This window comes from Vibrio diabolicus (genome assembly GCF_011801455.1).
Taxonomy (GTDB): domain Bacteria; phylum Pseudomonadota; class Gammaproteobacteria; order Enterobacterales; family Vibrionaceae; genus Vibrio; species Vibrio diabolicus.
The window spans coordinates 1,153,423-1,268,765 of sequence record NZ_CP042451.1 but is presented as its reverse complement, the minus strand read 5'-3'; the positions used below and the strand labels follow the sequence as shown (position 1 = coordinate 1,268,765).

93 protein-coding genes, 4 tRNA genes and 1 other annotated feature (2 of these 98 only partly in view) are annotated in these 115,343 nt (G+C 45.0%); of the genes, 48 read left to right on the top strand and 49 right to left on the bottom strand.

Annotated features, from left to right (window positions below; all coding sequences use genetic code 11):
* The 8 genes from FR741_RS05925 to uvrY form a co-directional block, all read right to left on the bottom strand.
* On the bottom strand, window positions 1-2,481 hold the 5' portion of the coding sequence (locus FR741_RS05925) for a pyridoxal phosphate-dependent class III aminotransferase (protein ID WP_167426418.1). The gene continues 396 nt to the left of window position 1, outside the view; only the first 2,481 of its 2,877 coding nucleotides appear in the window; it begins with the start codon at window positions 2,479-2,481; its stop codon lies off the left edge, out of view.
* Window positions 2,482-3,392: 911 nt separating this feature from the next.
* A tRNA-Gly gene (locus tag FR741_RS05920) sits at window positions 3,393-3,468 on the bottom strand.
* Between the two features lie 13 nt (window positions 3,469-3,481).
* A tRNA-Leu gene (locus tag FR741_RS05915) sits at window positions 3,482-3,568 on the bottom strand.
* 77 nt (window positions 3,569-3,645) lie between these two features.
* A tRNA-Gly gene (locus FR741_RS05910) sits at window positions 3,646-3,721 on the bottom strand.
* A 37-nt stretch (window positions 3,722-3,758) separates the two neighbouring features.
* Window positions 3,759-3,832: transfer RNA gene (locus FR741_RS05905), tRNA-Cys, on the bottom strand.
* Between the two features lie 464 nt (window positions 3,833-4,296).
* Window positions 4,297-4,854 (bottom strand): CDP-diacylglycerol--glycerol-3-phosphate 3-phosphatidyltransferase, encoded by a 558-nt coding sequence (gene pgsA, locus FR741_RS05900; RefSeq protein ID WP_005394805.1) that lies wholly within the window; start codon window positions 4,852-4,854, stop codon window positions 4,297-4,299.
* A gap of 46 nt (window positions 4,855-4,900) precedes the next feature.
* Window positions 4,901-6,733 (bottom strand): excinuclease ABC subunit UvrC, encoded by a 1,833-nt coding sequence (uvrC, locus tag FR741_RS05895; protein ID WP_080936710.1) that lies wholly within the window; start codon window positions 6,731-6,733, stop codon window positions 4,901-4,903.
* A 1-nt stretch (window position 6,734) separates the two neighbouring features.
* Window positions 6,735-7,379 carry a UvrY/SirA/GacA family response regulator transcription factor gene (gene uvrY / locus FR741_RS05890; RefSeq protein ID WP_005386783.1) on the bottom strand — a complete coding sequence of 215 codons (645 nt, stop codon included), beginning with the start codon at window positions 7,377-7,379 and terminating at the stop codon, window positions 6,735-6,737.
* Window positions 7,380-7,806: 427 nt separating this feature from the next.
* Here uvrY and FR741_RS05885 point away from each other — a divergent pair, with 427 nt between their 5' ends.
* Entirely contained in the window at window positions 7,807-10,170 is a 2,364-nt protein-coding gene (locus FR741_RS05885) for a DNA polymerase II (RefSeq protein ID WP_167426417.1), read from the top strand.
* Here FR741_RS05885 and FR741_RS05880 read toward each other — a convergent pair.
* Window positions 10,167-10,934 (bottom strand): nucleotidyltransferase family protein, encoded by a 768-nt coding sequence (locus FR741_RS05880; protein WP_074191536.1) that lies wholly within the window; start codon window positions 10,932-10,934, stop codon window positions 10,167-10,169. The genes FR741_RS05885 and FR741_RS05880 overlap by 4 nt on opposite strands.
* Window positions 10,935-11,128: 194 nt before the next feature.
* Here FR741_RS05880 and efpL point away from each other — a divergent pair, with 194 nt between their 5' ends.
* A complete protein-coding gene (gene efpL / locus FR741_RS05875; protein WP_005376801.1) occupies window positions 11,129-11,695 on the top strand; it encodes an elongation factor P-like protein EfpL in 567 nt (188 codons plus the stop codon).
* 2 nt (window positions 11,696-11,697) lie between these two features.
* Entirely contained in the window at window positions 11,698-12,018 is a 321-nt protein-coding gene (locus tag FR741_RS05870) for an HI1450 family dsDNA-mimic protein (protein WP_005376800.1), read from the top strand.
* A 186-nt stretch (window positions 12,019-12,204) separates the two neighbouring features.
* Here FR741_RS05870 and rluB read toward each other — a convergent pair whose 3' ends face one another.
* Window positions 12,205-13,143 carry a 23S rRNA pseudouridine(2605) synthase RluB gene (rluB, locus tag FR741_RS05865; RefSeq protein WP_005376798.1) on the bottom strand — a complete coding sequence of 313 codons (939 nt, stop codon included), beginning with the start codon at window positions 13,141-13,143 and terminating at the stop codon, window positions 12,205-12,207.
* Window positions 13,144-13,690: 547 nt separating this feature from the next.
* On the opposite strand from rluB, the gene FR741_RS05860 reads away from it, so the two are divergent.
* The gene (locus FR741_RS05860) at window positions 13,691-14,401 is read left to right on the top strand and encodes a calcium-binding protein (protein ID WP_047009985.1); all 711 of its coding nucleotides are present in this window, start codon (window positions 13,691-13,693) and stop codon (window positions 14,399-14,401) included.
* 102 nt (window positions 14,402-14,503) lie between these two features.
* On the opposite strand, the gene FR741_RS05855 is transcribed toward FR741_RS05860, so the two are convergent.
* Both FR741_RS05855 and rnm read right to left on the bottom strand, forming a co-directional pair.
* A complete protein-coding gene (locus tag FR741_RS05855; RefSeq protein WP_167426416.1) occupies window positions 14,504-15,124 on the bottom strand; it encodes an L-threonylcarbamoyladenylate synthase in 621 nt (206 codons plus the stop codon).
* A 185-nt stretch (window positions 15,125-15,309) separates the two neighbouring features.
* Window positions 15,310-16,167 carry an RNase RNM gene (gene rnm / locus FR741_RS05850; protein ID WP_109169699.1) on the bottom strand — a complete coding sequence of 286 codons (858 nt, stop codon included), beginning with the start codon at window positions 16,165-16,167 and terminating at the stop codon, window positions 15,310-15,312.
* A gap of 95 nt (window positions 16,168-16,262) precedes the next feature.
* Here rnm and FR741_RS05845 point away from each other — a divergent pair, with 95 nt between their 5' ends.
* The 8 genes from FR741_RS05845 to FR741_RS05810 all read left to right on the top strand — a co-directional run bounded on the left by FR741_RS05845 (window position 16,263) and on the right by FR741_RS05810 (window position 24,215).
* The gene (locus tag FR741_RS05845) at window positions 16,263-16,388 is read left to right on the top strand and encodes a trp operon leader peptide (RefSeq protein ID WP_005394819.1); all 126 of its coding nucleotides are present in this window, start codon (window positions 16,263-16,265) and stop codon (window positions 16,386-16,388) included.
* Window positions 16,335-16,438, top strand: a sequence feature (Trp leader region). It overlaps the preceding gene by 54 nt.
* A gap of 126 nt (window positions 16,439-16,564) precedes the next feature.
* Window positions 16,565-18,142 (top strand): anthranilate synthase component 1, encoded by a 1,578-nt coding sequence (locus FR741_RS05840; protein ID WP_167426415.1) that lies wholly within the window; start codon window positions 16,565-16,567, stop codon window positions 18,140-18,142.
* A 5-nt stretch (window positions 18,143-18,147) separates the two neighbouring features.
* Window positions 18,148-18,756 (top strand): aminodeoxychorismate/anthranilate synthase component II, encoded by a 609-nt coding sequence (locus FR741_RS05835; RefSeq protein WP_167426414.1) that lies wholly within the window; start codon window positions 18,148-18,150, stop codon window positions 18,754-18,756.
* 37 nt (window positions 18,757-18,793) lie between these two features.
* Window positions 18,794-19,804 carry an anthranilate phosphoribosyltransferase gene (trpD, locus tag FR741_RS05830; protein ID WP_167426413.1) on the top strand — a complete coding sequence of 337 codons (1,011 nt, stop codon included), beginning with the start codon at window positions 18,794-18,796 and terminating at the stop codon, window positions 19,802-19,804.
* Between the two features lie 13 nt (window positions 19,805-19,817).
* Window positions 19,818-21,257 (top strand): bifunctional indole-3-glycerol-phosphate synthase TrpC/phosphoribosylanthranilate isomerase TrpF, encoded by a 1,440-nt coding sequence (gene trpCF / locus FR741_RS05825; protein WP_167426412.1) that lies wholly within the window; start codon window positions 19,818-19,820, stop codon window positions 21,255-21,257.
* Window positions 21,258-21,321: 64 nt separating this feature from the next.
* Window positions 21,322-22,512, top strand: a complete 1,191-nt coding sequence (trpB, locus tag FR741_RS05820; protein WP_005394827.1) for a tryptophan synthase subunit beta — start codon at window positions 21,322-21,324, stop codon at window positions 22,510-22,512.
* A complete protein-coding gene (trpA, locus tag FR741_RS05815) occupies window positions 22,512-23,318 on the top strand; it encodes a tryptophan synthase subunit alpha (RefSeq protein ID WP_065646052.1) in 807 nt (268 codons plus the stop codon). The genes trpB and trpA overlap by 1 nt, the downstream gene beginning before the upstream one ends.
* Window positions 23,319-23,519: 201 nt before the next feature.
* Complete coding sequence (locus FR741_RS05810; protein ID WP_167426411.1) at window positions 23,520-24,215, top strand: Crp/Fnr family transcriptional regulator; 696 nt, start codon at window positions 23,520-23,522, stop codon at window positions 24,213-24,215.
* A gap of 125 nt (window positions 24,216-24,340) precedes the next feature.
* Here the strand turns inward: FR741_RS05810 and FR741_RS05805 are convergent, their stop codons facing one another.
* A complete protein-coding gene (locus FR741_RS05805; RefSeq protein WP_167426410.1) occupies window positions 24,341-25,882 on the bottom strand; it encodes a long-chain-fatty-acid--CoA ligase in 1,542 nt (513 codons plus the stop codon).
* 544 nt (window positions 25,883-26,426) lie between these two features.
* Here FR741_RS05805 and FR741_RS05800 point away from each other — a divergent pair.
* The 8 genes from FR741_RS05800 (at window position 26,427) to gspS2 (ending at window position 34,111) form a co-directional block, all read left to right on the top strand.
* Window positions 26,427-27,686: a dicarboxylate/amino acid:cation symporter gene (locus FR741_RS05800; RefSeq protein ID WP_012841620.1), complete on the top strand. Its 1,260-nt coding sequence runs from the start codon at window positions 26,427-26,429 to the stop codon at window positions 27,684-27,686.
* Between the two features lie 155 nt (window positions 27,687-27,841).
* Window positions 27,842-29,026 (top strand): acyl-homoserine-lactone synthase, encoded by a 1,185-nt coding sequence (locus FR741_RS05795; protein ID WP_167426409.1) that lies wholly within the window; start codon window positions 27,842-27,844, stop codon window positions 29,024-29,026.
* Window positions 29,019-31,559, top strand: coding sequence for a quorum-sensing autoinducer 1 sensor kinase/phosphatase LuxN (luxN, locus tag FR741_RS05790; protein ID WP_005392853.1), 2,541 nt, complete (start codon window positions 29,019-29,021; stop codon window positions 31,557-31,559). Before FR741_RS05795 ends, luxN begins: the two co-directional genes overlap by 8 nt.
* Before the next feature lie 111 nt (window positions 31,560-31,670).
* Window positions 31,671-31,913 (top strand): hypothetical protein, encoded by a 243-nt coding sequence (locus FR741_RS05785; RefSeq protein ID WP_005392851.1) that lies wholly within the window; start codon window positions 31,671-31,673, stop codon window positions 31,911-31,913.
* Between the two features lie 203 nt (window positions 31,914-32,116).
* The gene (locus FR741_RS05780) at window positions 32,117-32,680 is read left to right on the top strand and encodes a septation protein A (RefSeq protein WP_005392849.1); all 564 of its coding nucleotides are present in this window, start codon (window positions 32,117-32,119) and stop codon (window positions 32,678-32,680) included.
* 227 nt (window positions 32,681-32,907) lie between these two features.
* Window positions 32,908-33,303, top strand: a complete 396-nt coding sequence (yciA, locus tag FR741_RS05775) for an acyl-CoA thioester hydrolase YciA (protein ID WP_005392848.1) — start codon at window positions 32,908-32,910, stop codon at window positions 33,301-33,303.
* A gap of 115 nt (window positions 33,304-33,418) precedes the next feature.
* Window positions 33,419-33,715 (top strand): YciI family protein, encoded by a 297-nt coding sequence (locus tag FR741_RS05770; protein WP_005392847.1) that lies wholly within the window; start codon window positions 33,419-33,421, stop codon window positions 33,713-33,715.
* 3 nt (window positions 33,716-33,718) lie between these two features.
* Complete coding sequence (gspS2, locus tag FR741_RS05765; RefSeq protein WP_048625727.1) at window positions 33,719-34,111, top strand: GspS/AspS pilotin family protein; 393 nt, start codon at window positions 33,719-33,721, stop codon at window positions 34,109-34,111.
* A 134-nt stretch (window positions 34,112-34,245) separates the two neighbouring features.
* Here the strand turns inward: gspS2 and metE are convergent, their stop codons facing one another.
* Window positions 34,246-36,528, bottom strand: coding sequence for a 5-methyltetrahydropteroyltriglutamate--homocysteine S-methyltransferase (gene metE / locus FR741_RS05760; protein WP_167426408.1), 2,283 nt, complete (start codon window positions 36,526-36,528; stop codon window positions 34,246-34,248).
* Window positions 36,529-36,806: 278 nt separating this feature from the next.
* Between metE and metR the strand changes: the two genes are divergently transcribed.
* Window positions 36,807-37,718 carry an HTH-type transcriptional regulator MetR gene (gene metR, locus FR741_RS05755; RefSeq protein ID WP_167426407.1) on the top strand — a complete coding sequence of 304 codons (912 nt, stop codon included), beginning with the start codon at window positions 36,807-36,809 and terminating at the stop codon, window positions 37,716-37,718.
* Window positions 37,719-37,737: 19 nt separating this feature from the next.
* On the opposite strand, the gene FR741_RS05750 is transcribed toward metR, so the two are convergent.
* From FR741_RS05750 to FR741_RS05740, 3 genes are all read right to left on the bottom strand, one after another.
* Window positions 37,738-37,938 carry a DUF4250 domain-containing protein gene (locus FR741_RS05750; RefSeq protein WP_005392843.1) on the bottom strand — a complete coding sequence of 67 codons (201 nt, stop codon included), beginning with the start codon at window positions 37,936-37,938 and terminating at the stop codon, window positions 37,738-37,740.
* Window positions 37,939-38,091: 153 nt separating this feature from the next.
* Entirely contained in the window at window positions 38,092-38,802 is a 711-nt protein-coding gene (locus FR741_RS05745) for a hypothetical protein (protein WP_012841615.1), read from the bottom strand.
* Between the two features lie 85 nt (window positions 38,803-38,887).
* Window positions 38,888-41,344, bottom strand: a complete 2,457-nt coding sequence (locus FR741_RS05740) for an EAL domain-containing protein (protein WP_006742639.1) — start codon at window positions 41,342-41,344, stop codon at window positions 38,888-38,890.
* A gap of 422 nt (window positions 41,345-41,766) precedes the next feature.
* On the opposite strand from FR741_RS05740, the gene FR741_RS05735 reads away from it, so the two are divergent.
* The 3 genes from FR741_RS05735 (at window position 41,767) to FR741_RS05725 (ending at window position 48,841) form a co-directional block, all read left to right on the top strand.
* Complete coding sequence (locus tag FR741_RS05735) at window positions 41,767-44,100, top strand: YgiQ family radical SAM protein (protein WP_167426406.1); 2,334 nt, start codon at window positions 41,767-41,769, stop codon at window positions 44,098-44,100.
* Window positions 44,101-44,362: 262 nt separating this feature from the next.
* Window positions 44,363-47,884 carry a T6SS effector BTH_I2691 family protein gene (locus FR741_RS05730; RefSeq protein WP_167426405.1) on the top strand — a complete coding sequence of 1,174 codons (3,522 nt, stop codon included), beginning with the start codon at window positions 44,363-44,365 and terminating at the stop codon, window positions 47,882-47,884.
* A gap of 3 nt (window positions 47,885-47,887) precedes the next feature.
* Window positions 47,888-48,841, top strand: a complete 954-nt coding sequence (locus FR741_RS05725; protein WP_164666460.1) for a hypothetical protein — start codon at window positions 47,888-47,890, stop codon at window positions 48,839-48,841.
* Window positions 48,842-48,945: 104 nt separating this feature from the next.
* Here FR741_RS05725 and FR741_RS05720 read toward each other — a convergent pair whose 3' ends face one another.
* On the bottom strand, window positions 48,946-51,042 hold the full coding sequence (locus FR741_RS05720) for a methyl-accepting chemotaxis protein (protein WP_167426404.1): 2,097 nt from the start codon (window positions 51,040-51,042) through the stop codon (window positions 48,946-48,948).
* 578 nt (window positions 51,043-51,620) lie between these two features.
* Here FR741_RS05720 and FR741_RS05715 point away from each other — a divergent pair.
* Together FR741_RS05715 and FR741_RS05710 are read left to right on the top strand one after the other, a co-directional pair.
* Window positions 51,621-52,298, top strand: a complete 678-nt coding sequence (locus FR741_RS05715) for a response regulator transcription factor (protein WP_167426403.1) — start codon at window positions 51,621-51,623, stop codon at window positions 52,296-52,298.
* A complete protein-coding gene (locus FR741_RS05710; RefSeq protein WP_167426402.1) occupies window positions 52,295-53,584 on the top strand; it encodes a sensor histidine kinase in 1,290 nt (429 codons plus the stop codon). The genes FR741_RS05715 and FR741_RS05710 overlap by 4 nt, the downstream gene beginning before the upstream one ends.
* A gap of 95 nt (window positions 53,585-53,679) precedes the next feature.
* Here the strand turns inward: FR741_RS05710 and FR741_RS05705 are convergent, their stop codons facing one another.
* Window positions 53,680-54,918 carry a leucine-rich repeat-containing protein kinase family protein gene (locus FR741_RS05705; RefSeq protein WP_167426401.1) on the bottom strand — a complete coding sequence of 413 codons (1,239 nt, stop codon included), beginning with the start codon at window positions 54,916-54,918 and terminating at the stop codon, window positions 53,680-53,682.
* A 280-nt stretch (window positions 54,919-55,198) separates the two neighbouring features.
* Between FR741_RS05705 and FR741_RS05700 the strand changes: the two genes are divergently transcribed.
* Window positions 55,199-56,095, top strand: a complete 897-nt coding sequence (locus tag FR741_RS05700) for a 1-aminocyclopropane-1-carboxylate deaminase/D-cysteine desulfhydrase (protein ID WP_167427072.1) — start codon at window positions 55,199-55,201, stop codon at window positions 56,093-56,095.
* Window positions 56,096-56,134: 39 nt separating this feature from the next.
* On the opposite strand, the gene FR741_RS05695 is transcribed toward FR741_RS05700, so the two are convergent.
* Both FR741_RS05695 and FR741_RS05690 read right to left on the bottom strand, forming a co-directional pair.
* On the bottom strand, window positions 56,135-56,677 hold the full coding sequence (locus FR741_RS05695; protein WP_005457944.1) for a hydrolase: 543 nt from the start codon (window positions 56,675-56,677) through the stop codon (window positions 56,135-56,137).
* A 150-nt stretch (window positions 56,678-56,827) separates the two neighbouring features.
* Window positions 56,828-57,688 carry a LysR family transcriptional regulator gene (locus FR741_RS05690; RefSeq protein ID WP_005376746.1) on the bottom strand — a complete coding sequence of 287 codons (861 nt, stop codon included), beginning with the start codon at window positions 57,686-57,688 and terminating at the stop codon, window positions 56,828-56,830.
* 99 nt (window positions 57,689-57,787) lie between these two features.
* Here FR741_RS05690 and FR741_RS05685 point away from each other — a divergent pair, with 99 nt between their 5' ends.
* Window positions 57,788-58,852 (top strand): HlyD family secretion protein, encoded by a 1,065-nt coding sequence (locus FR741_RS05685; protein ID WP_005376744.1) that lies wholly within the window; start codon window positions 57,788-57,790, stop codon window positions 58,850-58,852.
* A 9-nt stretch (window positions 58,853-58,861) separates the two neighbouring features.
* Window positions 58,862-59,881: a DUF2955 domain-containing protein gene (locus FR741_RS05680; RefSeq protein ID WP_167426400.1), complete on the top strand. Its 1,020-nt coding sequence runs from the start codon at window positions 58,862-58,864 to the stop codon at window positions 59,879-59,881.
* Window positions 59,882-60,127: 246 nt separating this feature from the next.
* Here the strand turns inward: FR741_RS05680 and FR741_RS05675 are convergent, their stop codons facing one another.
* Both FR741_RS05675 and FR741_RS05670 read right to left on the bottom strand, forming a co-directional pair.
* Window positions 60,128-61,156, bottom strand: coding sequence for a methionine synthase (locus tag FR741_RS05675; RefSeq protein ID WP_167426399.1), 1,029 nt, complete (start codon window positions 61,154-61,156; stop codon window positions 60,128-60,130).
* A 30-nt stretch (window positions 61,157-61,186) separates the two neighbouring features.
* Window positions 61,187-62,161, bottom strand: a complete 975-nt coding sequence (locus tag FR741_RS05670) for a DUF1852 domain-containing protein (protein WP_124008320.1) — start codon at window positions 62,159-62,161, stop codon at window positions 61,187-61,189.
* Window positions 62,162-63,274: 1,113 nt separating this feature from the next.
* Between FR741_RS05670 and FR741_RS05665 the strand changes: the two genes are divergently transcribed.
* The gene (locus FR741_RS05665) at window positions 63,275-64,192 is read left to right on the top strand and encodes a leukocidin family pore-forming toxin (protein WP_167426398.1); all 918 of its coding nucleotides are present in this window, start codon (window positions 63,275-63,277) and stop codon (window positions 64,190-64,192) included.
* A gap of 68 nt (window positions 64,193-64,260) precedes the next feature.
* On the top strand, window positions 64,261-64,944 hold the full coding sequence (locus tag FR741_RS05660) for a topoisomerase I (RefSeq protein WP_167426397.1): 684 nt from the start codon (window positions 64,261-64,263) through the stop codon (window positions 64,942-64,944).
* Between the two features lie 78 nt (window positions 64,945-65,022).
* Here the strand turns inward: FR741_RS05660 and FR741_RS05655 are convergent, their stop codons facing one another.
* The 9 genes from FR741_RS05655 to FR741_RS05615 form a co-directional block, all read right to left on the bottom strand.
* Window positions 65,023-65,721, bottom strand: a complete 699-nt coding sequence (locus tag FR741_RS05655; protein WP_124008370.1) for an ABC transporter ATP-binding protein — start codon at window positions 65,719-65,721, stop codon at window positions 65,023-65,025.
* 22 nt (window positions 65,722-65,743) lie between these two features.
* Window positions 65,744-67,027, bottom strand: coding sequence for an ABC transporter permease (locus FR741_RS05650; protein ID WP_167426396.1), 1,284 nt, complete (start codon window positions 67,025-67,027; stop codon window positions 65,744-65,746).
* A 2-nt stretch (window positions 67,028-67,029) separates the two neighbouring features.
* A complete protein-coding gene (locus tag FR741_RS05645) occupies window positions 67,030-68,244 on the bottom strand; it encodes an ABC transporter permease (RefSeq protein WP_167426395.1) in 1,215 nt (404 codons plus the stop codon).
* Window positions 68,241-69,512: a TolC family protein gene (locus tag FR741_RS05640; protein ID WP_167426394.1), complete on the bottom strand. Its 1,272-nt coding sequence runs from the start codon at window positions 69,510-69,512 to the stop codon at window positions 68,241-68,243. The genes FR741_RS05645 and FR741_RS05640 overlap by 4 nt, the downstream gene beginning before the upstream one ends.
* Window positions 69,505-70,638 carry an efflux RND transporter periplasmic adaptor subunit gene (locus FR741_RS05635; RefSeq protein ID WP_005376722.1) on the bottom strand — a complete coding sequence of 378 codons (1,134 nt, stop codon included), beginning with the start codon at window positions 70,636-70,638 and terminating at the stop codon, window positions 69,505-69,507. The genes FR741_RS05640 and FR741_RS05635 overlap by 8 nt, the downstream gene beginning before the upstream one ends.
* A 227-nt stretch (window positions 70,639-70,865) precedes the next feature.
* Window positions 70,866-71,426, bottom strand: coding sequence for a GNAT family N-acetyltransferase (locus FR741_RS05630; RefSeq protein ID WP_174856091.1), 561 nt, complete (start codon window positions 71,424-71,426; stop codon window positions 70,866-70,868).
* Window positions 71,427-71,429: 3 nt separating this feature from the next.
* Window positions 71,430-71,855: a GNAT family N-acetyltransferase gene (locus FR741_RS05625; RefSeq protein ID WP_167426393.1), complete on the bottom strand. Its 426-nt coding sequence runs from the start codon at window positions 71,853-71,855 to the stop codon at window positions 71,430-71,432.
* 19 nt (window positions 71,856-71,874) lie between these two features.
* Window positions 71,875-72,630 (bottom strand): class I SAM-dependent methyltransferase, encoded by a 756-nt coding sequence (locus tag FR741_RS05620; protein WP_167426392.1) that lies wholly within the window; start codon window positions 72,628-72,630, stop codon window positions 71,875-71,877.
* A 25-nt stretch (window positions 72,631-72,655) separates the two neighbouring features.
* On the bottom strand, window positions 72,656-73,288 hold the full coding sequence (locus FR741_RS05615) for a class I SAM-dependent DNA methyltransferase (RefSeq protein WP_167426391.1): 633 nt from the start codon (window positions 73,286-73,288) through the stop codon (window positions 72,656-72,658).
* Window positions 73,289-73,679: 391 nt separating this feature from the next.
* Here FR741_RS05615 and FR741_RS05610 point away from each other — a divergent pair, with 391 nt between their 5' ends.
* On the top strand, window positions 73,680-74,213 hold the full coding sequence (locus FR741_RS05610) for a hypothetical protein (RefSeq protein WP_012841605.1): 534 nt from the start codon (window positions 73,680-73,682) through the stop codon (window positions 74,211-74,213).
* Between the two features lie 49 nt (window positions 74,214-74,262).
* Here FR741_RS05610 and FR741_RS05605 read toward each other — a convergent pair whose 3' ends face one another.
* From FR741_RS05605 to FR741_RS05585, 5 genes are all read right to left on the bottom strand, one after another.
* Window positions 74,263-74,778: a protein disulfide oxidoreductase gene (locus FR741_RS05605; protein WP_041852915.1), complete on the bottom strand. Its 516-nt coding sequence runs from the start codon at window positions 74,776-74,778 to the stop codon at window positions 74,263-74,265.
* The gene (locus FR741_RS05600; RefSeq protein ID WP_167426390.1) at window positions 74,775-76,886 is read right to left on the bottom strand and encodes a protein-disulfide reductase DsbD family protein; all 2,112 of its coding nucleotides are present in this window, start codon (window positions 76,884-76,886) and stop codon (window positions 74,775-74,777) included. Before FR741_RS05600 ends, FR741_RS05605 begins: the two co-directional genes overlap by 4 nt.
* 66 nt (window positions 76,887-76,952) lie before the next feature.
* Window positions 76,953-77,351, bottom strand: a complete 399-nt coding sequence (locus FR741_RS05595; protein ID WP_053808871.1) for a hypothetical protein — start codon at window positions 77,349-77,351, stop codon at window positions 76,953-76,955.
* Between the two features lie 103 nt (window positions 77,352-77,454).
* Complete coding sequence (locus FR741_RS05590; protein ID WP_085343528.1) at window positions 77,455-78,057, bottom strand: response regulator transcription factor; 603 nt, start codon at window positions 78,055-78,057, stop codon at window positions 77,455-77,457.
* Between the two features lie 25 nt (window positions 78,058-78,082).
* Entirely contained in the window at window positions 78,083-79,906 is a 1,824-nt protein-coding gene (locus tag FR741_RS05585; RefSeq protein WP_167426389.1) for a sensor histidine kinase, read from the bottom strand.
* Between the two features lie 179 nt (window positions 79,907-80,085).
* On the opposite strand from FR741_RS05585, the gene dsrO reads away from it, so the two are divergent.
* The 9 genes from dsrO to FR741_RS05540 all read left to right on the top strand — a co-directional run bounded on the left by dsrO (window position 80,086) and on the right by FR741_RS05540 (window position 91,227).
* Entirely contained in the window at window positions 80,086-80,853 is a 768-nt protein-coding gene (gene dsrO, locus FR741_RS05580; RefSeq protein WP_029795570.1) for a sulfate reduction electron transfer complex DsrMKJOP subunit DsrO, read from the top strand.
* Window positions 80,850-81,980 carry an NrfD/PsrC family molybdoenzyme membrane anchor subunit gene (gene nrfD, locus FR741_RS05575; protein ID WP_167426388.1) on the top strand — a complete coding sequence of 377 codons (1,131 nt, stop codon included), beginning with the start codon at window positions 80,850-80,852 and terminating at the stop codon, window positions 81,978-81,980. Before dsrO ends, nrfD begins: the two co-directional genes overlap by 4 nt.
* Before the next feature lie 16 nt (window positions 81,981-81,996).
* A complete protein-coding gene (locus FR741_RS05570) occupies window positions 81,997-85,089 on the top strand; it encodes a tetrathionate reductase subunit A (protein ID WP_167426387.1) in 3,093 nt (1,030 codons plus the stop codon).
* Between the two features lie 212 nt (window positions 85,090-85,301).
* Window positions 85,302-85,865, top strand: a complete 564-nt coding sequence (locus FR741_RS05565) for a c-type cytochrome (protein WP_371807243.1) — start codon at window positions 85,302-85,304, stop codon at window positions 85,863-85,865.
* A gap of 8 nt (window positions 85,866-85,873) precedes the next feature.
* Entirely contained in the window at window positions 85,874-86,926 is a 1,053-nt protein-coding gene (locus FR741_RS05560; RefSeq protein WP_167426386.1) for a c-type cytochrome, read from the top strand.
* Between the two features lie 304 nt (window positions 86,927-87,230).
* Window positions 87,231-88,562, top strand: coding sequence for a paraquat-inducible protein A (locus FR741_RS05555; RefSeq protein WP_167426385.1), 1,332 nt, complete (start codon window positions 87,231-87,233; stop codon window positions 88,560-88,562).
* Window positions 88,555-90,201: an intermembrane transport protein PqiB gene (pqiB, locus tag FR741_RS05550; protein WP_005397101.1), complete on the top strand. Its 1,647-nt coding sequence runs from the start codon at window positions 88,555-88,557 to the stop codon at window positions 90,199-90,201. The genes FR741_RS05555 and pqiB overlap by 8 nt, the downstream gene beginning before the upstream one ends.
* A complete protein-coding gene (locus tag FR741_RS05545; RefSeq protein WP_167426384.1) occupies window positions 90,201-90,779 on the top strand; it encodes a PqiC family protein in 579 nt (192 codons plus the stop codon). The genes pqiB and FR741_RS05545 overlap by 1 nt, the downstream gene beginning before the upstream one ends.
* 208 nt (window positions 90,780-90,987) lie before the next feature.
* Window positions 90,988-91,227, top strand: coding sequence for a hypothetical protein (locus FR741_RS05540; RefSeq protein WP_005397103.1), 240 nt, complete (start codon window positions 90,988-90,990; stop codon window positions 91,225-91,227).
* A gap of 65 nt (window positions 91,228-91,292) precedes the next feature.
* Here FR741_RS05540 and FR741_RS05535 read toward each other — a convergent pair whose 3' ends face one another.
* The 8 genes from FR741_RS05535 to sohB all read right to left on the bottom strand — a co-directional run bounded on the left by FR741_RS05535 (window position 91,293) and on the right by sohB (window position 100,394).
* A complete protein-coding gene (locus FR741_RS05535) occupies window positions 91,293-93,131 on the bottom strand; it encodes an extracellular solute-binding protein (RefSeq protein ID WP_114323270.1) in 1,839 nt (612 codons plus the stop codon).
* A gap of 497 nt (window positions 93,132-93,628) precedes the next feature.
* Window positions 93,629-94,330 carry an orotidine-5'-phosphate decarboxylase gene (pyrF, locus tag FR741_RS05530; RefSeq protein WP_005397105.1) on the bottom strand — a complete coding sequence of 234 codons (702 nt, stop codon included), beginning with the start codon at window positions 94,328-94,330 and terminating at the stop codon, window positions 93,629-93,631.
* Between the two features lie 83 nt (window positions 94,331-94,413).
* Entirely contained in the window at window positions 94,414-95,589 is a 1,176-nt protein-coding gene (gene lapB / locus FR741_RS05525; RefSeq protein ID WP_005376665.1) for a lipopolysaccharide assembly protein LapB, read from the bottom strand.
* Window positions 95,590-95,607: 18 nt separating this feature from the next.
* On the bottom strand, window positions 95,608-95,904 hold the full coding sequence (locus FR741_RS05520; protein ID WP_005397112.1) for a LapA family protein: 297 nt from the start codon (window positions 95,902-95,904) through the stop codon (window positions 95,608-95,610).
* A gap of 263 nt (window positions 95,905-96,167) precedes the next feature.
* The gene (ihfB, locus tag FR741_RS05515) at window positions 96,168-96,449 is read right to left on the bottom strand and encodes an integration host factor subunit beta (RefSeq protein ID WP_005385816.1); all 282 of its coding nucleotides are present in this window, start codon (window positions 96,447-96,449) and stop codon (window positions 96,168-96,170) included.
* 213 nt (window positions 96,450-96,662) lie between these two features.
* On the bottom strand, window positions 96,663-98,333 hold the full coding sequence (gene rpsA / locus FR741_RS05510) for a 30S ribosomal protein S1 (RefSeq protein WP_005385817.1): 1,671 nt from the start codon (window positions 98,331-98,333) through the stop codon (window positions 96,663-96,665).
* A gap of 110 nt (window positions 98,334-98,443) precedes the next feature.
* A complete protein-coding gene (gene cmk / locus FR741_RS05505; RefSeq protein ID WP_005397113.1) occupies window positions 98,444-99,124 on the bottom strand; it encodes a (d)CMP kinase in 681 nt (226 codons plus the stop codon).
* A gap of 208 nt (window positions 99,125-99,332) precedes the next feature.
* The gene (gene sohB, locus FR741_RS05500; protein WP_005385819.1) at window positions 99,333-100,394 is read right to left on the bottom strand and encodes a protease SohB; all 1,062 of its coding nucleotides are present in this window, start codon (window positions 100,392-100,394) and stop codon (window positions 99,333-99,335) included.
* A 254-nt stretch (window positions 100,395-100,648) separates the two neighbouring features.
* Here sohB and FR741_RS05495 point away from each other — a divergent pair, with 254 nt between their 5' ends.
* The 4 genes from FR741_RS05495 to FR741_RS05480 all read left to right on the top strand — a co-directional run bounded on the left by FR741_RS05495 (window position 100,649) and on the right by FR741_RS05480 (window position 106,727).
* On the top strand, window positions 100,649-101,395 hold the full coding sequence (locus FR741_RS05495) for a YciK family oxidoreductase (RefSeq protein ID WP_006743161.1): 747 nt from the start codon (window positions 100,649-100,651) through the stop codon (window positions 101,393-101,395).
* Between the two features lie 129 nt (window positions 101,396-101,524).
* Entirely contained in the window at window positions 101,525-102,217 is a 693-nt protein-coding gene (gene imuA, locus FR741_RS05490; protein ID WP_012841595.1) for a translesion DNA synthesis-associated protein ImuA, read from the top strand.
* Between the two features lie 4 nt (window positions 102,218-102,221).
* Window positions 102,222-103,625 (top strand): Y-family DNA polymerase, encoded by a 1,404-nt coding sequence (locus FR741_RS05485; protein WP_065646083.1) that lies wholly within the window; start codon window positions 102,222-102,224, stop codon window positions 103,623-103,625.
* A gap of 27 nt (window positions 103,626-103,652) precedes the next feature.
* Window positions 103,653-106,727, top strand: coding sequence for an error-prone DNA polymerase (locus FR741_RS05480; protein ID WP_167426383.1), 3,075 nt, complete (start codon window positions 103,653-103,655; stop codon window positions 106,725-106,727).
* 75 nt (window positions 106,728-106,802) lie between these two features.
* Here FR741_RS05480 and FR741_RS05475 read toward each other — a convergent pair whose 3' ends face one another.
* On the bottom strand, window positions 106,803-107,756 hold the full coding sequence (locus FR741_RS05475) for a chemotaxis protein CheV (RefSeq protein ID WP_005398212.1): 954 nt from the start codon (window positions 107,754-107,756) through the stop codon (window positions 106,803-106,805).
* A gap of 370 nt (window positions 107,757-108,126) precedes the next feature.
* Window positions 108,127-109,344: a sugar metabolism global transcriptional regulator Mlc gene (gene mlc, locus FR741_RS05470; protein ID WP_005398213.1), complete on the bottom strand. Its 1,218-nt coding sequence runs from the start codon at window positions 109,342-109,344 to the stop codon at window positions 108,127-108,129.
* A 412-nt stretch (window positions 109,345-109,756) separates the two neighbouring features.
* On the opposite strand from mlc, the gene pyk reads away from it, so the two are divergent.
* Window positions 109,757-111,199, top strand: coding sequence for a pyruvate kinase (gene pyk / locus FR741_RS05465; RefSeq protein ID WP_005398214.1), 1,443 nt, complete (start codon window positions 109,757-109,759; stop codon window positions 111,197-111,199).
* A 121-nt stretch (window positions 111,200-111,320) separates the two neighbouring features.
* Here the strand turns inward: pyk and FR741_RS05460 are convergent, their stop codons facing one another.
* Both FR741_RS05460 and cydH read right to left on the bottom strand, forming a co-directional pair.
* Complete coding sequence (locus FR741_RS05460) at window positions 111,321-112,472, bottom strand: patatin-like phospholipase family protein (RefSeq protein ID WP_005398215.1); 1,152 nt, start codon at window positions 112,470-112,472, stop codon at window positions 111,321-111,323.
* Between the two features lie 44 nt (window positions 112,473-112,516).
* A complete protein-coding gene (gene cydH / locus FR741_RS05455) occupies window positions 112,517-112,609 on the bottom strand; it encodes a cytochrome bd-I oxidase subunit CydH (RefSeq protein ID WP_005372970.1) in 93 nt (30 codons plus the stop codon).
* Between the two features lie 127 nt (window positions 112,610-112,736).
* Between cydH and FR741_RS05450 the strand changes: the two genes are divergently transcribed.
* Window positions 112,737-113,327, top strand: a complete 591-nt coding sequence (locus FR741_RS05450) for an outer membrane beta-barrel protein (RefSeq protein ID WP_167426382.1) — start codon at window positions 112,737-112,739, stop codon at window positions 113,325-113,327.
* A gap of 570 nt (window positions 113,328-113,897) precedes the next feature.
* Window positions 113,898-115,343 carry the 5' portion of a sodium-dependent transporter gene (locus FR741_RS05445; RefSeq protein ID WP_005398219.1) on the top strand. The gene runs 21 nt beyond the window's last position, so the window shows 1,446 of its 1,467 coding nt (coding positions 1-1,446); its start codon is at window positions 113,898-113,900; its stop codon lies beyond the right edge, outside the window.

Sequence of the window (115,343 nt, the reverse complement as noted above, 5' to 3'; positions counted from 1 at the left end):
ATCCACCAAGTTCGGTAGTTCGTCGTGCTCGCGGTTCAAATAGTCTGCATGATGAAGCAGGAACTTAAAGTTAGACTTGTCATTCACCAACAGCGCACCACAACTGATGGTTTGGTAAAATAACTTGTGGAAGTCTACGCTGATGGAGTGTGCACGCTCACAACCTTTCAAACGGGCTTTTTGGCTACTTAGAATCAGAGCTCCCCCGTATGCACCGTCGACGTGCATCCACATGTCATGTTTCGCTGCCATATCGGCGATAAAGTCTAGGTCATCAATAGCACCGTGATCCGTAGTACCCGCTGTGCCGACAATTGCAAATGGGATCAAACCTTCTGCTTTTGCCTGATTTAGAACTTCGTCTAACTTAGTGACATCCATCGTTCCATCGGCATTAGCATCGACGGTCATAACCGCTTTTTCACCCAATCCCATCCAAGACGCTGATTTTTGAACCGTGAAGTGGGATTTTTTCGAACACACTATACGCAGCTTGTCTGCGTATTCAGGAAGGCCAAGCTTTTGAATTGAGTGCGCACTGAGTTTGTCAGCAATCCAATCACGCGCAAGCATCAAACCCATTTGATTACTTTGCGTGCCGCCGCTCGTGAAGATACCGTCCGCTTTTTCACCTAACTCGTATTTATCGCATAGCCAGTTCACAACTTTCTGTTCAACATAAGTCGCTGATGAAGCTTGATCCCATGAGTCCATTGACTGGTTCAAAGCCGCAATCATTGCCTCTGCGGCAATAGCAGGCATCAACGGTGGAGTATGAAGGTGAGCAATACAATCTGGATGTTGAGTAAAAATCGCATTTTTTGCGACCAACTCGGCAGCATCATCAATAACCGTTTTGAGAGGCGCATTTTTATTGTCAAGATCAACAGCATGGATCGCTGCTTCCAATGCTTTTGGATCCATACCTGAGTATGGTGCAGCAACCTGTTCAAACACTGATTTCATTGCTGTCGTAGTGTGATTCATCACCGAAGCAAACTCATTGCTGCCCAACTCTCCAGTGTGGATGAAATGCTTCTTCCATTCATCTTGTGGTTGAGTTTCGATGTGACTACCGCCGGCTGCTAAAATCGCGTCTTCAAATACACGTAAAGCAAAGTCGATTTGCTCAAACGAGATGATAAGAGGAGGAAGGAAGCGAATTACTGCACCTTCACGTCCACCTTTCTCAACGATCAAGCCACGCTCAAGTGCTGCGCGTTGAATGGAAAGAGTGAGTTCACTATCCGCTTGAGGTTCGCCAAATTTATTGAGCTCACCGTTTGGATTTTTAATCTCCACACCAAGCATCAAACCTTTGCCACGTACTTCTGCGATACAGTTCACGCGCTTTTGAATGCTTTCAAGACCATAGCGCAAATACTGGCCCGCAATATTGGCATGCTCAACCAGATTGTCACGCTGGATGATTTCTAATGCTTTCGCACCAGAGACCATGGCTAACTGATTGCCACGAAACGTACCTGTGTGTTCGCCCGGCTTCCAAGTATCATGCTGCTTGTTGATAACCAATAGCGACATTGGTAAGCCACCGCCAATAGCTTTTGATAAACACAGGATATCTGGAACAATGCCCGACTCTTCAAATGCGAAATTGTAGCCAGTTTTACCAACACCACACTGGATCTCATCGAAGATCAGTAAGATACCGTGTTCATCACAAATACGACGTAACTCTCGCAGCCAGAATGCTGGCGCAGGAACAACACCACCCTCACCTTGCACTGGCTCAACGATGATCGCAGCAGGCTTCATAATGCCCGATTCATCATCGTTTAAAAGACGATCGATATAGCGAATGCTTGCTTTCGCACCTTCATCACCGCCAAGTCCAAATGGACAACGCAAATTGTATGGGAAAGGCATAAAGTGCACGTCTGACATTAAACCAGTTCGACGCGCTTTCGTACCTAGGTTGCCCATCATGCCCATTGTGCCGTTAGTCATACCATGATATGCGCCACGAAAAGCAAACATGGTGTTGCGGCCAGTAGTCTGCTTCGCGAGCTTGATCGCGGCTTCAACTGCATCGGCTCCAGACGGACCACAAAATTGGATAACGCTGTTCTCACTTAACTCTTGAGGAAGAAAAGATTTAACAGATTGAATAAACGTCGTTTTTGCTGATGTTGCAATATCTAGCGTCTGATATGGCAGACCCGAATCTAATTGCTCTTTCAGCGCTTGGTTTATTTCAGGATGGTTATACCCCAAAGCTAGAGTGCCCGCCCCCGCAAGGCAGTCTAAAAAGATCTGTCCACGTGTATCTTCAACCAAGCAACCGAAGGCTTGTTTGATTGCGATTGGCAAGCGACGTGGATAAGAACGCACTTCAGATTCATGCTCAGCCTGATCAATCAATACTTGATCTGGCGTTAAGTCATACGTTCCCTCGACGATAGGAACCTGAGACGAAAAAATGTTTGCGATATTGCTATCGACTTCAAAGGCAGTGCTCATACTACATAATCCCTTGAATTATAATAATTCTATATCCTGTATTAATAATCATTGGAATGAAGTTACAGGAGGTGTGTATACCCCTCCGTATTTGTCAGTGCAAAATGACAAATACAGATCATCTGCCACGATATTCGTGACTTTATATATAAAAGGGATTAATCAAGGTTCCGTAATGCACCCGTTTTGTAAAACAGGACATTTCGGCAGTATGAAGCTGATTAGTGTGTGTTTATTCAAAGGTTTCAATGTTGGGTTTCCCATTAATATGCCGCTTTTACAGCATTAGTATCCCGTCTATCGACAAAAGGCTTTGCCGATACCTACCCTACGCAGTGTCACAATCAGCTTGAATGGTCACTACGCGTATCCCCCAGAGATCAAACGTTGTTAATTACGCTCCGAGATTGCGCGCGAATTTATCACAAAATAAAATCTTCTGGCAACGATTTTTCATATTAGTAACAGTGACGCAAATCACAACAAAGTTCCCCCTAGTGATATTTGTACATTCATACTCATCTACAACGCTTTTCTTCTTTTCTCAAATACCTGTTATTTAAACAAATATCCTTACAATATCAGCGCCATGAACCAAAACGGTTTATGAACATACCACTCTTTAATCGTAGAACATTATTTTCAGTATCCAAGGCATTTAACAGAGCTAGTATTTACGTTACTGCTCAGCCTAAAGCGATGAGTCTTTATTCACAGAACTTTGATTGACTAAACTTAAACTAGCTGGATGGGTATGGCCATGAAGTGACGTTGCTATGGCTAAAATTAACAAGAAGTTAAGTTAGTAAGCTGAAGGAGCTCAGTGCTTAACGAAATCCATCACAGAGAAGAAATTTAAGATTTGAAGAAATACAAAAAAGGCCCAACATTTTCATGCTGGGCCTTAAATCTGGAGCGACACACGAGGTTCGAACTCGTGACCTCAACCTTGGCAAGGTTGCGCTCTACCAACTGAGCTAGTGTCGCGTTTAATATGAGATGGTGCCCCGGGCCGGACTTGAACCGGCACAACGCGAACGTCGAGGGATTTTAAATCCCTTGTGTCTACCAATTCCACCACCAGGGCACACAAATATTCTTTGTGATGCCTTTACAGAAAAGTAAAACACCATCTGATACCGCTAACGCCATATCAATAAAATTTGGAGCGACACACGAGGTTCGAACTCGTGACCTCAACCTTGGCAAGGTTGCGCTCTACCAACTGAGCTAGTGTCGCATTTATTCTCGAAAGCCATTCACTCTCAAAAGAATAATGGAGGCGCCTCCCGGAGTCGAACCGAGGTCCACGGATTTGCAATCCGCTGCATAGCCACTCTGCCAAGGCGCCTCATCTGTGAATAAAGCTAAGCTTTTTTCACCACCCTACTGAGCTGTGCTCTCTTGGGTACGGGATGCATTCTACGGATTCGAGCGATCGAGTCAACACTATTTTTATTTTTTTAAATCGTTTGACTAGAATTTGTGCGAAAGACGGTAGATTGCTTAGTTTTAATACTAAAAATCGCTTAAATACACTTGTTTATCATAAAACTTTGGCTACGCCTTACACTGATGGCCGTGCGTTACGTGTATTGAAGCGTTAATAATCAGGAGGCTCGCTTCTCTGAGACTCTCCAAGGGCGAAAACAAGACTTAGATCACATATGGAACTCTATCGAAGCAAAAGCCCCAGATACAAATTTCAAGCATGACTGTTAGCAAGCATTGAAAAACGTGAGAAGCAAAGAAATGCTGTAGATTATCTTAGATACAAAAAAGTAGGCTATTAAGCCTGCTTTCTAATATCAGAATTTAATGATGCTCTTCATTCAACAGATCGTCTTTCGCAGCTGCTAAATATTGAATCATTGACCAGTACGTCAAGAAAGTTGCCACATACAATGCTGCAAAGCCTAGCCAAACCATCCATTCATCGTAACGCCATATCAACACCCATAAGGCGAACATTTGCGAAACAGTTTTTACTTTGCCAACCCAAGATACCGCAACACTGGCTCGCTTACCGATTTCAGCCATCCATTCTCGCAATGCTGAGATAATGATTTCTCGCGCGATCATCGTTACCGCAGGAATGGTCACCCAAATTGAATGGTAATGTTCCGTGATTAAAATCAATGCCGTTGCCACTAGCACTTTATCAGCAACAGGATCAATAAACGCACCAAAACGAGAAGTTTGGCCAAGTTTACGGGCCAACATACCGTCAAGCCAGTCAGTAAAACCCGCTACCCAAAACACCATTGCTGCTGCAAACGGTGCCCATGAATAAGGTAGATAAAAGACAACCACAAAAACAGGGATTAGGAACAGTCTAAGAAGAGACAGAATGTTCGGGATATTCAAACGCATTTTATTATTCTCTTACACATTGCGGCTTAATGTTGCGCGATTTTCCTTATTGTTTCAATGCTTGGAAAATAATTTCTGCTAAAGAGTGACTTATTCCCGGTACTTTGGCGATTTCTTCGACACTTGCACGTTTAAGTTCTTGTAACCCACCCATGTACTTGAGTAACGCCTGACGTCGTTTAGGGCCAATTCCCTCAATCCCTTCAAGTGCACTAGTACGTCTGGTTTTACCTCGCTTAGCACGATGCCCCGCTATAGCATGGTTATGGCTTTCATCACGAATATGTTGAATAAGGTGCAGCGCTGGATCATCGCTTGGTAAATGAAACTCGTCCCCATCGACTGTAATCAGCGTTTCTAAACCTGGTTTGCGAGTAACGCCTTTTGCAATACCAATCATGATGGGACGCTTTGGCCAATCCCCCCAGTACTGCGAAATGATGTCATGCGCACGATTTAACTGACCTTTACCACCATCGATAAAGATGATGTCGGGAATTTTCTCTACGTCCAATTGCTTCGAATAACGGCGCTCCAACGCTTGTCCCATTGCAGCGTAATCGTCACCACCGGTAATGCCAGTGATGTTATAGCGACGATACTCCTGCTTAACGGGGCCTTCATTGTTGAACACCACACACGATGCAATCGTACTTTCCCCCATGGTATGGGAGATATCAAAACACTCCATTCGAGCGATAGACTCCAACTTCAATGTTTCGCGAAGCGCATGAAAACGCTGATTAATCGTCATCTTGTGATTGATTTTGGTGGTAATCGCCGTTAGTGCATTCGTGTTCGAAAGCTTGAGATACCTTGCTCGAGAGCCAGTTGGCGAGGTATGGAAATGAACCTTACGACCTGCCACTTCACTTAACGCTTTCTGTATTGGCGCAATATCTTCTGCCAACTCTTGATTCAAAATAATACGAGAAGGAATCGTGCGCGCTTCGTTATGGCTCAAATAGTATTGAGTCAGAAAACTATCGAACACTTCCTGCTGGCTTGTATTTTGTGGGATTTTCGGAAAATGGCTACGGCTACCAAGCACTTTACCTTGGCGTATCATCAGGATATGAATACACGCAATACCATTCTCCTGAGCAAACCCTAGTACATCCATATCATCCATGCTGTCTTCTGAGACGTACTGCTGCTCTTGAACACGTCTAATCGCTTGGATTTGATCGCGAAATTTAGCGGCATCTTCAAAGCGCAATTGCTGACTGGCAACTTCCATTTTCTCGATCAGTTGTTTGAGTACTTGCTGGTCTTTGCCTTGCAAAAACATACGCACAAAGCTAACCAACTCTGCGTATTCTTCATCAGAAATGATGGTATCAACGCATGGCCCTGCACAACGGCCAATTTGGTACATCAAACATGGACGCGTTCGGTTGGAATAGACAGTGTCTTCACACTGGCGCACAGGAAATATCTTTTGCAGCAAATGCAATGTTTCTCTTACTGCACCAGAATCTGGGTAGGGGCCAAAATATTCACCTTTGCGCTTCTTGGCGCCACGGTGGATAGAAAGCCGTGGGTGCTTATGACCGCTAATAAAGATATAAGGGTAAGACTTATCATCTCGCAGCAAAACATTGTATTTCGGTAAATACTGCTTGATGTAGTTATGCTCTAAGATGAGCGCTTCTGTCTCAGTGTGAGTCACTGTGACGTCAATTTTGGCGATATTACTGACAAGCGCGCGAGTTTTCTCACTGTCTACTTTTTTTCGAAAGTAGCTTGAAAGGCGCTTTTTTAGGTCTTTGGCTTTACCTACATAGATGACAACAGCTTCGGCGTTGTACATTCTGTAAACGCCGGGCTGATGAGTTACTGTCTTGAGAAAGGAAGCCGAATCGAAGGGAGGATTCACGCTAAAGGGTCTCGGTGTCCAGCATTCCGTGGCGAATCGCTAAGTGAGTTAACTCAACGTCACCATTAATGTCCAATTTACTAAAGAGTCGGTAGCGATAGCTGTTGACTGTCTTTGGACTTAAATTAAGTTGCTCAGAAATATCCGTTACCTTTTGGCCTTTGGTGATCATAAGCATGATCTGCAATTCACGTTCGGATAAGTCTTTAAAAGGGTTCTCAGAGGCTGGAGAAAATTGACTCAATGCCATCTGCTGCGCAATCTCTGGTGAGATGTAACGCTGCCCACTATTAACTACACGAATCGCATTCACCATTTCATCAGGGCCAGCACCTTTGGTTAAATAACCAGACGCACCTGCCTGCATCACCTTGGTTGGAAACGGGTTTTCTGTATGAACAGTAAGTACGATGATTTTCACATCAGGATTCACGCGAAGAATTTTTTTAGTGGCTTCCAAGCCACCAATTCCTGGCATGTTCATGTCCATTAAAACGACGTCAGCATGATTACTGCGACACCATTTTACTGCATCTTCACCGCTGTCAGCTTCTCCTGCTACGTTCATTCCACGGACGTCTTCAATAATACGTCGTATCCCTGTGCGAACCAGCTCGTGATCATCTACAAGGAAAACATTTATCAAACTTGTATCTCCACACTTTGTATTGGTTCTGCACCCACATAACCATTATTTGTTAAATGTGGATATCAGTATGACTGCCTATATACTAACGTAATCGACAAAAAATTGCTTTCTATGAATATGTGCTGAAACGCAAACTTTAGCAAGAACTTATTCATAAACCACTCTATTATTTTAGAGCGTGATGAGCAGAACCGAAATCTAAGAAAAGACAATTAACAACATTAAGTACAATAAATCAAGTAACTAGGTTTCATATTGCCCAGAGAAACACGCTATAATTTAAAATGACACTGTCCCTCTTGCACCAGAGGCTAACTTGTAATCACTAATTCCAGCAAAAATTTGAACCGTTTTCTTTACTGGTTATTTTTACAGTTCTTAATGTTAAACTAGCGTTCTTCAAGGTTTCTAAGGTTTCTCACATTTGAATATCCAACAAGGCTTTCTGCTTACTCGACAGGCACGAGACATCAAAGGTCAAACTCAAATCGAGCTGTGGCTTTCGACAGAAGAAGGTCCTACTCAGTTAATTATTAATGGTGAGAAGCCAGTATTTTTCATCGCTCAGAAACATTCAGAGCAAGCAAAGACACTCGCACGAGAAAAAAACATATTCGTCGACATCCGCCTGTTGGATCTCAAAACGTTTGAACATACGCCTCTTGCTGCCTGCTATACCAATGTAACCAGAGACGCTCTCGCACTCAAAGACACATTCGCTCAAAAAGGTATCACTACGTATGAAAGTGATATTCGCCTCGCCGATCGCTACCTAATGGAACGTTTTATCAAAGGCAGTATCGAGTTTACAGGCAATGTGACTCGCACCAATGGCTACCAACGCGTCCAGAGCGCAAAATGCCGTGCGGGGCAATATGAGCCGAAGTTAAACGTTGTCTCGTTAGATCTAGAATGCTCTGAGAAAGGCATTCTTTACTCCATCGGATTAGACAGCGTCATGGATTCCCGCGTTATCATGATCGGAGAACCAGAACCTTCGGATACACCGATACAATGGGTCCAGGATGAAAAGGCGCTTCTAGAAGCACTCATCGATTGGTTTAAACAATTCGACCCCGATGTCATTGTCGGTTGGAATGTCATTGATTTTGACTTTCGTCTGTTACACAAACGAGCAGAATGGCACAACATGAAGCTAATGCTTGGCAGAGCAGACCAAGCCAGCTTTTTTAGAAGTTCATCTCAAAGCCAACAAGGGTTTATCTCCATTCCCGGGCGAGTTGTGATGGATGGTATCGATACGCTAAAAACGGCTACTTACCACTTTCGATCTTGGTCATTAGAGTCTGTATCTCAAGAACTCTTGGGGGAAGGAAAAGAAATCCACAACGTTCATGACCGTATGGATGAGATCAATCGTATGTACCGCTCCGACAAACCATCGCTGGCTAAATATAACTTACAAGACTGCGTGTTGGTGAACAAGATTTTCAATCACACTCACCTGCTCGACTTTGCAATTGAACGCTCTCGCCTCACTGGTGTAGAACTGGATCGTGTAGGCGGTTCGGTTGCAGCATTCACAAACCTATACATGCCTCAGATACACCGAGCAGGCTACGTTGCCCCAAACCTACACCCTGAAAATTGGATTGCGAGCCCCGGCGGTTACGTGATGGACTCCATCCCTAACCTATATGATTCTGTTTTAGTATTGGATTTTAAGAGTCTATACCCATCGATTATTCGCTCTTTCTTGATTGATCCTATGGGTTTGGTTGAGGGGTTATTACTCGATATTGGTAAAGAAGATGATCAGGCAGTACCTGGCTTTCGCGGTGGTCAGTTCCATCGTACGAAACACTTTTTGCCAGAAATGATTGAAAAGCTTTGGGCGGCACGTGATGTCGCGAAAAAGAACAATGAAAAAGCTTTTTCTCAGGCAATCAAAATCATCATGAACTCCTTTTATGGCGTACTGGGCTCATCGGGATGTCGTTTCTTTGATACTCGATTAGCTTCTAGTATTACCATGCGCGGACATGAGATCATGAAGCAAACTAAAGTGCTGATTGAGGAACAAGGCTATCAAGTGATTTACGGCGATACGGATTCCACATTTGTGTCGTTGAATCGACCATACAGTCAAGTAGAAGCCGACGCTGTTGGAAATCAATTAGTTGATTACATCAACTCTTGGTGGCAAGAACATCTGCGCTCTGAGTACAACCTAACATCTATGTTGGAAATTGAATATGAAACCCACTATCGCAGATTCCTTATGCCAACGATTCGTGGCGCAGAAACTGGCTCGAAAAAGCGCTATGCGGGTTTAATCGGTGAAGGAGAGCAAGAGCGGATTGTATTTAAAGGGTTAGAAAGCGCCCGTACTGACTGGACCTCATTAGCACAGAAATTTCAAAATACACTCTATAGCATGATTTTCCATGGTGAAGACCCAAGCGACTATGTCCGAGAGATGGTTGAGAAAACTAACAACGGTGAATTTGATGAACAGTTAGTGTATCAAAAGCGACTGCGCAGAAAACTGCATGAGTATCAGAAGAATGTCCCGCCACAAGTGCGTGCAGCTCGTTTAGCGGATGAGATAAATGCCAAGCTTGGACGCCCATTACAGTATCAAAACAAAGGACGAATTGAATACATTATAACCGTGAACGGTCCTGAACCTTATGAGTACCTCAATAGCCCGATTGATTATCAACATTACATTGATAAACAACTCAAACCCGTTGCAGATGCGATTCTCCCTTTCATTGGGACGGATTTTGACAGGCTTTCAGCACCTCAAATGGGGTTGTTTTAACCGATACGAAACTCTGTTTTCTGGTACTGTTTGACTAACCAATCACCAAACGCATCAATTAGCCCGATAACAGAACGCTTGGGAATACCCCGGCCAGAAAGTAAAATTTCTAGCCGCTCGATCTCAAGCTGCTTTTCAGGATGATAAGTTAAGAATACCTTGCCACATTGTATAGGGTCATCAAACCAACGTTTATCTCGATACATCACCAAAGAGTATGACGCCCTTAGTAGCTTTTTAGCAATCACGCGTTGAGCGACCACCTGCTCTTCTATCGTCTTCGCTTGGACGATTTTTTTGCGATACACAGTAATCCAATCTTCCACATCCATATTCCAGTGCTTAGCAATTTCCCAACTTGGAACGTAATCACCAAAACAGTCTGCCAGATCATCACCATAGACACAGACACAGCAATGCTTAAGCATAAAGCCCCAAGTGAAAATGCTATCTAAGTTAGCCACTTCACTCACTAACGCTGTGCGGACCGATACGCCACTAACTTGAGGATGACTTTGCTGCGCGCGCCACTTAATCGTGTTGAGTAAAGTCGCGCGATTGTGCTCAAAGGATGATTGAGTAACGACAACCAGGTCTAAGTTCGACCTCCCAGCGACCGCTGTTTTGCGAGCGACGCTACCATACACATAAACGCTGTGTAAGTTTTGCCCCAGTCCACCTTTGAGACAAGCGGTGACTTCTCTAATTAAAGGCGCAAACTCTGGTTGAAATGGTTGTTTAGGATCGATAACAGGCAGAGACATGACTTAAAACGTGATCTCAGATGGTTCAAGAAGTTGAGCTATATGTTCTCTTAGCCGACTCACTGAATCAAGTCCATTCAGGTGTTTAGTCATGGGAGTAACAACAAATTTCTGCAATGAATTTTAATGCTAGGCGGCTAACTTAGCGCTATAATCACCGAGTTTTGCTTAATAAGTATGAATAGGAATATACAATGCCAAAGGCAAGTGAAATCAAAAAAGGCTTCGCAATCGAGTCTAATGGTAAAACTCTTCTAGTTAAAGACATCGAAGTAACGACTCCTGGCGGTCGTGGCGGCGCTAAAATCTACAAAATGCGTTGTACAGATCTAAACACGGGCGCACGTGTAGATGAGCGTTACAAGTCTGATGACGTTGTTGAAACGGTAGAAATGAACAAACGTGCAGTTGTGTACTCATACGCTGACGGCGATGAGCACATCTTCATGGATAACGAAGACTACTCACAATACACATTCAAGCACAATGAAGTTGAAGACGACATGCTGTTCATCAACGAAGATACACAAGGTATCCACATTATCCTTGTTAACGGTGCTGCTGTGGGTATTGAACTACCATCTTCTGTTGAGCTAGTGATTGAAGAAACTGACCCTTCAATCAAAGGTGCTTCTGCATCTGCTCGTACTAAACCAGCACGCTTCGCTTCAGGTCTTGTCATCCAGGTTCCTGAGTACATTGCAACTGGTGACCGTGTTATCATTAACACAGCTGAACGTAAATACATGAGCCGAGCATAAGCATGTCTGATTTGATTTCTTACGACGACGTCATCGACGCAGCGTACGACATTTTCCTTGAAATGGCTCCAGATAATCTAGAGCCTGCTGACGTGATTCTGTTTACTGCGCAATTTGAAGATCGTGGTGCCGCAGAACTTGTTGAAACTGGCGATGACTGGGTTGAACATGTTGGCTTCGAGATCGACAAAGAAGTATATGCAGAGGTTCGTATCGGCCTAGTAAATGAGGAAAATGACGTTCTTGATGACGTATTTGCTCGTATGCTAATCAGCCGAGACCCTGAACATAAGTTCTGCCATATGCTTTGGAAACGCGATTAACGTTTCTTCATCATGAACAAAAATACCAGCCTAGTGCTGGTATTTTTTATCTGTTGTTTTTGTTTAGCTGAGATATTTTTTTATCCAAAGTCCCCTGCTCTATATCGGCTTTAGATCCTTTTGTTATGTAACAGATAAGAAAAAGGCTTGCCGAATTGGCAAGCCTTTCTGATGTTTTGCTATCGATTAACGATGCTTGTTACGTGCGCCTTGGTCACCAGCAGTCTTCTTCGGCTTACGACGAGAAGGGTTGTTGCTGCGGCCTTTTGGCGTGTTAACACGCTCTTCATGGCGCTTAACTGCGCGACGAATTTTTTGGCTGCGTGCACGCTCACGTTTGCGTGACGTGTTGTCTTTGTTCAGATCAAGCATGGTTTCTTTCTCTGGACGAAGCTCTACAAGCTCACGCAAGTAGTTTACTTCTTTCAGGTCAAGCTCCATCCAACCACCACGAGGCAGTTTCTTGTCTAAGAAGATGTCGCCGTAACGAACACGTTTCAGACGACTAACGGTACACTCTTGCGATTCCCATAGTCGACGAACTTCGCGGTTACGACCTTCGTTGATAACAACGTAAAACGTGTGGTTCATGCCTTCACCACCCGCGTAAACAACATCTTCAAAGCGAGCTAAACCGTCTTCCAGTTCAACACCTTTTACTAGATTACGAACTTTCTGTTCAGTTACTTCACCGAACACACGTACTAGGTATTCACGTTCAACTTGGCGGCTTGGGTGCATTAAGCGGTTCGCCAGTTCACCATCCGTTGTGAAAAGCAGAAGACCAGAAGTGTTCGCATCCAGACGACCAACTGAAATCCAACGAGAGCCACGAATTTTTGGCAGACGATCAAAAACAGTACGACGACCTTCTGGATCGTGACGAGTACACAGTTCACCTTCAGGTTTGTAGTACGCAAGTACACGACAAATCACTTCTTCTTGAATCTTTGCAGAGACAATGTGACCATCGATACGAACTACGCTGCTCTCGTCTTCAAGTCTTTCACCAAGCTTAGCGACTACACCGTTCACGCTAACGCGACCAGATTTAATTAACGATTCAATCTCACGACGAGAACCGTGACCAGCACGTGCTAATACTTTTTGTAACTTTTCGCTCATTTATCTACCTATGTGTCGTCTTCACAGACGTCTAGACCAGGATTGGTCTGTATTTTGCTAATTACCCATTTCAGTGGGATTTTTCGGTCCGACATTATACGTAACTTTCTCAGTTAATGTAAGCTAAATCGGCGCCATTCTCCACACCAAAAATTCACTTTAAAACGTCGAAAATATTTACTCTATTCTGCAACTTTTTTCCTACTTAATGCTGATATTGCCCAGCGAGAATCCCACTAATATCGGTCTTCTCGAGCCACTTTAACCGTGCAGTACCTGATAAAATTGTCAGGGTTACAACGATAACCACTTGGGGTGTGTTTACTGTTCGTGTTGCTTTAAAGGCAACGAAGAATAAACAGTCCCAGTTTGCTGCTAAGTAATACCAATCATCGTGGATAAATGAGCACTCATAGCAAGACAAGAAGCATCGGTAAGTCACTATTTACTATTAAAAATGACACTAACGTTATCGTGTATTTTAACTAGCTAGATTGGCTCTGCATTTTCGGCGATTGGCATAAATCAGACAAAAAGGAATAGAACAATGTCTATGCTAAATCTAGACCTAAATTGGATTTTTGGGACATCTCAAGATGACAATATGACCGGTACAAAAGGGTCTGAAACAACCGATATTTTCTTCGGCTTCTGTGGTGATGATAAGTTCGTAGGATACGGAGGAAATGATGTTGTCTTCGGGGGCTGGGGAGACGATACCTTGCTCGGTGGCCGAGGGAACGACTTTGTTTCTGGCGGCTTTGGCAACGACTTCCTATCGGGCGGATTAGGAAATGACAAGCTCTTTGGTGGTTGTGGCGATGATACAATTTTTGATTACTCAGGCAACAACTACTTGAGTGGGGGTTGGGGTAACGACACGCTCGTCGTTGGCGATGGTGAATCAGTACTGAGCGGCGGCTGTGGAGACGACACTTTCGTGCTTACAAACCGCCTGGCTATTGGTGTACCGGATCAACCTGTATCCTCCAATGATATTGATATTAAAGCCGATATTGTCGATTTTAATATTTTTCATGACAAACTTGTCTTCGATATGGGCAGAGACACCGACAATGATGGCATTCGAGATACGTTCTTGGATTCAGCGGATGATCTGACTTTATCTTATAATGAGTGTGGCTGGGCAGTATTCTCTAGTGATGAATACAATGTCGAAGTAACATTAAACGGCGTGAGCTCTGCATACATCAACTATGCTGAACAAAATGGTATCGACATTTTCGATTTCGCTTAATCTCAAACAGTTAAGTTCAATGAGATATTCGATATGACAACTAAAATAGGAGGCGCGATGCCTCCTATTTTGTTTGACGGTGGTGTACGTCTATTAGTCGAATTATTCGAATGGTGCCGGGTCACCTGATCCCAAACGCACCACAACAGGTTCACCTTCGCTAAAATCAATGACGGTCGTGGGCTGTTCACCTAAGTAACCGCCATTAAGAATCACATCAACCGCATGTTCTAGTTTATCGCGAATATCTTCCGGATCAGACTCTGTTACGTCACTGCCAGGTAGAATCAACGACGTAGACATCATCGGTTCACCTAATGCTTCCAACAAGTCCAAGGCAATTTTATTGTCTGGAACACGGATACCGATGGTCTTACGTTTCGCGTTCATCAAACGACGCGGCACTTCTTTCGTGCCTTTGAAGATGAAGGTGTAAGGACCTGGTGTGTTGTTTTTCAGTAGTCGGAATGCAGAGTTATCCACTCGCGCATATAGAGAAAGTTCCGACAAATCACGACACAGTAATGTAAAGTTATGCTTATCATCCAGACGACGGATCTGACAGATGCGTTCCAGTGCCTGTTTGTTCTCTAACTGACAGCCAAGTGCGTACCCTGAATCGGTAGGGTACACCACAACGCCGCCGTTACGAATGATTGCTACTGCTTGATTAATCAAGCGAGCCTGTGGGTTTTCTGGGTGAACGTAAAAAAACTGGCTCATTGTAATTCCTCATTATCGAGCCTCTCGGCTCTATATTCTTATGTGGAGCTTGAATGCCGCCTTGTTGTGCTTTATCAAGTGACTTCAAGATTCAAAGTGTTGTTCAGTTCCAACGACAAGGAAAGCCATATTAATACCCAATATACACTTTCCAGTTATTTGATGCTGAAACCCACGCTTTGAGGTTACTTTGATATATCCAACGAAGGATCAATACCCCAATCTTTCCAAACTGGTTCTACGCCTGCGGGCAACCAAAGGTTCCTTCCTAGCTCCATCCAAGGGGATGGGTAGTGAAAATCACTGCCTTGAGACGCTAATAGTTTGTATTGTATAGCATAATCAGCCAAGTTGCGCCTTTCTTGTTGCGCTTGCTGTGGCTGTGCAACTTCCATCGCATCGCCGTTTGCTTCTACAAACGCTGCTAGAAGACGCTTAATCCACTTCGCTGTCAACTTATATCTTCCAGGATGCGCTAATACCGCCAAACCACCAGCAGCATGGATAGCATCAACCGCATCTTTCATCGAGCACCAATTCGGTGGTACATAACCTGGGTTATTACGCGTTAGGTATTTTTTAAACACCATTTGCATGGTTTTTGCGTAACCATTATCCACCAACCATTTCGCGAAGTGCGCTCTCGTAACAGGCGCATCACCGGCGATCTGCCTTACTTCTTCGAGCACACCTTCCCGAGTTGCTTTTTGTAGTCGCTCTGCAATCAACTCTGACCTTGTTATGCGGTGCTGCTTCTGCTGCTCGATGAGGACGGATAATTGTTCATTTTCCGGATCGATATTCAAGCCGACAATATGAATGTCTTTGTTTTGCCAGACAGTCGATATCTCAATGCCGTTGATGATTTTGATCGGCAAATTATTGTCTTGAACGTGTTGCTTGGCTAACGCCAAACCGTCAACCGTATCGTGATCAGTGATCGCCAAAACCTCGATATCAAAACTCAGCGCCCTTTCCACTAAATCTTTAGGCTCTAACCGACCGTCCGATGCAGTGGTGTGACTATGTAAATCAATTCTCATATTTTTATCGTTTTAATGCTGTTTTGGGGTTGACTTTTTACTCTCGCACTAGTTAACTAGTACACAAATACAAAGTGCGTAATTTAAGGTTCACCATGTTACAAGAATTTAACCAAAACCAAAAAGCGAAAGTTGCGGTTTGTCTTAATAAGACAAACTCATCAGATCTTGCTTGGTGGCGCACTTGGACTAGTTCTTGGTGGGCAAACGTATACTTCTAGTTTATAGAACCAAACGTTGTAAAGCCCGCTACTTAAGCGGGCTTTTTTGTTTTGTTGCTCATTTCACATTCAACTGCCTAAACATTAATCGAATATGGCTAACTCTAGATTGGGAGAACGTTTGCTTTATGCGACTATGTACGGCAGGAAGATTTAGACAGCTACAAGGAGGTCTTGTGAATAAGGCCATAGAAATCAAGAAACTTGGATGCCTAGAAGTATTAAAGACTTCGGTTCCTTACACTCAAGACCCAACACGTTTGTTCCATACCATTTGTGAGAACAAAAGAGATAGCTTGCTTCTCGAATCCGCTGAAATTGATTCGAAACAGAATCTAAAATCACTTTTAATCGTAGATTCAGCGGTGCGCATCGTTTGTTACGGCCACACTGTAAACATGCAGGCGTTAACCAACAACGGTAAAAACCTACTGTCTCACCTAAACCAGAACATCCGTGGTGACGTTGAGAGTAAGTTCGATGGCGAAACGCTGACTTTGGAGTTTAGCCAGCCATGCGACACGTTAGATGAAGACTCTCGACTACGTGAAGCTTCTTCTTTTGACGCGCTACGTTTAGTGCAACACAGCTTCGATATTTCACAGCAAGACAAACACGCTATTTTCCTTGGCGGTCTGTTTGCCTACGACTTAGTCGCAAACTTCGAGCCGCTTGGTAATGCAGAAGCAACCAATCAATGTCCAGATTACGTTTTCTACGTAGCGGAAACATTGCTTGTTGTCGACCATCAAACGGAATCTTGCCAGCTTCAAGCGACGTTGTTTGTTGACGGTTCAGAGAAAACAGCGTTAGAGACTCGCATTGCAGAAATCAGCACACAATGTGCAGCGCCAAAACTACTGCCAAGCGCAAAACAAATCGCTGACGTAACGGTAGAACCTAGCGTATCTGATGCAGACTTCTGCCAAACTGTTCGCGACTTAAAAGAGTTCGTAGTGAAAGGCGATGTATTCCAAGTTGTACCATCTCGCCGATTCACTCTACCTTGCCCTGCTCCACTCGCGGCTTACAAAGAACTGAAACAAAGTAATCCAAGCCCTTACATGTTCTACATGCAAGATGAGCTGTTCACTTTGTTTGGCGCATCACCAGAAAGTGCGCTTAAGTACGAAACCGACACTAACCAAATTGAAATCTACCCAATCGCAGGCACTCGTCGCCGCGGTAAGCGCCCTAACGGCGAGATTGATTTCGACCTAGATAGCCGCATCGAACTTGAACTGCGTACCGACATGAAAGAAAACGCAGAACACATGATGCTCGTTGACTTAGCACGTAACGACGTCGCTCGTATTGCTCAAGCTGGCACACGCCACGTAGCAGACCTACTAAAAGTCGACCGCTACAGCCACGTAATGCACTTAGTATCTCGTGTGGTTGGTCAACTGCGTGAAGACCTAGACGCGCTGCACGCATACCAAGCATGTATGAACATGGGCACGCTCACTGGCGCACCAAAGATTCGTGCGATGCAGTTGATTCGCGATGTAGAAGGCGCACGACGCGGTAGCTACGGCGGTGCTGTGGGTTACCTTACTGGTGAAGGTACACTCGACACATGTATCGTAATTCGCTCAGCTTACGTTGAGAACGGCATTGCTCAAGTTCAAGCTGGTGCAGGCGTGGTGTTCGACTCTGATCCACAAGCGGAAGCAGACGAAACGCGCGGTAAAGCACAAGCGGTAATCTCTGCTATTCAAGCAGCGCATTCTCAACCTACGAACAAGGAGTAGCAGACATGGCGAACATCGTATTCATCGATAACTTTGACTCGTTCACCTACAACCTTGTGGATCAGTTCCGCTCGCTAGGTCACTCAGTCAAGATTTACCGAAACAACATCCCAGCAAAAACCATCGAACAAGCGGTAAACGAGCTTGAAAACCCAGTGGTTCTGCTATCGCCAGGCCCTGGGGCACCGTCAGAGGCAGGCTCAATGCCAGAACTTATCCTACGCATGAAAGGCAAAGTTCCGATGATCGGTATTTGTCTTGGTCACCAAGCGATTGTTGAAGCGTACGGCGGCACCGTCGCTGGCGCGGGTGAAATCATTCACGGTAAGGTCTCTATGATGGAGCACCAAAACCATGCGATTTACCAAAACCTACCATCACCACTTGCGATTGCACGCTACCACTCGTTGGTTGCGACCAAGGTTCCTGAGAGTCTAACCATCACGGCAGAAGTGGATGACTTGGTGATGTCTGTTGTACATGAAGAAGATAAAGTTTGCGGGTTCCAGTTCCACCCGGAATCTATTATGACGACCTACGGAGCGACACTGTTGGCCAATGCCATTGAATGGGCACTTGAAGAACAAACTTCCGCGAACCCACTCACTGCTTAAAAAGCACTTGGCACATAAGAAATTTAGGAGAGGAAATATGGAAGCAATCATCAACCCTATTATTACCAAACTGTACGAGCAAGAATCGCTTACTCAGGAAGAGAGCCAACAGCTATTCGACATCATTATCCGTGGTGAACTAGACCCAATTTTAATGGCGTCAGCACTGACAGCACTAAAAATCAAAGGCGAAACGCCAGATGAAATTGCAGGCGCGGCCAAAGCACTACTGGCAAATGCAAACCCATTCCCTCGCCCAGATTACGATTTCGCAGATATCGTAGGTACGGGCGGCGACGGTCACAACACCATCAACATTTCAACCACTGCGGCGTTTGTTGCTGCTGCATGTGGGCTAAAAGTAGCGAAACACGGTAACCGCAGCGTTTCAAGCAAGTCTGGTTCTTCTGACCTTCTTGATTCATTTGGTATCAACCTAGCTATGAGCGCAGAAGATACGCGCAAAGCGGTAGACGACATCGGTGTTGCTTTCCTATTTGCACCTCAATACCACGGTGGTGTGCGCCATGCGATGCCAGTGCGTCAAACCATGAAAACACGCACCATCTTTAACATTCTTGGCCCACTGATTAACCCTGCTCGTCCTAATATCGAATTGATGGGCGTTTACAGTGAAGAACTGGTTCGTCCTATCGCAGAAACCATGCTACAAATGGGTATGAAGCGCGCCGCTGTAGTACACGGCAGTGGCTTGGATGAAGTGGCGATTCACGGTGAAACAACCGTTGCCGAAATCAAAGACGGTAAGATCACAGAATACAAACTAACGCCTGCAGACTTCGGTCTAGAAGCACACCCACTAGAAGCGATCAAAGGTGGCGATCCTGAAGAAAACAAAGCGATCATTACCAATATTCTGACAGGTAAAGGTACAGACGCACAATTGGGCGCAGTGGCAGTGAACGTAGCTCTGCTAATGCGTCTATTCGGCCACGAAGATTTAAAAGCCAACACGCAACAAGCGATTGAGGCAATGAATTCAGGCAAGGCGTACCAATTGGTACAACGACTTGCCGCACACGCTTAAGGAATTGAAGAAGATGACTGACTTCAACACTCAGCAAGCTGACAACCTGTCTGAACACGTTTCTAAGAAAGAAGCAGAAATGGCAGAAGTACTGGCGAAAATTGTCCGCGACAAATATCAGTGGGTAGCAGACCGTAAGGTGTCTCAACCGCTAAGCACATTTCGGTCTGATTTGCTGTCATCGGACCGCAGCTTCTACGAGGCTCTGAGTAGCGAAAAGACGGCATTCATCACCGAATGTAAGAAGGCATCTCCTTCTAAAGGTTTGATTCGTGATCACTTCGACTTGGATTACATTGCATCGGTTTACAACAACCATGCTAATGCGATTTCAGTACTAACAGACGAGAAGTACTTCCAAGGTAACTTCGACTTTCTTCCTCAAGTGCGTGATCAAGTCAAACAACCAGTTTTGTGCAAAGACTTCATGGTAGACACCTACCAAGTTTACCTAGCACGTCATTACAGTGCTGATGCCGTACTTCTGATGCTTTCTGTCCTGAATGACGAAGAGTACAAAGCGCTAGAAGAAGCAGCTCACAGCCTGAATATGGGCATTCTGACCGAAGTCAGCAACGAAGACGAGCTTCATCGTGCCGTTAATCTAGGAGCACGCGTTATCGGCATCAATAACCGTAACTTGCGCGACCTAAGTACCGATTTGAATCGTACTAAAGAATTGGCACCGACCATTCGCGAACTGGCACCAAACGCGACGGTAATTTCAGAGTCTGGCATTTATACGCATCAACAAGTTCGTGATTTAGCGGAATACGCAGACGGCTTCTTGATTGGTAGTTCGCTGATGGCGGAAGACAACCTTGAACTTGCAGTACGTAAAGTGACGTTAGGCGAAAACAAAGTGTGTGGCTTAACGCATCCGGATGATGCAGCAAAAGCATATCAAGCTGGCGCGGTATTTGGTGGCCTGATTTTTGTCGAGAAGTCGAAGCGTGCGGTCGACCTTGAAGGTGCTCGCTTAACCATGAGCGGTGCTCCACTGAATTACGTTGGCGTTTTCCAAAATCACGATATCGATTTTGTTGCTTCAGTCGCAACCTCTTTGGGTTTAAAAGCAGTTCAGCTGCACGGTCAAGAAGACCAAGCTTACGTAAACCAACTCAAAGCCGAACTGCCAACAACAGTAGAAATTTGGAAAGCTTATGGCGTGACTGATGCCAAGCCAGAACTGCTTGCAGACCACATTGACCGCCATCTATTAGATGCGCAAGTTGGCACTCAAACTGGCGGAACTGGTCAAGTGTTCGACTGGTCACTGATCGGCGACCCAAGTCAAATTATGCTAGCGGGCGGACTGTCGCCAGAAAATGCTCAACAAGCAGCGACACTAGGTTGCTTGGGATTAGATTTAAACTCTGGTGTAGAAAGCGCGCCAGGCAAAAAAGATTCACAGAAGTTGCTCGCGGCCTTCACCGCCATTCGCAACTACTAAAGCTGGACATCAGCTAAAAAATTTAAAGCTATTCGTAGCGAAAAATACGAGAAGGAATATAACGATGGCAAAACTGAATGCCTACTTTGGCGAATACGGCGGTCAGTACGTTCCGCAAATTCTAGTTCCAGCACTGGAGCAACTAGAGCAAGCGTTTATCGACGCGCAAGAAGATCCAGAATTCCGCAGCGAATTCATGACGCTTCTTCAAGAGTATGCGGGCCGTCCAACGGCTTTGACTCTAACTCGTAACCTAACTAAAGGTACGAAAACCAAACTGTACCTAAAACGTGAAGACCTGCTTCACGGTGGTGCCCACAAGACTAACCAAGTGTTGGGTCAAGCGCTACTTGCGAAACGCATGGGCAAAAACGAAATCATCGCTGAAACTGGCGCAGGTCAACACGGTGTTGCAACCGCACTAGCGTGTGCACTGCTTGGTCTTAAGTGTCGCGTTTACATGGGTGCAAAAGACGTTGAGCGTCAAAGCCCGAACGTATTCCGTATGAAACTAATGGGTGCAGAAGTCATTCCTGTCCACTCGGGTTCAGCAACGCTTAAAGACGCATGTAACGAAGCGCTGCGCGACTGGTCTGCAACTTATGAAGATGCGCACTACCTACTAGGTACAGCGGCAGGCCCTCACCCATTCCCAACCATCGTGCGTGACTTCCAACGCATGATTGGTGAAGAAACGAAGAATCAGATTTTGGCACGTGAAGGTCGTCTTCCTGACGCCGTTATCGCGTGTGTGGGCGGTGGTTCAAACGCTATCGGTATGTTTGCTGACTTCATCGAAGAAGAAAGCGTTCGCCTAATTGGTGTTGAGCCAGCAGGTAAAGGTATCGATACAGACCAACACGGTGCACCACTTAAACATGGCAAAACGGGCATCTTCTTTGGTATGAAAGCGCCATTGATGCAAGATCCTAACGGCCAAGTTGAGGAGTCTTACTCTGTATCTGCGGGTCTTGATTTCCCTTCAGTTGGTCCACAGCACGCACACCTAAACGCAATTGGCCGTGCAGAATACGACAACGTAACTGACGACGAAGCGCTCGAGGCATTCCAAGAATTGGCTCGCAGCGAAGGGATCATCCCAGCTCTAGAGTCTTCTCACGCTCTAGCTCATGCATTGCGCATGGCTCGTGAGAATCCTGAGAAAGAACAACTATTGGTCGTAAACCTATCTGGTCGTGGTGACAAAGACATCTTCACCGTACACGCCATCCTAGAAGAAAAAGGAGTGATTTAATGAGCCGTTATGAGAAGATGTTTGCGCGTCTAAACGAAAAAAACCAAGGCGCATTTGTACCGTTCGTAACGGTTTGCGATCCAAACGCAGAACAATCTTACAAGATCATGGAAACCCTCGTTGAGTCTGGCGCAGACGCCCTTGAACTTGGTATTCCATTTTCAGATCCGCTTGCAGATGGCCCAACCATCCAAGGCGCTAACATTCGTGCGCTAGATTCAGGCGCAACACCGGATATCTGCTTCGAACAAATTGGTAAGATCCGAGCTAAATACCCAGATCTGCCTATTGGCCTTCTGATGTACGCGAACCTTGTTTACTCTCGTGGTATCGAGAACTTCTATGAGCGTTGTGCAAAAGCAGGCATCGATTCTGTTTTGATTGCAGACGTACCAACCAATGAAAGTGCAGAGTTTGTTGCAGCAGCAGAGAAGTTTGGTATTCACCCAATCTTCATCGCACCACCTACAGCCAGTGACGAAACACTGAAGCAAGTATCAGAACTGGGTGGTGGCTACACTTACTTGCTTTCTCGTGCTGGCGTGACAGGTGCAGAAACCAAAGCAAATATGCCAGTTGGTCACATGTTAGATAGATTAAACCAGTTCGATGCACCACCAGCGCTGCTTGGCTTCGGTATTTCTGAACCAGCACAGGTGAAACAAGCAATAGAGTCTGGCGCAGCAGGGGCCATCTCCGGCTCAGCTGTGGTGAAAATCATTGAAGCGAATGTCGAGCAGCCACAAATTATGCTCGATAAACTTGGTGATTTTGTGTCAGCGATGAAAGCTGCCACTCAGAAATAATTTCCATTTGATGTAACGCTATAGCGCCCGCTTAACATTCTGTTTAGCGGGCGTTTTCTTGTATGGCGTTTATACCATATCATTTTTTATTCAACGCCCGCACTTTCCAAACCAATCTAAAGCAGAGCAATCAAAGAGTGATAAACTTTGCCACTTAACCAGCACAAATAATAGCTAGAGCAGGATGCAGTAAGGTTGCACATGGAAGAAGTCAAAGCATTATTAGCCAAATGTCCTGTATTATCAGGGCTGCCCGAGAAAGGACTTAGTGAAGCAGCACAAATAGCTAAAGTTCGCTGTTTCGACGAAAAAGCACTGATTTGCAATAAAGGGGAACCTCAATCTTCTCTTATGGTCATTGCACAGGGTGCCGTACGAATTAATTCGATGAGTTCAAAAGGCAAAGAAGTCACATTAATGATTTTCGAGGCAGGAGGCTGGTTTGGAGACAATGTTTTTTCTCCCGGCATGCCCCGTATTTTTGGCGCAACCGCGCATTCGGGCGTGACCTTACTGGAACTACCTGGTGATAAGTTTCGCCAATTACTCGCCAAATATCCTCCAAGTTACCCTACGATTCTCGACTTACTTAGCCGCCGCTTATGGTCTGCCATTTCTGTTATCGAAGATGATGCGATTAGAGGAATCGAAGAGCGGATTGCAAGAAGGTTGCTGTTGCTTGCTGAATACCAACACAACCAAGCTATCAATACTCAGCCGTGTGTCGTGAGAGTGACTAGAGAGCATATCGCCAACATGATGGGGCTAACTCGTCAAAGTGTTCATAAAGTACTAAAAAATTTGGAGAGTATTGGGATGCTAGAACTGAAATATGGTTCAGTGACCATTACCAATCCAAAACGCTTAGAAGCGCACATAAAACAACTCGAACAATAGATCAAACAGATAGTTCATGTGTACACGCTAGCGAGAGATTGCCATCTTCTGTTCCTTAGTAACCAGGCGCACAACACCATTCGCTCTAGGCAAGTGGCGCTGTGACCCAAAGTTCATTGAATTGACTAAGCCACATTCAATTCAGATTTCAACTCACGTTTCAAAATTTTTCCTGTTGCACTCATCGGGAGATGCTCACGAATTTCAACATAACGAGGATATTTAAAAGAGGCTAACTGCTCTTTGCCCCACTTTTGTAATGTTTCCGCGTCAATGTACTCTCCCGGTTTAAGCACAACGTAAGCCTTTATCTCTTCGCCATACTCTTCATTTGGAATCCCTATCACCGCTACCATTGAGATTGCAGGATGAGTCATAAACACTTCTTCAATTTCTCTAGGGTAAACGTTAAATCCACCTCGAATGATCAGATCTTTCATTCTATCGACGATAAATAGATTACCTGAACTGTCAAAACGGCCAACATCACCAGTATGGAACCAGCCATTTTGTAGCGCGGATTCAGTAACTTCCGGGCGGTCAAGGTATCCCTTCATAACATTATGCCCACGTACAACAATCTCACCTTCTTCACCGATCGGTAGCGCATTGCCTTCAATGTCGACAACTTTTACTTCAACGCCTTGAATCGGTTGACCTACCGATCCTGGTATACGTTCCTGATCTAAATGATTAAAACATGCAATAGGACTTGTTTCTGATAACCCGTATCCTTCAAGAATTGGGACATTAAATTGTTCCTCAAAGGATCTAAAGATTTCGGTTGGCAACGGGGCTCCACCGCTGATAGCAACACGTAGTGAGGATGTATCAAATTGGTGTTGGACATGAAGCAAACCGATATACATCGTTGGCACCCCAGCAAACAACGTCACTTTGTGTTTTTCCATCAGCTCAAGAACATGTTTAGGCTCAAACCTAGGCACTAACACCAAGGTTGCCCCGCCCAAAACACTAGCATTTAAGTGGACGGTTTGACCAAAGGTATGAAATAAAGGCAAAGTTACTAAGTGAATATCATCGGCCTGGCTGCCCATAATGTTTTGTGCCACCAGAGCATTCATTATGATGTTCTGCTGCGTCAGTTCAGCTCCTTTTGGTAAGCCTGTCGTCCCTGATGTATACAAAATAACACAAGTATCATCCGCATTACGCGGTACATAATCTGACAATGGTTCTGCATCCGCTATAAACGCATTGAGAGTTGGCACACCATTCCATTCGTTTTCACTTTGAGATTGAGTCATCACGACCATATTTTCACATATATCAGCCTGCTCAAACGCTTTAACCCCCTCTTTTGCCATTGGCAGTTCTGCTGTCCCTTCAAAACAGAAGTAAAACTTCGCTTTTGAATCTTCTAAGTGATACTTAATTTCTCGCGCTTTCAAAAGCACATTTAATGGGACAGCAACCGCGCCAGCTTTTTGTATCGCATAATAAACAAACGCGAAAAAAGGAATGTTTGGGCATGAGAGCGCAATACGATCGCCCGGAACGACCCCTTTGTTGATTAAAGATGCCGCGATCTTTCCGGTAATCGCATCAAACTGCGCATAAGTTATCTCGACATCACCACATATCAACGCCGTCTTACCTGGTTTACTCGCAGCATTTCTTTGTAATGCAGCAGCAAGATTCATCATAATCGCTTCACCTCTTACTTGTTGATTTTCGTTTTATCGGCTCGGGAGCATTAACAGAGAGAGCACTCCCCTACACTAAAATGTTGGTACTTAATATTTGTTTTGCCATTTTTGATTAACATTATGTTTACAATGCAATCCGAACTAAGAATGTAAAGCAATTAACATTTCACAAAGCTAATTGGTAAAAATGTGAGCTTGAAAGAGGTTAATTGTTATAAATATCAATCCAAGTCACGCAAGACGCAGACTACGCTCGCAAACACAAAACCCATCTCAGTTAACAAAAAACAAACAAGAAAAAGAAATAAACAAAAACAATTACACAGCTAACAGGCATAACAAAAATCAATAGCAAACGTTTGCTATTGAACAAAACTTTATCGTTCGTCAATAAAATATCGATTAATCCATCAATAATACCTTGCTGCATATTGCCAATTGTAAACGATAAGTGTAAAAAGCAAGGCGAGATAATTATCCATAAAACCATTTATGGTTAGTGGGTAATTTTAGGATTTTACATTTTATTAGCACAGAGGTTATGGAAGTGTTAAAAGAAAAGAGTTTGCTAAACAACATTGGCGTACAAGTCGTAATCGCCATGATCGTGGGCACAGCCGTTGGTGCCATGATGGGTCATGATGCGACAGTGTTCGCTCCTTTAGGTGCTATCTTTATCAACTTAATCAAAATGTTGGTTATTCCTTTGGTCGCTGTAGCCTTGATTTCTGGCGCCGCTGGTCTTGGGAACAGCCAGTCAGCAGGCAAAGTTGGCATCGTCACTCTAGGTTATTTCGGTTTAACATCCGCCCTAGCCGTTGCGCTTGCACTATTTATGGGTGAAGTATTCCAACCAGGCATGGGGATCGACGTCTCTGGCGTTGAAGGCATGTTCTCAGCAGAATACGCTTCAAAAGGTGAATTACCTACTTTCTGGGCAACCATCACTGGTATGATCCCAACCAACGTTTTCCAATCACTAAATGAAGCAAACATCCTACAGATCCTCGTTTTCTGTATGTTCTTTGGTATTGCAATTTCTAAGCAAGCAAAAGAGCGTCGTGAGCCAATCATTAATGGTGTTAACTGCATCGTTGACGCAATGGTTTGGATGATCAACAAAGTGATGATCATTGCCCCTATCGGCGTGTTCGGTCTAATGGCAGAAGCAGTCGGTACATTCGGTTTTGGCGCACTAATGGTGGTATTCAAACTGTTCGTTGTTTACGTTGCCGCAATCCTAATCTTCGGTTTCGTTGTTTACCCAGCAATGGTGCATATTTTCACCAAGACATCAGCGAAGAAGTTCCTGTCTTCAATGAAAAAGCCACAAGCTGTTGCGCTTTCAACGGCCTCTTCTATGGCAACACTGCCTGTCACAATGGACACCTGCGAAAAAGAACTGGGCGTAAAAAATTCAACCGCGTCATTTGTTCTGCCTCTAGGCGCAACGATCAACATGTCAGGTAATGCGATTTACTATGGCTTGGTTGCTATCTTCTTTGCTCAACTGTTCAATATCGACCTAGGTATGGGCGCTTACATTGCAATTATCGTAACGTCTACATTGGGTGCGGTTGGTCAAGCGGGTGTTCCTGGTCCTTCTTTCCTAGTGGTTGCCGTACTTCTTGCCGCTGGCATTCCAATTGAAGGTCTACCACTGCTATTCGCTCTTGACCGTATTTTCGATATGATTCGTACAGCACTAAACATCACTGGTGATGCAGCATGTGCAGTTATCGTTGATGCGCTAATAGAAGAGGAAGCGGCAGAAGCTGAGCTTAAAAAGCAAGAAGCTTAGTCCTTTCTCGAATGAACTAAAAACCGCTCACTATGAGCGGTTTTTTTGTCTTTTCTTGCATTACGTAACTATATAAATAGAAACCAATAGCATAAATTTATCAAAATGATATAAACCATTACAAAATATAAAAAACGTCAGAACTAGGTTATATCATGAGTCTTAAGCTGTCTTTGGAGCCCCTCGCCAGTACAGATTTGCCGATCGAGTCAAAACAACAGGCGCTGGTTGACACGGTTCTTCTTACTCTTACACCGCAAGAAAGGTCTTCTCTTTTTCAACAAGTTGCTTTGTATAGAATAAAGCTTCTTAGATCCCTCTTTCCTAAATACGCATCTAAGAGTCTGTCCGTACTGTTTGAATTAATAGATTATCGAGATTTAGTACAGCAGTATCCAACGCCTTTCTCCGAAGAGGCGCTCTTAATTGAACAAATTGCCGCAGATTGTTACCCGCATTGGATGGTTTTCTGGTGTGAATGTGAGATTGCTGCGATCAAGCAAAAGCACCCTTTAAATGAAGCGACAAGACCAACTCAGCTCTCGTTTGACGACCGCGACTATTCAAGCATATTGATCGAAGATATTGCCGAATGTGACCTAAAGGTAACACTGCCGAATCACGCTGCATTAATGCCGATTTCCGAAGCAATCACACTGAGCAACCTTGAGCTCTTCGTCCAAACTGAACAATGGTTTGAGATATTGCCTCTATTATCACTCTCGCAGAAAGGTCAACACTTTGTGCTATTGTTCAAGCAGTCATCTACACCAATCATGGTCTCCTCCGCTTTGGTGCAAAACTGGCACCAAAGAAATACCTGGCTCAGCTATTCATTACCATTTAGTAGTGAGCAATGGCAGTTTTGCCTTCCTGATTATGGCTACATTACTCTTAATCAATTAGGCCTTTGGGGAGGTAACGCTCTAACTCGCCAACGGACTCTTATTGAATTTGATGCACAGTTCCAATCTCACTTGAAAAACACTGAAGCGGTTTGCGAAGTGCTGCGTCTGACAGTGGGTGGCAACATCCAACAAAAACTGTACTTTTTGTATTTGGCACAAAAAGCATTGATGAGTGAGCTATATAAAGCAGGCTATAAGCTCAGCTTTACCATTATTGAACAAATATTTATGTTAAATTTCTATCAATCTATTGATTTAGAGGCCTACTTTCACTCAGGATACCGCGACATTAACGGTGACGGTACCAAGACATACCGCGGTTTCTGGAATTTAGGTATGATGGTTGAAGCATTTCAAGACATACAGTTTCGCGACTACAAACACCGCGTACGAACAAAAAGAATTGATGAAAAGGTGAATGAACATGCTTGATATTCATCTTCACGGCCTTTTTTATCCAAAAGCAATGACGCTATACGCTACTGTACTGGTGGTATTCGCTTGGTTGTTATATTACTGCTATCGCCTAAAACAGAAGAGTGAAACGATTTTAGGCTCGCATCATGCGCCGTACATTGCTTATTCTAGTTGCATCATCGTTTGGATCAGCAGCAATGCATACTTCCATACCGATTTATTGCCGGAGTTGGGCTCCGCTGGCGGTATTTTTATGGCTAAGTTGGCGAACTTGGCGTCATTCTTTGCCTTTGCATTCGCGTTCTATTTTTCTTGCCAGCTAGCGGCTGATATCAAAAAAACTGCGGTCAAAGCCTGGCAAAAAATCATCTTTGTGGCACTAGCAACGTACTCGCTTTACATCAACTTAGTACCAAACCTTACTGTCGAAAATGTCACCATTAGCGGTCCAAGCCAGTTCGTGATCGAGTTTGGTCCCCATACCTCATATTTCTTTATTAGTTTGCTGACATTTGTGGTATTAACCCTGCTGAACTTGATTACCATGCGAGCGAACAGCAGCAAACTCACGCTGGCAAAAAGTAACTATATGATCGCCGGCATTTTGGTCTTCATGTTATCAACTGCAGTGATACACCTTGGAATGACTTACTTCCTTGGTGACTTTTCCTTAACCTGGTTACCACCAGCACTTTCAATTAGTGAAATGTTGTTTGTAGGCTATGCCCTGCTTACCTCTCGCTTTTATAGCGCTAAATACCTCACATACTTAACCGTTAGCGCGCTGTTTGTCTGTGCCATTTTCGTCCTCCCGCTGGGCGCAATATTTATTCCTATCTCAGAAGATAACCAATGGCTTGTAGCGGTACCTTTATGCGCACTCATCGGTATCACTTGGCACTTGCTTTACAAACGCGTCAGTCGTTTCGCGTCCTATTTTATTTATGGGAAACGACATACACCCGTTCAACAAATTCTTGGATTAGAAGAGGAATTTAAACGCTCAATAGATGATGCAATGCGCCAGTTAGCAGCGTTACTGAATATACCAAATAATAAATTGCAGCTCGTCACCAGCAGTTACACCGAAACGTTTTATGAAGATTATCTGCCGTCAAGCAAGTCTGTTCTCGTGCTTGATGAACTGTCTGAAGAAATTGATTATGCCTCCTCGTCTAAAGGCTCAATGCGCAAGCTCTACGAACGTATGCGATCCAGCAATACGGCGCTCGTAATGCCTCTTTTTGGTCGTGGAAAGTCCGTTACGCACTTACTGATTTCTTCACACAAAATGGATAATAAGCTGTTTTCTAATGAAGAAATTTCAGCATTGCAAACCTTATTAGTTCGCATCCAGAGCACTATCGAGGCCGATAGAAAAGTACGCCAAAGCCGTGCGCTCGCTAACTCTATTGCGCATGAAATGCGTAACCCTCTCGCTCAAGTGCAATTACGATTTGAAGCTTTAAAACAGCATATCGAATCAAACGCTTCACTTGAGACGTTAAAGAGTGAGATTGATAAAGGAGAAGCAGCGATTCAGCGTGGTCGCCAACTTATCGACATTATTTTGCGAGAAGTAAGCGACAGCTCACCTGAGCACGAACCCTTAACTATTACGTCTATACATAAAGCTGTCGATCAAGCGGTCAGCCGTTATGGCTTTGAAAACGATCAAATAATTGAAAGGATCAATCTGCCCCAAGAGCACGATTTTGTCGCGAAATTAAACGAAACTCTGTTTAACTTTGTCATTTTCAATTTGATTCGCAATGCTATCTACTATTTTGATTCTTATCCCGATAGTCAAATTGAGATTCGCAGCCAAACGGGGGCCTACGAAAACATTCTGGTCTTCCGAGATAGTGGCCCTGGCATAGATAGCAGTATCTTACACAAGATATTTGACGACTTCTTCTCGTATCAAAAAAGTGGCGGCAGCGGCCTTGGCTTGGGCTACTGTCAACGCGTTATGCGCTCTTTTGGCGGACGAATTGAGTGCCAGTCTGAATTGGGCGAATTTACTGAGTTCTACTTGTACTTCCCGGTCGTCCCAAACGCACCCAAACCAGAGACGTTGAGAACACCGGACTTCAATGGCTGGAAAGTAAATGCACCACATTCTGAACCTCGCACAGACCAACACGTACAAGTAAGTAACGATGCACCAACAGTGCTCATTGTTGATGACAAAGAGGTGCAGCGTACTTTGGTTCAAATGTACTTAAAAAGGCTGGGAGTCAACAGCTTACAAGCAAATAATGGCGCTTCTGCGGTGGAGCTATTTCAGTCGCACAAGATTGATTTGGTGCTTATGGATGTACAGATGCCAGTGATGAATGGATTTGACGCAAGCCAACGAATTAAGCAAATTGCGTCTTCCGTTCCGATCATCGCACTATCTGGAGAGTCTGGAGCCAAAGAGCTGGAGCTCATTGCGAAACTCATGGATGACAGACTTGAAAAGCCAACCACGTTAAATGCGCTCCAAACCGTCATCAAGCGCTGGTTGCAACATGAGAGTTTTGCTACTTCCAACACTTTCTAATTTGCGAAGATAAAACTGGCACTAGATGTGCATTACTGAAGTAAATCGAATTATCCAGAGGGTCAAGCAAGCTGCAAATGGTTAGCGGATGAGCTTGATAAGGAGATCGCCATGTTACTTCATCGACACACATACTACGGCTTGATTCATCATGGAATCAAAGCACTACTACTCGATCGCTTAGGCCACTATACAGAAGAAGAATACCATCAGTATTTGAGCCTAATGACCGGCAAATCCACTTGCTTTACGATGTCTCTCGAAGAGCTTGAAGCAACCGTTGATAACCTGTTACGTGAAGGCTATTTAGAAGATGTCAAAACGCTTATTTCTCAATATCAACGTGTTGCTTAAATCTTAAATTCTATCAACTCAATTGCCGCTTTATCGCGGCAATTTTTATGCCTTCGATTTACTACTTCATCTTTGCGAAATGTTGCTTGTTGTATCATTCAGTCAGGGGATTACTTCTCTTACCTCTAACCTTGACGGTATTCACATCTTGTCAGATTCCGTTAGACTGTCTTCAATTCACTAATTAGGTAGATTTTGCCACCATGAAGCAAATCCTAGATTTTATCCCACTCATCGTCTTCTTCGCTTTGTACAAGATGTACGACATCTACGCAGCAACAGGAGCGCTGATCGTTGCAACGGCAATTCAGCTTGTCGTCACCTATGCTCTGTATAAAAAAGTCGAGAAAATGCAGCTAATTACGTTCGTTATCGTGACGATATTTGGCAGCATGACCCTTTTCTTCCACGACGACAATTTCATAAAATGGAAAGTCACCATCATTTATGTGATTCTAGCTATCGGTTTAGCAGCGAGTCACGCAATGGGGAAATCAGCCATTAAAGGCATGTTGGGCAAAGAAATTTCGCTACCTGATGCTATTTGGGCGAAGATCAACTGGGCTTGGGTCGGCTTCTTCTCATTCTTTGCTGGTCTGAACATTTATATCGCTTACGAGCTACCACTGGATGTTTGGGTCAACTTCAAAGTATTCGGAATGTTGATTGCGACATTTGCCTACATGATTGCGACTGGCTTCTACATTTACAAACACATGCCAAAAGAACAAAAAAATAACTCATCCGATGTGTCGACTGATGATTAAAAACTCAGTTTTGCTATAATCCGCGCACTTTGCAGCGACCTTCGGGTCGCTGTTTTGCTCCATGTATCACTAAACCGATCAAACGGCATACCGGAATCAGACCATTCTTGCTGCTGTAAACCAACTTTCTCTGGTCCGGTGTCTGCGGTTTTTTTAAGGACCTTTGGTTCTAGGTATTTACTATGTTGGCGCTTAGTTTGAGCGCCTTTAAGATTTAGGATGTCACAATGAGTCAAGAAATTAGCTCTCCGAGAGGTCAACTGCTGCTTCGTACCCTTGCAATGCCTGCCGATACTAATGCCAATGGCGATATTTTTGGTGGTTGGATTATGTCTCAGCTCGACCTAGCAGGTGCGATTCTGGCCAAAGAGATCTCTTCTGGTCGCGTTGTTACCGTTTCAGTGTCAAGCATTACCTTCAAGAAGCCTGTAGGTGTTGGCGATGTCGTTTGCTGCTATGGCGAATGCACTAAGATTGGTCGCACCTCAATGAGTGTCGATCTGGAAGTATGGGTCAAGCCGGTAAAAGCACACGGTGTCGGCGAGCGCTTCATGGTTTGTGATGCGACTTTCAACTACGTAGCCATTGACAGTGAAGGCAAACCACGCCCGGTTCAGAATTAGTCAACCTACAGCGCTAACTGTTAGAAAGGATCTCACATTTTCTGTTGTTCACTTGTGAGAGACACAAAAAAGGCGTTAAATTAACACTTTACCCTACCAATTAAGGAACTATGCTATGTGGTATGTCATCTTTTCTCAGGACGTCGAGAACTCGCTGGAAAAACGCATGAGCGTTCGCCCGCAACACTTGGAGCGCTTACAAAAGCTTCAAGACGAAGGTCGCCTTCTTACTGCTGGCCCTATGCCTGCGATAGACTCTGACAACCCAGGAGAAGCTGGATTTACGGGCTCGACTGTCATCGCTGAGTTCGCCTCTCTAGAAGACGCTAAAGCGTGGGCAGAAGCCGATCCTTACGTAGCGGCTGGTGTTTACGATAATGTAATCGTGAAACCGTTCAAAAAAGTGTTTTAATTTATGAAAAAATTACTGTGTCTTTTCTTGGCATTTGGTGCGTTAGCGGGCTGTTCATCTACCGATGATAATCAACGCCAGCTTGAGCTATTGGCATCAAACCGAGCGGGAGTCTTGTCCGCAGGTCTCCCTTTGGAATACGGTCCACTGCAGATAATGCGTGTCTCATCCAACAAAAATGTTGTTGAGATGATGATGATTTATAACGATGACGCACTCGGTGCAAAGCCGTTAAATCAAGTACTGAATACCAGTATCTACACCTATTGCAATAACCCGGAAGTTCGTAAGCAAATTGATATGGGCTTAATGTACCGTATTAAAGTGCGTAACTCTCGCGGTCAGTTGATGGCAGATGAGTTGGTTTCCGCGCAAACTTGTACTCAAATGAAATAGCCACAGTGAGTGCGTTTTTTTTCGATACGAGCAATTCATCCGCTATTGCGGGATAGTATAACGACGAAAATGAACGGCTAAGAATAGAAAAACGGAGACAACGGTCTCCGTTTTTATTTGCTAAAAAAGGTGCCTTACGCCAGCTCAGCACGAAGTTTCTTCGCCGCTGACACGAGGTTCGCCAATGCCGATTCCGTCTCTGCCCAGTTACGTGTTTTCAGACCACAGTCTGGGTTCACCCACAAACGTTGTACCGGAATTTTTTCTGCCGCTTTCTTTATTAGGCCTTCAATCCACTCTTCCGTCGGAATGTTTGGTGAGTGAATGTCATAAACACCTGGACCGATTTCATTCGGGTAATTGAACTCTTCAAACGCTTTAAGCAGTTCCATATTTGAGCGTGATGTTTCAATGGTAATCACATCTGCATCGAGCGCCGCGACTGAATCAATGATTTCATTGAACTCGCTGTAACACATGTGAGTGTGAATCTGAGTCTCTGGTTTTGCACTCGCTGCCGAGATCTTAAATACATCCACCGCCCATTCTAAATACGCTTTGTGATCGCGCTTTTTCAACGGCAGACCTTCACGAATCGCAGGCTCATCGATTTGAATGATATTGATGCCTGCATCTTGCAGATCAGAAACCTCATCACGCAGTGCCAGTGCCAGTTGCTGGGCGATTTCTTGACGTGTGATGTCTTCACGCGGGAATGTCCAACATAAAATCGTTACCGGGCCCGTCAGCATACCTTTCATCTGCTTGCTGGTTAGCGATTGTGCGTACGTCGACCATTCCACCGTAATCGGCTTTTCACGCTCAATGTCGGCAACCACAATGGCTGGTTTCACACAGCGAGAGCCATAACTCTGTACCCAACCAAATTTCGTCGTTTGGAAGCCCGCCAAGTTCTCCGCGAAGTATTCTACCATGTCGTTACGCTCAGCTTCACCATGCACAAGCACATCTAGGTCAAGGGCTTCTTGGCGTTTTACGGCATCCGCAATGTGTCCTTTTAGTGCTTGGATATAGTCGGACTCAGATAACTGGCCAGTGCGATAAGCGCTGCGCTGAACACGAATTTCACCCGTTTGAGGGAAAGAACCGATTGTCGTGGTTGGCAACAGAGGCAAGCCCAATACTTCAGCTTGATGCGCAGCACGCTCCGCGTAAGGTGCGCTGCGCTCGGCAAGTGACGCAGTAATACTGTTTAAACGTGCTTGAACTTGTGGCTTATTCACATGCGTTGCCGTTTTACGTGCTTTGATTGGCTGGCTGTAGGTATCACAAGCGAGAATCGCATCTTGATCACCATCGAGTGCGTGGCCAAGCAAGGCGACTTCTGTTACTTTTTGTTTTGCGAACGCAAACCAGCTTTTCACTTCCTCACTGAGTTCTGTTTCCAGTTCCAGATCAACCGGGCTATGTAGCAAAGAGCATGAGCTCGCAACCCAAAGGTTGTCGCCCAGTTTTTCTTTTACTGGCTGTAGACGTTCAAGTTGCGCACTCAAATCCGAGCGCCACACGTTACGACCGTTGACCACGCCAGCAGACAGCACCCAACCCTCCGGTAGTTTGGCAACCACGTCGTCAAGCTGCTGAGGCGCGGCAGATAAATCGATATGTAAACCATCCACTGGTAGCTTTACAATTTTGTCTAGCGTATCGCTTATAGAGTCAAAGTACGTCGTTAGCAGCACTTTTACATCGCTTCGAATCACTTGGTACGCTAGCTTGAACGCATCAGCCCACTGACTTTCAAGCTCTAGTGACAAAATTGGCTCATCAATCTGAACCCACTCAACACCTTGACTCGCGAGCTTTGCCAAAATAGCTTGGTAAGCCGTAAGCAATCGTGGCAGTAGCGTCAGGCGATCGAATCCTTCTTCTACCTCTTTACCTAAGTAAAGATAACTGACTGGGCCAAGCAAAACTGGCTTCACTTTATGCCCAGCTTGGGTTGCTTCGTTGACTTCTTCAAACAGTTGAGGCCAGCTCACTTCAAATGTATCGTCCTTGCTAAATTCAGGTACGATGTAGTGGTAGTTTGTGTTGAACCATTTAGTCATATCCGATGCTGCAGCGCCCGCACAGCCGCAACCCGCTTGAGATTGACCGCGACCCACTTTGAATAGCGTATCCAAATCAGGGAAACCGTCTGCGTGACGTTTTGGCACGTGACCCAGTAACAACGTGGTCGTCAGTACATGATCGTACCAAGCAAAATCGCCAGCGGTGGTAAAACTCAAGCCAGCATCTGTTTGCGTTTGCCAGTTTTTAGCGCGCAGATCTTCCCCAACCTTTTTAAGCTCTGCTTGACCAATTTCTCCGCGCCAGTATTTTTCCTGAGCGAATTTTAATTCTCGTTTTTCACCGATGCGTGGATAACCTAGTACGTGCGTTGTTGTAGCCATGTCCCTATTCCTTTTTCAATCTTGTTCAATTTGTTTGGGTCAGAGTATCTTTCGTCATAAAAGATGTCTGGATGGCTAAACTATCGCTCTCATCTGCGGTTTGAACAACGTCCATTTATTCAACTTGTTTATTAAAAAAATTCATCATGAGGAGACATGATTCGCAAATAAACACAACAAATAGACGTCTAGACGTTTACATATCCATTTTTTGTCGTTAAGTTATTTATACGATTGCTATTCTGTTCATAGCGAGCAACAAAGGATGAAAGGAATTCATGATAGAGCTAAAACATTTGCGGACACTCACTTCGCTTCGAGACACCGGCTCTCTAACCGCGACCGCGACCGCGTTGCATCTCACTCAATCGGCCTTGTCTCACCAGATCAAAGATTTAGAGGCACGGATTGGGGGACAATTATTCCTTAGAAAAACTCGTCCGGTGAAGTTCACTTCAGAGGGAGAAATCCTATTGCGTCTTGCAGAAGATATTCTTCCCAAACTCGCAAGAGCAGAAAATGATTTGGCAAGCTTGAAAGAAGACGTCAATGGTCGGTTGCATATGGCGATTGAATGTCACTCATGTTTCCAATGGCTCATGCCTGCTCTAAGGGAATATCAATTAGCGTGGCCAAGCGTCACGTTGGATTTTTCGTCCGGCTTTGGGTTTGAGCCCCTACCCGCATTGTTGGCTGGCGAGTTAGATCTCGTTATCACGTCAGATATTCAACCTCGTTCTGAAGTACATTATGAACCTTTGTTCGACTTTGAAATGCGCTTAATTACCGCGACCAACCACCCACTGGCGGAAAAAGAAGTTATTAATCCGCAAGATCTCGCAGATCAAACCATGCTCTCTTATCCGGTTCAAAAACAAAGGCTAGACGTCGTAAAACACTTCTTGCAGCCAGCGGGGGTAGAACCCGCCAAATGGAAGCAAGCCGACAATACTCTGATGTTAGTGCAAATGGTCTCCGCTGGATTAGGGGTTGCAGCACTGCCAAATTGGGCGATTTCTGAATTTTCTCGCCAAGGCCTTATTGCCAGTAAACCTTTTGGCCAAGGCTTATGGCGTCGCTTATTTGCTGCAACGCGTCACTCAGAGAAAGATAAACGTTACTTACAAGCCTTTTTCGCAACCGCAAGGCTACAATGTAAAAGCCACCTTGACGGAATCAAGATGGCTTAGGGATATGGATTAAGAAGGTTTAGCGTTGATATGCTTTAAATTGGTTGGTCAATGGATCGTACTGATAACCAAGCATATCAAGCTTGCCTACTACGGACTCTACATCCATTTCATACACCGATACTAACTCGTCAAAACTGTCGCACTCTAAACGTAGCTTTTCATTGACGATACCTAGCAAAATAATGCTGTCCAAATTACCTACATTGCTTAAATCCATCGCGACTCTCCTCTTCGACAAGGTATATAAACAAGCGTAGACGTAATCATGTGAATTTAAAGTGAGCGCGATCCAAAACGTGAGTGCCTTATACTCAAGCAACCTAGAAAGGACTTGAGTACAAGCAGTATTGCTCTGTTTCTCGACTCGCGATTAAGCCGCCAGAGAGAATAAACCTTGTAGGCTCGTCATTGACGCAAGCGCGAGCAACAGGGCGACGCTCAGTTGAACCTTTTCCGGTTTTTTATGTGTGAAGATATGCCAGCACCAAACAATGATTGAAGAAATGAGCATGGCTAAAGACAATAAAATTGGTTGTGTTGCGGCGCTCAATGTCGCTTCATTTAACTGGTAAGAAGCAAATAGCGTTGCGATTACCAGCAGCATTCCAGACACAATGCCCGTAACGGGCAAAATGCGGTGAAATGCCTGCAATCTGCTACGAGCGATAGTCAGAAGCAATTGAGAGAATGACGCCCCAAGGAAAAATATCATTATTGCCATCGCAATAGACGCAGGCCAGCTTGGCTGTTCAAATGCTTGAATACTTACATACGCAAAAGCCAAACCATTCGCTAAATGCATCGCCCAAAGAGGGCCTTTTTCACGCGTTTTCTTGGTTTGAACCTGAGAGTAGAAATAGAAAATAGCGAACACGATCATAAATGCTTCAATGCGAAGAGAAGCAACCGCAAGCCACAATAACGCCACTGCTGGCAACATTTTATGAAGACGGCCTCTCTGACCCGGACAAATATCGCCCTTGATGAGAAGTAAAGTCAGTAGCGCTTGCGCGCCAAATAGCATCGGAGGAAAAGTAACCAGCAATTGTTGAATCATGTTAAATGCACGCTCAAAAGTCATTTTGGGGTGCGATAATAGCAAATCACCTATCGTCAAACCACCGAAAGTCTATCCCCAAATGTACTAGAACAGCGAGACTTTTTATTCAACAAGAAGCGAGATACTTCAACGCATCTTCTTGAGTTAACACGCCTCTGTATTCTTCTTTTTCATCACATAAAACCCACGGGAAGCGAATGCCTGTTTTGATTAGCTCGCGAATAGCAGCGACGGACAAATGCGCATTGACGAGCACAAACTCCGTGCTCATTATCTGGTTCACCGGACGTTTCCAAATCCAATTTTCTCGCTCAGTCTCTAATTCGGTCCCCATGGAAGGCGTTAGGTGTAAGTTAACTTGCTCTTTGGTAACTAAGCCAACACAGCGCTTTTCGTTAATGACAACCAACGGCGAACTTGGACTTAAATTCATATATTCCACCGCCAACGATAATGGCTCCCCGGGATCAAGGTGCCTGACCTCTTCATGGCTCAGTGATTGCAATACATCATCTTGTTTTGGTTTGACAGCAACACCCGAAAACAAATGTTCGTAACTTTCCGCTTTCTCCATCAAATCGACAGGCCGAGCACGAGAGAACAAAAAGCCTTGCATGTAATCCACACCTATTTCAGCCAATGTTTGAAGCTCCTGTTCTGACTCCACGCCCTCGGCAACCACTTTTACATTCATTTGCTGAGCAAGATCAGTGACCATTTTGACAATGTTATAACTGGTATTGCCATGCTGAATGTTCTTAACGAATTTTCGGTCTATTTTCAGTAAATCAAACTGCCCTTTCTCTAGATAAGAAAAAGAAGAATACCCTGTACCGAAGTCATCAATCGCAATTTTAATGCCCTCTTTGCGCACTTGCTCTAGCGCTTGCGTATGCTCTTCGTCTTGCTCAAAATACGCTGTTTCCGTCAGCTCAATCGTGACTCGTTTAGGATCGACACCACTGGCTTTAATTAGGTCATGCGAACGCTGAAGAACCTGGAGCGAATCCAATTTAGTATTCAGTGAGCGATTGATGGTTAACCCTATTTCCTCGCCATATATGTCTTGCAAGCGTGGAAAGTGTTTGAGCGCGGCTTGACAAACCTCATCATCCAGAGCCGCAATCAACTCTAAATCTTCAATAACAGTAATCATCTCTTGAGTGCTATAGGCATCACTTTCATGATAAAAGCGCGCTAAGGCCTCGAACTTAACGACTTTACCAGTTCGGCTATCAATTATGGGTTGAAAATGAACATCCACCAGCCCACTGTCGATTTGCGCTTCCAAAAATGCCTCTAAATGCTGGCGTTTGACTAACTCAGAATGAAGCTCACTATTATAAAAATTAAAATAGCCACCTTCTCCAGAAAGTGAGGACAACATCGCCTGGGCTGCATGCGCTAACGCTTGCTTTGGCCTGTTTGTATCATAGCCGAGGATTGACACACCCGTTTGTCCCTCGACGATAGTGGTATGCATTTTTGTTCCCATTTCATTCCTAAGCTCAGTGAAGAACCCTTTCATCGCAATTTGAATCAAACGTAAAGGACTTAGCCATTGACAGTGAGGAGTTTGTAAACAGACAACAAACACATCCCTAGAAAGTTGACCCGCGATACTGGTGTAGCGGCTTCGCATAATAAAATCGGCGAAGCCTAGTTGCTGTTCAAGTAAGCATTTTTCAGAAAAATTAGGTCTGAGAGTCATGACGATATTGAGTTCTTTACTCCCACTTTCGTTCGCCAAATTAGCTAATTGCAGTTCGAACTCTTCTCTAGAAGGCAAAAAAGCTGACCAATCATGTTGTTGTTCACAGCGATTTTTCATCCACAACAAGGAAGCCGAAATGTCAGTAGAGAAGCCGAGATAAAGAATCCGTCCAGAATGAAACGTTAGCCGATAGATACAAAGATGATGTGCCTGATTACTACCATTTGCAGTTCTACTCAATAAATTACCGCTCCAGTATCCTTCATCATCAATATGTTGCCAGAGTTGGTCGTAAAACGCCTGACTATGGTGAGATGTGCTAAAGATATAGGTTTTAAGTCCAACCAAATCACGGTTTTGATAACCCATTTGCAATTCAAAGGCACGGTTACAACCTAAGATTCGGGTGTCTTCGTCCGCGACTAAAACCCCTACATTCGGTAAATCAAATATCGTTTCGAGAATTTTCGCTAACTCTTCGCAGCCAGTGATCGTCAATTGCGGGATGATAGAGCCTTGAACAATACGCTCATTGAGCTTTTCAAAGCTAATTGTGACATGTATTAAGCGAGCTTCATTAAGCATCATGCAACAAGAAAAACGACCTTGCCCACCTAGGAGCTCCACTTCTAAAATTCGTTGCCTTAGTGTTTCCTGTTGCCCCATCAGCATGTGCTCAAACAAATCATCTAAGCAGGTGACTGGCGTATTTAACCCAAAAGCATTTGCCATTCCTAGCTGGTCGCATTCGAACTCGCGAGTATCAATCTTGTAAGACCATTCAATCACTGGAGTCGGATTGGATGTCGGTTGCACTTTTTCATGTGCTATTGTTGTTGAGTCACTCATTCCCTAGCCCCCTTTTTAATTAGCCTCATGCTCAGGGTTCGTAGTCAACGTGCCTTATTCCATTTGGGACCTGCTGATCCTCTTGTAAAATAGATTCTGGCAACGTAAGCCAATCGACTTAGAACCTTTTCAGAGCTTGTTCGGCTTTTTGCATTTTCCTATGCATTAATTTGATTATAGGCGTTGTTTTTAATAAGCACACCATTGCTTATTGGTTGTATTAACATTGCGACATTTTTCACGACTCGACCTATAACCATGAGGCTTTCAAGGTGATATTAGACATAAAATCGCCGATATAGCCTTGATATTTTTGCAAACCAAATAAAACTCGATGAACTAAGCTTGAATAGATGAGTTTGGTATAGATACCTGATCCTCAAATCGCTATAATTCGCGCTCCCTGGAACAGAGAGCAAAATATGACCAATAACATCACTCCTATTCATGAGTACAAAAAATACTGGGCAGAGTGTTTTGGTACGGCACCTTTCTTGCCGACCAGTCGCAAAGAAATGGACGCCCTAGGATGGGATAGCTGTGACATTATCATCGTAACCGGTGATGCTTACGTGGATCACCCAAGCTTTGGTATGGCTATCATTGGCCGTCTGCTAGAAGCAGAAGGTTTCCGTGTCGGTATCATTGCTCAACCAGAATGGCAAAACAAAGATGCATTCATGCAGCTTGGTAAGCCAAATCTGTTCTTCGGGATCACTGCGGGTAACATGGACTCCATGATCAACCGTTACACCGCGGATAAAAAACTTCGTCACGATGACGCGTACACCCCCAATAACGAAGGTGGCAAACGCCCAGACCGCGCGACTTTGGTTTACTCTCAGCGTTGTCGTGAAGCCTATAAAGAAGTGCCTATTGTTTTAGGTGGTATCGAAGCCAGCCTACGCCGTGTTGCGCACTACGATTACTGGTCAGACAAAGTTCGCCGTTCGGTACTGTTTGATGCAAAAGCAGATATCTTACTTTTCGGTAACGCAGAGCGTGCACTTGTAGAAGTAGCGCATCGCATCGCAAATGGTGAAGACATCAGCACCATGACTAATATTCGTGGTACAGCCGTGAACCTGCCAACCGCGCCAGAAGGCTACACGGTTATCGATTCTTCTCGCATTGAAAAACCTCGTAAAGAAGCGTTCGTACCAAAGAACCCATACGAAGTAGAAACTCAGTGTGAAACTAAAAAAGATGAGCCAGTTGCACAACCAATCACGATTCGCCCATCACGCCACGATGCTGCGACAACTGCGGTTCGCTTACCTTCTTTTGAAAAACTAAGAAACGATCGCATTCTTTATGCCCACGCAAGTCGTGTATTGCATTTAGAAACAAACCCGTACTCTGGTCGAGCGTTACTTCAAAGCCATGGTGATCGTGAACTTTGGGTAAACCAAGCCCCAATCCCATTGACGACCGAAGAGATGGACTTTGTGTTTGGCCTGCCTTACGCGCGTGTTCCTCATCCTATGTACGGCAAAGCGAAAATTCCAGCGTATGACATGATCAAAACGTCTGTGAACATCATGCGTGGTTGTTTTGGTGGCTGTTCTTTCTGTTCGATTACCGAGCACGAAGGCCGAATCATTCAAAACCGCTCGAAAGAGTCAATCATTAACGAAATTGAAGAAATTCGCGACAAAGTTCCGGGCTTTACCGGCACAATTTCCGATCTTGGTGGCCCGACTGCAAACATGTACCGTCTGGGCTGTAAAGATCCAAAAGCGGAAGCGAACTGTCGTCGTCCATCCTGTGTATTCCCGGGCATCTGTAACAAGTTAAATACAGACCATAAACACACCATCGATCTATACCGCGAAGCGCGTAAAGTTGAAGGCGTGAAGAAAGTGATGGTCGCATCTGGCGTACGTTACGACCTTGCGATTGAATCACCAGAATACGTGAAAGAGCTCGTAACTCATCACGTAGGTGGTTACTTGAAGATTGCACCGGAACATACAGAGAAAGGCCCTCTTGATCTGATGATGAAACCTGGCATGGGCACGTATGATCGCTTTAAAGAGATGTTCGAGAAGTACAGCGCAGAAGCGGGTAAGAAGCAGTACTTAATCCCTTACTTTATCTCTGCGCACCCAGGCACAGAAGACGAAGACATGCTGAACCTTGCTCTGTGGCTGAAGAAAAACAACTTCGAGTGTGACCAAGTACAAAACTTCTACCCTTCGCCAATGTGTAACGCAACGTCGATGTACTACTCAGAGACAAACCCTCTGAAACGAGTGAAGTATAAGAAACGTGAAGATGTACCTGTAGCAAAAGGTGAACGTCAACGTCGCCTACATAAAGCGCTGTTGCGTTACCACGATCCAGCAAACTGGCCAATGATCCGTGAAGCCCTAATCAGCATGGGTAAAAAACATTTGATTGGTGACAAACAAGGCTGTCTCGTTCCTGCGGAAGACATTGAAGCACAAACACCTGCACAACGTCGTAAATCTGGTCGTCACGGGGCAAACCGCTTTGCTACGAAACATACCAAAAACCAACCGGGCTTCGGTGGTCATTTGAACAAACGCTCTGAAGGCGGTTCAAAAGATGGTAAACCATCTGGCAACCGGAACGGCTCTGACAAAGCAAAAGGTGGTCAACGCCCTGCAAGCAACGGCCAACGTCCTAGCGGCAACGGTGCAAACCGCCCAGCAGGTAGCAAGCCGCAAGGTCAAGGTCGCCCACAAGGACAAGGCAAACCAGCTGGTCAACGTAAACCAAAGCGTCGTTAATTCTTCAGCACTTAAATACTAGAAAGGGCTCCAGAGGTAACTCTGGAGCCCTTTTGTTTTGTCGGTTCATTGAGGTATCACTCACAACTCAAACTTTGATTCAATCAATACAAAAAATGGTAAACACCAACCAACTTATTGGAAAAACAAACAATTATTTGATTGAAGAAAAATAATAGAAAACTAACTCATTGATTTTTAATTGCTTTATTTTGGTTCGATATTTGCGTAATAGAGTAAAACTCTTAAACATGGGCTAACGATGAGTAATCCACTTCCTCCAAAAACTTCGATGTTCTGGCACGACAACAGCTATACCCACGAAGAAGCCGTTCAGGCATTTGAAAGCGATGGCACGTTGAAATCGCTGAATATCGTTCCAACCACGGAATCCGATGATCTTGCAGGCTCACCCCCAAAGCGCAGTATGTTTTGGGAGGGAGAAACAAAAAAAATCGATCCGCCACCGCCGTCAGAACCAGAACCTCTCAATTTAAAAAACGAGAAAGAACCAACAGAGGCTTTACCGGCACACTTCATCCCTGTTCGCTACGCCATCGATCAGCTGGAAACGGAAGAAACACAACCTTTTGGTTTGCCAGAAGAATGGAAAGGCCAAGGCCCAGCCAAACTCAATACCGTTGGCTACACCCTGCGTCAACTACGCGACGGTTGGCTGTATGTCTATGATTCAATTAACAAAAGCTTAGACGAATACGAAATCAAAGGAACGCAATTCACGCTCTATAAGTTGGGAGAGTCAGAAAGCCCAAAATCAGAACAGCGTGGGACACCACAAGATGCAAAGCCCTTCCTTACTTACGTCAACGGAAGCGTACTATCGATTTGTTTCTCTGAGCACCGGTGGACATGGCACACGTTCATGCGAGTACTTAACAATCCGAGTAATCATATCGATCGCATGCAAACCATTGTTCTGTCTGAAAACGAGAATCAGCACAACATTGCCCCAATAGATAAATTAACCCAAGTTGCTGATATTGAATCTTCTGCCGTCGATGATGGTCGCTTTGCGGATTCTGGCATCGCCACCAAAGCAGATGAAGATGGTTCTGTCTTTAAACCTGTTGCAGTCGAAAGTGATTTAACCTCTGCGATTCCAGAAGAAGAATCAGGTTACTTCGTCGCGATAAAAGATTACGCCGCAGACATTCAAGATATGTCACTACATTTTGTTGGTGCCGCAAGCCCTTACCGCCTTTTTACTGACCAGTTTTCAAACCAGTGGAGTTTGATGCAGACCGCCATGCAACTGTGTATGTTTGGTGCAAGTGACGAGATAGACATGCCAGCTAGCGTTAAGCGTAACGGCGAAGAGCTGTCGTTTTATACCGACATGGCTGAGTATTATGATTCCTCTAACCAACTTGATTTGGCAGAGCAGAACAAAAGTTCAGTTCAGTCCGGCTATCCTGCTAAATTTTCCGCTGGAGCGATTGAGTCACACCAACATACCCAAACTGGCATTGCCAAAACGATACAGGACAAATATCGAATTTCTGCGAGCCGATTTGGTAAATACGAACAATGGATAGCGACTGAACGCTGGCGCAAGCAGCTCAACTGGAAGCAAATGCTGAGCGAAATGCAAGAGCTGTCAGAACAAAAAGAAACCATGCTAGCCCAAGTGGTTTCGGTCAAACGCGACTTTATCGCAGTAATGGAGTCCTTAACGCCGCATCATCTTGAAAGAACCTTCGACCTATACAGCGAAGACACGCAGTACAGCTTGTATCAACTGCACAAGCAAGCGGTTGAGTCATTTACTTTGGTGGTGCAAGAAGAAGACCGTCAATGGGCAGAAAGCCAATGGGAGAAACCAACCAGCTTACTCGCACTCTACACTTCCGGGTTTAGTCGTAGTCTCTTTAAACAAGTGGAGAAATTAATTCCTGAACAAGTTTCAAATCAGGTAGGTGAAGTAGACGTCGCCAAAATTGTTCCAGACACTGAAAACTCAGACAAACAGTTTATGGACTACGTTTCGGCAGCAAGTAACCGTGTGGGTATGTATGCAAAAGTAATGGACTTTATTTCTAACCCAAATACTGCAGAAACCGAATTTCTAAGAGATATAGCAAAAGGATTCGATGAGCTAGATAGCATATTCAAAGCGACTAACAGCGCTTTATTGAAGGGGGTAATAGAGGTTGGCGTTAGCCTAACAGCCCAAGCGTCTATCTTAATGATATCTCTATTGTCAAAACCGCTCACCCGAACAAGTTTTTACTTAAGAGCTGCCATTGTTGAACGTTTGTCGATAGATACTCCAATCAATGTCAATAAGGGCTACGCTCAAAATTTTGGTACTTGGAAGTCCGACCATGATAAAAAACTCATCGCATCTAACCAAAACAAGGAAGTATTAGCAGCCTTCAACAAGGGCGATAAAACTATATCAAACACGCAGTATAAAAAGGCTCTCCAGCAACAGCGGCACCTTCAAAAAAGCTTGGCCGTTGCGACGTTGGAATATCCACAGTATATAGAACTCCCAGATGACGTACTTGAGGCAACAATCCAAATGCGTAAAGACATATGGGATAACAGATTAAACAACCTTAAGAAACGGTTTGAAGATGTAGGCGGTCTGGGCTTCATAGCTCTGATTTTCAACTGTCTCGCACTTGCTGATGCAATGAGCAGCATTCAAGAATCTGGGCTCATGAGCCAAGATGATTTCTTGGATATTCAGCAAAAGCTATTTTACACGGCCGGTGCTTGGACGGGTATTCGGACGGGTAAATTATGGGATAATGTTAAAGGGAATGAGAAACTAAGAAAGCACTCACTGAAAACTCTTAAAAATTTAGTCGATCGAAATGCCAATGGTTTTGAAAACTTGATCCTTGATGATTTAAAGGTCTTCAATAAATGGCTCGCGATTACAGGAGCTTTAGGAGCGTTGGCTTCGGGTAGTGAGGCGTACCGTTCTTGGCAGAGTGCTGATGAAGTTTATGGTCTTGAAAGATCTTTGCATATAATAAATACCGCAACACTTGGTTTAACTAGTGCAATTGGTTTGTTCCAAGCATACGGAGGGTTGACTGGACAATTTGCACTAAACTTGACCTTTGGTGGACCCGTAATGGCATTCTTAGCTGTTCTCACGGTTGCATACCTAGCCATCAATTATAAACTGAACAAGCTGAAACAAGATGATTTCCAAAAATGGCTAGATAAACTCCCATGGGGATACCATCCTGCTCGTACTCAGTGGAGCCAATCTGCGAGCTTGCCTGAAAGAGAAAAACATAATTCAGCCTTGGTACAGCAAGCTCTGTTTGACTTACAGTCGATTATTCAGCAGCCTACGGTATACCATCAACCTATTGAAAAAGTACAAGCTTACCCAGGTTACACACATCGTGAGTTAATCGGTTTGGAAGTGCATATTCAACTGCCAAGGCGGGCAGCAACGAATGGTATTACAGTGAGTACCAACACCAAGGCAACAGAAGATGATTTAACGTCCGGCTCGTGGCATCAAAACGCAGATTTAGTCACGCTACAAACCCAGAACCAAGCGAGCAAAGAATTACTGGTGTATAAGGTGACATTGCCGATTAAAGAGGCCGATCAATACCTCGCTATTCAAGTGACGTACGATATGGAAGATGATGCCCCAGCTAAGCGTGAGTATTGCTTCCAAAACAGCATAAAACAGAGTGCAACTTATGGCGTGATTTCAGACAATACTAAACAAGACATCATTAAAAAAGCACTCACCCCCGTTGTTGGCACATTAGGTTTTCAGGAGTAACCCTTGGCATATTCACCATTTTATATCACCCCAGAAGAATTGGCGGTTTATCAAGAAGCACAAGAGCAAGAGATTCTCACAGGGGACAATTTAACAACATGGCATAAGTATGATGTAGAGGAGCCTTTTCGCTACCATTACAAATTAACTGCGCTTCCATTTGTGATCGCACCATTCCTAATGGTTTTTTTTATACATACAAGCGATACGGTTGGTGCAACCATTTTTGCCTTTATTTTGTCAGTGATGATGGCCGGAGTCTTTTACCTTACGATTGGCCTAGATTATCGATATGACTACATTTTTTCAGATAAAGGCTTTGTGATGAAAAAACGTCGCAATATGCCTAAATGGGTAAATACCGCTACGCAAGCTGTTGGCTGGATAGGCGCAGTGGTGTGTGTGGTTATGGTAGCACTGGTTGGTCCAATGGCATTAGCGGGAGCAGGTGCCTTCATTTTGCTTTCATTTGGTATGTTAAAACGCCAGCCTGATGAACCAACAGAAGTGAGAGTTGGAGAGCGAGAAGATTGGCTTTTTGCTGATTACAATAAGAAAAGAAAAGTACTCCAATTCTATTTTAAGTATGACAGGTGCGAATACCAAGATACTGCTCAAGAGATTGTCTTTCGCTCACAAGATCGATTCGATTGTTACGTTTTCTTTAAAACTGAAGCAGATTTAGAATCCATGGTCGCGCAACTGTCAAAGGTCTACAAACTGAATTGTACAGAGGTCGAGGACCACAAAAAGCTGTTTGAAGCAAAGCCAGAATCAAGACTGTTTAGTATTCCTGTTTGTAGTCGAGAATATAAAACCGATGAGGTGTTTGATTTAAGGGCTTCGAAAGCCCCACTCCCAGAGTGTAAGTATCTTTACGACGGCAAGTGGCAAACGGAATCAGAAATCGAACGCTTAAAAGCGGCTGGTGAACAGCAGGCTACTTCCGTTTCATAGTTCACAACAAGCACTAAAAAAGGGCTCCAGAGATTACTCTGGAGCCCTTTTGTTTTGTGAGAAGTAAACGTTTTAAGTCGGGTTAAACTCTCTCACTTACTTGATTAAGACAACTTGAACTTACTCAACTCACCGTGAAGATCACTGGCTTTTGCCGTCAGTTCATTGCTGATCGCTACAGAAGATGACATGGTATCCATCACTTCCATCGCCGTATCATTAATCACAACCACATTACGGTTGATCTCTTCCGACACCGAGCTTTGCTCTTCTGCCGCTGAAGCGATCTGATTATTCATATCATTAATCACTTCAATAGCTTGGTTGATTTCGGCCAACGCCAACTGCGCTGCTTGTGTTTCTTCTTTGGTATCCACCGCTTGCTTCTGGCTTTGCTCCATCAACACGACGATTGATTGCGTTTCTTGCTCCAAACGAGCCAACATTGCACGAATTTCTTCTGTCGAGCCTTGTGTGCGCGTTGCAAGGTTGCGGACTTCATCGGCTACCACAGCAAAACCACGACCCGCTTCACCAGCACGCGCAGCTTCAATCGCAGCGTTTAGAGCCAACAAGTTGGTTTGATCGGCAATGCCACCAATCTCACTCAGAATACCCTGAATAGCCGTGCTTGAAGCCACCAAATTCTGCGTCTGGTGCTGTGCATCATTCACTTGCGAAGCGAGGTTATCCACCGCGCTTGCAGCATTGTCCATACGCGACATGCCATTCGCACTATTGTTTTGAACTTGGCTTGCCGCCGCTGCTGCTTGTACCGCAGAATTTGCCACTTCTTGTGCGGTTGCGCTCATCTCATTGATCGCCGTTGCTAGCGAGTTGACTTCGTTCACTTGAACGTTCAGTTGATCTCTCGAAGCCGCCGCACGAGCTTGGCCTTCACTTGCGTTTTTATCAACTTGGTCTGCCGTCGCCATTACGGTTAAAAGCATTTCCTGAATGCGAGCGAGGAAGGTATTAAACCAGTGCGCCAGTTGGGCGGTTTCGTCCTTACCTTTCACCTCAATGCGGTAAGTTAGGTCGCCCTCGCCTTGTGCTGCGTCTTTAAAACGCTCCACTAAGTTCGTTAACACTTTGCCCAACGAGGTCGCGATCATGGTCATCGCAACAATACCAATCAGAGCCGCAATAATCCCTGCCCACACTCCCTTTTCAAGAGCTTCTGCACTTTGTTCTTCACTCCATCGCTCGTAGTCATCCACGTTCTTTTTAAGGAAGCTACTGGGAACCGACACCATAACGATCCAAGGCGCATCGCTGGTTTCAATTGCAGTAATCGCATACTCATCCCCGCCAAACGTCACAAGGCCTGCGCCTTTTTGTTTCGCAATGGATTGAATACGAGCCCATTGAGACGCCAACTCATGAGAAACTTTCTTGCCCACTTGATCCGCTTGGCTGCTGTTCGCCAGTGTGATGCCTTTCCACGAAGAAATCAGAATACGGCCTTGTCCATCAAACAAGTCGCTCGCGTAATCTTCACTTTGGCTTTGTAACTCGTTCAATGACAAATCAAAACCGAGAGAGCCGATGATCTCGCCACGTAACTTGATTGGTTGGCTGATGGTCGTGATCAGTTCTTGTTTGCCGCGAACCGGATACATGTACGGTTCCATCACGAACGTTTTGCCCGTTTCGTAAGGCATCAAGTGCCAATCGTCTTTACGCTCACCGTTGTTGTTTAATTCAGTATTGCTAAAGCTATCCATCGCCACGACATCAAAACTGTTGTGCGAATTTGGCGAAAAGAATGGCGCTAAGTAGCCTTCGCTATTAAAGCCAAGGCTTTTGTCTTGAATCGTTGGCTCTACCCACGATGGCTTTTCCCATACCATGTAACCAGCAAACACAGCTTTGTTCTGAGCTTCTAGCGACGCAATAAACTGTTTAACAATAATGTCTGGCGTTGCGGCCGTCTCTGCGCTTAATTCGATAATTGAACGCGCTTGCTTTAAGTTCGCCAACACTGGCTCTAACTGGTTGGAAATATTCAGCCCTTGCTGAATCGCCGTATTGCTCAGGTCGGTCGTGGTGGCTTCGGTCAGTTGAGATTTTACTTTTGTAGTGATTTGTTCATTCACTTGCGTGAACGCATTGGTTGTCATACCCATTGCAATCAATAGAGTGAAGGCCATTGCCCCACCCGCACTGTCAGCAATTCGAGTGCGTATACTGTTAAACATGATCGCCTCACAAATTGATTTTTATCTGGCATTAAGCATTGGAAGGATCATGGATTTTAAACAAGTAAAGTTAATGGAAGGCTTTCATTTATGAACAGAGCAAGAACAGAAAATGTAGTTTTATTAATAAAAATAAAATAATGCAGATTTTCGCTTATACATGAAGCCATTGATTTAATTGAATTATCTCAAAAAGGAGAATCTAAGCGTTTGTATTTAAAAGCAATAACCATAATTAAAAAAGGGACTTAAGAGAAGTAAGAACTTTTTCTATGAGTGAGTCAGTAAAAATCAGTAATTACTAACAATGTGCTCAAGGTCACATAAATAATTTAGTATCTTCATGTTTTATATAGAGTTAACAGAATCAAATAATCTACCCCATTTATACATCAAGAGAAATTGATAGATATGAACAAAAGATCGTAGATTTACTTGGATAATAAGACGGTATTCAAGCTAGACATTGAAAACCGACACAAAGGTGAGAAAATCATCGTCGACAACTTTTTCACACCTATAGTGAATAATGTTCGTTAAGATCAACATTCGAATTTATCGAGATTGGATAAGAATAAATGAAGCGTGTACTTTTGGTAGAAGATAATCGTGAAATAGCGGGAATGTTGTTTGATTATTTTGAGTGTGCTGGCATGCAGCTGGATTATGCCGACAACGGTGAGCTAGGCTTAAAACTGGCGATGGATAATACGTTTGACATCATTTTGCTCGACCTCATGCTGCCGCGCATGGATGGCCTAACACTGTGCAACAAGCTGCGCGATGCGGGTAATAACACTCCGGTGTTGATGTTGACTGCACTTGATAGCCGAGACGACATGCTCAAAGGCTTCCAACACGGCGCCGACGACTACCTCACCAAACCGTTTGATCTCGATATTCTTGAAGCACGCATGACTGCATTGATTAAACGCTACCGCGGTACGGTTGCATCAACCAAACTCCAGTATGGCGAAGTGTCTATCGATCAAAAAACGCATCAAGCCTACCGTCAAGATAAGCTGTTGGCGTTGAATCCAACCACGTACACGATTCTAGAAATGCTGGTGAAAAACGCGCCAGAAGTGGTCACACGTGAGGAGATTGCTTTCCGATTGTGGCAAGAAGACGAGCCGAATAACGATGTGCTGCGTAGCCATATTTATCAACTGCGAGGGCAGCTCGACAAACCATTCAAAGAGCACGTTTTGAAAACCATTCCAAAAGTCGGCTTCCGATTGGAGCCCGGGGCATGATTCGCCGCTTATTTAACAATACACAAAGCTTAACCGGACGCCTTGAACTCTTCTTCCTTCTAGTGTCGGTTGTGATTGGCTTGCTATGCTTCGCATTGGTTAGCGGAGCGCTATTATGGTCGGAAGATCGCGTCGGTGAACGACGCATTATGATCGATAAAAAAGAGGCGATTGAGCACTTTCGAAACCATCCTGATAGCGGAATCATCAAACTCGATTTACTAACAACGGCATACAACAACATCAATCTCGTTCCTGAGCTCTATCAACCCTTTATTCAAAATAAAAAATATTTTCTCGCTGAAGTTGCTGACGAACCAGACACTCGCATGATTTACATGAGCACCTACACGCAAGATGGAGAGGAGCATCCTATTATTCTGATCTCTCTGATTGATGAGATAGAAATTACATCTAACGAGTTTATGTTTGTTCTCGTTATGGTGCTGGCGGTTGTCATCGGGTTACTTTTGATTTTTGGCAGCCTATTATCGAGACTTTCTCTGCGTCTCATTGAACCTGTTAGTGCCCTAAAAACACAGCTGGACCGCCATCAAGGTGACACTACACAAAAATTTGTTGTCCCTGAAGGCTCTGCAAATGAATTCCAAACGCTCGCAAATCAGCTTAATGAATATCGACATCAAATCAATCAAGTGATTAAACGTGAACAAGCTTTTGCACGATATGCCAGTCATGAACTGAGAACTCCGCTCACAGTGATGAAAGGTTCAAGCAGCTTGCTAGCCAGAAGCCCAAGTACGTCATTTCAAGAACGTCAGATTGGCCGTATTCAAGATGCAACTCAGCAGATGTCGACCATGGTTGATGCTTTGTTGGGTTTGGTTCGATATGAACGCAACACCGACGACAGCCCCGTTCGAACCCTCTCAGAGCAAGAGCTTCACAACATCGTGGCTCTTAGCCAAGCGCAAGCCGATGAAAAATCCCTGGAATTTAATGTACAGATATTAGGTCATCCGCAAACCAAAGCGACCACTGCAGTGCTTAACATTACGTTGAGTAACTTAATTCGCAACGGCATTGCAGCCACGTCAGCGGGAACGATTCATATCACCATGACCGATACCACACTGTCGGTGAGAGATGAAGGCGAAGGCTTCTCTTCCGTGCCAGATGCCGAAGGCCATGGTTTGGGACTCATGATTGTGGACGACTTATGCCGACGCTATGGCTGGCAATTCACCATTGATACACATCCTGAGGGGGGATGTGAGGCAGTGATTGACCTTTCGTCAGAGCATCATGAGGCTTGCTCAGAGTAACTTCCTCAGCACTAGATTCAATCAAGAGGTATCTCATTTGCTCAGTATCAAAACGGGCAGTTCGATACCTCTTTCTGATTCGATTGAATGAAATCTTATGCCGCAAGCCCAACTAGTCGTTCGAATGCTTGCGATGCCGATTCCGACGCTTCACACACAGAAAACACATCTTCGATAAAGTACTTCAACGCTCTGGATTCAATGGCTCTGATTGCAGCTTGCTGCTCGTCCGATAAATAGCCGTAAATGCTCGCCGCGCCAAAGTCACCGAAGATCATCTCCCCTTGCTCGTTCACCAACGTATTGTGCGCATACAAATCACCATGACACACCTTGTTGTCGTGTAGGTGATTGAATACGTCCACCATCTGCTCAACAATAGAATTCACTTGCTCGACTGTCAGCGTAAACCCTTGTGGGAACGTATCTCGGGTGCAGGTTTCCAACGTTGGCGGTAAACCTAAGTTGTAGTAACTGTTTGGAATCAGCTCCATCACCAACGCAAGCTCTTTACCGTCATTCACTTGCGCGATGGATTTCACTAAGTTGTTGTGATGCCCAGCTTGCAAACACGCTTCAAGTTCATCATGAGGGTAACCGTCACTGGTGACCTCGCCCTTGAACACTTTTACCGCAACTTCACTCGGGAAGTCGTATTGAGCGTCAATCCAGTTAGCATGAGAAATCACGCCACTTGCCCCTTGGCCGAGAACATGGTTAAGCGAATAACTGTTTGTGGTCACTTTCGGCACACTGTTTAGCGAAGGTGGGTGTTTGCAGAATGGATTACCTGCAAAAGCAAACCATGCCAATTTAGGTAGCTTCATCAACACATCCGGAAAGTGCTCTAGCTGATTCGCAGAGAGACGAATCAGTTCCAAATTAACTAAGTTTTCCATGCTACTTGGCAGTCGTTTGATGCGATTCCCCGCCAGTGCAAGCTTTCTTAAGCGCGGTCTTTCACCTAGACTGTTTGGCAGCGTTTCAATCTCATTGTCGGTCAGGATCAGCCAACGCAACTGACTTGGTAGTGAGGCTTCACTCACCACTTTGATCTTGTTGGTTTTAAATCCAACCATCTCAAGGTTTGGCAGCTTGCCCAATACCTCTGGTAAATGGGTGAACTGATTATTGGAAGCAAAAATGATTTTTAGTTTGGTCAGCTGTTCCAGTTCTTGTGGCAAATCTGACAATGCGTTGCCGGATAAATCTAACACTTCAAGCGAGTCTGCAAGCTCTAAAATTTCCATAGGGAACTCAGTTAGCCCTTCCGCCAACTTCAGTTGTTTTATTCCTACTAATTGTCCTGTTTTTAATTGTTCTAGAGTCTGCAAAACCAAGCCTTCTGATTGAATGGAAATAAGCGGCGTAGTGTACGTGGCTTGAGGCAGAAAGGCGAGTCATGGGATGGAATACCATGGAATCAAAGCAACCAAAGGATAGAAGTGAAACCATTGCAATGGTATTACAGCACCGGTGAGTGCGAGTCAAAACATCAGGAACAACCGAAATGGTTGTACTGAAACACAGACTTTTTATCTGGGTTTAATGGCGTTACACTACGCGCCCTTTTTAAATGGCAAAGGTGACACGGTTTATTCCGTCAGCATCGACATGAAACTCTCAGAAAGTCCTATCACCCAACATAGCTTTAATGGGCGCAAATTTTTCCTTAAACGTGACGACATGCTCCACTCCCACTTTTCTGGGAACAAAGCACGTAAGTTTATGGCGTTAATGGAAGAGCAAAATCCCGACATCACCACGTTAATAAGCTTTGGCTCCGCTCAATCTAATGCCATGTACTCGCTAGCGGCTCTCGCCCAGATTAAAGGTTGGGCATTTGAGTTTTATGTTCATCACATTCCATCTTGGCTAAAAAGCTCCCCCATCGGAAACTACCGCGGCGCTCTCGATTTGGGTATGAAAATCACCGCCATGCAAGACATCGGTAGCGAACTCCACCCTAGTGAATACATCCACCAGGTACGAAGATTAGATGAGTCGACATTGCTTATTCCAGAGGGCGGGCGTTCCCACCTCGCTGAAGCTGGCATCAAACAGTTAGCACGAGAAATTCTTGATTGGACGCGATTAAGAGGTAAAGAGCAGTTTACCGTCGCCCTACCATCAGGCACCGGCACGACCGCTTTATATCTTCATAAACATTTAAGCCCACACGGCATTGAAGTGCTAACTTGCCCTTGCGTAGGCGATGCAGATTACTTAGCTGAGCAGTTCTACCAGCTCGGTGAAAACAGCCACCCAACCATTTTAACCGTGCGCAACAAACACCATTTTGGCCGCTTGTACGAAGAAGATTACATCACATGGAAAGCTCTCTTTGAACAAACCGACCTCGAATTTGACCTGTTATACGACCCGTATATGTGGCAATGCCTCACCCCTTGGTTGGAAGAGAACACAGATAAAACGGTGATTTACATTCACCAAGGCGGGTTACTTGGCAACGAGTCGATGTTGCCAAGATATCAACGAGAATTTGAATAGCGTGTTCAAATAAAGTTGTTGCTGATTACAGTGATTCCACTATTTGATGAGCGCCAGAATTTCTTTGAATTCAGGTGCTCGGCAATCTTCGACCATTTCATACAAACACATTTCTAGCCCAGTGAGCACCACACCGTTAGCGGTTAACTTCGCAAGAGCGAGCGCTTTATTGGCAGCGGTTCGGGAAGATACACAATCCGTGACTAATTCAACGCGATAACCGGACTGGCGCAGAGAAACCGCGGTTTGATAGACGCAAATGTGGGATTCAATACCGCAAACCAACCAGGTATCAACTTTCGCGTTCTCCACCGCCACTTTAAACGTCGCCTCTTTACAGCCATCAAACGTGTACTTGGTAATAGGTAAATGCGTGCTTTCAAGCACTTCACGAATCGGCTCCGCGGTTGGGCCCAACCTTTCAGGATTCTGTTCTAGCCACAGAATAGGCAAATCTAGTGCTTTGGCGCCCTTTACCAGTTTTGTGATATTTTCAATCAGTGCGTCGCTTTCATGCATTAATGTAGCGAGTTTGCCCTGAACATCCACCACAATCAGGCCCGTGTTTCCTTTCGATAACATTTCCATCTCCTATCTTGTGCGACCACAAACCATACTCAATAAGTTGAACAACAGTTAATGTATCAGAATCCTTTCATGTTAGAACAATAAAACCTAGAAAGATGACCTTCGCTCACACCTTTGCCCTTAGGTAAGAGTGGTTTGAACTGACTATTTAAATTTCTCTCGAATTAGTTCAATCAAGGCTTTGACTTTATTGGGCAGAAATAAGGCCGAGGGATAAATCAGAGTAAGATGCTGCTTCGGATGCGCGAATTGAGGCAGCACCTCGACCAACAAACCGTCTCTCAGTGCAGGCTTGGAATGAATTTGAGGAATAAACGCGATGCCGTTTCCTGCTATCGCCATCGAGCGCAGCAAGTTGAGGTCGTCCGAGCGCAACGCCACATGCAGATCTGAATCGAGCAAATCGGCATTGTAACGATTAGTTAAAAGGCGATGCTGCTTAAGATCTTCCACCGTTTTTACTGGCGGATGCGATTCTAGATAGGCTTTTGACGCAACAAAGTGACTACGATAAGGCAAAAGACTGAACTGCACATAGCTGTCATCGGTGACTTTGACCACGCTCGGAAGAAGCTGCAAATCAAACGATTGACGCTTGAGATCGACACTCTCTTGATGGTTTTCAATCTCGACCGAAATCTCCGGATACCGCGTTGTGTACTCGGTGATGATCGCGTTAAACGCGGCAGAGCTCATCAATGCGGAAGGAATGGCTAAACGCACCTTGCCCGTCAGCTCTTGTTGATATTCATGCATGGCATTTAAACCTTGCTGAATATGGTCAATAGGCTGCCCCACCAACTCAAACAAGCGTTTCCCGTGCTCCGTCAACTCAATGCTGCGTGTTGTGCGGATCAAAAGCTGTACCCCGAGTGATTTCTCTAATTCTTGCAGGCGACGACTCACTTTTGAGCGTTGTAGTTGATTCGCCTCTGCCGCTGCACTTATACCGCCGTGAACCACCGTCTGAGTGAATAGATAAATATCATCAAAACTAACGTTCATTGTCCTATTTTTAGGTCATTTATGTTCGTATTATCATTCTACTGAATTGTGAGTGACTTCTCTATAATCCGCTATCCAATATGTTTAACGGAACTTGTAATGACGGCTGACCAAAAATTCAAACACTGGATGCGAACTTTGATTGTCCTGTTCATCGTACTATTTTTGTACATTATCATTGCTGACCGCCACGCCCCCTTAACGACCGAAGGACGAGTGCAAGGATACGTTGTCCAAGTCGCGCCCGAGGTATCTGGTAAAGTGACCGACGTTCTCATCGAGAATAACCAGTCCGTTCAAAAAGGCGATGTGTTATTTACGATTGATGATCGTAAATACAAGATAGCGCTTGAACAGGCGGAGCTGTCTCTGCAATCCGCTTATGAAAAAGAAGCAACGCTGTATTCTCAACGCGAAGCCGCTCTTGCCAATATTGCCCGCGCACAAGCGACATTTGATAATGCACACCGCGAGTACAACCGCTTACTGACGTTATCGAAGCAGAAAGTCATCTCTCAATCGACACTCGATAATGCCTTTGCCCAAAATCAGGTATCACGTGCAGCGCTTAAAGCTGAAAGACAAAACTTAAAAGTCATTGAGGCGCAATTAGGCGATCAAAAAGGTCAAAGCACCGCCGTTCGAATTGCCAAAAACGGGATCGAAAAGGCGCAACTTGATTTGGCAAATACCGCGGTACTCGCTCCCAGTGATGGTGTCGTGACCAACCTGCAGCTAGAAGTTGGCACGATGGCAAACACCAACATGCCATTGCTGACGTTTGTACCAACAGGATCACTCTGGGTAGCCGCTGATTTTCGTGAAAAATCCGTTGCGAACGTAGACAAGACTTTCCACGCCTTGGTCACATTTGATGCCAACCCAGGTTCGGTGTACGACTTTGATTTAGCTAGCCGCGATTACGGTGTAGCAGCCGCACAACAAACGCCTAATGGCGCACTAACCAAAGTGGAAGTGAACAACCGCTGGGTACGTGATGCGCAGCGTACACGAGTGAACCTAACCAGCAGCGAAGAGTTACCACCAGCACTGTTTGTCGGCTCTCGCGCTACCATTGTTTTGTACCCAGACAACAGCATTTTCTGGCAGTTGATGGCGCAAGCACAGATTCACCTCGCAAGCTGGTTCCACTTCATTTACTAGGCGGCGACAATGAAAACCTTACGAATTTGGTTCGGCTGCTCTTTAGGGCTCGCGCTAAGCATGATCTTCGGTTGGTCTTACGGATTTTTTGCCATCATGATGCCGCTGTTTATTTTGGGCAGAATGGACCACTTTAATCTTTCGGCTTTATTGATCGTGTTTTTCTCTGCGGTGTGGACAACCATACAAGCCACATTTTTACTGGAATACTTGCAGTTTCATCCAACATTAATGACCGTAGCCGTTGGAATCATGATGCTGTTTAAGTGCATTGCAATGATGAACCAGAAAACCTATTTGTTTGGTTACATGGGGTTGTTGGTGGGATCAATTGTGTTGAACTTTGCCAGCTATAACTTCATGGATATTGAAGAGTTCAACGTCAACATGTGGGTGATGGCGTTCAGCAATATTTTTGTTTGCGCATTCGCGTATTGGTTGTTCCCGGAGCCAAAATCCCCCGCCGAGCACATTGAGATGTCGACCCCAGTAAAAAGCGATATTGACTACATCAGCCAAGTTGCTATGGGTTGGATAGTGGCGATGGCTGCGTTTATCATATTCCAAGTAGCGGACTTATATGACTCGCTATCCGCACAAGCTTCCATTTTGATCATCCTAACCCCAATGACTTTAGCGGGCTCGCTCGCCATGGCAAAAATCCGCATCATCGGCACCGCACTAGGCTGCATCGCAGGGATGGCTGTTCAGCTCATATTGGGCAGTTGGTATGGGCATGGGCTACTCTTTTGGCTCGCCTTTACCATTGCTATGGGGCCATTCTGCTTATGGCTCACCAAGGGGCAAATTAAAGCGGCTATCGCGTTTTCTGCCATGTCTGCCCTATCGGTTCCGCTGACGACCTCATTGGTGCCAGAACAAAAAGACGCGTTCTTTTCGATCTTGTACCGTTTCAGCTCGATTTTCGTCGCGGTTTTGCTCACCGCGATGGTGATGTGGGTAGTGCATCACTGGATACGTGTGATGTTGCTAAAGCATCCTGAGATGAGGAACGTGGAGTTGAATTAAGCCTTGGCAGAGGCTGGAAAAGGGAAACAAACTATGCCGCTCACTTTAATGCGAGCGGCATTTTTATTTAGAACGGTCATCCTGAACAGCGAGGGACGAGCGTGATTCAGGATCTACTAACCACGTGCTTTGAAGTGCGAAAGTTATCGCCATTTCCTAGCGAGCTGTAATCAGATTCCTAGTCTCGTTTAAACTCGCTGGAATGACCCTAACTTTAGTTTATGGTGTCGAGCCCAAGTCTTAATATCACCCCACCAACTCTTTACGAATGATCTCCGCACCCGCACTTAGCGCATTGAGCTTAGCGGTCGATACTTCACGAGACAAAGGCGCCATACCGCAGTTGGTACATGGGTAAAGCTTGTCAGCATCAACGTACTTCAACGCCTCTCGCAGTGTGTTCGCCACTTCTTCTGGCGTTTCAATTTCGTTGGTAGCAACGTCAATCGCACCAACCATCACCTTCTTACCTCGAATCAACTCAAGTAACTCAATAGGCACTCGTGAGTTATGACATTCGAGCGAGATAATATCGATATTCGACTGCTGCAATTTAGGGAATACTTCTTCGTATTGTCGCCATTCAGTGCCTAACGTTTGCTTCCAATCCGTGTTCGCTTTGATGCCGTAGCCATAGCAGATATGCACCGCCGTTTCACATTTCAGCCCTTCAATCGCACGCTCTAAACATGCAATGCCCCACTCGTTCACATCATCGAAGAACACATTGAACGCAGGCTCATCAAACTGAATGATGTCGACACCTGCAGCTTCAAGCTCTTTCGCTTCTTGATTGAGGATCTTCGCAAATTCCCAAGCCAGCTTTTCACTGCTACCGTAATGATCATCATAAAGCGTGTCGATCATCGTCATAGGGCCTGGCAGCGCCCACTTGATCGGTTGCTTAGTTTGCTGACGCAAGAACTTTGCATCTTCAACAAACACGGACTTTGTGCGGCTTACTGGGCCAACCACCGTCGGAACACTTGCTTCATAACGGTTGCGAATGGTCACCGTTTTACGGTTTTCAAAATCTACGCCGCTTAAATGCTCAATAAAGGTCGTCACAAAATGTTGGCGAGTTTGCTCGCCATCACTGACGATATCAACGCCTGCCAGTTCTTGTTCTTGCAAAGCGACACGTAGCGCATCGCGTTTGCCATCAATCAGTTCTTCACCTTGTAGTTTCCACGGTGACCAAAGTTTTTCTGGTTCCGCTAGCCAAGAAGGTTTCGGCAAGCTGCCAGCCGTTGAAGTCGGTAATAGTGTTTTCATCGTCATTCCTTTCTAGATTCTCGTTGTCGGTTACGCGTAGTTTGCAGACCATTGTTCAAGCACAGATTGATAAGGTTTGATGAAATGCTCCTCGGCAAATTTCCCTTGTTCAATCGCCAGTTGGCTGCGCTCTTCTCGGTCGTAAACGATTTGAGTTAGCGAGTGGTCTAGGTTTTTTAGGTTTGGCTGGTAGCAATTACCGGCAACCGCATTGGCATTGTAAATCTCAGGTCGGTAAATCTTCTGGAATGTCTCCATCGTGCTAATCGTACTGATAAGCTCTAGGTTTGAATAATCGTTCAACAAGTCACCGAAGAAGTAGAATGCCAATGGTGCAACACTGTTTGGTGGCATAAAGTAACGCACCTGTAAGCCCATCTTTTTGAAGTACTGCTCCGTCAACGAAGATTCGTTCGGCTGATATTCAAAGCCCAAAACAGGATGTTGATTTTCGGTGCGTCGGTATACTTTGTTGTCCGATACGCTCAAACAAATCACAGGCAGCTTTTTGAAATGCTGCTTATAAGACTCAGAATTAACGAAAGCTTTGAACAGTTTGCCATGCAAATCACCGAAGTTAGCTGGGATGCTGAAACGTGGCTGGTTTTTGTTGTGGTCCAACAGCAAAACGCTAAAGTCGTAATCACGAACGTATGAAGAGAAGTTGTTGCCTACAATGCCTTCGATGCGCTCGTTGGTGTTGTGGTCAACAATGTTGGTTTTGAGCACTTCAATTGATGGGAAGGCTTCGCCACTGCCTTGGATATCCATATCAACGGAGATGATTTCAAGCTCAACGGAGTAGCGGTCACCTTGCGCGTTATCCCAATATGCCAAGGCATTAAAACGATTGTCGATCATTCGGAGTGCATTGCGCAGATTCTCTCGGCGGTAGTTTCCGCGAGCCAGATTAGCAAAGTTGGTAGTGATTCGCGTGTTGTCTGATGGTTGGTAATTCTCATCAAAGCGAATGCTTTTGATAGCAAATGTGAAATCGTTATTCATCGTAAGTTGGTATCCTATTTCCTTAGATAAAGCAGACTTTTCCTAACTCTGTGCATGGGGACATTTTTGTTTTTTGGTTTTCCCAATCGTTAGGTTGCACAGCACTTACGACGAACAGTTCGTACTAAAAATGACGGTCGCAGTGCCTAACACCAGAGCAGTCCTTTTTTTATACTTGCTTCACGAGTTGAGTAATATTGGTATTGTTTCACATTGAACATGAAAGAAATTCATAGTGGGAGTTCCAACCCAGAGGGAACTATCGTAGATACTGTTATTCATTGACACCAATACACGTAACTTGGCGAGCATATTGCCAATATGTGTAATTAAGAAACTGATAAGGGATTAACAGTACGTAAACCAGTTTTAAGCCTAGAAAACGCATTGTATAAACAAGATGCTACCTGGAATATAGGACAGCGTAGCTTAAATAGCACTTTTTTCACACTCCATAATTTATTCAAGCATTCGTTTAATTAAAAGTACCTTACATTTTATACCCTCGGAAACATGATTATTTAATTATCTTATTTATTTCTTTTCCTATATTCACCATCTCAAACGTAAAGTTTAATTTTTCTGTTTTAAAAGAACATATATCCTCATACAAGAATATGACAAATTCATTGACGGACTTTGTCACCCAACCATTACATTAAGCTCGAAAAAAACCAATAACAAAATAAACATAAACCACTGTTTTAATTTAAATTAAATTCATAAATCCGTAATGACCACATAACGATACTTTACTTGGTTTTGCATAACAAAAACCTCAACAATAACATGGTTAACACTTATAAATTTCACTTCTGTCAATAAGAAAATTTAAACATAACATTAGAAAATAAAAATTAAGTAATAACTTAAAAAGGTAAGACTTAATAACCACATTCTTATTTATTATAGTTGAGTAATGAATTTAAAAACTATGAGACATTAATCCCACGAATCTATACTTTTCCTTTTTTTATTAAAAAACAAGATGCAATATTTCACCGCTCAATTATTGAGCGCCAATTAATAACCAGTCCATAATTATAAAACACCCATAGAGTTATTGTTAAAACCCAATAATAACCTTTATGGGCTGACTAATAGGAAACAACAATGGAAAAACAGCATCTTTCCGCGAGTATTATCGCGCTCGCATTACTTGGTTCTCTAGCTCCAGCACATGCTGAAGATACATTAAAAGCTTACACTTCGACCTTGCTACAGCTCGATGATAGCGATGCACGCTCGAAGAAGATCCGCTTAATTTACTCCTTAGAAAATGTCTGGAACCAATCTTTGCTGCCGAATGGAGCTAAGGAAGCCAAGTTGCTTCTAAACGGAGGTTCTGGTTTCGACATGACTAATGTACCGAATAAAGAGCAGATCTATGGTTTTGCCACCGGTGGAGACTACCGTTACACAATCCCAACAGCCTTTAAACTGGCACTGAGTTATTTAAATGGTGCCCCTTTACGTCATATGAGCCATGCTCCAGAAAACACTATTGCAACAGCATCCGTAAGTGAGTCTCTGGACTTTAATCTTGGCTTCAGTGCTTCTGATTCTCCAAATATTAGCGGTGGGATCTCCTGGAGCAACCGCGTAACTTACGATCAACCAGAATTTCAGACGGTGGCTGATTTTGATCAGACCAATGAGAGCATTAATTGGCTTATCGAAAACCAGACTATCCGCCACAATACTCCACCTAAAGACTGGTTATTGTACCGTTGGACCAGCTGTAACATGGGCAACCTAATTGACTATAGCGAATTACCTGTCGTGATGCGCTCTGACTTTAAACCGCAAGTCGGTGTTGTATATCGAAAAAATGATATTCAAGATGGCCTAGATACGTCAGAAGTCAAGCTGGTTGCAGGTTGGCGAAAAACCAATTACTACTTTGGTCGTGACTGGTGTAGCTGGTATACCACCCCAGAAAATACCTGGAAGAAAAATCGTGATAGCAGTCAATGGACAGAGACTAGCCGAGCCGTAACTATCTCTTGGAATGACGCGCTCTACCACTAACTTATTAGCCTGCGGCCACGGAATGAATAAGTGGCCGCCGTATTTACTAATGAAATAAACGGTAAGACATGACAAGTAATAAAAAACTCTTGACTGGATCGGCGCTAGCACTTGGTGCAGTACTCGCCATATTTCTAATTAATTCAAATAACAAGAATCCCCAGAGCAATTCTGTTGCAAGTTTTGACGAGCAAATCAAGACAGAGAAAACTGAGACAAGAAGTGTAACGCCTCCTGAGAGCGATGCTGCTCAAGAGGTGGTTACCGTTCCAACACCACAGAATGACAATGACGCTACTTCCGACGTCATTCCAGCTACACCTTGGATATCTGCCCCATTAAATGAATTGAGCAATGAACTGTACGATTTTATTGAAGCTGAACAGGTAAGTTATATCAGTACAACCGACTATCCATTCGACGAGCAAAAGCAAGAACAATTGCGAACATTAGCTAAGCAAGGGGTTCCTATCTTGTTTGACAACACGGAATCATCCTATTTGGATAGCTACGGTGTCAGCGAAACCAAAGTCGTTTCAGAGTATTTTGGTACAGCGTCAGAAGGTGATGTCATCATCGCTACCGGAGTGCAGAATGAAGATGGCAGCATTCATTATCTGGTTTTGCCTTTGAAGAGCAAAGATCTCAACGATAGCAGTAAATTGATTGAGGACACTAAGCTCGCAATCACTCTACTTAAAGAACAAAAGCATGACTTGATAAAAGAGAGACAAAGCGAACATCGCGAATAAAAATAAAGGAAGATAGCTTCTCCTATTCCATGGCTATCTTCCTTAAAGTAACTCCAGTCTCAATCAAGAAAAATTCATTTATCTTCCCTCCGGAGCCCTATCCGAAATCACCTTGCCATCTTTGATGGTGATGATGCGTTTGGTGCGCTCTGCTAACGCATTATCATGGGTAACGATGATCAGCGTTCTACCTTCGGCGTGGAGTTGGTTGAACAGAGCTTCGATCTCAGCACCAGATTTTGAATCGAGCGCGCCGGTTGGCTCGTCAGCTAGGATGATTTGAGGGTCGTTGACCAAGGCTCTTGCAATCGCAACTCTCTGCTTTTGACCACCAGAAAGCTGGTTTGGTTTATGGTCTAAACGATCCCCTAGCCCGACTTGCTCTAGCAATTTAGCTGCGCGCTGGCGACGTTCTTTGGCTTTGATACCAGAGTAAACCAACGGCAGTGCCACGTTATCAAGCGCCGTCGCGTATTCCAATAAGTTAAAGCTTTGGAAGACAAACCCGATCTTTTGGTTACGAATGCCAGCTAGGTCATTCGCACTTAAACTTGCGACGTTTTGGCCGCCAAGTTGGTACTCGCCATCAGTGGGCTTATCTAAACAGCCGAGCATGTTCATTAGCGTTGATTTACCCGAGCCAGACGGGCCAAGAATCGAAAGAAACTCACCTTGATTGATGGTTAAGTCTACGCCGTCGAGCGCACGTACTTCCGCCTCTCCGCTTGAGTAGTATTTGCAGATGTTGGTCAGCTCAACAAGCGGCTTGTTCGACATGTTCTCTCCAGAGTTATTGTTGTTATTCACTTTGTAGCGCCTCCAACGGGCTGACTTTTGCGGCTCGGTTTGCAGGTAACCATGCAGATGCCACACCAATGATCACTAAGGTGAGGATGACAATCGCGACAACGACCCACGACAACTCAGGGACAGGTTTACCCAGTTGTTCATAAAAGGCATTGCCCTCTAAAGGAATGGAACTGATGGCAGACACCAGCGCGTACGTCACGCCTAAGCCAAGCGCGCCCCCCATCATCATTGTCAATAAAGACTGCACTAAATAGTGCATGCGAATAGCCGTTGGGGTTGCACCGACTGCCATGCGCACACCGATATCACGCGTAGATCGCTTTACGGTGGCATACATCACATTGGCAATGCCGACGCCAGCAACAGCTAACGTCACGAAGCCGATAATGCCAAGAAAACTCTGCAAACCTATCAGAAACTGCTGCATACTCTTTTGCTTAAGGAACATATCATCGACTTGGACGACCTGTTCATCACTGACACTTGCCCCGTGTTTACGGGCAATCACTTGCCTGATCGTCTTTGCTAAGGCTTCTCGGTCTACATCGGCTTGTGGTTGCACATTGATGCCACCAATTTCACCGTTGACATGAAATCGCTTCCACGTCGCTAACGGCACAAAGCTGGAATAGTTGATAAGATCCCCCAGTTCTATTTGAGCGCTGTTTTTCTCCAATACGCCCACAACGGTGAACTCCTCATTGCCGATTTTTACCTTTTGCCCCACAGGGTTGACTTGCAATGTGACTGTCGCAAACCAACTAAAGTCCTCATTCGGGTTGAATAAGTCGGCTGCCAGTTCATAACCCAGTACAACGACTTTGCGCGTCTCTTTTTGATCGAGTGGATTTAACCATCGTCCCCCCACCATCGGCACCAAATTGGTCATGGATTGAAACTCGCTCGTGACCGCTAACGGCTCTTGCCACGAGCTTCTGTCACCAACGGTGATACGCTCTTTCCACTTCGCAGTTGGCGCAACACTTTTTACATCGGGTAACGCTCGAACGATCTCTGAATCGTCCATTTTTAATGTCAGAAATTTACCTTGGTGAAAAGCACCATGGTCGACGGTGGCCATCCCTCCGGTCAAATAGATCAAGTTGCCGTTACCATTTTGTGCGGTTTTCAATACGCCCTGACGAATACCCTCACCTACCGCCAACATAGCAGCGATACAGAGGGTCGCCCACGCTACAGCCAGAATGGTCAAACCCAATCTCAGCTTTTCTGCGGCCATTTCTTGGAAAATTTGTCTCATCGGTAACAACATGACTAAGCCCTCGCACTCAAAGCAATGACTGGCGTGAGACGCGATGCTCGCCTTGCTGGGAAATACGACGCCATCAATGCCAAAATAAGCGTCACAAGTAAAGACCAAGCAATGGAATCTGGCGTGATCACAGGCAAACCAATCCATTCCGGTAATGCCATGCTGCTTAAGACAGATACCACTGCATACGAAAACATCAGACCTAATGCCGTGCCCACGGCTACCAAAATAAGCCCTTCAAGAATAAACTGACTGAGTATGGATTTTTGAGTCGCCCCGATCGCCAAACGCACACCGATTTCACGCGTGCGCTCCGTGACAGATAAAAACATGATGTTGGCAACGCCAAGCGCACCGACCGCCATGGTCATCGCGCCGCTCGCTCCGAGAAAAATCTGAATGCCACGCAAAATTCCACTGATGACCGCCGCACCTTCACTAAAATCGGGTAATTCGACCGCATCTTTATCACTTGGGTCAAAATGAAGCTGCTTGGCGAAAAAGTTCACGATATTTTGTCGAAATGACGATGCATCCATCCCTTCTCTCGGCTTCATCAATATCATCCAAGGTTTCGCATCCCACAAATCGCGGTACGTTGTTTGAGGAATGAAAACCGTGCGGCTATCGCCGAATGAAATGCCAGTGTCCTCACCGACGGTTATCCCAATCACCAAAAACGGAATGCCGTTGACTTTGAGCCTATCTCCGATTTGGATTCCGCCCATTTGCGCAATTTGATCGCCTAACACCGCCACGCGAGTGTGGTTGTCCATATCACTTGGTGACAGGTTTCTCGAACCGGATTGCAGCTTGCGTTGTATTAAAGGAAAGTAAGACGTATCAATACCGCTGACCGTACTCGATAAGTTCTGTCCTTTGAGATTGGTGATATTCGCATCCCATTTGGCGTAAACGCTTGACGCCTGTTGCACGAAGCCTGACTGTTTGATCATGTCGACTTTTTCTTGTGGAATATCAATTTGTCGTCTTGAAGGTAACCCTTGCCACGGTTTACTGGTACTCGACGGAAACACCACTTGCACATTGTTGATCATAAATGAAAACGACTGGGTCTGATGGCGATAAAAGCCTTCGCCAAGTGCGATTAACACCACCACAGAGATCACGCCCCAAGCAATCGCGATAATGGCCAGCACGCTCTTCATGCGGTGCGCCATCAACGTTTGCCAAGTTTGTTGCAATAGACTGCTCATGAATGAAAAGCTCGAGAGATCAACGCCATGGTATCGTCATCGAGTTTCCCTGCGGTTTGCAGTAAGCCGATTCTCTTGCGCCAGTAGCTGTACAAGTTGGTTTGCAGACTGTTTTTCGCCTCAAACAAGCTGTTGTGTGCGCTGATAACTTCCGACACTTCAAGCAGGCCAGCGTCGTAAAGTTTCTCTTTGCTTTGCAACACTCTGGCGCGCGACTCAACCAGCTCGTTCGCTATCAAAACTTGATTCCAGTTGATATCGACCTGCGTAAACTGCTGAATAACTCGTTTCTGAATATCAATTTCCACTCTACGCATATCTTGCTTGGCATTTAAAATATTCAACGATGCTTCGTCCACTTTCGCTCGCACTGCACCATTGAGGTCAATCGGCAAACTCAAACTAATCCCAGCGTTAAACTCGCCGTTTGAACGATTGTCACCATCGCTGTAGCCCACACTGCCTTTGACGGTTGGGTAGTATCCTCCTTTAGCTGAATCTTTCGTGAACTCGCTCGCTTTCACCATCTGCGCCGCTACCAACAGCTCTGGACTACTGTCTTTCGCCAGCTTTAGCCATTGCTCCTGAGAGTCCACCAGCATCGGCGGCTGAATCAAAGAATCCGTTCGAATTTGGTCGACACTCTCCGGCATTTGATTGATTAACGCCGCAAGCTCTGCTTTTTTCACTTCGAGATCGGCTTTTGCATTGAGGATACTTGCTTGCTCAGAGACTTGATTCGCTCGCATCTCTTCAACATCAACCGACTTCACTTTGCCTGCTCGATAGCGTTTCTCGATGATGTTGAGAAGTTCCTTCCCCTCCTCCAGCTTGGACTGCGCCAATTTGAGGTCGCCCAGTGCGCTTGCCACATCTAGGTAAGCGGTGAGCAACTTCTGCGCAAGCTCGTTATGTGATTGAGATAGCTCTAACTGTGCTTTGAGATAATTGACATTCGCTTGATCCAGTTCCGACCACAAACTGCTATCCCAAATAGTTTGAGATAAGGTAGCGCCGTAACTGTTGGAATGGCTTGAGGACTCATTCCAATCCGCTGACGCACTGGCACTTAAACCCGGCAATAACGCACTGCGGCTACTCTGTACGCCAACCTCGCCAAGCTGGACGCCGATTTTCGCTTTTTCGTAATTAGGATCGTTCTGCTTTGCTTGTTGCCAAGCTTGTTCAATAGAAATTGCGTAGGTCGGCAAACTGAGCGTGGCAGCCAACAATGCAAAGGCGATTGTTGATCGTTGCAGCTTAACCATGCGCCGCTCCCATCATGCTGTTGTCGATAACCTCTTCATCAAGCTCCACGCCATCAAGCACTTCGACATTGATGCCATCTGACAGACCGAGTTTCACCGGTTGTTTATGAAACCCTTGTTCTGAGCTGTCGGGGATCAGAACATTCGGTGCGTCACCATCAAATTGCAGAGCGCGCTCCGGGAGAGTGAGCACGTTTTCAGACTTCTTCAGAATGATTTGAGCCGTCGATGAAAAACCAGAACGAAGCAACACATCTTGTGGGATCTTGAGTTCTCCCACTTCAACCTCAAAACCGTTATCAAAACTTTTTGCCGAAGCATTGCCCTCTGGTGAGTTGAGGTTCTCAGATTGAATCGCCACTTTGGTTAGCACACCAGAAATCGCCACATCAGGATAAGGCGCCACCGTCAACATAACGGGCATTCCCGGAGACAACTGCGCAGCATCATGCTCACTGACGCTACCTTTAAAAATCAGACTGTTCATGTCGGCCAATGACATCATTTCAGTCGCTGCTTGGCTTGATTGAGTCGAGATGATCGGCTCTCCGACCTCAACTTTCTGGTTGAGTACCGTGCCATCAATTGGCGCGTAGATCGTCGACGTTAAACGTGCATCACCGATAGACGCCTCACCACTGCGGATGAGTTCGAGATTCTGGCGCTTTTGCAATACGTCCGCTTGCGCAGATTTGACTGCCGAGCGCGCACTTACGTATTCGTCGTAGTTACTTGGAATAATGTCCTGCTTGACCAAGCTTTCTAGGTTAGACAGTTTTTGTTTGGCAGATTCCAGATCGGCTTCGCTACGCATGAGCTCTGCCGATGCATCCGTTAATGCTTGGGGGGTTGGGTTTGGACGTACTTTGATCAGCGGCTGGCCTTGCTTCACCTTTTCACCAACTTTCGCGTAAATTTCACCGACGATACCGTCGATTTGTGACTTGATAGACACAGAGTGTGCAGGGACAATTTTACCAACAGCCACCGCTTGTTTTTCAATCGTGCCTTTTTCCACAATCAATGTAGGCAGTAATTCTGGTTGAGCGGCAGATTGGAGATAGAAATACGTTCCACCGCCGAGCAGCGCAATGCTCACAGCGGAGACAAGCCAACGTTTCGTCATTATTTATTCCAACAATTATTGGGTAGTCTAATGACTACTCCTAAAACACAAAGTTGAAGGAATAATATCCTGCTTTAATAGCGGTTTGGTTGTCACAGTTGGTATGGTTTTGTCAGTCGCCTCTGACAATCAAAGACTAAAAAACCTCGACGAATCATTCAGCAAAGACGCTGTCTACGATGGCGACTAACAAGCTCTGTAACCGCTCGTTTCAACCGCTATCCATTTCATTCTGAACAATGTGCAAAATAGCACAGTTCTGTATCTTCCAATCGCATATCCATACAGTCTTGCGCCTCACGTCCTAAAGCAGGAAAAACCGCATGCGCTTTTAAAATGCCTTGGCTGATAAAGCCACATTTCTCCAACACACGAATACTCGCGTGGTTGCCAATATGCGGGGCAGTGCGAATGCGCGTTATACCCAAGCTTTGCAGGTAGACAACACCAAGTTTGCAGGCTTGGGTTGCATAGCCTTTTCCCTGATAGCGAGCAGAAATACCAAAATGGGTTTCACTGCTGTCTTGCTCAGGTATCAGCACCAGACAGCCTATAGGAGTTTGAGAAGTGAGTTCTTCAATAGCGAAGACTAATAGATTGGGAGACTTTTGATCATATTGAGCACGCCATCTTTCGATAGCTTCAAGGGTTTGATTAACATTTTGGTGGACTTGGCGATTGAGGAAGCGGCATGCTTGCTCATCGCCTAAATAGTTTTCAAACAGAGGAGCAGCGTCTGTTGTTTTGAGGTATCTGATTGCCACTTGTTGAGATTCAACTCTCATCATGATTTAGCTCTGATAAACATTCGGTTTCCAGATTTGCATGAAGTTTTCTACTGGAGCAATAGGAGTGAACCCAAACTGTTCGTACAATCCATGAGCATCGCGGGTTGCAAGTATCATACGGCGTAAGCCTTGTAGTTCTGGATGAGCAACAATTTCTGAGATCAACCACTTACTGATGCCTTTACCACGGTGTGCCTCCACAACAAACACATCGGCAAGGTACGCAAACGTGGTGCGATCGGTAATTAACCGAGCAAAAGCGACGAGTTGATTTCTGTCATCCAAAACCGCGAAACAGAACGAATGGCGCAAAGACTTCTCAAAGCGTTCTCTTGGAATACCCTTTCCCCAATAACTGTTTGAAATGAACTCGTAGATAACGCCTAAATCCATGTCATCTAACAATGTAGTAATTCGAAACCCTTGCATTGTATCCCTCAACATTGGTTTATATTTTCTTAGCCACACAGACAAGCGAGTTGCCATTCGCCTCAAATGTTTGCGCTGACCAAGATTGGTACTTCTCTATAATTCTGAATCCCGCTTGTTCAAGGAAAACCTCTATGTCTTCCAGCGGGCGATATTTTAAATCAATGCTGGAATGCTCAATCGTTCCACTTTCAAAATGGCGCTCTTTGTTCAAATACATGATGGACGTTTGCAAGTCATACTCGGCCTTCATACCGAAATAATTCACTTCACCATAGGTTGGAGAAACATAGGTTTGCCACAGCGCCATCTCATGATCCAATTCTAGATTCTCTGGCGTTGGTAACCGCGTATCGAAGACAAATCGCCCACCTTTTTCTAGGTGCTTTGATATTGAGCTCAGTGCGCCTGCCAGCATGTCGTCACTTAAAAAGGCTTGGAATGCATTCCCTGTCATTATGGCTAGGTCAAACTTCTTACCTAACGAAAACTGGGTTGCGTCGAGATGAAGAAAACGCAAGTTACTCCTGCTTTTGGCTTTGTCCTTTGCGTGTTTGAGCATCCCTTCAGAAATATCAATGCCAATGGCTTCGTTGAGTTGCTCAGAGACTGGAATCGTGACAATGCCGGAACCACAACAGACATCCAATACACTTCGAGCATTGGTTTCTTCGATTAACCTTGTGATGAAAGCAATGTCGTGATGGTAATGCTGCTCGTATTGGGCATCGTATTCAATGCCCGACCCGAACTCGGTTAAATCTTGTGTTTTCAAAAACAGTCCTTGTTTGTTACTTATTTTAGCGGTGTGACTTTTTCAGCTCTAGCATCACGTATCGACACACATAACCAACACCAGATACATAACCAATCACATTTTCTAGGGAAACCACTTCCAACCTCGCCTGCTGACAGAGTTGTTCAACTTCACTTTCGGTATATGCCGTATGCACGACCGATCCACTATAAGTATTTCGAGGCAAATCTTGTCCATCCGGATCGTGGTATTGAAAGCTGATAAAACATCGTCCATTCGCAGTTAGCTTACGCGAAATGCACTCCAGCAGTTGTTGAGGCTCTGCTAGAAACTCAGTAAAACCAAGTGCGGTGATAAGGTCGAAGGTTTGCTCAAACAAAGGGGAAAATGGCTCATCAAGGTTATGAACCGAGACGCTTTGATAGAGGTTAGTTTGGCGCGCTTTATCAACCATTTTGGACGAGATGTCTAAGCCATGAATGGTGAGATCTGGATAGTGATTTTTTACGACATGACCGATACTGCCTGTCGCACAGGCTAGGTCGAGAGCCGAGCCTTGCTCGATGGGAAGGGTTTTTAACTTCCCAGAAATCCAACGTGGGCCAACGTAATGGCTGTCATCCACCAACTTTTGATAGCGCTCCGACACATCATCATACATTTTTGCTACGTTCATCGTTTCCTCCTTGATAACCAGAACGATGCTCGAATGTAACACGCAATACGCACCTAAGCACTTATTAAATGGCTAATTTTTTATGAAACGTAACCGACTGGTTATTCAGCGCTAACCAGTAGAAATAGATGAAATTTTGGAAAGTATTAGCCCGTGATTCCGATGGAATTTTTAAGTGCATAAAGAGAAAATATGTCCTGATAATCTGCTTCGATTATTCAGCTAATCTTATTTCCATCATTCTATTCGCTGTATATAAAAACAATATTTAAATTAACATAACAAACCTATCGCTTATTATTTTCCATTTAAATAATGATTCTTATTTTTAATATCAACCTATAATTAAAGTGCTCAAATTCTCATGTTGTATTAACTTGAGGTTTAATTTATGAAACTAACTCCTTATTTAACTGCTGTTGTTTCGGTCAGCTGCGCTTTTGGCGCATTCGCAGCCGATGATTCAAAAGCACTTTTAGAAGATGCACTGAGTGCTGCACCACCGACTATTCGCGATAAAGTAACAGTGATGGACTGGAACAATAATGTTCTGCAAGAAGGTTCTAGCCAATACACTTGCTTCCCAACGCCACCTCAATTGGAAGGCACAGCGCCAATGTGTATGGATGGTCCTTGGATGGAATGGGCAGACGCTTGGATGAACAAAAAACCTTTCCAAGCCAAAGCATTAGGCATTTCTTACATGTTAGCGGGTGATGGCGGTGCCAGTAACACCGACCCATTTGCAGAAGGGATGACGGACGATAATCAATGGATTGTGGAAGGACCACACTTGATGATTATTACCCCAGACCAAGCGTTGCTCGACTCTCTACCAACCGACCCAAGTTATGGTGGCCCATACGTAATGTGGAAAGGCACGCCATACGCACACATTATGATTCCCGTTGGAGCGAGAAAATAAAAAGAAAAAATCCGATATTCAGTATTTTGAATATCGGATTTTTATTTCGTTATCGAGCCAACCAAATTCTCGCCAATATTCCTATCGGCGTTGTGATGCCTGTCGTAATAGAGGTCACTTCACCATTTCTTAAAATATAAATGGTTGGAGTCACGCTAATTTTCCATTCACGCATAATATCGCTTGAAGGATCGTTTATGTTTTCAAAACGATATTCTTTTGCCTGCATAAACTGCGCCACGCGCTCATTCGGTCCCGATGAGCCAGAAACGCCAACTACGGCATAGTCATCACTCAGCCAGCTCACGCTTGGGCTTACAAATTTACAAGCGGGACACCAAGTCGCCCAAAAATAAACAACGACAGGTTGTTCATGACTTTGTGCGATTGCATCGAAGTATTCACCATCGCTCAATACGGAGCTCAATGGTGGTGCCTCCTGTTTGGGAATATCTTTGGTGCGATACCAATCCATCGCGATAGAAATAACGGTGACAATGAGCACCATCTGTACGATTTGAACGAGCCAATATCGGACTGTTCTACGCTGCTTTGTCGAACTCATTGAATGGATCCCCCACTCACTTGTTTCACCGCGCTTAAAACAACATCATCAGTCAGAATCACAGGTAACGGGATACCTTGTGGCGCCGCCGGGCCATAGACGATGTTAAACGGCACACCGTAACGCCCATGAGCTCGTAAAAAGTCCGTTACCGAGCCGTCCGGATGTGTCCAATCCCCTTTTAACTTCGCCACATTAGGGCTTTGTAGCAATGAGTAGACAGGATCTTGCCAGATCACGCCGATCTTGTTCGCTTTACACGTGACACACCAATCCGCAGTCACATCCACAAACACCACTCGCCCATTACTGACGTGCTCTTCAATCGCTGAATTAGAAAGCTTTTGCCAAGCTAGATCATCCGGAAGTGGCGTTGCCCATTGGTCAGCAGTGACACTGCCAAGTAGTAAGCCGCCAGCTATTAACACTAACGATGCGGTCCCCGATACAGCAAGTGCTTTCTCACCATACACACGCTTAATTCTTGCCATCATGACGACAAAAGCAACCACAGCGATGAGTGCAATCCATAACATCGGTACATGATTTGCCATTAATGAAAGTAGCCAAACGCTGGTTGCCAACATCATTATGCCAAACACGATCTTAACGACATTCATCCATGGACCGGGCTTTGGTAGTTTTAGCGCGATACTTGGAAACACAGCGACTAAGATCCAAGGCAGTGCCATACCCAATGCTAATGCAGTAAAGGTTGCAAATAACGTTAATACGTCCGCGCCCAAGGCAAAAGCAACGGCAGTGCCTAAAAACGGTGCGGAACAAGGTGTCGCAAGCAAAGTGGCGAACATACCTTGAACGTAGTGACCCACTAGAGAGTTATCACCTTTCGATGCGAGCCATGTATTAGTACCCGATGACAGACGGATTTCAAATAATCCCAACATATTGGCGCCCAACAAAGCAGTGACTAGTACCATCAATCCTAGGAACCAAGGGCTTTGGAACTGCACGCCCCAACCGATCGCATTACCCGTAAGCTTCAACACCAAAATGAATCCAGCTATCAGCCAGAACGAAGTGAGAATCCCCAGAGAAGAAGCGATAAACTGGGTACGAATTTGACGGCGCTCTACACCATGCGCAGCCACAATACTGCTGAGCTTCATCCCCAATACAGGCAGCACACACGGCATGATGTTCAAAATCAAACCGCCTAACAGTGCAAATAAGAAAATACTCGCTAAAGAGGTAGTTGGCAGTGACGATGTAACCGCTCCTGCTTGTGCTTGTGTTACCTCTTCGACCAGCAAGTTTTCATCTTTGATAGAAACATATAACGATTGTTCATTAAGCTCTACCTCACCCAGCCAGGTATCAACCGAGTAATTTGCTGTGACGATATCACCTTCTTGCTGAAGTCCATCCAACTTGAAGCTGTAGTCACGAATCGCATCACCAACACCATCCACCAACACTTGAGGATTTTGCCAACCTTGCGTGTTCTTTAGTTTGATTTGTAATTTGGATTGCGTCGCATCCCAATTTGTTTGCGTGACCTCAACAAAAGGCGAAGGTTGAGGAACATTACTCACCGCTTGGGCGTAACTGAACATCACGTCTTCGTCCACTTTCAGCTCAGAAGGTAAGAACGTCAATTGAATTTGGTAGTCCGTCAGCACACAAATCGTCGTACAGGAAGAAAGCGTGAGCACTGCATCAATCGTGACGGGTTTCGACATATCGTCGATATGCAGCGTCATTGGGAACAAAGTGTCGCCTTTGTAACCGAGAGTCTCAATGCCCAATAACTCGAACTTTTGCGGATATGGCCATTGCCAATCAACCTTGCTCAGGTTTTGCGAGTTTTGCCAATCTATCGATGGCGCGACACCACCCTCGCCCGGCGATCGCCAATAAGTTTTCCAGTCTCCGCTCAACTTAACATCCAAATAACCTGTAAGTGTTTTGGCTTGCGGATCTTGTTGACCCGTTAGTACAAAGCGCGTTTGCACTGGAGGATGTTGCGGGTTGGTCATCCAACCGGTATCGGTAGTTTGTGCTGAAATATTCAGAGAGAACAAACTCAACGCCAGCGTCATAAAGAACATAGACGCGAACTGAGTCAGTTTGGTAGTTTGATTCATAGTAATTCCTAATAATAAAAACAAAATGTGTTAAATCGCTGACGTCATTGGTCAGAAAACACGTTTTTATTCTTGGAATACACAGAAAGTCAGATGGACTCGATACTTACGACCTATCGGCTCCGTCCAATGTTGTGCGCGAATATAAGCGCAGCACATCCAAATAGCCGACGCCAAAAGACCGACAAACAGAACAACAATAAATGCATCGAGTTGATGTTGAGAAAATTGAATTAACTTTTCAGACAATTCGCATTTGCTGGTTTCTTTAGCATCAATCGACTTGACGCTCGACCCCTCATCAGTAAGTGAAACAGCAGGCGATACCGTCTCATACTTCATAGAGCATGACGATGCAAAACCTGAATTTTGCATCAGACACACGACAACCACCCAGCCAATAATCGCTAGTAGCCATTTCACCCGTTTATGTGGTGTGTGATGTCGTTTAGTCAATAAACTCATAAGAATTCAGAATAAAGTAGGAACGAAGAAGATAATACGCGAGTCGTCATAAAGCTCAAGTTGTATCCACAAAATAGCATTAAGAAGCTTCACTCACTAAGCTCTAATCTAGCTTGCCATAAATATAGGCCAACTCTGCGACGGTTTTCGCTGAGAACTTTTTCAATAGGTTGGCGCGGTGTACTTCAACCGTGCGCATTGCAATGCAAAGTTCGTCGGCAATTCGAATGTTGCGCTTGCCTGCAATGATCAAACGTAAAATGTCTTTTTCTCTGGGAGTGAGCGATTCATACGCCGATTTTGCCGCCGCCATATCAAGGTTTGCAGCCGACTGCACTTGCCCCTGCAAAATGGCTTGTGCCAACTCATCGCCTTTGACTGGCTTTTGGAAAAAATTGACCGCGCCAGCTTGTAATGCATCGACCGCCATCGGGACATCACCATGCCCCGTCAGGTAAATAACGGCCAAGGGGCTGTTGGCTTGATTTAAAACTTGATGGACTTGCTGACCACGAAGATTTGGCATTCGACTATCAAGAATGATACACCCCGCTTGCTGAACGTCCACCTCGTCAAGGAAAGACTGCCCATCAGCAAAAGTGGTGACGTTGAAGTCATGTTCTTCCAACATAAAAGCGAGCGAGTCACGCACCGATTCATCATCGTCGACTACAAAAACAGGTAGCTGCTTTTCACCGCTGCTCATTGAATGCTCCTATGCCTAGTTCAGATTAGTTTTGATATGGAAACACGAGCTCAACCAAACAGCCATGTGGCGCTGTCGAGCTGATGAGAAACTCGCCATCATGCATTTCCATTACATCACGACAAATGGCTAACCCCAGCCCGAGTCCCTCTTCTTTGCTACTCACAAACGCTTGAGTTGGATTCTCTTGCTGCAACCCTGTGCCGTTGTCTAATACTCGAATGGAAAGTTGATTGACTTGGTAGTCACTATGCAGGGCAATTTTACCTTGATAACCTGACGAGTGATATTTCTCTTGGAACAAAGTACACGCATCAATCGCGTTACTGATCACATTAACTAAAACCTGTTGAACGCCCACAGCGTCGACAAGTACCGGACGGACGTTCCCTTCTATACTGGTCACAATCGAAATATTTTGCTTCTGCATTCGAAAATGGAGCAACTCAATCGTGTCATCAATGAGTACTTGAGGATCGCACGGCGCTTTGTCGACACTACGCTTGCGGATCAACGTTCTTAAGCGCTGAATAATTGCATCGGCTCGTTCAACTTGCCCCTGTATTTTCTCAAGCACTGGGACAATATCTTCATGAGGGCGTTTTTTGGCCAAGCGAAGTAAACCGCCTTCACTGTAATTGCGAATGGCCGCCAATGGCTGATTGAGTTCATGGGCAAGACTAGTGCCGATTTCACCGACAATCGCGACTCTTTGTGAATGCTCTAACTGCTCACTTTTCTCTTTTAAACGTAACGATGTCTGTTCCAACGCCTGCTTACTCTTGCTAAATCGATACTCAAGCCAAAAGTGGTACGCGTTCAACACAATCACAAACATGAACAGCGCCCATGCCCATTCTTGATGACTACGCAGCCAGCGTAGAGCCTCACTCCACCAAGGTTGTTGCAACGGATGGAGGTCTAGCGCCTGATAAAGTTTGTCGATGCTCAGCAAGCTGACGGGTGACGTCCAACCTGACGCGCCTGCCGCAATAACCGCAGGGTGTTCAGGTGGCATCGCTAATAACACTTGCGCAATTTGTTTGGCGAGCTGAGCTGAGCTGCGCTCTGTTTTGGCAAATGACCAGTTTGGATATAACGGCGTAGAAACAGCGCACGAAGAATGTTCATTTGGCTGTTGATTTAGGACTCGAAAATCCCCTTGCTGTAACAGACCTTCATTTTGCATCTGTTCCAATAAACAAGCAGGGACGACAGCGGCTTCCACATTGCCATCACGTAATTGATACAGGTTGGCATCAATAGGAAAGCCGAGGTAACGGACATCAGCAAAGAAATCGTTCGGATTAAGACCCATTTCCACGATTTGATAGCGCAACGTTAAGTAACCACCAAAGGCTTTTTCTGATACAGCCGCAACAGGAAGCCCTGAGACATCTTGCAATATTTGATAGCTTGAATTGGCTCGAACCACCAGCGCCGAACCAATGCCGTAGTTCGAATTTTGCGGCGCTCGACTGGTTAGCGTTGCCATCCACGATAGCGCGTATTGCCTACCCAATCGCACTGCCTGACCAGGGTTAGTTAAGATGAAGTCCATCGTCTGAAACTTCACCGCTTGGCCCATTTCATCCAAGTTAAGGGGATGAAGAACAAAATGCACATCAGAAATTTGCTGATTGAGCCAATCAATGGTCGGTTGCCATCTCTGCTCAGCATAAAGATGACCACGTATCGCTAACACGCCCACTTCGACTTTCTGCTTGGCCTCTGGCTGCACTGCCTTTTGCTCTTGCAGATCTGCTTGTTCAGAAACAGCACCCTGAGCCAAAGATGCCAAGGCAACCAAGCAAAGAATCCAAAGCTGAAGCCACAGTGCTTTTTTCATGATGAGTCGAATCGTTCCGTCAAAAGAGTGCGACAAGAATAACAGCTACCTTCCCTAAACCACATTTGTTTTAGATCAAGTTTGATCTGGGTATGTGGAAATCCACAATATAAGCCTCGCGGTGCATTTCTCACAATGGAATCAGTCAATTCAAATACAACAAAAAAAGCAGGTGAGTTATGGATTCCACCAAACGTCGCTTTCTCAGCGCGGTCACAGCCGGAGCCGCGTTAATTCCAGTCGCGGGCATTGGCACGGCTACCGCAGGAAACATTATTCGAAATAACCAATCCGCCGACCGAAAAGGACAAGTCGGAAAACGTTACGCCATGGTGATCGATTTACGTAAATGCGTCGGCTGCCAAGCGTGCACCGTAGGTTGCAGCATTGAAAACCAAGCGCCAATCGGTCAGTTTCGAACCACAGTGAAACAATACGAAGTCACGCTCGATGACGGTTCCACAACCACACAAGAAGCGAAGGCTTTTATGCTGCCTCGACTTTGTAATCATTGCGATAACCCGCCGTGCGTAGCCGTTTGTCCCGTTCAAGCAACCTTTCAGCGAGAAGATGGCATCGTCATGGTGGATAACAGTCGCTGCGTAGCGTGTGCGTATTGTGTACAAGCCTGCCCTTACGATGCGCGTTTTATCAATGAAGACACGCTCACCGCAGACAAATGTACCTTCTGTGCACACCGCTTAGAACAAGGTTTGTTACCCGCTTGTGTGGAAACCTGCGTGGGCGGCGCTCGCGTGATTGGTGATTTGAATGATCCATCAAGTGAAGTCCGCCGCTTAATTGCGAAGCACCAAGACGACATCAAAGTGCTAAAGCCCAATGAAGAGACCAAGCCGCATGTGTTTTACATCGGCATGGATGAACGCTTCACCAGCCACATCGACGGGCAGCCAGCTATTTACGACCCACAAGGAGAGCGCGCATGAACATCACCGAAGTGTTAGTCCAACCTCAAGCAATGGCTTGGCTCCCGTGGGCGGTGCAGTACTTCTTTTACATCGGTTCTGCTTACGCTGCCGCTATTTTGTTCCTAATCGCACTGTTATTTGAGCAACACACCAGTCATCGGTTACGCGCCGCGCTGGTGCTAACGATGGCCATCGGCGCTATCGTAGGCCCGTTGGCGTTAACTGGCGACCTTCACCAGCCGGGACGAGCTTGGCATTTTTACGCGCACATCACGCCGTGGTCATGGATGTCTCTAGGCTCGCTGTTCCTGCCTGTTTTTTCTGCGCTGGCGGTTGCGACAGCATGGCTGTATCTGCGTCAGGATCTTATCGCACTGCGAAATCAACCGGGAAAAGTACTACCTCTGTTATCTAAGTTATCGCTCGGTGAGTGGACAATTTCTCACAAAGTGATGCTCACAATATCTGCAATCACCGTGTTATCAGGCTTAACCATCGCCCTTTATACTGGAGCTGAAATTGCGATCGTAAAATCACGTTCATTATGGCACCAACCCGCGTCACCAATTCTTTGGTTTGTCACTGCATTTATGGGTGCTGTCGGATTCTCTCTGCTGATTTGGCTACTGCTGCCTAGCCAATCGAAAGCTCTCACTTCTGGTGATAACAATTTACTCAAAAAGTCACTGGTAACGAGCGGCGTTCTGACGCTGATTCTCCTACCCATTTGGGCATCCAACAACTCTACATTTTCGCTCTATTCTAGCGAACGATGGATGCACAACATTGCCTTGCTCACTTTTGTCGTTTTAGGTTGTGTTTTGCTCGCCTTCATCTTCTTGCGCGATACCCAAAAGTCCACATCAGCCAGATTTCGTCACGTCATAGGGCTCGGCTTTGTGTCTGCTGCCGCATTGGCAAGCGCGTGGCTGATTCGCTGGTTCACCATCATGGAAGTGCAAACCATCGCCAAGTTCGATGCAGGGATGTATCCATACCAACTCACTATGGATGGAAATGGCTGGATAGGCATTATCGGCATGCTCGGATTATGGCTTGCACTGGCACTGCTCGGCTCAGTGCTGGTTCAGCCAAAACAAAGTATCGAAGCAAAAGCATCATCACTCACCTTAACTGAACGCTAATCAAGAGGATTTCATTATGGATAACAAACGCCGTCAGTTTTTGAAATCAGGCCTTGCAGTCGGTGGGCTTGGTGCATTTGCTGCAGGTTACGCCACCACAACCAAGCACATGGTAGAAGGTGCGCTGGAAGGCACTGCTGGGCAAAAGACCCGCGATATTCACCACGGCAATTCCCTCGAACCAGAATACGCCGTCAATGACCAAGGTAATCTGATCCCAAATCCAAACCAGCGTGTTGCACCATCGATGTGTTTTGGTTGCTGGTCACTGTGCGGATTGCGTGTACGCATTGATAACCGCAATGACGAGATCTTGCGCATCACTGGCAACCCATATCACCCGCTGTCTCATCAGCAACATATTCCGTTTGAAACGCCGGTCAAAGATGCTTATTTAAGTTTGGCAGGAGAAGCGGGTCTTGACGGCCGTTCCACCGCCTGTGCGAGAGGAAACGGGATGCTAGAAATTCGCAACAGCCCGTACCGCATTACTCAGCCGCTAAAACGAGTTGGCAAACGCGGCGAAGGAAAATGGGTTCCAATCAGCTACGAGCAATTGATAGAAGAAGTCGTTGAAGGTGGTGATTTATTTGGTGAAGGCCATGTTGATGGCTTACGCGACATTCGCGATTTAACAACGCCCGTTGATCCTGAAAACCCAGAATATGGACCGAAAGCCAACCAATTGTTAATGACTAACGCCGGTAATGAAGGCCGAGACGACATATTCAAACGCTTCGCGTTCAACAGCTATGGTACGCGTAACTTTGGGCATCACGGCTCTTACTGCGGCTATGCATTTCGTGCTGGCAGCGGCGCATTTATGAACGATTTAGATAAGAACGCACACTTAAAGCCAGACTTTGATAATGCGGAATACATCATCTTCATCGGTATGTCGCCAGCTCAAGCTGGCAACCCTTTTAAGCGTCAGGCGCGCCAACTCGCCAATGCGCGAACAGAAGGCAGCTTGGAATACACCATCATCACACCAAGTTTGCCTGCGGGTTCATCGAGCTTGGCGGCAGGTGACAATAACCGCTGGATACCAATCAAACCGGGCACCGATTCTGCCCTCGTGCTTGGCATGATCCAATGGATCATCGAAAACCAACGCTACAACAAAACCTTCTTGGCGCAGCCGGGGGCAAACGCGATGAAACGAGCAGGCACCGCGCACTGGTGTAATGCTACGCATCTCGTGATAAGCGATGAGCAGCACCCGAGAAACGGCACGTTTTTACGCGCATCGGACTTGAATCTGCCATTCGAGGGCGAAGCGTTGTCTGACTCCGACCCGTACGCCATCGTGGATGAGCAAAGTGGCCAATTTGGTGTTCATACCCAAGCTGAGGAAGCGACACTGTTTGTCGATAAAACGGTTTCGCTTGCATCAGGCAAAGTGCGAGTAAAATCGTCTCTACAAAGGCTCAAAGAAGAGGCGTTTAAATACAGCCTTGCGTTCTACAGTCAACAATGTGAAATCCCTGTAGAGCAAATCGCAGAACTAGCGAAACGCTTCACAAGCTATGGCACAAAAGCGGTGGTCGATACCCACGGTGGCAACATGCACACCAATGGGTTCTATAACTCGTTTACCATCATGATGCTCAATGCGTTGATTGGTAACATCAACATGAAAGGCGGCGCGATGGCGAAAGCGGGTGGCTACCCAACTTCCGCTGCGGGTCCTCGTTACGACTTCACCAAATTTGCTGGCAAAGTCGGCCCGAAAGGCGTCTTTTTATCGCGCAGTAAATTCCCATACCACAAAACCAGCGAATACAAACGTCGCGTTGAGGCAGGAAAATCCCCTTACCCAACTCACGCCCCTTGGTATCCGTTTGCAGCGCCACTGCTGACAGAACACCTATCTGCGGCTATTGATGGTTATCCATATCGCGTTAAAGCGTGGATCAACCACATGGCGAACCCGATGTATGGTGTACCCGGTTTGAAAACACTGCTGGAAGACAAGCTTAAAGATCCAAAGCAGCTCGGTTTGATTGTGTCTGTTGATGCATTCATTAACGAAACCACCGCGTTGTCGGATTACATTGTGCCGGACACCGTTACTTACGAAAGCTGGGGCATGGCAACGCCTTGGCACGATGTTCCGGTGAAAACCGTCACCGCTCGTTGGCCGATAGTGGAAGCGCGAACAGAGAAAACCGCCGACGGTCGCTCGATTTGTTTAGAGAACTTCCTGATTGATGTTGCTAAGAAAATGCAGCTGGGCGGTTTTGGTGACAATGCAATTCAAGATGCACAAGGCAACTGGCACGCTCTCCATCGCGCCGAAGATTTCTATTTGCGAGCTGCGGCAAACTTGGCTTATGTGAAAGGCGGCGTGCCTGAAGTTTCGGCAGAAGACATTGCGTGGTCCGGCCTAGAGCGTTTAATGCCAGCCATGCAGAAGACGCTGACAGCAGATGAGATGAAACGTGTGGCGTTTATTTTTGCTCGCGGTGGACGCTTTGAAAATGCCAGCGAAGCGTATCAAGGTCAGCAGATGAAGCATAAATGGACACGACCAGTTGCGATATGGAATGAACGTGTCGGCAGCGCAAGAAACACCATGACCGGTGATTTCTACACCGGTTGCCCAACATGGCATCCACAAAAGCTGGCCGATGGCACACCAATGGAAGAACAGTTCCCAAGCTCAGAATGGCCTTTCAGCCTGACTAACTTTAAATCCAACATTCACAGTGCGGTGTCCAACCTATCGCCAAGGTTGAACTCGATAAAAGGCGTAAACCCAGTGTACATCCATCCAATCGATGCCGAACGCGCAGGCATTAAAACGGGTGATGAGTTTGTTATCGAGACTCCATCTGCAAGCACCAAAGCACTTGCGATGATAGTCAGCGGAATTCGCCCTGGCACACTCGGATTTGAACATGGGTTTGGTCATACCGAGCTAGGACAACGCTCGCACTGGATCGGCGATAAACAGCAACCAGTAAAAACTCGCAGCCAAGATGGAGTCAACATTAACGACATCGGATTAATTGACCCAACCCGAGAAGGGAAAGGCGTGTTGTTAGATTGGGTGGTAGGAGCCGCGGCTCGTCAATCATTACCAGCCAAAATCCGCAAAGCTTAGTAGACAACCAAACCTGAAGAGCTGCCATTTAGCAGCTCTTCACATCCTCTAAATATGTGGAAATCCACAATACCTTTAGTTATTGACAAAGCCGACAATACAGCACCCAAGTCACTATCACAGTAGACACTTGGAGATATTAATAACAATTAAAGGGAGTCAGCATGTCAAAAATACTACCTGTGGTGACGGCCTGTTTGCTGGCAACCACAATGGGCGCAAGCGCCTCGTCTATTCCTGAAAAAGCCAGCGTGTGCAGCGGTTGTCACGGCCAACATGGTATGGGTCAACCAAACATTGCGCCTATGATTGCCGGTCTGAACGCGAATTATCTCAACACCCAAATAGAACTCTTCCTTAGTGGCGAACGACAAAACGTAGTCATGCAAGGCATGGCGAAAGAGCTTAGCGATCCTGCTGTTCGTAAAGAAGTCATGGATTACTTTGCTAACCTTCCAAGCTACGAGTTCACTAACCCAGAGCAACGCGGCGACCAAGCCGACATTCGTAACCCGTATCGTAAATTAATCTTCCAAGGCGATTGGGATAGAAACATTCCAGCTTGCGCGACTTGTCATGGAGCGAGCGGAATGGGCGTCGACAAATTCCCTCGCCTCGCAAGCCAACATGCTGATTACTTAAAAACGCAATTGATGGCATGGAAAAACGGCACTCGCAGTGGTGACCCGCTCAATATGATGGGCACTATCGCGAAAAATCTCACTGACGAAGAGATTGAAAACCTTTCCTACTACTTTGCCTCATTACGTTACTAGGAGCAGACATGAAACGTTTCTATTCTTTGTTCGCATTACCTCTCATCTCTGCTGCTACTTTGGCCAACGAACCACTGCCGGATCGTCAAACTGAACTGCCCGCGGTGAAAAAAGCGAATCACGGTGAATATTTACAGCCTCGCGATCTGAGTAAAATTCCAAACACCGCATTTGGTGAGCAAGTAAAACGTGGTTACTCGCTCTTTGTTAACTCGCAACAGATGCGCGGCAAATACGTTGGCAATGAGCAAAACTGTGTGAACTGCCATATGGAAGCAGGACGAAAAGCCAACGCTGCACCTCTATGGGCGGCATACATGGCCTACCCTGCTTATCGCAAGAAAAACGATCGCGTAAACAGCTATGCTGACCGTATCCAGGGTTGTTTCGAATATTCCATGAACGGTAAAGCTCCCGCTTACGATTCGCCAGAAATAGTTGCCCTTAGTGCTTACGCCTACTGGTTGGCGATGGGCGGCTTGCTCGACAAACATGGTATGACGGATGAACCAATTCCGGAGCTAGACGCAAAAGCGTTGCAAGTTGGTGGAAAAGCAAAAGACTTCCCGCTGCCAGAAGCCATCGCGCAAGCATTACCAATTGAAGAACGAGGTAATCTCTCTGGACGTGGCTACCCAAAAATCGCCGCCCCTGAGCAAGAACCATCACCAGAGCGAGGGGCATTAGTCTACGAAAAGAACTGCGAAACTTGCCATCGCGCCGACGGTTCAGGCATAAAAGGCACCGACGGCCATTCATACATTCCACCACTTTGGGGCGAATATGCGTATAACTGGGGTGCAGGTATGCACCGGATTAACACCGCGGCCTATTTTATTTACGAAAACATGCCGCTTGGGAAAAGTGTCCAGTTAAGCAAACAAGAAGCGTGGGATGTCGCGGCATACGTCAATAGCCACGAGCGTCCACAAGATCCTCGATTTAAAGGCAACGTGAGCGCAAACGCAGAGAGATATCACCAACATCAAGGCTATTACGGAAAAACACTTAGTGGGAAGCAAGTCGGCTCGAATGCTTTCAAGAGCGGTACCGTAGAGTAAAAGACAACCGTTCATCTTAAATACCATTGCTCCCACCTCCCTGCTCAGGTTCTCTGGGCAGGGTTGTTTTACTCTCCTGAAGCAATCACTGCCCCCCTCCAAACCAGCAACGTTAAGTAGTTTTCGGCTTCCAACATACCAATCTTCGCAGTAAAATAATGCACCAAACGCGACTTTGTTTATATCTTAGAGCTTCCATATACTATGATGCCAAAAGTAAGAAACTCGTAAACTCCTGAATCAAAACAAGCGTGTCTAATGAAAAAAGAGTATTCTTAGGACAAATGAATCCAAAACCTACCCGATGAGTATTCAACCTAATTCCCGTCAGTTAATTTCATGCGAAGAATGCGGCCTTGTTGTTCGTATTCCCGATATCGATCAAGGGCAAAAAGCTCAATGTCCTCGATGCGCGCATTCTCTGACAAAAGTGAATGCTAAACCCTATCAAAGCGTGATCGCCATTTCATCGGCATGTTTGATCATGTTGGTGTTAAGCATTTCTTTCCCTTTTATGTCGTTCAGTGTGCAAGGGCTATCGCAAGAAATCACCTTATTGCATGCAGCCAAAATGCTGGCTGAATTTCAAAATGTACTTTTAGGTGTGTTACTTCTCGCAACGGTCGTCGTATTGCCTGCTATCTATGTCGGTCTCATTCTCTTTCTTCATCTCGAAGCATTAAAAGCGCGTAAACATACGCCATCCAAAAAACAGCAACGAATGGCGAAAGTTTTATGTCGCCTTCTGTTTCGAGTCGAACCCTGGCTGATGGTCGATGTATTCTTGATTGGCGTATTAGTCAGCTTAATTAAAATCGCTTCTCTGGCAGACATTGGAATGGGGACTTCATTCTGGGCGTTCTGCGTTTATACCGTACTGGTAGTCAAATGTATTTCTATGGTTGACAAAAGCTGGCTCTGGGGACACTTCATTCCAGCCACCGTGCTGCCCGATGTAAATGAGGGCGATACGCACCATAACCACAACCATATTGGTTGCCATACGTGTCACCAACTCAACCCAATTGAAGCGAAAAAGCACCAATACTGCATTCGTTGTAAAAGCCCTATTCATAAATACAACCCAGCAGATAATTTACAAAAAGCTTGGGCGCTTTTGTTTGCGTCAGTCATTTTCTATATCCCCGCGAATCTTTATCCAATGATGTATACCGTAAGCCTTGGACATTCAGAAGGCTCGACTATCATGGAAGGGGTAATACTGCTTTGGCATTTAGGTTCTTACCCTATTGCGATGGTAATTTTCTTTGCTAGCGTATTCATTCCAATGGCGAAAATGCTGGCACTCGCGTGGCTGTATTACAATGCGCAAAAAGCGCGATATCTTCCTCCTGAAGAAAGTATTTCACGCTTAAAGATATACCGCTTAACTGAGTTTATTGGTCGTTGGTCCATGATCGATATCTTTGTCGTTGCCATCTTAGTTGCACTGGTTCAGTTGCAAAACTTAATGGCGATTTATCCAGGCCCTGCTGCGCTCTCTTTCGCGGCAGTGGTCATTTTCACTATGCTTTCTGCAATGATATTTGACTCACGTTTGTTGTGGCAGTTGCCACAAAACGAAGTGCAGGAGCCGATTTCTGACAACTTAAACGAGAAAGCCAAATATGAGTGATGAGAACAACGTAACCGCTCAAATAAAACCGCAAAAGCAGATTTCTGCGATCTGGATTGTCCCGATCCTTGCGCTAGCCATGGGAGCGTGGATGCTGTTCCAATACATCAACAGTACAGGCCCACAAATTACTCTCCAACTGCCGACCGCAGATGGGATTGAGGTTGGTAAAACCGAGATCCGAGCATTGAATGTTAAAGTCGGTCTGATTACCGAAGTCACTCTCAGTGAGAACTATGATCACATCATCGCCAAAGCGCAGATGAATAAAGACGCGGAGCGCATGCTGCGAGATGACACGATGTTTTGGGTGGTGAAGCCTCGAATTGGCCGTGATGGCGTTTCAGGTTTAGAGACCTTGCTCTCTGGCGCTTACATCCAACTTCAGCCGGGTAAATCCAAAGTAGAAAAGGAGCACTTTACGGTATTAGATGTGCCACCGGTCGCTTCTCCTGATGCAGAAGGCCTGCGTCTTGTATTAACGCACCGCGAAGCTGGCAAACTAGGTGTTGGTGACCCGGTTATTTATAAAGGCTTTACCGTTGGTCGTGTAGAGAAAACCAGCTTTGATGTTGATACTCGCAAGGCGCTGTATCAACTCTTTATTTTCAAACCTTATGACAGTTTAGTGCGCACTCGTACTAAGTTTTGGCTGAATTCTGGTGTTGATTTACAGCTCAATGCCGAAGGGTTTGAAGTTAAGTTTGGCTCGCTAGAGAGCATGCTAACGGGTGGCGTTACCTTCGATACTGTTCCAGGCCTTGAGTCCGGTGAACCACTCACAGAAGACATGGTTAACTTCCGCTTATACGATGATATTAAGCAGCTGAGAGAGGGTATGTACGATGACTACATTGAGTTCGTCATGTTATTTGATGAATCTGTCCGTGGCTTAAAAGCGAATGCGCCTGTTGAGTACCGCGGTCTTCGTATTGGTACCGTAACGAGAGTACCGATGCGTTTACCAACACCAGAAGAAAACTTCTCTGCGAAAAAAATTCCTGTTTTGGTGCGCGTTGAGCTCGGTCGAGTGTACGGAGATTTAGAATCCCAATCTTTATCTATGTTCAAAGAGAAGTTGAAGGAAGAGTTTGCTCGCGGTCTCCGTGGCACCTTAAAGACTGGTAACTTGTTAACTGGCGCGCTTTATATTGATGCAGACTTTTATCCTAATGATGATCAGTACGTTCCAAGTGAATTTGAAGGTTTAGATGTTTTCCCAACCATGCGTGGTGGTTTTGCCCAAGTCCAGCGCCAAGTCAATGACTTCCTAAATAAGATTAATAGCTTACCAATGGAAGAAACGCTTAACTCTCTCAATTCAACGTTAAAAACGTCGGAAAAGACGTTGGCGTCGGCAGAACGTGTCGCGGACAGTATTGATAAACTTTTAAATCAAAAAGAGACGCAAGAGATCCCAACAGATATTCGCCAAAGCTTGCAGCAGTTGCAAAAAACACTCGATGGTTATGGACCAAACTCAACCATGTACAATGAAATGGAAGCCACGCTCAAAGAACTAGAAAGCGTGATGACAGAGTTTAAACCCGTACTTAAACAGCTAAACGAAAAGCCAAACTCTCTCGTGTTTGGAGAAGATGAAATCAGTGACCCAATCCCAGTTAAAGGCCAAAACTAATGAAACGAGTATTCTTTTTGTCTATCGCGCTATTTGTCGGTCTAACGGGTTGCAGTAGTGCTCCAGAAACTAAAGGGGCTTTGTACCTTCTACCTAAGGCGGAACCAGTGACGCTGAGCTCTTCTGATATCTCACAGCGCCCTACTTTAGTTGTTCGTCCAGTAAAACTGGCAAGTTATTTAAACGACAGTGGTATCGTTTACCGAACCTCTGAGACTCAAGTTATCCAGGCAAGAAACAATCAATGGGCGCATAGTATTTCCGAGCAAATCACTCAGAGAGTCGTCACAGAACTACGCCACAAACAGACTCATTACTGGCCGACTGAAATGAACAACCTGTTGGATCAAAATGGTGAAGCCAAACTACAGCTGACGTTAAATAAATTTAATGGTAGCTACAAAGGCAATATCGAAATTGAGGGTGAATGGTTACTCATCAATGCTGAAGGTAAGGTAGAAAACAGTGCACCAATACAAATCTCTCAGCCTCTAAAGGACGAAGGCTATGGAGCACTTGTCGACGCACTGTCCGTCGGGTTGGAAGAAATGACTTCGGACATTGCCAAAAAAATCTAAGATCGATGTTAATTACAGGGAAGCAAGTTGCTTCCCTTTTTTGTGCTGCAAGAAGTTTTTTCGATCGAAATAGATGTAGATAATCAAGCGAGACAAATTGATCTTAGTCAGACTGCAATCCGTTCTTTGGTGCTACTCTACGGCAAAATATAAAGCCCCATCCTATGACCTTATGTAGAGGTCTTGTTGATAAGGTTCTTGAGTAGCAATGTCGATTAACATTTCCGATTTAACCACCGCCCTAAATAAGGTGGAGCATATTCATAAAGTTCAGCTTGAAAATGTGCATCAGTTCTTTAAAGCAAACGAAGCTTTCTCGGTAAAAACGTTCAGCCAACTTATATCTAGTGACTCACTTGATGAGCGATTTAAAACCATCGACAAGGCCTTCTCTTTGCTTGGTGATGTGAAAACCTACCTTTTAGAAGCGTCTTACTTAGTTAAGTAAAAATAAAAAAGCCCCTGTAACTTAATTACCAGGGCTTTCATTTTTATCGCCGCTAAGTTGTGGAGTTACAACTTGTAGCGATCATCAATGACCGTTGTCTCTGGGAAGGTTTTACCCTCGTCCATCGCTTCCTCAGTCTCTTCTTTTACTTTGCTATCGATCCAGAAATTACCAATATCCATTGGATGAAGCACCCATTCTGTCGCTTTTGTCATGCCATCTTTAGGAATTTTAACCCAGCGCCAATGTGCAACTCGAGAATAAGGCACCATGTATCCAGGAACGATGATATTCGCTTTGCTGACATAGTTTTGGATTTGATGCGATAAATCGTAACGCTTCTCCTGATCAAACTCAGAGTCATAAGCTTCAATCAACTGGTCCAGCTCAGGGCTGCTGTAGTTGGTGTGGGCATTCGTTTGTGGTCGATTCGCATTATCCGAGTGTAGATATTCCCAATACGCAGGAATCTCACCAGAACCCATATTCAAGAACGCTAACTGATGCTTTTTCTCAAGAATGTATTTAAACGCAGATGAACCATCAACCAAGTTTAACGTGAACTCAAGACCTGCAAGTTTCGCTTGCTCTTTTAAGTACGCAATACGCGGTGTCCAAGAGTTGTATCCGTAAGTGATAGCAAAGCTCAAGCGTTGGCCCTTGTCATTGACACGAATACCATCTGCGCCAACTTTGTCAAAGCCCGCTTTTTCGAAATGTTTAACCGCCGCATCGGCATCAAACTTAGGCGGTGTATTGTTAGGATCATCGTATTCGCCATGACCAAAGCCGAGTCCATGTGGTTTACGTGAATAATCTCCACGCATGATATTTTCAATCATGCCGTCATAGTCAGTGGCTGCCATAACGCCTTTGCGCACTTCTAGGTTATCCAACATCGGCATCGCGGTGTTCATCCAAAGGCCACCAGCGCCTTGTGGTGCTTCGTTAAAGCCCCAGTACTTTTGGATATAGCCTTTTTTGTACACATCACTATCGGTTTTGTCATGCCAAAAGCTTGGTAGCACCATCTCAAAGTAGTCCAAGTTGCCTTTCTCAAAGTGCTTCATGGCAATATCAGGATCGCGAATCACCTTAATGCGGACTTTTTCTACGTTGTAACGGTTTTTATAGTAGCGGTTGTTATACCCCCACCAATCTTCGCCCACGTGTTTGAATGTCACGCTCTTACCTTTCTTCACTTTATCAATGTAGTAAGGCGCCGCAGTTGGCTCAGATTTAAAGTTGAACTTCCTGACGAAGTTATCAGGCATGCCATCGTTATTTGCGTCCTTTTCTCCTTCAAAGAAGTGTTCCGGACGAGGCTGAAAACCATTGCTCGGCATGTTAATCATAACCATGAGCGAGTCATGACTTTGAGCTACAGCAAGATTGACTTTGATCGTGTAGTCGTCAATTTTTTCAACACCAACAACGCTGTTCGTGAAGAAGTCGTTGTACCACGGGTCGATAATGTCTTTTGACGTGTAGTACTTCATCATAAAGACGTAATCATCTGCCGTAATTTTTTCACCATCTGACCACTCGGCCGTTTCATCAAGCTTAAAGAATACGGTTTTGTTGTCCTCTCCAAATGCCCATGACTTAGCAAGTTGGGGGATCCATTTACCAGTATTTGGATGACGTTGAGCAAGCTTTGGTGAACCATCCATTAAATATTGGCGCAAGCCGGAGTTCGCATCTGGACCAACACTTCGTAATGTCTGAGGAAAGCTCTGAATGTAAGTACGATAAGTACCACCTCGTACCGCTTCTTCAGAGGCGAACAGAGGTTCATTGTTATTTGAAATCCATTCTATATCAGCAGGTAGCTCTGCCGCACTCAGTTGAAAACTGGCAGCGGTCAGTGTTGCAAGTACTGAAAATGGCAGTTTTTTAGTCATGTTTCTTCCTTGTTGTGTTTGCGATTAAGGTCGTAGCAAGGAAGACGGAGTGTGAAAGCTGCAAATAGAAAATACGCAGATAGGAAATAATAGGAGCGTAATATGAAGTGACTTCCTGCCAGCTTCTATATTAATTTCAAAGAGTCTCACTAGGTCATCCTAGACCTTACAACGCAGTGAATGCATCCTCGCCATAGTATTCTTTAGGCTTTTGTAACGCAAGTCATCAATAATACATGGTCGCATTTTCTATGCATCACAGTGAGTTATGTTACAAAAGTGTGATCGATACAGTACCAAGCCCTACTTTTCTCATAATAAACCGTAGAACCTTTATCCGAATAAGCTCCCCCCTACACCAATTAAAGCAAGCAAGTAAGCGAGCAGATATAACTGGTTAAAATGAGCAGTTACTTACTACGGTTGGTATTTTTATTAGATACAAAAAAGGTGAGGCATCACAGCCTCACCTTTCTTTATACAATACAAGACTGTGCTTACATACTAGACAAGCTATCATTGATCGATTTCAACACTGCGGCAGGATCCACAGCTTGAGTAATTGGACGCCCAATAACAAGATAGTCAGAGCCTGACTGAATAGCCTCTACTGGTGTCATGATACGGCGCTGGTCACCTTGCTCAGAGCCAGCAGGTCGGATTCCTGGTGTAACTAACTTAAAGTCTTGACCAAGTTCGCTCTTAAGCAATGAAGACTCTTGAGCTGAACATACGACACCATCTAAACCAGCGTTTTTGGTCAATGTCGCCAGACGAATAACTTGATCCTGAGGCGCAATGTTCAAACCAATACCCGCTAAATCACTTTGTTCCATACTGGTTAGTACCGTTACTCCAATCAGAAGTGGGCGATCTTTACCGTATGGCTCAAGAATTTCACGTGATGCCGTCATCATGCGCTCACCACCGCTCGCATGCACATTCACCATCCAAACCCCTAATTCCGCGGCTGCGCGGACCGCCTTAGAACACGTATTTGGAATATCGTGAAATTTCAAATCCAAGAAGACTGAGAAACCACGTTTGTGGAGTTCACGTACGAAATCAGGACCAAATAGCGTAAACATTTCCTTGCCAACTTTTAGGCGACATGACGCAGGATCAATTCTATCTACAAACGCAAGTGCGTCTGCTTGGTTATCATAATCCAGTGCGACAATAACTTTTTGGTCGATCATTTCATCTCCTAACTATTTTGGTTCTTATTAAATAAAAAGTTAAAAAAATGCAGCGGACAGAAACTCTGTCAGCTGCATTAAAATTATTCACCATCCAATCCGCGGATTGGCTTGATCGTCCCCCACCCTTTACAGGATGGGCAGTGCCAATAAAGGGAATGAGTAGAAAACCCACACTTCCGGCATCGGTAGTGTGGTTTCACTTTTAACTGTTCACCCACCATCGCTTGTAGCGTCGACAGACTGTCCTTCGCGCGACCGTCTTCTGCTTCAGCAATGTGGTAGTCAATTAATCGATAAAAGCCCTTCATGGTTGGATTTTTCAGCAGCTGTTTGGTCAGCAGCTCTTGTGCAGCCCCGACGTTCTCGTGGTGAGCAACCAACTGAGCCAACATTAACTCGGCTGATACGCCTGCTTTCTTATCAATACAAGCTCGCAGAAACTCTACAAGTTCATCTTCCTGGCCCAAATGATGGTAGCACTCTGCAATGGTTGGTAAGACATCGCTGATAAAGTCTTTGTCTTGCTCAAGCACACCCGTCAGGTATTTTATCGTGTGTTTATAATCTTCAGACTCTAGATAAATTCGTCCCAAAGCAATACTCGCTCGAACACACTTTGGGTCTTCTGCTAGGGCTTTTTTAAAGTGCTGTATTGCCTTATTAGTATTACCATCGGCTTGGTCGAGCATTGCAATTTCACACCAAAAATGAGCAATATTCGCACGCATTCTGGAGCGTTTATTACCCAACTTAGCCAATTGATTGGCGTAATAAATTGCTTTTTCCCATTCACGTGTTTGTTGGTAAATGGTTACCAATTGCTGAAGGGCCGCTTCTTTGTAATCTGGCTCTTCGACTAACTGTTCGAAGATTTTCTCTGCACGATCGAGAAAACCAGAGACCATGTAATCTTTCGCCAACTGTTGAAGTGCGAGATTCTTTTGATCCAGTGTTAAGCCAGAGCGAGAAATGAGATTTTGGTGAATTCGGATTGCACGGTCGACTTCGCCACGAGACCGGAATAGGTTACCCAACGCAAGGTGAGTATCGATGGTCTCGTTATCAACTTGGAGCAATTCAATAAAGTGATCGACAGCCTTATCTGATTGGTCAGAGAGCAGCAGATTAAGACCCGTCATATACTGACGAGAGATTTGATGAGATTGCTTCTGCTTGTCTTGCTGAGCGCTGCGATGCCCCATATACCAGCCATACGCAGCAGCTATAGGCAACAACAAGAAGAGTAGTTCAAGCATTAAAGTTAAGCCTTATCCTTATGCCTGTTTTTCGATGGCTGGCTTATCAGCAGGTTTGTTTGCATCTGTAGGTTCGTACTTTTTCAGTTTTTTCTTTAAACGACGAACTTGTAGCTGAGTTTTCAGCTGGATACTACCAAAGATAACCCACGCTAAAGCAAAGCCAACCACAAATACCACACCTAATAGTGTAGATAAGTGGAACTCTCCTTTGGCTAGAAGATAGTTAAAAGTCACGAGCTCTTGGTTTTGGGAACCTAACGCCAATGCAATTAAAAAGAGAGCTAAAACAGCAACGATTTTTATAATTTTCATTTACATCACCCTTCTAGGAGTAAGTCGGTAAGATTATGCAGGAAAATGCTTCTTCAGACTACGTATATTAGCAATAATCTATACCCAAGTAACCTCAAGATGCTTAGTTTGTAGACACGCCTAGAAGTTAAAGTTACTTGGGTGTAGAAAGCTGCAAAGAAAACAGCCAGAATCAACAGCTCGCTTCGTAAACTGCTTGGATACATTACAAAAAAGCGGCATACACAAACGTATGCCGCTTTTTTCAAACTAATAAGAGTGCGTTAGCCAATATTTACACGCTCACGAAGCTCTTTACCAGGTTTGAAATGTGGAACGTATTTACCTTCCAATTCCACTTTATCGCCCGTTTTAGGGTTACGACCTACGCGAGGCTCGCGGTAATGAAGAGAAAAACTACCAAAGCCGCGGATCTCGATACGGTCACCGCTCTCTAGCGTAGAGGCCATGTGCTCTAAAATATCTTTTACAGCATCCTCTACCTCTTTCGCTGATAAGTGTGTTTGCTCAGCGCAGAGTCTTTCAATCAGTTCAGACTTAGTCATAGTTGCCCTCTTTGAGTATCTTTATCACTTATTATAGTAAGTAATACTAATTCCAACAAACACTTGCTGACAATTCTAGACAAATTTTATGCAAAATGCGCAATGAAGAAATGCCTTTTATTAAGATAGTTTACCGTCATTAGTATTACTACTTAAATATGCTCAAATATAAAAAAGGAGCCTTGCGGCTCCTTTTTTGCTTAAGCGAGTATATTATTCGCCTTTAGCAGCTTTGAAAGCGTCAGCCATTGCGTTACCGAATGCATTGTCATCTTGCTTGTTGATAGATGCCATTGCTTCTTGCTCGTCAGCTTCGTCTTTAGCTTTGATAGATAGGTTGATTACGCGGTTCTTACGGTCTACACCTGTGAACTTAGCTTCAACAACATCACCAGCGCTTAGGATTAGAGAAGCATCTTCTACGCGATCGCGAGATACTTCAGAAGCACGGATGTAACCTTCAACGCCTTCTGCGATTTCAACAGTAGCGCCTTTAGCGTCAACAGCAGTTACAGTAGCGTTAACTAGAACACCTTTCTTGTTGTCAGCAACGTAAGCATTGAATGGGTCGTTTTCCATTTGCTTGATGCCTAGAGAGATGCGCTCACGCTCAGCGTCTACTGCTAGAACAACTGCAGAGATCTCGTCGCCTTTCTTGTACTCACGTACAGCTTCTTCGCCAGCAACATTCCAAGAAATGTCAGATAGGTGAACTAGACCGTCGATGCCGCCTTCTAGACCGATGAAGATACCGAAGTCAGTGATAGACTTGATCTTACCAGTAACTTTGTCGCCTTTAGCTTGTGCTTCAGCGAATGACTGCCATGGGTTAGCTTTACACTGTTTCAGACCTAGAGAGATACGACGACGTTCTTCGTCGATTTCAAGAACCATAACCTCAACTTCGTCGCCAACATTAACAACTTTAGAAGGGTGGATGTTCTTGTTAGTCCAATCCATTTCTGAAACGTGAACTAGACCTTCAACGCCTTCTTCGATTTCAACGAAGCAGCCGTAGTCAGTTAGGTTAGTTACGCGACCAGTTAGTTTGTGACCTTCTGGGTAACGCTTAGCGATTGCTACCCATGGATCTTCGCCTAGTTGCTTAAGACCTAGTGATACGCGAGTACGCTCACGGTCGAACTTAAGAACTTTAACTTGGATCTCGTCACCAACGTTAACGATTTCAGATGGGTGCTTAACGCGCTTCCAAGCCATATCAGTGATATGTAGAAGACCGTCAACGCCACCTAGGTCAACGAACGCACCGTAGTCAGTAAGGTTCTTAACGATACCTTTAACTTCAGAACCTTCTTGTAGAGTTTCTAGAAGCTCGTCACGCTCAACACTGTTTTCAGATTCGATAACAGCACGACGTGAAACAACTACGTTGTTACGTTTTTGGTCAAGTTTGATAACTTTGAACTCTAGCTCTTTGTTTTCTAGGTGAGCAGTGTCGCGGATTGGGCGTACGTCTACTAGAGAGCCAGGAAGGAAAGCACGGATACCGTTTAGTTCAACAGTGAAACCGCCTTTAACTTTACCGTTGATGATACCAACAACAGTTTCAGCTTCTTCGTAAGCTTTCTCAAGTACGATCCAAGCTTCGTGACGCTTAGCTTTCTCACGAGAAAGTTGAGTTTCACCGAAACCATCTTCAACAGCGTCTAGAGCTACGTCTACTTCAGCGCCAACTTCAACTTCAAGTTCGCCAGCAGCGTTCTTGAACTGTTCAGCAGGGATAGCAGATTCAGACTTAAGACCAGCGTCAACAAGAACGAAACCGTTCTCGATAGCTACTACAGTACCTTTAACGATGCTGCCTTGTTGGAATTCTGTTTCGTTTAGAAACTCTTCAAAGAGTTGAGCAAAAGATTCAGTCATTTAGTTAATCTTCAATAAATTAAACTTCCACGGGTATCCTACCGCATGGGGTTATTAAATTCGCCAGTCATCATCCTTGCGACCAACGCTCTTAGTCTAGCCGAGTATCATTACTCAGCTAGCTTCGATTCGATATATTGTAGTGCCTTTTCTACTACTTCGTCGATAGTCATCGACGTAGAATCTAGCACAAGCGCATCCTCAGCAGGGCGTAGTGGCGCCACTGGGCGGTTACGATCTCGGTCGTCACGCTCTTGGATCTCGCTTAAAAGGTCAGCAAATTTAACATCTAACCCTTTCTCTTGCAACTGTTTAAGGCGTCGATTTGCACGCTCTTCTGCGCTCGCATCAAGGAAGATTTTCGCTTGTGCACTTGGGAATACAATTGTGCCCATATCACGACCATCAGCCACTAGGCCCGGAGCGGCCTCAAATGCACGCTGACGACGTAATAATGCTTCACGAACACGTGGCAGAGCCGCAACTTTAGATGCTGCCATACCCGTTTCTTCTTTGCGAAGCTCCCCTGACACATCTTCGCCTTCTAGAACGACCTTAACTAAGTCACCCTCTGCGATAAATTGAACGTCTAGGTGTGTTGCCAGTGGGACAAGTGCGTCTTCTGACTCTGTGTCGACACCGTGGTGAATCGCAGCGAGTGCAAGTACACGATAAATTGCGCCAGAATCTAAGAGTTGGAAACCCAACTTTTTCGCCAGCAACATACATAAAGTGCCTTTACCTGCACCACTAGGTCCATCTACGGTTACAACCGGAGTTTGAGAGGACATGTTCTTCTCCACCTATAGTTTCTTTTCAGCAATTTGCTCGGTTTTCGAGGCGCGCATTATACGGGTAATCGCCCTTTGGAGCGAGGAAAAATGTCGTGTAAAGCATTACACCTAATGCGCAATTGGATTCATCAATAAACATAAGGTTCAACAAAAACGGCGAGAGCTTCCACCCTCGCCGTTTCAAATGTCATGATCTTAGGTTCGATTAAACAATCGGTTTTTGACCACGCTCAGCTAACTTTAAGATCACACTGTCAGCAACTTTGCCCGCGACACCTGCTAGCTTGTCTGCCAGTTTTTTCTTCTGCACATAATGCACAGAAAGTACGGTTTTATCTTTGCATGCCGCAACAACGATATCATCAGATGTACTAATGTCATCCACCAAACCAAGCTCTTTCGCTTGTGTACCGAACCAGTGCTCACCTGTGGCTACTTTGTCTAGGTCCAAACTAGGACGACGCTCGCGAATGAAGTCTTTAAACAAGACATGTGTTTCTTCAAGCTCTTGCTTAAACTTATCGCGCGCTTTATCGGTATTCTCACCAAACATCGTTAGCGTGCGTTTATATTCACCCGCGGTTAGTTGTTCGTACTCAATGTCATGTTTCTTCAACAGTTTGTTGAAGTTAGGAATTTGCGCGATAACGCCAATAGAGCCCACAATTGCAAACGGTGCAGAAACAATCTTATCTGCGACACATGCCATCATGTAACCGCCACTTGCCGCAACTTTGTCAACAGAGATGGTTAGAGGAAGACCCGCAGCTTTGATTCGGTCCAGTTGAGAAGAGGCAAGGCCGTAACCATGAACCATACCACCGCCAGATTCTAAACGAAGTAATACTTCATCACCTTCACGTGCGACAGCCAAAATAGCAGTGATCTCTTCACGTAGAGACGCGACTTCTTTTGCGTCTATGCTGCCGTTGAAATCAAGAACGAATAGGTGTGGTTCACGCTTGCTATCTAATGAACCGTCTTTGCTCGCTTGTTTGATTTCTTTCTCGCGAGATTTGTTCTTCTCTTTTTCTTCTTTTTTGACGGCTTTATCTCGAGCCTTGATGAAAGCATCGTCATGCAAATGATGCTCTAACTGTTCAACAGATTGTTTGTGTTGCTCTGAAAGGTTGGTAATCTCTAACTCCCCTTTCGCCGCACCCGATTTGCCACCAGCCGATTTTGCAATAATGAGCAGAACAATTATCGCAGCAACCACCGTGATAATTTTGGCCAGAAACAGACCATAATCTAATAAAAATTCCAACGAGAGCTCCTTTATCTCATTTCAGATGACGTTAGTATGTTACGCAGAAACATCAGCGAGAAGGCAGCGCGGTTTGTAACCACTTGTTCTGATTGATAGCATACCTAACGAAAGTTCTGGAATTGGTATAACACATGAATTGGTGTATTGTAACCATCTTGTCACGATTACCAAGATTTTCCATTGAGAAACAGGCGTTTTTTAGCGTCAATTAACTATCATGGACCCTCTTACAATAATAAGGATTTATCGCCGTGAACTACTCCGTTTCAGCTGATGCTCTAAAAGGTAAAGTCATTCTTGTTACTGGCGCTGGTAATGGCATCGGCCGTCAAGCCGCGCTTTCTTATGCCGAGCACGGTGCAACTGTTATTCTCTTGGGTAGAAATGTGCAAAACCTTGAATCTATCTATGATGAGATTGAAGCCGCTGGCTACCCACAAGCTGCTATCATTCCTCTGGATCTCAAGGGCGCAACTAAGCAAAATTACATTGATATGGCAGAGACAATCGAAGGACAGTTTGGTCGTTTGGATGGCCTATTACACAACGCAGGTGTCTTGAGTTCGCTGTGTCCATTTGATCAAATCAAAGAGGAAGATTTCGACGATATCATGCAGATCAACGTGAAAGCAGAAGTGTTAATGACTCAAGCACTACTGCCTGTGATGCGTAAATCAGAAGCTGGGCGTATTATCTTTACCTCTTCGACCGTCGGCCACTCTGGTCGCGCTTTCTGGGGGCCATACGCTATCTCTAAATTTGCCGTAGAAGGCATGATGCAAGTTTTGGCTGACGAGCTGAGTGATACGCCGATCCGTGTTAACGCAATTAACCCTGGTGCAACTCGTACTCGCATGCGTGAAAAAGCATACCCGGGTGAAGATGCAAATACTCTCAAAACGCCATTGGATCTCATGCCGCTATATTTGCACTTAATGGATCCAGCGGTTACCGATGTGAATGGTCAGTGCATCGACGCTCAACCGAAGCGTAAATAACGAATTCAGGTTACCTCACATAATCGATTGAAAAGGCAGCAAACGCTGCCTTTTTTCATTTCTCTCTTCATAAAAATCTTGCGACTTTCTGCCATAGAAATATACTGTACATATATACAGGTATTTATTATGCACGATATTATTCAGCACTTAAAAAGCCAGCACCTTGTTTGGCAAGCAAATTTAACGAAAACAGATCCTCAGCAGTTGCGGACTAGTTCCGGGTTTTCTGAATTAGATGATTTGCTCGGCGGAGGCTTTCCACCTCATGGCGTAGTGGAGATGGAATCTATTGGTAGTATTGGTGAATTGCGTTTGCTCGCTCCTTATTTAAAAGCCACCCAGACCAATGGTGTGACTGCATTTATTCAACCTCCCGCGTTAGTGAATTCTCTGTTCTTACACTACATCGGTTTGGATATAAACCAAGTGTGGGTCGTTAATCCAGCTCATCCCAAAGATGCTCTTTGGGCTGCAGAGCAATGTCTGAAAAGTGGGGTATGCAGTAATGTTTTGTTATGGCAAGAAGAGCTTGAAATACATCAAGTGAAACGCTTACAGGTAGCGAGTGAGCAAGGCACTTGTCCTCTATTCATGCTCAAGCCTAATATGACAAACCGCTTGTCTTTACCTGTTTCATTAAGCCTAAAGCTGCAAGGTAATGTACAAGGCGTCAAAGTGGAAGTTCTCAAGCGAAAAGGCGGTTGGAGCAAAGGCAGTGTCGATATCAGTTTCCAACACCACTACCCACAACTGGTAATGCCAAGCACGACTCACATTCCATCAACGGTGGTCAATTTCCCATTGGCGAACCAAGGTTAGTGATATGGCTTTATGGATTTACTTGCACTTCCCTCGCCTACAGCTAGACGCACTCTTTGGTGATAACCAAAATCAACCCGTGGTGATTGTAGAAAGCCAACGTTGTCAGATCATTCAATACAACGGCATTGCCGAGCAACAAGGTATTAAGCCTGGTATGGGCTTAGGCAGTGCTGCGTCCTTGTGTCGAGATTTACAAGTGCATCCTTATCATCCACAAACCGAATTAAATAAATTACAAGAGGTAGCTCAGTGGTTGTATTTGATCACATCTGACGTTGTGTTGATGCCAAACCAAGGCATTTTGCTGCGTGCCACACCGATGCTCACCCTATATGAAGGGTTGGACAATTACTGGAATAAAGTCAGTGCTCACTTAACTAAACTGCAGTTAAGCTTTCAATTTGGTTGTGGTTTTTCACCTTTGTCAGCCAAGTTAATGGCATTGGCAGGAGCAAATGTTCTTAGTGACGACAAATCTCTTATCGAACAAATGTTATTCCCATTACCTCTGCCTCTAACCGATTTATCGATCTCTATGGTTGAAAAGCTGCACCGCGTAGGCGTTACTTCCTTAAAAGGGTTACTTGAACTGCCGTTGCAAGACATCGCACGACGCTTTGATATCGATTTGGTGAACTACGTTGGTCGACTGACAGGGCAGTTTAAGCATCCTGTCGACTTTTATCACCCGACCGAATCCTTCCAAGTTTATTTAGAGCTGTTATTTGAGCTCGAAAACGTCCAGTGGATTGAAAAGCCGCTGGCCAAGTTACTTCGTCAACTCGAAACCTTTCTTAAATTAAGAGATAAGGTCGCTTTTGAGCTGTGTTTAACACTCCACCAGCGTGAGAAACAAGAGCAACACCTTCAACTCACTTCTGCGCAAGGTGATTACCTATGTCAGCGTTGGCAGCAGTTAGCGAGTTTAAGCTTAGAGTCACTCTCGCTCAATGGCCCAGTCACAGGGCTAACGTTAAAAGTCGTCCGTCAAGGTGAGCCTCTTAGTGCATCACGCGATCTCTTTGCTGGGCAAAAAGGGAACATGAATGCTTTAGAACTGCTCTCTTTACTGCAAGCTAAATTGGGGAAAAGTGCCGTGTTAAAACCCAACATCGCTTGCGATCCTAGACCAGAAAAGGCCAGTCAGTATCGCCCTGCTGATGCTCCAGATGAAAAGGAGCACGCCATACCATCCATACTACGCCCCGCAATGCAATTGCCCACTCCCATTGCATTGCAAGAGCAAGTCTCTTTGGTCCACGGACCTGAGCGAATCGTTTCTGGATGGTGGGATGGTGATGAGATCATGCGTGATTACTACATTGCACACACCAAGCAAGGCCGCTGGTTATGGATATTTCGCGATCAGCACAAGCACTGGTTTCTTCATGGCTATTTTTGTTAAATCGACAGTTATTTTTGTTGGATCATTATGAGTTACGCGGAACTATTTTGTCAGTCTAACTTCTCTTTTTTGACTGGGGCTTCTCATGCAGAAGAACTGGTACTCCAAGCTGCTTTCTATCGCTATCAAGCTCTAGCCATAACTGATGAATGTTCGGTCGCGGGCGTTGTCAAAGCCCATGCGACCATCGAACAACATAAACTCGATATCAAACAAATCGTTGGAAGTATGTTTTGGTTAAATGATGAATGCCAAATCGTACTGCTTTGCCCTTGTCGCAAGGCTTATGCCGAGTTGTGTCGTATCATCACAAACGCAAGAAGACGAAGTGAAAAAGGCAACTATCAACTGTTCGAATGGGATTTGATGTCGATTCGACATTGCTTGGTATTGTGGCTGCCCACACATCAAGAGAGTGACCACTATTGGGGACGCTGGCTCAATCAACACCACGCTAATCGTTTGTGGGTAGCGATTCAGCGCCATTTGAGTAACAACGATACTGAGTACATTGCGCACTGCGAGCAGTTAGCACATGAATTTCAATTACCTATAACTGCCTGCGGAGGCGTTCTCATGCATGATGTTGAACGCTTGCCATTACAGCATGTACTTACTGCTATAAAGCATGGGTGTAGCGTCGATAAACTCGGTTTTGATCGTATTTCGAATACTGAGCGAGCACTTCGTCCTTTTAAAAAGTTGATTCGGATTTACAAACCAGAATGGCTGGAAGAAAGTACTTACATCGCCGATTTATGCGAGTTTAAGCTCTCCGATTTAAAATACGAATATCCTACCGAGCTGATCCCAGATGGTTACACTCCCGACTCTTACTTACGTATGTTGGTCGAACGCGGTAAAAAGCTGCGTTTTCCTGAAGGCGTGCCAGCAGAAGTCAATCAAACCATCGAGAATGAACTGGCGCTTATTCAAGAGCTGAAATACCACTACTACTTCCTTACCATCCATGACATCGTAATGTTCGCGAAACAGCAAGGCATTCTTTACCAAGGGCGAGGTTCCGCTGCAAACTCTGTGGTGTGTTATTGCTTGGAAATTACCGCCGTCGATCCTCGACAAATCGCTGTCTTATTCGAACGATTCATCAGTAAAGAACGTAAGGAACCGCCGGATATTGATGTGGACTTTGAACACGAGCGCCGTGAAGAAGTTATCCAGTATATTTACAAAAAATATGGCCGTGAGCGTGCAGCACTTGCTGCAACAGTGATCAGCTATCGCTTTAAAAGTGCCGTGCGTGAAGTCGGTAAAGCACTAGGGATTGAAGAGACCCAATTAGATTTTTTCATTAAGAACGTTAATCGCCGAGATCGCAGCCAAGGCTGGCAAGCTCAAATTATTGAACTTGGCTTACAACCAGAATCTCTCAAAGGGCAGCAGTTTATCCAATTGGTCAACGAGATCATTGGCTTCCCACGCCATTTATCTCAACACGTAGGTGGCTTTGTAATTTCATCTGGCCCTTTATATGAGTTGGTACCTGTTGAAAATGCCTCGATGGAAGATCGCACTATCATTCAATGGGATAAAGACGATTTAGAAAGCTTGAAGCTACTAAAAGTCGATGTGCTCGCACTCGGCATGTTAAACGCCATCAAAAAGTGCTTTCAACTGGTCGAGAAACATCACCAGCGATCCCTCTCGATTTCCGAGATCACTCGCCGACAAGATGATCCACACGTGTACCGCATGATCCAAAAAGCTGACACGATAGGCGTATTCCAAATTGAATCTCGTGCACAAATGAGCATGCTTCCTCGCCTAAAGCCTGCTTGTTATTACGACTTAGTGATTCAAATTGCAATTGTTCGTCCAGGCCCTATTCAGGGTGATATGGTGCATCCTTTTTTAAAACGACGAGATCAAAAAGAGCCAGTCAGTTATCCATCGGAAGAAGTAAAAAGCGTTCTGGAGCGGACTATGGGCGTCCCTATTTTCCAAGAGCAAGTCATCAAGCTAGCCATGGTAGCCGCAGGGTTTAGCGGCGGCGAGGCCGATCAACTCCGTCGAGCGATGGCATCATGGAAAAAGAATGGCGATCTCGCTAAATTCAGGCCAAAACTGATCAATGGTATGCAAGAGAGAGGTTATGACTTAGCGTTTGCTGAGCGCATTTTCGATCAGATTTGCGGCTTTGGTGAGTACGGCTTCCCTGAAAGTCATTCAGCGTCTTTCGCAGTGCTGGCATATTGTTCTGCATGGTTAAAATATTATTACCCAGCCGAATTTTACACTGCATTGTTGAACAGCCAACCAATGGGATTTTATAGCCCATCGCAATTAGTACAAGATGCTCGCCGACATGGCGTCGAAGTATTGCCGGTGTGCGTCAATCATTCAAAATATCAACATCATCTCGTCTCACGTCCGAATGGCAGGCTCGGCGTGCAACTTGGTTTTCGCTTGGTGAAAGGCTTTAACGCAGAAAGCGCACAAAGACTTATTGAGCGCAAACCACTTAATGGTTACCGATCGATTCAAGAAGTAAAGCAGATATTAAGAAGCCGAAGTGACATTGAATTATTGGCTTCAGCCAATGCATTTCAGGCCTTATCGGGGAATCGTTATAACGCACGCTGGGCAGCAATGGATTCCTTATCTGACCTACCATTGTTTCACAAGGTCGAAGAACCCAGTGTTAGCTACCAAACTCAGCCCTCAGAATATGAAAATTTAATTGAGGATTACGCGAGCACGGGACTATCTCTTAGCCGCCACCCGATTAAATTATTAGAAGAAACGGGCAAACTCCCTCATTTTACCCGCATGAGGCAACTGGCAGAGAAACCGCATAGGTCATTGGTCACAGTGGTAGGCGTGGTAACGGGAAGACAATCTCCAGGCACCGCCGCTGGCGTGACATTTTTTACGTTAGAAGATGACACAGGCAACATTAATGTGGTCGTTTGGCAAGCGACAGCACGAGCCCAAAAGCAAGCGTATTTAGGCGCTAAAGTATTAATGGTGAAAGGCATTCTTGAAAGAGAGGGAGAAGTCACGCACGTTATTGCTGGCAAGTTGATTGATTGCACGCACTATTTGAATAATCTACAAAGTAAATCTCGCGACTTTCATTAGTACAGAGATATTAATAAGCGAGGCGTTAAAAAATCAGAGGGAGAGCTGCTCCCCCTCTGATTTCACTATATCTAATCATGCACTTTTAGAAAGCATCTGGCGTAATCGGTCTTGAGCAACTTCAACCAACAGATCTGGTTGGAATTTAGAGATAAAACGATCACAACCTACTTTTTGTACCATGGCTTCATTAAAGCTGCCGCTCAGAGAAGTGTTCAACGTAATGAACAACTTAGACATACGTGGATCTTGGCGCACTTCATGAGTCAGTTTATAACCGTCCATTTCAGGCATTTCAGCATCCGTAATCATCATCAACAGCTCTTTTTCTACGTCTTTCCCTTCATCACACCAGCGCTTTAAAACTGTTAGCGCTTCTAGTCCGTCACGACACTCGATGATATTCATACCCAATTGAGAAAGCGTATCGCGAACTTGATTACGAGCTGTAGATGAATCATCCACAATCAGAACATTACGCCCGACCATTGCTTGGGCAAGTTCTTGATCCAGAATGTCCGCTGAAATCGTGACGTCGTAATGCACGATCTCTGCTAAAACTTTTTCAACGTCAATAATTTCGACAATTTGAGAGGCATCCCCCTCTTTGATTTGCGTGATAGCTGTGAGGTAATTCGAGCGACCAGACGTGGAAGGAGGCGGCTGAATTTCAGTCCATGCCGTATTAATAATGTTTTTAACCGGACCGACTAAGAAGCCCTGCACCGTACGGTTGTACTCTGTCACGATCAAATTTTCTTCTTCCGCTTCACCACGCAAAGCTGGGAAACCTATTGCGCCACGCAAATCAATCACTGGCACCGCTTCACCTCGTAAAGAAGCGACCCCACGAATGTTGTAGTGTGAGCCAGGAAGCTTGGTTAACGGTGGCAGCTTGATGACCTCTTTCACTTTGAACACATTAATCGCAAACAATTGGCGACTATTTAAAGTGAACAGCAGAAGCTCTAGTCGGTTTTCACCAACCAAGTTCGTACGCTGGTCAACCGTATTTAACACTCCGGACATACTACTACCTAAATTATGGATAATTCTTATTTTTACTCGAAATCAATACAGACACATCAAGGTTCTAAACCCAAATAACCTTAAGATATTTGTTTTTCGAGCATGGCTTGAAAGTACAACGGTTTCAGCGCATTACTTCCCTTCTATTTGTATCAGACACAAAGTCACTCTACACATTGAAAGCCATTTGGGTTTATTTACTTGAGCTTTTTAGGAAATTACATGAATGGCGCAGATATAGCAATGCAGCACAACTCAAATTCACCTTCTAGTAATAGGCGATCAAAAAGGGTGAGCCGTTAAGTCTCACCCTAAATCATCTAAAAATGTATAGGCTCGACACCTAAGCACTTCATCATGTTTGAAGCAATTAGCCTTCCACAACCTTCATCAATAACTGACCATCGTACAACGCTTGCTTGATCAACGCGGCACCAGGCATTGTGGCTTGCTTATAGAAACGAGATTCCACCAGCTCAAGATCTTGGTGATAAACCGGTAAACTCTGCTCTTCGATACAGCGACGCACCGCAGGATAAAGTACATCTTTTGCTTGATTAATCACACCACCGATCAAGATCTTCTCAGGGTTAAATAAGTTGATCACAATAGCAATTGCAGAGCCTAAGTAGCGTCCAAGTTTTTCAATCACATCAACTGCCAACGGATCACCGTTCGCTGCCGCTTCACAAATGCTCTCAATACTCATTTCTTCTTGCTCAGCAAGAATAGAGTCTTCGCCATCAGCAATTCGTCTTACGACTTCTTCACGAATCGCTTGAGAACTGGCAACGGTTTCCAAACAACCAATGTTGCCACAATGACAACGTTTTCCATTTGGGTCGATTTGAATATGTCCAAGCTCACCAATGTTACCGTGACGACCTTGCAAAACGCGCCCATCCAGAATGATGCCGGCACCTAAACCATGGTGAATAGAGATAAGAACGGAGTTGTCATTGTCTTGAGAATGGCCGAAAAGCTTTTCTGCTAATGCCCAAGCTCGCGTGTCATTGGCAATGAAAACTGGCAAGCCCGTTGCTTTGTATATCTCTGGTCCAAGAGCAAGATTTTCGACGTTGTAATGAGGCATTTGCAGCACGACACCTTGCTCTGAATTCACAAGGCCAGGCAGCGTAATTGCAATACTGGTAACACGGTCAAGTTGATCCGCGTAAGTTTGGAAGAATTCATCAATTTCGTAGAGCAGACGCTCAAGCACATCGTCTTGGTCACGTTCGTGTATCTCGATTTTAGTATCGATCAACACATCGCCACCTAGCTCATGCAGAGCAATAGTTAAATAACCTCGCCCCAAACGCATTGACAGAAATTGCCACCCTTCGTTGTTGACCTGCAAACCGACGGCAGGTCGACCACGACTCGTCGCTTCTTGTACTGTGGTTTCATGAATCAAGTGCGCTTCAATTAATTCTCGAGTGATTTTGGTGATACTGGCAGGAGCAAGCTCACTCTGCTTGGACAAATCAATTCGAGAAATAGGACCTTTTAGGTCAATTAGTTTATATACACGACCAGCATTGACCTGTTTGATATGATCAATATGGCCCGGTTGAGCCATGTACATCTTGCACTCCGAAATTCTATAACGAGACAATTTTTTTACTTTGCGAACTAATTGTGAAGTGAATTAATAAATCCCCGTGACAAGCATCACGTATAAACCTGTTTGTTTGTGTATTCAATCAAATAACGAAGAATCTACTCCTGTTAAATTGTTTGAAAAATAACTTATTTTTATTCACTAAATTATGAAGTAACTCCTGTTACACCAGCGCATTCTCATCAATAGGGGCTGAAGCCTATGGATTATCTGTCTGTTTTACCGGGATTACTCTTAATGTAAACATTCTGTGCATATACTTATACTCAAGCAGCTTTAAGGTGTGGGCTCAGCAACGAGGCAGACCTTGAGAGCGATTGAGGAAAGTAAGGATAGAGTTCAAGTTACCTTTACACATACATTCATCGGAGAATCTATGACTTCCAAACTAAGACGAACAAAAATTGTCACCACGCTTGGTCCTTCAACGGATAAGGACAATGTACTTGAGGAGATCATCAAAGCCGGTGCAAACGTTGTCCGTATGAATTTCTCACATGGAACCAGTGAAGACCACATTCAACGCGCCAAAAAAGTCCGTACTATTGCGGCAAAACTTGGGCGTCAGGTTGCAATTCTTGGTGACTTGCAAGGCCCTAAAATCCGCGTATCGACCTTTAAAGACGGCCAAGTCATGTTAAATGTGGGCGATAAATTCACATTAGACAGTGATTTACCAAAAGGTGAAGGCAACCAAGAGTCCGTAGGGCTAGATTATAAAGAACTGCCGCAAGATGTGTCACCAAACGACATTCTGTTACTCGATGATGGACGCGTTCAACTGCAAGTCACCAGCGTCGAAGGCAATAAAGTGCATACCCGTGTGATTGTTGGTGGCCCACTATCTAATAATAAAGGTATCAACAAAAAAGGCGGCGGACTGTCAGCCGATGCGCTCACAGAGAAAGATAAAGCCGACATTCTTACCGCCGCAGAAATTCAAGTGGACTACCTTGCTATTTCGTTCCCACGTAACGGCGAAGACATGCATTACGCTCGACGCCTAGCCAGAGATGCAGGCCTCGAAGCCATGTTGGTGGCTAAAGTCGAACGAGCAGAAACCGTCGCGACTAATGAGTCTATTGACGATATTATTCTCGCATCCGATGTGGTGATGGTAGCGCGTGGCGATCTGGGGGTAGAAATCGGCGATCCTGAACTTATTGGCGTCCAGAAAAAGCTGATTCGCCGCGCACGCAGTTTAAACCGCATCGTAATTACTGCGACACAAATGATGGAGTCCATGATTACTAGCCCGATGCCGACGCGTGCTGAAGTGATGGACGTGGCCAATGCGGTTCTAGACGGCACTGACGCAGTGATGCTGTCTGGAGAGACCGCAGCAGGTAAATACCCTGTAGAAACGGTCAAATCCATGGCCGAGGTATGTGTGGGCGCAGAAAAAATGTCTGAGGCAAGCCTATCCACTTATCGCTTAGATCGCACCTTCGAAACCGCTGAAGAAACCATCGCAATGGCAACCATGTACTCTGCGAATCACATGGAAGGAATTAAAGCGATGATCTCGTTAACAGAATCTGGCAGAACAGCGTTGATGATGTCTCGCTTAAGCTCTGGCTTACCAATATTTGCCTTATCACGTAATGAATCCACGCTCAATCGAGCTGCATTATACCGAGGCGTGACACCGGTATATTTCGAGTCAAAAAGTGATGCAGGTTTACCGACAGCTCAAGCTGCGATTGCCAGCCTTAAAGAACAAGGATTCTTGCACAAGGGTGATTTAGTCATGATCACTCAAGGCGATGTAATGGATGTCGTTGGTTCAACCAACTGCATGCGAATTCTGCAAGCATAACCTTTATACCTAACCCTATTAATCACAGAGATTAGGTACGCACACGAATGAGGCTCCGAAAACGGAGCCTCATTTATTTACACTTCACTTTGTATTTAGCTTATGTCGTTAATACAAAAGGTTATGCACTCTCTCTGCCATCAATTTCAATATTCAGTTGGTCATAGAGTTGAACCAGATTAAACCCCGCCTGAAGTCCGAGTTGATAATCATGCTCTAGTGATTCTTGGTCACTTAACAAAGAAGAAGAACGAAGCCCCTCTTTAGGCGCGATTTGTAAAATGAAAGTATCGTCAGGTGGAGCAGATATAAAGGCCTGAGTGAGCTCAAATGTTTGATAGTGAATCATCAGCATGTCGGCTAAACCTGAGTCAAAATTCTCACCGATTAAATGGCTTAAACGATACAAATTATCAGCACCGAACAACCAACGGCCTCCATTCAATAGCATTTTTCCGGCAAGCTTCGATTGATGGGCGGCATTAATTTTTTGTTGGAAGAACGAAGCCCAATCCAACTTCCATCGATTCACTTTTTGCTGCCATGATTGCTGCACCGAATTAATAGACTCTCGATACCACTCGACAGGCACATCCCCTACTTCACTTTGCGCTCTCGCTTCAATCTCCGAGAACGGTTCTGTTCGGATGACAATAATGTTGCGAGCATTCTGACGCCACGCTTCTTGAACAGGGATAGAAGCCGACACACCACCATCAACAAACTTATTGCCATTAACGTCGACAGGTCCGTGGTACAACTTAGGAATCGCGCATGTTGCTAACATGGTGTTAAACCACGTGTCACCCAAGATTGGTAAATATTGATCCGATAGCGTCTCTACATTTGTTACCGCTGCAAACGCACCTCGTCCTCCTAGTGCACTGCGGCCTAAATCAAGATCGAGCTTGTAAGGGAAATCTTGAATCCGCTCTAACGCCCACTCTAAACCCAAGTACTGCTGCTTTCGAATATAACGAAACAGATTAAAAAATTCGGGAGACGTTGTCAGCTCGGTAATAAAAGCTTTGCCCATACCGTGTTGACGACATAAGTAAGAACATAAATTGAGTGCCCCAGCAGAGGTACCGTAGAATTCATCGAAAGGATCAAAGTTGGAAAGTAAAAATGCGTCTAATACGCCAGCGGTAAAAATCCCTCTCTGCCCGCCACCTTGCGTGACTAAAGCAGTTTTTCCATGCCTGAAATGCTCATAAACTTTGACATCAAGCTCAGTGTGGCTTTCTGTGATTATACCGCTGTTACGTATCATAGGCTCACGCCATTTTGTTAAAACGTTTGGTAAAAGTAGTTATCTTAAGCCGTTGTAATCGCAATGATGCCAAACGACAAAAGTACTGCAAAAACAGTCACCACGATGATTAACGCGGATTTTAGATCGTGTTCCATAAACACCTCCTTGATATGTAACAAATTAATAACACCAGTGTGAAATATGTTCAAGATTTGCTTAATTTAGTCGCGCAATTTTGACTAACCCATCACAATTAGCTTAGTCATAATAAGGAGATAGGACATGAACCAAAAACTCAGCTGGCTGGTAGGAAGCATACTGCTCAGCACCGCGGTAAGTGCACAAGCCAATATTATCGTTACTCCATTCATAGGCTATACAGGTGGCGGTCAAGTAGAAGACGAAAGTGGCAATACATACGACCTCGATCCCGCAGTGAACTACGCACTTTCAATCGAGACGCCTCTTGAGAAAGGAAGAATTGGATTATTTTACTCCAACCAATCAACAGAACTTGAAAAGTTATCAAATTCGGCAGACATCCATTACCTGCAATTTCAAAGCAGCATGTACTACCCTGTTGCAGAAAACTGGCAAACCTATATTGGTGTTGGCTTGGGAGCCTCTTACACCGATGTTGATTGGGTAGACAAAAAATACGGATTTTCGGCTAGCGCTTTTGCAGGGCTGGAATATGAGTTTTCAAAGAACTTTGCGTTGACAGCCCAATTGAGATGGTTGGGAACGGTCGTTGATAACGATACCTCTGGAGCCTGCACCCTACCTAATGACGGCTCAAACTGCATCATTAAGTTCGATACCGATTGGATGAACCAATTCCAATCAAATATTGGTTTTAGTTTCCGTTTCTAATTTTTTGTACACTTCACTTCGTAGGGCTCGCCACAAAGAGTGCTGGGCGAGTCCTACACAAAGCAGATAGAAAATATCATCTAAAAATCATCGCTTAGAAAAGTAACGAAGCATTCTCTAGCGGGGTGCGCAAAAGATAGCCGTACGCCCTAGTTCATCAAAATAGTTTTAAACACCAAGTCGATTATTGGATTCTAGTCATTTATTCCATACAACCAACCAATCCCCCACACAAAACCATAATCAAACTCAAATTTAACAAGATTAAAACCAGACAACGCATCTGAGTTAACATTTAGATTCTATTGCGCTAAGTATTATTAGAAGTTAGTCTGATTAGTGAAAACAGATAAATATTTCAGTTTTATCAAACACACATCAAAATTTTAAGATTAATAATCTACTTTCTCTCACAGTAACCAGAATATAGCTCTAGAAAATTATAATAAGCTAGAATTAAGGATAGAAAAGCTGATAGATAACAGCGGTCCTTTCTTCCAACAGTTTACGCAAATATTACTGTGTTACGGAGAGAGCTTCATTCCTCAGGGAGTCGTATAGGAGTCAAATATGAAGCGAGAACAATGGGGATCCCGAGCGGGATTCATCTTAGCAGCAGTCGGGTCTGCTATCGGTTTGGGAAACATTTGGCGTTTTCCATATATGGCCTATGAAAACGGTGGCGGCGCATTTTTTATTCCTTACATTTTCGCCATGATCACGGCCGGTATTCCATTTATGATCCTTGAGTTCAGTATGGGACAAAAGTACCGAGGCTCAGCACCAAAAACGCTAGCGAAAATTCATTCTAAATTTGAATGGCTTGGCTGGTTCCAAGTTGGTGTTGCAGCAGTTATCGCCGTTTACTATGTTGCAGTTATCGGTTGGTCAATTTCTTACTTTGGGTTGTCGTTCACTCAAGGTTGGGGAACCGATACAAACGCATTTTTCTTTAGCGAGTACCTAAAGTTAGGTGACAACTCACCAACAGACTTAGGCAGTATTCAATGGAAGATAGCCTTATCTATGGTGATTGCTTGGGCCATTACTTATACCGCCATTGCCAAAGGCGTGAAATCAGGGATTGAGCGCGCATCTAAAATCATGATGCCAATACTATTCTTGATGGTGATTTTTTTAATCGGACGTATGGTTTTCTTGCCAGGAGCTTTGGATGGCGTTAACTACATGTTTGAACCCGATTTCAGCAAAATTTGGGATGTGAAAGTATGGGCAGCTGCGTACGGTCAGATCTTCTTTACCCTAAGCATCGGCTTCGCGATCATGCTGGCTTACTCTAGTTATCTGCCAGAAAAATCAGACATCACGAATAACGCGTTTATGACCGTGTTGATCAACTGTGGCTTCTCCATCCTAGCTGGTATTATGATCTTCTCTGTCTTGGGTTACATGGCTCAAGAACAAGGTAAACCGCTAACAGAAGTGGTATCTGCAGGCGTTGGCCTTGCTTTTGTTACTTTACCTGCGGCAATTAACTTATTACCCGCACCATATATTCTTGGTCCTCTGTTCTTCTTTGCACTGGTGGTTGCTGGTCTAAGTTCGCACATTTCTATCATGGAAGCCGTAACATCCGCCATCATCGATAAGCTAAAGTGGAGCCGAAAAAAAGCTGCAAACGTTGTAATTGGAACTGGTTTTGTGGTTTCTATGGCGTTCGCAACAAATGGCGGTCTATTGCTGCTAGACCTAGTAGACCACTTTGCAAACAACGTTGGCATTATGGTAGGCGGCTTGGTTGAGATTGTATTGATGGCGTGGCTATTGAAACGCGTGCCTGAAGTACGTAATTACGTAAATGAGCGCTCTGATTTCTCTATTGGTCAATGGTTTGAGATCTGTTTACGCTTCGTAACACCGATTATGCTCGCCATTATCTTAGCGACTAAGCTTTATGCTTTATTTACTGAAGGCTACGGTGGTTATGATCTAACTGTAGGCTGGGCACTTATCGCCGCACTATTTATCTTTGGTCTAGTGATTAACGCAGTGAAT

What these genes read in the sequence shown, in the direction of transcription:
- gspS2 (WP_048625727.1), top strand. Translation starts at nt 33,719, where the DNA reads ATGAAAAAATTACTGTGTCTTTTCTTGGCATTTGGTGCGTTAGCGGGC.
- trpD (WP_167426413.1), top strand. Translation starts at nt 18,794, where the DNA reads ATGGAAGCAATCATCAACCCTATTATTACCAAACTGTACGAGCAAGAA.
- nrfD (WP_167426388.1), top strand. Translation starts at nt 80,850, where the DNA reads ATGAACATCACCGAAGTGTTAGTCCAACCTCAAGCAATGGCTTGGCTC.
- FR741_RS05740 (WP_006742639.1), bottom strand. Translation starts at nt 41,344, where the DNA reads ATGAGTGACTCAACAACAATAGCACATGAAAAAGTGCAACCGACATCC.
- FR741_RS05595 (WP_053808871.1), bottom strand. Translation starts at nt 77,351, where the DNA reads ATGAGTTTATTGACTAAACGACATCACACACCACATAAACGGGTGAAA.
- FR741_RS05630 (WP_174856091.1), bottom strand. Translation starts at nt 71,426, where the DNA reads ATGATGAGAGTTGAATCTCAACAAGTGGCAATCAGATACCTCAAAACA.
- FR741_RS05695 (WP_005457944.1), bottom strand. Translation starts at nt 56,677, where the DNA reads ATGTTATCGAAAGGAAACACGGGCCTGATTGTGGTGGATGTTCAGGGC.
- FR741_RS05750 (WP_005392843.1), bottom strand. Translation starts at nt 37,938, where the DNA reads ATGGATTTAAGCAATGTAGGTAATTTGGACAGCATTATTTTGCTAGGT.
- FR741_RS05560 (WP_167426386.1), top strand. Translation starts at nt 85,874, where the DNA reads ATGAAACGTTTCTATTCTTTGTTCGCATTACCTCTCATCTCTGCTGCT.
- pgsA (WP_005394805.1), bottom strand. Translation starts at nt 4,854, where the DNA reads ATGCGTTTGAATATCCCGAACATTCTGTCTCTTCTTAGACTGTTCCTA.
- cmk (WP_005397113.1), bottom strand. Translation starts at nt 99,124, where the DNA reads ATGTCCTCTCAAACTCCGGTTGTAACCGTAGATGGACCTAGTGGTGCA.
- FR741_RS05520 (WP_005397112.1), bottom strand. Translation starts at nt 95,904, where the DNA reads ATGAAAATTATAAAAATCGTTGCTGTTTTAGCTCTCTTTTTAATTGCA.
- FR741_RS05590 (WP_085343528.1), bottom strand. Translation starts at nt 78,057, where the DNA reads ATGAGCAGCGGTGAAAAGCAGCTACCTGTTTTTGTAGTCGACGATGAT.
- FR741_RS05795 (WP_167426409.1), top strand. Translation starts at nt 27,842, where the DNA reads ATGAGTCTTAAGCTGTCTTTGGAGCCCCTCGCCAGTACAGATTTGCCG.
- rpsA (WP_005385817.1), bottom strand. Translation starts at nt 98,333, where the DNA reads ATGACTGAATCTTTTGCTCAACTCTTTGAAGAGTTTCTAAACGAAACA.
- FR741_RS05625 (WP_167426393.1), bottom strand. Translation starts at nt 71,855, where the DNA reads ATGCAAGGGTTTCGAATTACTACATTGTTAGATGACATGGATTTAGGC.
- FR741_RS05670 (WP_124008320.1), bottom strand. Translation starts at nt 62,161, where the DNA reads ATGAATAACGATTTCACATTTGCTATCAAAAGCATTCGCTTTGATGAG.
- FR741_RS05485 (WP_065646083.1), top strand. Translation starts at nt 102,222, where the DNA reads ATGGCTTTATGGATTTACTTGCACTTCCCTCGCCTACAGCTAGACGCA.
- FR741_RS05730 (WP_167426405.1), top strand. Translation starts at nt 44,363, where the DNA reads ATGAGTAATCCACTTCCTCCAAAAACTTCGATGTTCTGGCACGACAAC.
- ihfB (WP_005385816.1), bottom strand. Translation starts at nt 96,449, where the DNA reads ATGACTAAGTCTGAACTGATTGAAAGACTCTGCGCTGAGCAAACACAC.
- efpL (WP_005376801.1), top strand. Translation starts at nt 11,129, where the DNA reads ATGCCAAAGGCAAGTGAAATCAAAAAAGGCTTCGCAATCGAGTCTAAT.
- FR741_RS05480 (WP_167426383.1), top strand. Translation starts at nt 103,653, where the DNA reads ATGAGTTACGCGGAACTATTTTGTCAGTCTAACTTCTCTTTTTTGACT.
- FR741_RS05545 (WP_167426384.1), top strand. Translation starts at nt 90,201, where the DNA reads ATGAAACGAGTATTCTTTTTGTCTATCGCGCTATTTGTCGGTCTAACG.
- imuA (WP_012841595.1), top strand. Translation starts at nt 101,525, where the DNA reads ATGCACGATATTATTCAGCACTTAAAAAGCCAGCACCTTGTTTGGCAA.
- FR741_RS05720 (WP_167426404.1), bottom strand. Translation starts at nt 51,042, where the DNA reads ATGTTTAACAGTATACGCACTCGAATTGCTGACAGTGCGGGTGGGGCA.
- rnm (WP_109169699.1), bottom strand. Translation starts at nt 16,167, where the DNA reads ATGAGAATTGATTTACATAGTCACACCACTGCATCGGACGGTCGGTTA.
- dsrO (WP_029795570.1), top strand. Translation starts at nt 80,086, where the DNA reads ATGGATTCCACCAAACGTCGCTTTCTCAGCGCGGTCACAGCCGGAGCC.
- FR741_RS05780 (WP_005392849.1), top strand. Translation starts at nt 32,117, where the DNA reads ATGAAGCAAATCCTAGATTTTATCCCACTCATCGTCTTCTTCGCTTTG.
- FR741_RS05600 (WP_167426390.1), bottom strand. Translation starts at nt 76,886, where the DNA reads ATGAATCAAACTACCAAACTGACTCAGTTCGCGTCTATGTTCTTTATG.
- pyk (WP_005398214.1), top strand. Translation starts at nt 109,757, where the DNA reads ATGACTTCCAAACTAAGACGAACAAAAATTGTCACCACGCTTGGTCCT.
- FR741_RS05690 (WP_005376746.1), bottom strand. Translation starts at nt 57,688, where the DNA reads ATGAACGTTAGTTTTGATGATATTTATCTATTCACTCAGACGGTGGTT.
- cydH (WP_005372970.1), bottom strand. Translation starts at nt 112,609, where the DNA reads ATGGAACACGATCTAAAATCCGCGTTAATCATCGTGGTGACTGTTTTT.
- FR741_RS05860 (WP_047009985.1), top strand. Translation starts at nt 13,691, where the DNA reads ATGTCTATGCTAAATCTAGACCTAAATTGGATTTTTGGGACATCTCAA.
- FR741_RS05535 (WP_114323270.1), bottom strand. Translation starts at nt 93,131, where the DNA reads ATGACTAAAAAACTGCCATTTTCAGTACTTGCAACACTGACCGCTGCC.
- FR741_RS05585 (WP_167426389.1), bottom strand. Translation starts at nt 79,906, where the DNA reads ATGAAAAAAGCACTGTGGCTTCAGCTTTGGATTCTTTGCTTGGTTGCC.
- FR741_RS05605 (WP_041852915.1), bottom strand. Translation starts at nt 74,778, where the DNA reads ATGAGTTCGACAAAGCAGCGTAGAACAGTCCGATATTGGCTCGTTCAA.
- FR741_RS05610 (WP_012841605.1), top strand. Translation starts at nt 73,680, where the DNA reads ATGAAACTAACTCCTTATTTAACTGCTGTTGTTTCGGTCAGCTGCGCT.
- metE (WP_167426408.1), bottom strand. Translation starts at nt 36,528, where the DNA reads ATGGCTACAACAACGCACGTACTAGGTTATCCACGCATCGGTGAAAAA.
- FR741_RS05665 (WP_167426398.1), top strand. Translation starts at nt 63,275, where the DNA reads ATGGAAAAACAGCATCTTTCCGCGAGTATTATCGCGCTCGCATTACTT.
- luxN (WP_005392853.1), top strand. Translation starts at nt 29,019, where the DNA reads ATGCTTGATATTCATCTTCACGGCCTTTTTTATCCAAAAGCAATGACG.
- FR741_RS05710 (WP_167426402.1), top strand. Translation starts at nt 52,295, where the DNA reads ATGATTCGCCGCTTATTTAACAATACACAAAGCTTAACCGGACGCCTT.
- FR741_RS05800 (WP_012841620.1), top strand. Translation starts at nt 26,427, where the DNA reads ATGGAAGTGTTAAAAGAAAAGAGTTTGCTAAACAACATTGGCGTACAA.
- pqiB (WP_005397101.1), top strand. Translation starts at nt 88,555, where the DNA reads ATGAGTGATGAGAACAACGTAACCGCTCAAATAAAACCGCAAAAGCAG.
- FR741_RS05635 (WP_005376722.1), bottom strand. Translation starts at nt 70,638, where the DNA reads ATGACGAAACGTTGGCTTGTCTCCGCTGTGAGCATTGCGCTGCTCGGC.
- FR741_RS05640 (WP_167426394.1), bottom strand. Translation starts at nt 69,512, where the DNA reads ATGGTTAAGCTGCAACGATCAACAATCGCCTTTGCATTGTTGGCTGCC.
- FR741_RS05450 (WP_167426382.1), top strand. Translation starts at nt 112,737, where the DNA reads ATGAACCAAAAACTCAGCTGGCTGGTAGGAAGCATACTGCTCAGCACC.
- FR741_RS05810 (WP_167426411.1), top strand. Translation starts at nt 23,520, where the DNA reads ATGGAAGAAGTCAAAGCATTATTAGCCAAATGTCCTGTATTATCAGGG.
- FR741_RS05570 (WP_167426387.1), top strand. Translation starts at nt 81,997, where the DNA reads ATGGATAACAAACGCCGTCAGTTTTTGAAATCAGGCCTTGCAGTCGGT.
- FR741_RS05715 (WP_167426403.1), top strand. Translation starts at nt 51,621, where the DNA reads ATGAAGCGTGTACTTTTGGTAGAAGATAATCGTGAAATAGCGGGAATG.
- FR741_RS05770 (WP_005392847.1), top strand. Translation starts at nt 33,419, where the DNA reads ATGTGGTATGTCATCTTTTCTCAGGACGTCGAGAACTCGCTGGAAAAA.
- FR741_RS05660 (WP_167426397.1), top strand. Translation starts at nt 64,261, where the DNA reads ATGACAAGTAATAAAAAACTCTTGACTGGATCGGCGCTAGCACTTGGT.
- lapB (WP_005376665.1), bottom strand. Translation starts at nt 95,589, where the DNA reads ATGCTTGAACTACTCTTCTTGTTGTTGCCTATAGCTGCTGCGTATGGC.
- yciA (WP_005392848.1), top strand. Translation starts at nt 32,908, where the DNA reads ATGAGTCAAGAAATTAGCTCTCCGAGAGGTCAACTGCTGCTTCGTACC.
- FR741_RS05555 (WP_167426385.1), top strand. Translation starts at nt 87,231, where the DNA reads ATGAGTATTCAACCTAATTCCCGTCAGTTAATTTCATGCGAAGAATGC.
- FR741_RS05805 (WP_167426410.1), bottom strand. Translation starts at nt 25,882, where the DNA reads ATGATGAATCTTGCTGCTGCATTACAAAGAAATGCTGCGAGTAAACCA.
- FR741_RS05645 (WP_167426395.1), bottom strand. Translation starts at nt 68,244, where the DNA reads ATGAGCAGTCTATTGCAACAAACTTGGCAAACGTTGATGGCGCACCGC.
- FR741_RS05540 (WP_005397103.1), top strand. Translation starts at nt 90,988, where the DNA reads ATGTCGATTAACATTTCCGATTTAACCACCGCCCTAAATAAGGTGGAG.
- FR741_RS05675 (WP_167426399.1), bottom strand. Translation starts at nt 61,156, where the DNA reads ATGAAAACACTATTACCGACTTCAACGGCTGGCAGCTTGCCGAAACCT.
- FR741_RS05460 (WP_005398215.1), bottom strand. Translation starts at nt 112,472, where the DNA reads ATGATACGTAACAGCGGTATAATCACAGAAAGCCACACTGAGCTTGAT.
- FR741_RS05680 (WP_167426400.1), top strand. Translation starts at nt 58,862, where the DNA reads ATGAAAACCTTACGAATTTGGTTCGGCTGCTCTTTAGGGCTCGCGCTA.
- FR741_RS05700 (WP_167427072.1), top strand. Translation starts at nt 55,199, where the DNA reads ATGAAACTCTCAGAAAGTCCTATCACCCAACATAGCTTTAATGGGCGC.
- FR741_RS05615 (WP_167426391.1), bottom strand. Translation starts at nt 73,288, where the DNA reads ATGAACGTAGCAAAAATGTATGATGATGTGTCGGAGCGCTATCAAAAG.
- mlc (WP_005398213.1), bottom strand. Translation starts at nt 109,344, where the DNA reads ATGTACATGGCTCAACCGGGCCATATTGATCATATCAAACAGGTCAAT.
- FR741_RS05870 (WP_005376800.1), top strand. Translation starts at nt 11,698, where the DNA reads ATGTCTGATTTGATTTCTTACGACGACGTCATCGACGCAGCGTACGAC.
- FR741_RS05735 (WP_167426406.1), top strand. Translation starts at nt 41,767, where the DNA reads ATGACCAATAACATCACTCCTATTCATGAGTACAAAAAATACTGGGCA.
- pyrF (WP_005397105.1), bottom strand. Translation starts at nt 94,330, where the DNA reads ATGATCGACCAAAAAGTTATTGTCGCACTGGATTATGATAACCAAGCA.
- FR741_RS05655 (WP_124008370.1), bottom strand. Translation starts at nt 65,721, where the DNA reads ATGTCGAACAAGCCGCTTGTTGAGCTGACCAACATCTGCAAATACTAC.
- FR741_RS05845 (WP_005394819.1), top strand. Translation starts at nt 16,263, where the DNA reads ATGTTACAAGAATTTAACCAAAACCAAAAAGCGAAAGTTGCGGTTTGT.
- FR741_RS05685 (WP_005376744.1), top strand. Translation starts at nt 57,788, where the DNA reads ATGACGGCTGACCAAAAATTCAAACACTGGATGCGAACTTTGATTGTC.
- trpCF (WP_167426412.1), top strand. Translation starts at nt 19,818, where the DNA reads ATGACTGACTTCAACACTCAGCAAGCTGACAACCTGTCTGAACACGTT.
- FR741_RS05835 (WP_167426414.1), top strand. Translation starts at nt 18,148, where the DNA reads ATGGCGAACATCGTATTCATCGATAACTTTGACTCGTTCACCTACAAC.
- FR741_RS05880 (WP_074191536.1), bottom strand. Translation starts at nt 10,934, where the DNA reads ATGTCTCTGCCTGTTATCGATCCTAAACAACCATTTCAACCAGAGTTT.
- FR741_RS05475 (WP_005398212.1), bottom strand. Translation starts at nt 107,756, where the DNA reads ATGTCCGGAGTGTTAAATACGGTTGACCAGCGTACGAACTTGGTTGGT.
- trpA (WP_065646052.1), top strand. Translation starts at nt 22,512, where the DNA reads ATGAGCCGTTATGAGAAGATGTTTGCGCGTCTAAACGAAAAAAACCAA.
- FR741_RS05565 (WP_371807243.1), top strand. Translation starts at nt 85,302, where the DNA reads ATGGGCGCAAGCGCCTCGTCTATTCCTGAAAAAGCCAGCGTGTGCAGC.
- FR741_RS05745 (WP_012841615.1), bottom strand. Translation starts at nt 38,802, where the DNA reads ATGACTTTTGAGCGTGCATTTAACATGATTCAACAATTGCTGGTTACT.
- FR741_RS05650 (WP_167426396.1), bottom strand. Translation starts at nt 67,027, where the DNA reads ATGTTGTTACCGATGAGACAAATTTTCCAAGAAATGGCCGCAGAAAAG.
- metR (WP_167426407.1), top strand. Translation starts at nt 36,807, where the DNA reads ATGATAGAGCTAAAACATTTGCGGACACTCACTTCGCTTCGAGACACC.
- FR741_RS05855 (WP_167426416.1), bottom strand. Translation starts at nt 15,124, where the DNA reads ATGAGCCAGTTTTTTTACGTTCACCCAGAAAACCCACAGGCTCGCTTG.
- rluB (WP_005376798.1), bottom strand. Translation starts at nt 13,143, where the DNA reads ATGAGCGAAAAGTTACAAAAAGTATTAGCACGTGCTGGTCACGGTTCT.
- FR741_RS05785 (WP_005392851.1), top strand. Translation starts at nt 31,671, where the DNA reads ATGTTACTTCATCGACACACATACTACGGCTTGATTCATCATGGAATC.
- trpB (WP_005394827.1), top strand. Translation starts at nt 21,322, where the DNA reads ATGGCAAAACTGAATGCCTACTTTGGCGAATACGGCGGTCAGTACGTT.